The organism is Caldalkalibacillus uzonensis, assembly GCF_030814135.1.
Classification (GTDB): Bacteria; Bacillota; Bacilli; order Caldalkalibacillales; family Caldalkalibacillaceae; genus Caldalkalibacillus; species Caldalkalibacillus uzonensis.
Genome location: NZ_JAUSUQ010000003.1, coordinates 1 through 115,343, shown reverse-complemented (window position 1 = coordinate 115,343; position 115,343 = coordinate 1). Strand labels below are relative to the sequence as shown.

The following is a 115,343-nucleotide window of genomic DNA, read 5'->3' as shown; positions in this document are numbered from 1 at the left end:
TGGTAGCCTTTATCAATGGCAAAGGTATCTCCTTGGCGTACAATATAAGCATTATCTATACTTCCATCTTTGGTATAGTGTAATTGTACACCGAATCCTTGCTCAGGATTTACTTGAAAATGATATACTTCTTCTAAATTAGGTTCCTCGGGAAAAAACTCACCGTCATGTTTATGGGGGGGGTATCCAGACCAGTGTCCTGGATGATTAAAGGTTTCCCCCAAGACAATTCGCTGTACACGACCGTCAGCGTTATCGGCGATAATATCATGAACTTCCCGTTGCCAAGTCTCCTTCCCACGGTGATGGATCACTATCTCGTCAGGTGTAACGACAAAAGGTTCGAACTTTTCTTCCGCTTTGGCTTTGCAAACTGCGATGTGTACATCGGATTCCGCATACACTTTATATTCGGATTGACATGGCACATAGACTGCTGTTCCTTTCCCATCAAAAACAGTATTTCTGCCGCCTAAATGCTCCCATTTCTTATTTTCAGAAACAATAGTTGCCGTCCCGGTCATTATTACAAGGACTGTTTCATAATTGCCAGTTTGACTCGAATAATTCTGCCCTTGTTTAAGTGAGATTTTTCCAAAGGCTAAATATTTCAATAGGATGCCTTCTTCAGGAATAATGTCTTGGTAGCCTTCAACATAACGAGCTCTGTGGAAGCGACTCAAAATCATCATCTCCTTATTAAGTTAAAATTATCACAAATAACAACGTTGTTATAGTTGAATATAACTTATTTTTATTTTTTTTTCAACATTGCAACTCCAATTAAACTTTTTTAAAAGGAAATGCAGCATGAATCATATAACTCATGCTGCTAATTACAAGACGTCTTTAGGAGGGGCACTTGATTTCCTTACCACGAGCTCCGGTTCTAAATAAATGGCGCTTGGAACTTCCTTAGATTCAATCATTTGCAGCAAAATTTCTGTCACTTTCTTTGTTATATCAGTTAATTCCACTCCGACAATGGTAACAGGAACAACGAGGTTTTGCATCTGGGGGATATTGTCGTAGGAAACGATAGAGATATCTTTTGGAATATTAAGCCCTGCTTCATTGACAGCACGTAAAATTCCCCTTGTTAAATCATAACTGGCACTAATGAGGGCGGTTGGCCTTTGTTTTTTTTGCAGCATGCTTCTGGCTGCCAGATAACCATCATGAGACTCCAAACCATTAATTTGGGCAATCATATCCTGCCTTAACTCGATTCCCCGCTGCTGGATGGACTCTTTAAAACTCTTAACTTTTTCGATTTGAAAAAGATCCCGCTCTGCCAGATCACCTATATAGGCGATATCTTTATGACCTAATTCGGAAAGATGATTAACAGCTAGCTGGATGGCTTTTTTTCGGTTAACGTCTATAGTTGGAAAAGGTGAACTTCCAGCGATTCCATAGTACAAAATAGGGATGTTGGAGTGCTGAGGCAGAGATTCAATATCAATGTCATCTCGATCATAAAAGACAAGGATTGCATCAACCTGAAACCGATGGAACGTTTCGATAGCCGTATCAATTTTGTTAATGGAAACAAGAGTAGTATATGCATGCTTCTCCAATTCTTCATTGATTTTCGTGATTAACGTTGATGGCGCAACACGTTCAACCGTAGGCCACACTACCCCGACGGTCCATGATTTCTTTGAAACGAGGCTTCGTGCAGCAACATTGGGTTGATAGCCCAGTTCATTGGCTATACTGATGATTTTCTTTTTCGTATCTTCCTTGACCAACGGGCTGTTTCTTAAAGCTTTTGATACGGTTGAATAGCTGACACCTGCTCTTTTGGCTATATCCTTGATTGTTACACCCATAGTAAACCCCCATGTAAGGTCTTATTTCATTTAAACTATAGTACTCTATTATTTGTCAAGTTTTTATTTTTTTCTATCAAATGTTTTTTAAAGAATATTGACAAAATGTAGAGTTTATCATTATCATTAAAAATAACAACGTTGTTATTTCAGAAAACATATACTTTTTGGTATTCCGTTGAGAGGAGGATGAGAGTTAAGCTACCTTTAAAGGATTGCACTTAATTTGTTCGTTCAAAATTAAACTTAATAGTCTGCTTTATTAAAAGAGCAATTATTCGTGGTGCATTGTAAGCGTTAACCTTTTAAAAAAATATCTCAAAATTCATGTGGTAGTTTATTACTTTCTAAAAATTAAGTCATGAGAAAGGGGTTTTATAATGAAACGGTTTCTAGTCTTAACTAGTATGATCGTTCTAATGCTAATGTTAGTAGCATGTAGCCAGGAAGGTGGCAATGAAACAGCACCAATGAATGAAGGGAATAATGAGAATGATGCTGGTAATGGCGAATCTGGTGCTCAATCTTTTAAGCTTACCCTCGCGCATAACTTAAGTGAAGAACATCCTGTTCACTTAGGATTGGTAAAGTTTACGGAACTTGTAGAAGAGCGTACAAACGGAGAAATTAAGTTTGATATTTTTGCCAATGGTGTACTTGGTGATGAGAGAGAGGTATTAGAGCAGGTACAAGCAGGAGGTGTTGCGATAACGAAGGTAAGTGCTGCGTCCCTCGAAAATTTTGCTTCACAATATGCGGTGTTCAGTTTGCCTTATGTTTTTATGGATCGGGATCATTTCTATAGATCGATGGAATCAGAGGCTGTTCGGGAATTGTATCAAGCAACAAAGGAACAGGGATTTATTGGTTTGACCTACTACGATTCAGGTGCGAGAAGTTTTTACACTGTAGATACACCAATTATGCATCCAGACGATTTAAAAGGACTAAAAATTCGTGTGATGGATAGTCCAACGCAGATTGAGTTAGTGGAGATTTTGGGCGGCGCACCCACCCCTATGCCGTACGGTGAAATATACACAGATCTTCAACAAGGTGTTGTGGATGGTGCTGAAAGTAATGTCACAGTATTAACGACTGGTGGCCATGGCGAAGTAGCCAAAGCGTTCTCGTTTAATGAACATACGAGAATTCCTGATATTGTCGTCATCAGTTCAGATGTCTGGGATGAACTATCTACAGAACAACAGGAAATCCTGCTTCAAGCAGCAGCGGAGTCGACTGAATATCACAAAGAAATATGGAATGAGGCCCTAGAGGTGGCCCAAAAAGAAGCTGAAGAGATGGGGGTTGAATTTTATTATCCTGATCCGAAACCTTTCCGTGAAGCCGTTCAGCCAATGTTGGAAAAGTATAGACAAGATCCGCAAATCAATACTTTGATGGAAGCCATTGAGGCATTGCAATAGATATTTATTTGCCCTAGTAAGAATTGTTCTCTAACACGATATGCTCTGTTTTTGTACAGAGCATATCGATTTTGTATATCAAACAGATAGGAGATATGTCAGTGTTATATCCGAGAGAAACGCGCACTAGAGAGTGTAAGGATTTGTCAGGTATTTGGCACTTTCAGGCGGATCCTGATGGACACGGGCGATCATTTAAGTGGTTTTCCAAAGGACTACCTTGTCCAATTTTGATGCCTGTCCCATCCAGTTACAATGAGATCACTACCGACCCCCAGTTAAGAGATTATATTGGTGATGTTTGGTATGAAAGGTATTTCTATGTACCAAAGGACTGGTCTGATCGTCGTGTTATGTTACGTTTTGGGAGCGTGACACACAGTGGTACCGTATGGGTTAATGGGGAAGAGATTGTCAGGAATAAGGGCGGATTTTTACCATTTGAAGCCGATATAACTAATGTTGTCTATTACGGGCAATTAAATCATTTGGTTGTATGTGTCAACAATGAATTGTCTTGGGAAATGCTTCCTCCTGGAGAGGTCTCCTTTCATCAAGACGCAGACGGCGTTTCACGTAAGGATTTGCATCAGCAACATGATTTTTTCAATTACAGTGGAATTCATCGCCCGGTTTATCTGTATACCACACCAATGACCTATATTGAAGATGTGACGATAAAGACTTCTTTTGAAGGGCATACCGGTTTTGTAGATTATCAAGTTTGTATCTCTCAGCAGAACCCTTCTTTTTTGTCTGATTCGATAGTTAAGGTGTTTCTTTATGATGCATCCGGAAACAAAGTCGCTGAAGGTAAAGGAGAAATCGGGAAAATAAAGGTACAGGATGTACAACTGTGGAATCCGGGGGATGCTTATCTTTATCGGATGAGTGTTTGTTTATACGATGAACAACATGTAGAAGTTGACCATTATGAGTTAAATATTGGTATCAGGACGGTGAAGGTCGAAGGAAATTCGTTCTTAATCAATGGTCGTCCATTTTATTTTCGAGGTTTTGGCAAGCATGAAGATATGGACATTAAGGGGAAAGGGTTTGATCATGCATTAATCCTGAGGGATTTTTATCTCATGGAATGGATTGGAGCTAACTCATTCCGGACCTCTCATTATCCATATGCAGAAGAAGTGTTAGATATAGCCGATCGTCAAGGTATTGTAGTCATTAGTGAAGTGCCCGCGGTAGGTATGTTAAGCAAGGCAGTCCCTGCCATGGGTGAACTTGAAGATGTTTTCCACCAGGAGAAAATCAATGACAAAACGCTTGAGCATCATATACGTGTGACACGTGACATGATTCGGCGTGACAAGAATCATCCCTGTGTGGTAATGTGGTCGTTAGCGAATGAAGCATCCACAATGGAAGAAAATGCAGAACCTTATTTTCGAAAACTTGTGGATGAAACACGTAAGCTTGATGACCGCCCTCTGATGATCGTCAACCTGATGTTGATAGAACCTAAAAAGTGCCGTGTATCAAAGCTATTCGATGTCATTGGGTTAAATACGTATTTTGGTTGGTATTCAGAAATGGCCAATTTAAAAGCAGCTTCTGCCCGTTTGGAACAATTTCTAGAAGATTGGCACCGGACGTTGGGAAAACCATTGATGATTACGGAATATGGTGTTGATACTATACAAGGGCTTCACAGGCAGCCTCCTGTCATGTATTCTGAGGAATATCAAGTGTCTTTTTTTCAGGCGTATCATCAGGTGTTTGACCGTCTTGGATATCTTAAAGGAGAGCATGTCTGGAATTTTGCAGATTTCATGACAAAAGAAGATCTCGTGCGTATTGACGGGAATAGGAAAGGTGTTTTTACTCGCCAGCGCCAACCAAAAATGAGTGCCTATACGCTAAAGGAGCGCTGGACAGCACCTGCTGAAATCTCACAGGAGTCAGATGGCCATGGGGGTAGGAGATGATGGATAAACTCAGGGTTGCCATGAACAAAATGCTGATGATAACAACGTCTGTATTGACGGTTGTTCTTGTATTGGGAGCACTGTGGCAGGTTTTTAGTCGATATGTACTCAATGCCCCGAGTACGTTTACGGAAGAATTACTCCGCTTTGTATTGATATGGGTGGCAATGCTCGGTGCTAGCTATGCGTTTGGTACCAATCAGCATCTGGCCATTGTTTTTTTGAGAAATAAGCTAAAGGGAAGAAGGCAGCAGGTTGTTCGCATGATCAATGATTTGCTCGTCATATGTTTTGCCGCTGTAATCTTGGTCAAAGGAGGCTATGACATTTCCATTTCTACAATGACACAGGTTTCACCAATCTTAAAAATTCCAATGGGGTATGTTTACACAATATTGCCTATTTCTGGCGTGATTATTATCATATATCAGATTTTGAACATTAAGGACTGGATCGGCAATATCAAGAAAACTTAGAAAATCATACAGAAAGGATGTGCCTGGATGGAGGCAGCGCTTCAAGTAGGTTTGCTGCTATTTGTCAGTTTTTTTATCCTTCTATTCATCGGTGTCCCCATACCTGTTAGCATTGGCATTGCTTCGTTGTTGGCGGCATTGCTTGTGCTTCCCATAGATATCGTTTTGTTTACCGCTGCTCAAAAAATGGTGGGTGGGATAAACAGTTTTGCCCTTTTAGCCGTTATTTTCTTTATTTTATCAGGAAGCATTATGAATAATGGTGGCATTGCTTTACGACTGGTGAACTTGGCTAAGCTGATCAGTGGCAGATTGCCAGGTTCCCTGGCGCACACCAACGTGGTAGGGAATATGCTTTTCGGTTCCATATCCGGCTCAGCCGTTGCTTCAGCAGCGGCTATTGGCAGCATCATGGCCCCATTGCAAGCGAAAGAAGGTTATAACAAGGCGTATTCTGCAGCGGTCAACATTGCTTCAGCTCCAGTTGGATTACTGATACCTCCAAGCGGTGTTTTTATTCTTTACTCCCTTGTGAGTGGAGGAACATCCATATCTGCGCTATTTATGGCGGGATATATACCTGGTTTCCTGATGGGAATTGCTGTTATGATTGTTGCTTATTATATCGCAAAAAAGGAGAATTATCCCGTCTCTCCACGGGTCAGCTTCAAAGAAGCGATGAAAATCATTTTGGATGCCATACCCAGCTTATTGCTGATCGTGATTGTCATCGGGGGGATTGTAGCAGGTATTTTCACGGCCACTGAAGGTGCAGCGGTTGCTGTATTGTATTCCTTCATTTTGTCGCTGATCTATCGCTCTCTTAGGTTGAGAGATATACCCAAAATATTGCGGGAAACTATTGTAATGACAGGTATTGTGCTGTTTCTTGTAGGTGCTTCATCCATCATGTCTTGGGTGATGACGATTGCAGGAATACCGGCTGCGCTCAGTAATGCGATTCTTGCTATTTCCGATAATTACTTTGTAGTCATGTTTATTATGACTGTGGTTTTATTGATCATTGGGACCTTTATGGATTTAACACCGGCTGTCTTGATTTTCACACCTATCTTCCTGCCTATTGCAGTTCAATTAGGTATAGATCCAGTGCATTTTGGTGTCTTGATGGTGTTTAATTTAGGCATTGGTATCATGACCCCTCCTGTCGGTAGTTGTTTATTTATTGGTTGCAGTGTGGGGAGAGTGTCGATTGAGGAGGTAATTAAGCCGTTACTGCTTTTCTTTATAACACTTATTATTACATTATTTCTCGTAACTTACATTCCTCAAATTAGCTTGTTTATTCCGAGATTATTGGGGCTCATCTAGAAAACGTTGTCTTCAGTTATACAAAGAGTCATATGTTTCAGTTTGTGAAACAGCTTGGTTGTGTTTACCACGGAAGAACAGATAAGGAATTCCTCTTCTTGGTATGTATAAGAGTGTCTTTTAAAACGATGTCAAAAACAGAATCACACAGTAATCAATCATATCTTATGGAGGAGTACTATGATTAGAGAACACTATCCCTTTCAATTCGTAAAAGAGCAAAACAACTGCTTTATGTTTAAATTGAGAGATGAACCTGTTGAAATTCGTTTTTTTGTTCTTGAGGAGGATATATTTCGTGTATTGATTTATCAAGATGATTTGAAACTGGACAGAACATGGTGTGTTGCACCTGGGTTTGATGACATTCCTTTCGAAGGAAGGGACAGACTGGACATATCTCCATTTACTCTTCCACCAGCCCACTCTGAACAGGATGGAAATTACTTTTATGTAATGACGAAAAAAATGAAAGCAGAGATCAATCTTGATGGATTTAAAATCAGTTGGTATTTCAAAAAGGAAAATGATTGGATCCCCATTGCAAGGGACAGACAGACACAGGCTTACAATTTATTGGACAGCCTTGGTGAAGGAATATTCCATTATATGGAACGTACGGCGGATGAACAGTATTATGGATTAGGAGAAAAAACCGGAAATGTGAATCGGTATGGCCGTCGATTTAGAATGTTAAATATGGATCCTATGGGGTATGATGCGGAAACCACAGATCCTCTTTATAAACATATTCCCTTTTATATCACTAGAAATATGGAAAAAAAGTATGCTTATGGATTATTTTATGATAATTTGGCTACGTCGGTCATAGATTTTGGCAAAGAGAAGGACAATTACCATGGTCCATTCCGCTACTACCATGCAGAAGGCGGAGATTTGGACTACTACTTTATTTTGGGACCGAGCGTTGCTGAAGTGGTGGAAAAATTCTCATGGCTTACAGGAAGAACAGCGTTTCCACCGAAATGGAGCCTCGGATATTCTGGATCTACCATGACTTACACTGAATCCCCTAATTCCCAAACAGCACTGCAGGAATTTGTGGATTCTTGTGAGCAACATGATATTCTGTGTTATTCGTTCCAACTGTCTTCCGGATATACCACTTTAGGAAACAAACGTTGTGTATTTCATTGGGACCGTTCAAAATTTCCAGATCCAAAGGCGCTTACTCGTTCGTTTCATAACAAAGGTTTGAAGTTGTGCGCTAATATTAAGCCTTGCTTGCTCACTGTTCATCCTGATTATGACCTACTGAAATATGAGAGAATGTTTGTTGAGTCAAGAGATGGAAAAGAACCGGAAATAAGTCAGTTTTGGGATGGACTCGGCTCATATCTAGACTTTACTAATCCTAAAACCATAAATTGGTGGAAAAGCAGTATTAAGAAAAATTTGCTCGCTTACGGTATTGACTCTACTTGGAATGATAACAACGAATACGAAATTTGGGATAGCAAAGCTAAGGCAAATGGGTTTGGAAAAACAATTGAGATAGGCTTGATAAGGCCTCTGCAGACATTGTTAATGATTAAAAGCTCTTATGAAGCGCAGTTAGAGTATTCTCCTAATGAGCGCCCGTATTTGATCTCACGTTCAGGATGTCCGGGCATGCAACGATATGCCCAGACTTGGTCGGGAGATAACTATACAGAATGGAAAACGCTAAGATACAACATTCGTATGGGTATTGGTTTGAGTTTGTCAGGAATATATAATTTCGGGCACGATGTAGGGGGGTTTGCCGGTCCAGCTCCTGAGCCCGAGCTGTTTGTACGATGGGTTCAGAATGGCATTTTTCACCCGAGGTTTACCATTCATTCCTGGAATGATGATGGAACCGTGAATGAGCCATGGATGTACCCGGAGGTTATACCTTTTATCCGAAAACTAATTAAGTTCCGTAATATGATTACACCCTACTTGTATCAATGTCTTTATGAGGCTCACCAGCATTGTAAACCAATTGTTCGCCCAACTTTTTACAATTTTGAACATGACCCGAACACATTTAAAGAAAATGATGATTTTATGCTAGGAGACAGTCTTTTAGTGGCATCGGTGGTGGACAAAAACAGTTATGAGCGGGAAATTTATTTACCCGAACATGAAGGAGGTTGGTATAACTTTCATACGGGAGAATGGTACCCGAGTGGAACAACCGTTATAATTCCGGCTCCGTTGGATTATACGCCTTTAATGGTCATGGAAGGAGCCATCGTTCCGGTAAATGATGCAGAGGTATCATTTTCGGACAAATTTGCTGATGAAAGAGGTTTTTATCTATTTCCTTATCAGGAGAAAGGGGAGAGTGTTTTTCATCTTTTTGAGGATGATGGTGTTTCATACGGTTACAGGGATGGCTATTTTACTTTTCTACATGTACGTATGATATGTGCAGAGGATCAAATCAAGATAGAAGTTGAAAAGGAAGGTAATTATTCCCTTCCTTATAAAGACGTTCGATTTTATTTGCCTGATGGAGAAAAAAGACCGTTGTTAATCAATGGGAAGATGGTACCTCAAAAAAGGAGACAGGTATACGAAGTGGCAATTCCTTAAGATTCTATTTGCTGAGAGATTAAAGGGGTGAGATATAATGAAGATGACTTTCAGATGGTTTGGTGATGATGATAATGTCACTTTAGACCAAATCCGTCAAATTCCAGGTGTCTCAGGCATTGTTTCTGCCATCTATGACGTTCCTGTTGGCGAGACTTGGCCCTTGGAAAAAATTTTTGAACTGAAAAGCAAGATTGAAGCCAAAGGGTTAACCTTAGAAGTGATAGAGAGCGTCCCGGTTCATGAAGATATCAAACTCGGGTTACCCACCAGAGATAAGTATATTGCCAACTACCAGGCAACATTGCGGAATCTGGCCAAAGCGGGAATTAAGGTTGTTTGTTACAACTTTATGCCTGTCTTTGACTGGACACGCTCACATTTAGAGTACCAATTTGCTGATGGTTCAACCACCCTTATATATCAGGATGAAACCATACAAAGGATGAACCCGCTGGTTGGGGATTTAGAACTTCCGGGATGGGATACGAGTTACAAAAAAAGCGAGTTAAAAGTATTAATTGATCAATATCAAGGCGTGTCAGAAGAAGACTTATGGAATAACCTGCAATATTTCTTAAAACATATTATAGCCACGGCTGATGAAGTAGGTGTTAAAATGGCTATTCACCCTGATGACCCGCCATGGTCCATTTTCGGTTTGCCCCGCATTATCACCAACCAAACAAATTTAGAACGTTTACTCAGCCTGGTCGATAGTCCGAACCACGGGTTAACGTTCTGTACGGGTTCTCTTGGAGCGGATCCTAGCAATCATCTACCGGAAATGATTAGATACTTTGGGCAAATGGGTCGTATCCACTTTGCTCACTGCCGTAACGTTCGGATTACAGGAGAAAAATCATTTGTAGAAACATCTCATCGTTCGGCAGACGGATCCATCGATATGGTCGAAGTGTTAAAAGCATTTCATGACATAGGCTATAAGGGGCCAATGCGTCCTGATCACGGAAGAATGATTTGGGGTGAAAGAGGAAGACCAGGCTACGGATTGTATGACAGGGCGTTGGGAGCCACTTACCTCAATGGCATTTGGGAAGCTCTCCAAAAAGCAACTGTATAATAGTAAAGTAATCCTTATCATCATTCATTTTGGAGGTAAATGATGAAAGTCCCTTTTAAAATTGATTTAAACGACAAAGTGGCTGTTGTGACAGGTGGAAGCGGTGTATTAGGAAGCACATTTTGTGAGGCATTGTCTATCTGTGGAGCTAAGGTGGCCGTTTTGGGGCGGACCAAGGCCAAGCTGGATCAGGTTGTTGATAAGATTCAGGCACGCGGCGGCCGAGCGATTGGTGTAAATGCCGATGTATTGGATAAACGAGCTTTAAAGAAGGCAAAAGAAGAAATTATTGCGCGTCTCGGACCATGCGATATTCTGATCAACGCAGCTGGAGGTAACCATCCTAAAGGAACGACCACGAAGGACTATTTTTGGCCTGAAGAACTTGATCAATTAGGAAAAGAAGTGACCACTTTCTTTGACTTGAACCAAGAAGGAATTGAATATGTATTTAATCTTAATTATCTTGGCACCTTGTTGCCCACTCAAGTTTTTGCTCAAGATATGATTGGGAAACAGGGGGCCACGATTATCAATATATCTTCTATGAGTGCCTTTACACCCTTGACCAGAGTTGCAGCCTATAGCGCGGCAAAAGCGGCCATTTCCAATTTTACTCAATGGCTGGCCGTACATTTTTCAAAAGTAGGGATACGAGTGAATGCAATAGCGCCTGGTTTTTTTCTGACAGAGCAAAACAGAAATTTGTTACTTAATGAAGATGGTTCTTATACTGATCGAGCGAAAAAAATCATCAACCAGACACCCATGGGACGGTTTGGAAAAAGTGAAGAGTTGATTGGAACGCTCCTCTGGTTGGTGGATGATCATGCATCGGGCTTTGTCAATGGTATTGTTGTGCCTGTAGATGGTGGTTTTTCTGCTTATTCAGGGGTTTAACACAACAATGATGACTTGTTATTTCCTGCAATCTTTTTGGAATGACGATGACAAATATTGCTAGGAAATAGCAAGTTTTTTATGTCCATTTCATTATTACTATGCTAGAGGTGAGATTTTAGGAATACTCAAAAGGTTCGAAGGGGCAGACTCAGCAGAAACAACCCGGCCCCTTCTTTTTGAAAACCATGCCGAGATTGTTTATACTATATTTATTGGAATGTGAGCATCAAGTTATCGTAAAAAGGGATGAAGAAATGAGTACACGTAAAGATATAGTCCAATCTGTGGATCGTGCCCTCACCCTTCTTGAATGTTTGGCTGAGGAAACGGACGGATTAGGTGTGACTGAACTGAGTAACCGTTTGGATCTGCCCAAAAGCACGATTTCCCGCTTTCTGAAAACATTATTGGAACGCCAATACATCCGCCAAAATCCTAAAACCGGCCGCTATCAGCTGGGCCTGAGAATACTGTATTTGTATGGTTCACTCATGGACCATCTGGATGTACGCAAGGTGGCTTTGCCCTATTTGGAAGCTTTGTGCAGGGAAACGAATGAAGTGATCCATCTCTGTGTCCGTGATGGAGCTGAAGTGGTTTATGTGGAAAAAGTTGAGAGTGAAACTACAATTCGTATGCATTCCAAAGTGGGTAACCGGGTACTGATGCATTGTACGGCCGTTGGCAAGGTACTGCTGTCTGAACTGGAAGAGGATGAAGTGGCAGGCATTATCTCCCGCAAAGGGATGCCCCGCAAAACAGAGAATACCATTACAGATTTAAACAAGTTATTGACAGAACTGTCCGCAGTTCGCAGCCAAGGATATGCCATCGACGATATTGAGCATGAAGAGGGCATCCGCTGCATCGGGGCCCCTATCCGCAATCATGCAGGTCAGATTGTGGCCGCTATTAGTATATCCGGTCCTACGTTCCGCATGACCAAAGAGCGTGTTGAACAGGAATTGAGCCTAACAATCAAGTACTATGCTCAGCTTATTTCTAGCCAGTTGGGATACACCTGTCAAAGGAGATGATACACAATGGCAAGAATCAATCCATTTAAAGGGATTATCCCTCCAGTCCCCACCATTGTAAATGAGCAAGGACAGTTAGACGAAGCAGGAATGAAAAAGTTAGTGGACTATTTAATTGAAGGCGGAGTGCACGGGTTACTGATGTTGGGTACCAGTGGCGAATTCAGCCAGATGAGCTTTGAGCAGCGTAAGCAGGTGGCAGAGTTTGTTGTGAGGTATGTGGACCAGCGGGTACCCGTCATGATCGGTACCGGCAGCCCCAGCACCAGGGAAGCAATAGAGCTGAGCCGTCATGCCGAACAGATTGGTGCAGATGGTGCGCTGGTCATCAATCCTTATTATTGGCCACTGGCAGAAGATCATCTCTATGCCCACTACGCCAGCATTGCAGAAGCGGTCAGCTTCCCTGTCCTGGTTTACAATTTCCCCTTGTTGACCGGCCAGGATATAACCCCTGATTTCCTGTACCGGCTGGCAATGGACTATGAGAACATTATGGGTGTAAAAGAGACCTTGGATACAGCCGGACATTACCGGGAGATCATTGTCAAAATCAAACAGAAGCGGCCGGAATTTGCAGTATTTTCCGCCTATGACGACCACTTGCTCAACACACTGGCTTTGGGCGGAGACGGCTCTATCCCGGGCAGCGCCAATTTTGCCCCGGAAATAACAGTTGGTTTGTACGAAGCCTTTCAAGCAGGAGATTATGACAAGGCGCTCCAGTTGCACCGCCGTTTGGCCTTACTAATGGAGATGTACAAACTGGACGTTCCCTTTGTTAATGTGCTAAAAGAAGCGATTCGCCTGATGGGATTGGAGATTTCCACGGCTGTTTTACCTCCAGCCCGGCCTCTCAGTGAAGAAAAACGGGAGCAATTAAAACAAATGTTGCAGGCGGCAGAATTGCTAAATTAATGATTGACAGTTCGATCGTTCCTGTACTATACTTTATATCAATGTAAAAACTTAAAGGCTATGCAGCCAAAAACCAGCTGGTTGAAGAATCTTTTTAACAAGTTAAAAGGATATCTTCTCTTATCAAGAGTGGCGGAGGGACTGGCCCAATGAAGCCCGGCAACCTTCTTAACGTGCCAGAGCGGGTTAAGAAAGGTGCTAATTCCTGATAGATAAGAGGTTCAAAGTGTTAAGCAGCCTCTCTGTCTGTCAGAGAGGTTTTTAATTTAATACCCCTTAAAAACAGATATACACAACAGGAGGAGAGAAACCGATGAACAAAAGCTTAATGGCATTAATCAGTCTTATCCTTATCTTCTCATTAGCTGCTTGTGGGGGAAGCGAGGAAACAGGAGGGTCACTTCCGGAAGATAAGTTGCGGGTTGGTGTGACTGCTGGTCCACACGAAGAAATTATGGAAAAAGTGGCTGAGGTGGCAGCACGGGAAGGACTTGAAATTGAGATCGAAGTTTTTACCGAGTATGTCATGCCTAATATTGCTTTGGCTGAGGGAGAGCTTGATGTGAACAGTTTTCAGCATGTTCCCTATCTTGAAAACTTTAAAGAAGACCGGGGCCTGGACCTCATTGACGTAGCCACCACAGTCAATTTCCCTATGGGAATTTACTCCAAGCATATTAATGATCTCAGTGAGTTAAAAGAAGGGGATAAACTGGGTCTTCCCAACGACCCGACAAACGGAGCCCGTGCCCTGATTTTATTTGAATTAGCTGGACTCATCAAGCTGGCAGAAGGGGTTGGCACAGAGGCCACTGTGCACGATATAGTGGAGAACCCCTTAAACCTAGAGTTTGTTGAACTGGAGGCGGCCACCATTGCCCGGGTGCTTGACGATTTAGCAGCCGCAGCCATTAACACCAACTTCGCTATTGAAGAAGGTTATGTGCCTACTAAAGATTCTATCTTTATTGAACCCGCTGATTCTCCGTGGGTCAATGTTATAGCAGTGCGTACGGAGAACAAAGATGATCCTGTCTTAGAGAAGCTGATCAAGGCCTATCATTCTGATGAGGTGAAGCAGTTTATTGAGGAGAGGTTTGAGGGTTCCGTTGTTCCCTCATGGTAAAAACTGCTCTTGAACGGCAGGAGATCATAGCAGAGGAATGCCTCATGTTGCATGAGGCATTTTCTTTAGGAAAGGGGAAAACGTATGATTAAGCTGGAGCGAGTGTCCAAAACATTTGTCTCGAAAAATAAAGAAGTACAGGCCTTAAAAGAAGTGTCTTTGGAAGTGAAAAAAGGTGAAATTTTTGGTGTAATTGGATACAGTGGAGCCGGAAAAAGCACTTTGATCCGTTGTGTTAATTTACTGGAGCGCCCCACCTCGGGCAAGGTGTGGGTTGACGGAACTGAACTTACGGCTTTATCCAGTGCTAAATTGCGTGACGTACGCAAAAAAATTGGTATGATCTTTCAGGGGTTTAACCTGTTAAAGACAGCCACTGTCTATGAAAATATTGCTATCCCGCTCAAACTGGCCGGTCTTCCTAGTAGCGAAGTGGAGCGGAGAGTGAAAGAATATGTGTCGGTTGTGGGGTTAGACGACAAGTTGGAACATTATCCCAGTCAGTTGTCTGGAGGCCAGAAGCAGCGTGTGGCGATTGCCCGGGCTTTGGCCCATGAGCCCGAGGTGCTTTTAAGTGATGAAGCAACAAGTGCCCTTGATCCTGAAACGACCGATTCTATCCTTGAACTCTTATTAAAAATCAATCGTCAATTCAATATTACCATCTTGCTTATTACCCATGAGATGCATGTCATCCAAAAGGTATGCGACCGGGTGGCCGTCATGGAAAATGGCCAAGTAATCGAAGAAGGTCGCGTTTTTGAAATCTTTACCCATCCACAGCACTCTATCACCAAAAAGTTTGTTAATAGTTTGTTCAATGAAGAAGTACCAGAGGCTGTTGTGGACAGATTACAAGCAACCGGTCCTATTATTACACTGTCCTTTGTGGGAGAATCGGCCGGGGATCCGGCTCTGGCCGAAGTAAGCAAGCGTTTTGATGTCTATCCTAACATTTTGTCAGGACAGATTACACAGTTGAAGGATAAGCCTTTTGGCCGTCTTGTTGTCCATCTTAAAGGAGATGAGTCACAAACCCAGCAAGCGATTCAGTATTTACTCTCTCGAGGCATTAAGGTGGAAGGGACAGTGCTAGACGCTGGGAAGGAGGTTGCTGTCAATGGATAGTATCACAGCGTTTTTTCAAGAGAGGGGACCTATTCTATGGCAGGCATTAATCGAGACTTTTCAAATGGTCTCCATTTCACTGGCTATTTCAGTGGTGATCGGCCTGCCCCTTGGAGTCCTGCTTATATTGACCCGCCCTGGCCAAAGTTGGGAAAGTCCTGTTATTTATCAATTTCTAAACGTGACCATTAATGTGATTCGTTCCATTCCATTTATTATTCTGTTGTTTTTTATCCTTCCTTTTACCAAATTGATTGTGGGCACCGCGATTGGAGTGAAGGGAGCCATTGTTCCTCTTGTCGTGTATACGGCCCCCTATATTGCCCGGCTGATGGAGTCCTCTTTGTTAGAAGTGGATCGTGGTGTGATTGAAGCTTATCAATCAATGGGTATAAAAACAAGACAAATTATCTGGCACGTGATGATCAGGGAAGCACGGCCGTCCATTATCCTGGGGATCACCATCGCCACCATTGGTTTAATTGGGGCCACCGCCATGGCCGGGTTGGTTGGTGCAGGTGGATTGGGTGATTTGGCTTTCCGCTTCGGCCATCTCCGCTATGAAGCTGACATCATGTATGCAACCGTGGCGGTTCTGATTATTATTGTTCAAGGTCTGCAGTCCGTCGGTAACCGCCTGGCAGCAAAAATGAAAAAAGATTAATTTAGCTAGTTACACCACAGGCCACGCTGAGACAGCGCAGGAAACGTTCCCGCTCCCGGTATAGCTGGTGAGCTTCTTGGATACTGATGGCTTGAAAGCGGATGTTTTGCCCCGGCAGCATCTGGGCCAGAACGGGAATATCCACTGAAATGACGTTGGCGATGCGGGTATAGCCACCTGTCGTTTGGCGGTCGGCCATCAAGATAATAGGCTCGCCGCCGGCAGGAACTTGAACGGTGCCCAAGGCAACCGCATCTGAAATGATATCCGCACCCGATCGGTGGCAAAGTTTCGGACCGGCCAGACGATACCCCATCCGGTCGGCTTGGCTGGTGATCTGATAGGATTCAGCAAGAAAGGTTTCAATGCTTTCTTCCGTAAACACGGCTTGTTCAGGACCAAGAATCACTCTGATCGTTTGCCTCTCTTGATAAACGGGAATATCTTCAGTCATTAGCCCCCGGCCGGCCAGTTTTTGTTTGGCCTGTGGGGGCTTTCTGCCGTCAAGTATATCACCTTTGTCCAAAGGCCGGCCATGAAATCCTCCCACTGCCCCTTTGACATATGTGGATTTGCTGCCCATCACCAACGGTACCTCAATCCCGCCGCTGGCGGCCAAATAAGCCCTTGCACCCTGCTGTGGAGGACCGAAGGAGAGTGTTTGCCCGGCCTTGGCCAGAAAGGATTTCCACAGCGGCACTTTGCGGCCATCGAGGGAAGGGGATAAGTCAGCACCACAAATGGCCAGCACAGCATCGTTCAAGAGACGGAGCTCAGGGCCCGAGAGCGTCATTTCCAACGCGGCTTCATCCCGGCGGTTACCCACCAGCAGATTGGCCACTTGTATGGCAAAGGGATCCATCGCGCCCGAAACGACCATGCCGTATTGTTGAAATCCCGTCCGGCCCAAATCTTGTACAGTGGTGAATAAGCCTGGTTTGATCACTTCAAAAAGCGGCCAATTCTTCTCCAAACTCATCTAAAACGTTCCCACCCGTCTGATTTGGACTCCTTGTCTCAGCAGGGAATCCCTTAGTTTGTGCACAAATAGGAGCGCTTGGGGGCTATCGCCGTGCACACATACTGTGTCGGCAGTAATAGGAATTTCTGTACCGTCCACAGTCTGTACTTTTCTTTCCAGAATCATACTGGCTACTCTTCGTGCCGCTACCTCCGGGTCGTGGATCATGGCTTCCGGCTGTGTGCGGGGGGTGAGTGTGCCGTCTGGCTGATAGGTCCGGTCGGCAAACACCTCTTCAGCCACTGTCAGGCCCACTTGACGGCCTGCTTTGACCAGCTCGCTGCCTGAGGCGCCAAACAGGATGAGTTGGGGATCAAAATGATACACAGCTTCAGAGATAGCTCGGGCGATTTCCGGATCACGGCTGGCCATGTTATATAAGGCGCCATGAGGTTTGACATGATTCAGCTCTGTGTGGTGAATCCGGGCAAAGGCAGCCAGTGCCCCAATTTGATATAACACAAAGTGATACACATCTTGTGGGTCTACCTGCATGTGGCGGCGGCCAAAGCCGATCAGATCTGGCAGTCCAGGGTGGGCTCCGATTCCCACTCCATTGTCGGCAGCCATTTTTACTGTACGGGACATAACATTAGGATCCCCGGCATGATAGCCGCAGGCAATGTTGGCCGAAGTGATGTGTTCCAACACTTGTTCATCCTGGCCAAGGGTATAAACGCCAAAACTTTCACCCAGATCACTGTTTAAATCCACCTGACAGCCCACTATCTTTCCCTCCTGTATGTGGTGATTCGGGGTTGATAGCTTCCTTTTTCAACAGCTTCCTCAATCTGTTTGTACCGATCATATGGAATAGGCACAAATTTAACATAATTTCCTGCCTTGAGCAGAATGGAAGGTTCCCGTAAAGGATCATACAGCTTCAAGGGCGTGCGGCCAATGATTTGCCACCCCCCTGGCGTTTCCATGGCGTAGATTCCTGTTTGCTCACCGGCAATACCGACTGAACCAGCCGGTACCTTGGAGCGTGGCACTTCTAAACGAGGCGTGGCGATCCGTTTGGACATGCCTCCTAAATAGGGAAAGCCGGGTGTAAAACCCATCATATAGATTAAGTACATTGGCTGGCTGTGTATTTTGATCACTTCCTCCGGGGTGAGACCATTGTGCCGGGCGACATTGTCCAAATCTGGGCCCAGCTCTCCCCCGTAACAGGTCGGAATATGTATAATTTCAGCTTCCGGAAGATCAGCCTGATGCAGACTGGCTGCGATGCTGTGCAGATAAGCAGTCAATTCATCGTAACTGATGACATAGGGGTCATAAAAAACGGTGATCGAGGTATAGGTCGGTATCCATTCAATGAGACCAGGGTGTTTATCTTGTTCAAGCAGCAGAGAAAAGCTGCGGATAAGCTGATTGGTCTCGGGAGAGATGGTGGACCCCAGCTGAACCCTGATTCCTGTATCACCAAGTGCTGTCATGTGAAACATGTGCCTCACCCCTAGTCCCATTCTATAATATTTTTTGTTCATGTAACAATCTTTAGATTTTTAATTGTTTCCCTAACCTGTTCGTGATAAAATGGGTTTAAATTTCTAAACTTTTGAGCAGAGATGAGGAGGAGTTAAGATGAGCACAGTTCAGCAAGAGCAGAAAGGATACTTTGGAGAATTTGGTGGCAGCTTCGTACCACCGGAGTTACAAGAGGTTTTGGATGTTCTGGCCGAACAGTTTGAAAGGTACAAGGATGATCCGGACTTCAATCAAGAGTTCCGATATTATTTAAAGGAGTTTGTGGGACGCCCCAGTCCCTTAACCTATGCCCAGCGCCTGACAGAGCAATTGGGTGGGGCCAAGATCTATCTTAAGCGGGAAGATTTGAATCATACCGGGTCCCACAAAATTAACAACGTGATAGGTCAGATACTGCTCGCCAAACGGATGGGTGCCAAACGGGTGATTGCCGAAACAGGGGCGGGACAGCATGGTGTAGCGACAGCAACGGCTTGTGCTATGTTTGGCCTGGACTGCACGATTTACATGGGTGCGGAGGATACACGAAGACAAGCGCTCAATGTGTTTCGCATGGAGCTGTTGGGAGCCAAGGTGGTGCCCGTTGAAAAGGGGCAAGGACGCCTAAAGGATGCGGTAGATGAAGCTCTTAATGATCTGGTTCAAAACTACAAAGATACCTTTTACTTATTGGGTTCGGCAGTGGGCCCGCATCCCTTTCCCAGTATGGTTAAACATTTTCAAGCTGTCATCAGTGAGGAATCTAAGCAGCAGATCATTGCACAAGAAGGGCGTTTGCCTGATGCCGTGATCGCCTGTGTGGGCGGGGGCAGTAATGCCATCGGTGCTTTTGCCCATTATCTGGATGAACCTGATGTGCGTTTGATCGGAGTGGAGCCAGATCAGGCTGCCACTCTAACGCAAGGTGTCCCGGCGGTTATTCATGGCTTTAAATGCCTTGTGTTATTAGATGAAGAAGGAAATCCCAAACCCACGTACTCTATTGCTGCCGGACTGGATTACCCGGGCATTGGTCCTGAGCACAGCCACCTGAAAGTGTCGGGACGGGCGGAATATGTGACAGTGACCAATGAGGAAGTGGTGGAGGCTTTTCAATTTTTGTCCCAAACTGAAGGCATTATTCCTGCTTTGGAAAGTGCCCATGCGATCGCTTATGTTTGTAAGCTGGCCCCCACTTTGAGTCAAGATCAGGTGATCATTGTTAATTTGTCCGGCCGCGGGGACAAAGATGTTCAGCAGGTGTTTAACATGCTGAAGCAAAACAGCTGATGAGCGTTTAGGCTGGCAGAGCAATGGCTAAGGCAGAGCTAGTGGTAGGGAGGGGTTCTGACTATAACCCTTCCCTTTTCTTTCTCCGCCTGATTTAGCGACAAACTCTTGAATCAGCTGTATTGCGGTCTCATTTTTTTGCGCTTGTTCACATGCTGGTCAGCGCCCATGGCAGCAATGCAGCCATCAGCCGCTGAGATGACGGCCTGCTTGATGGGTGTGCGTCTCGCATCGCCTCCGGCAAAGACTCCGTCAACGTTAGTGCGCAAGGTTTCGTCAACAATGACATAGCCTTCTTCATCCCGTTCAACAGCATCCTGCAGGAAGTCGGTTCCCGGTTTCATGCCAGCCAAATAGAGGAAGACACCGTCCACATGCCAGGTTACCAGCTCCCGCTGATCATCCTGCACGCGGATTCCTTCCACTTTCTTTTCCCCAAATATTTCCTTTATACGGTGTTTCCAATAGATTTTGACATTAGGCAGATTTTCTACCAGACTGACATCGGCATCTCCCTTTAACTTACTTCCCGGGATGAGGAACAACACTTTGTCAGCATGTTTGCTCAAAGCATAAGCTTCAGAAACGGCTTCTTCCGTTTCACCGGCCACGGCCACGGTCATACCTTTAAAGAATGCCGCATCGCAGGTGGAGCAATAGCTGACCCCACGGCCGGTAAACTCTTCTTCCCCTTTGATTTTGCTGGACGGTGCTTTGGCTCCAACAGCAATAAACACCGATTTGGCCTTGATTTTCCCTTCTGGAACTTCAAGTTCTTTAATCTCCTGGCTGAAATCAACAGAAATGACATTGCTTTGCACAAAAGTAGCCCCGAAATCTTTGGCTTGTAGCTGCATTCTTTCCAGCAAAGCCAACCCGGTTAATTCCTCGCGTACACCAGGATAGTTGGCAATTTTATGGGTGATGGCCAGTGTACCGGAGGTTGGTGCTTTATCAATAACCAGTGTTTTCAAGTTGCCACGAGCGGCATAGACAGCAGCTGATGCGCCGGCTGGACCGCCGCCAATGGTGACAAAATCCCACACTTCTTCAAGAATTTTTTTATCCACAGGCTGGAAGATGGACTCTTTGTTTTCTTGATTCGCATTGTTGTTTTGATTCTCTTCGTTCACACCCAGGATTTGTTTCATTTTATTGGGACGGTAGCCAACAACAGCCTCACCATTAACAAATGTGACTGGGGTGGAGAAGATGCCATGCTCATGCAGTTCATCAAAATAGGATGGATTCTCTTGAACATTTTTCTCTTCATAATTGGTATAGCCCCACGTTTTTAGGTCATTTTTGATTTTTTCACAGTAAGGACAACCAATGCTGGTATAAACAACAATCTTCACAAGATCCACTCCTTCAGAATTTGATAATGATTTCTATATTATAATTATTATAATATAATATCCATGTTAAAAATCAACTTTAATGCTCAGAAACATGTTTCCAGTTCCACAGGTTTTAAAGGAGTCTGATGTCACCTGATGATGATTTAGCAAAAGTTGTGGCTGGCGTTCACCGCGATCCTGTGATAACCTTTATGTTAAAGTGTGGGCCCAATCCACAACGAGCGATTTACCATGATGTAGATGATCACCTCTCCAAAAACTATGCTGTTTTTTTATGGAATGGCGCAATTCTTGTCTTAAACCTAATTAGAGGGAGGGGCTGGAGATGAGCTTTTGCTGCGGAGCTAGTATGACAGGGGCAATCGGAACGGTAAAATATAAGCAAACCTTGATACACGACGTCCCTATTGTCTATTGTCCCATTTGCCAGTCGTTTGCTGTGCACGAAAAAATTCGCGATGAGTATGAGATATTGGCGGAATACGCCCATGCTGATCATGCCCCAGAAGTTTATTTGAGTGACTATATCGATATAGAGAAGATAGAAACGCTGTTTACAGATTGTATTGATTTAGCTGGAACCACAGAGGACGTGCTGCGGGAGCAAATCGACCATGCTCTTGATCTATTATCAGTGGCCAAAAGATTAAACGACCAAAAATGGCAGGAAGACTTGATGTACCGCTTAAAAGTTTTAAGCGACCGCTTGCGCCGGGAGCAAACTAAGTCGATGAACTCCACCTTGTAAATCACTGGATTATCCATCATTATTGATAGAGTTGCTGGTTGACCAGCAGCTTTTTTCATCACCTCAACCCTGTAAAAAGCAAATCGCTCAACGAATACTAATATTATTGAGAGGTGAGCACCTTGTTATCTATGATTGTGGGGAAATGGTTAAACAAACAATCAGCGGTTTCTATAGAAGAATCACCAGCCATTGAACAGTTAGTCCAACAAGCTAAAGTTAACATTGACATGCGTAATGAACTGATTAGTCAATATACACCGTTTATGATTAAAGTGGCGTCAAAAGTGTGTAAGCAATACATTGATCGCTCTAGGGATGAATATAGTATAGCCTTGGAAGCGTTCAATGAAGCGATCGAAACTTATGATGAGGAGCAAGGGAGTCATTTTTTGTCATTTGCTGAAATGGTCATTCGTCGCCGGGTCATTGATTATATTCGTAAAGAAACCAGACAGACCCGGGATATTCTGCTTGAACAGGACTCGAAAGATGAAGAGGAACAAGTGGAGAGTTTGGCTCAAATCAACGCCTCTATATCCCAATATAAGGAAGAAATGGATAGAGAAAGAAGAAGAGAGGAGATTCAGGAGTACCAACTGTTTCTAAAAAAGTTTGATATTACTTTTTCCGATTTGGTTGAATGCTGCCCAAAACACATAGATGCCAGAGAAAATGCCAAACAGATTGCCAAAATCTTAGCTAGTAAACCTGAACTTGCTAACTATTTACTGGAGAAGAAACAGCTTCCTTTAAAACATTTGCTCAAATTTGTCAATTGCAGTCGTAAAACTGTGGAGAGAAACCGAAAATATATTATAGCGATGGCCTTGATCTATATTGGCCAGTTTGAATGCTTGCGCTCTTATATTGAACCTGAACAAGTCCAAGGGAGAAAGGGGGGATAAGAATGGCAAAAGGCATTGTTCTAGAGATTAAAGAAACTGAAGCCATTGTTATGACGAATGAAGGGACTTTCCATGCTATACGGAAACGGAAAGAGGAACGGATACAAATTGGGGATGAAGTTGAGTTACCGGCTAGTGAAATGGTGGATAGGCCTATAAAGAGGCGATTCCACATTCCAACAATTGCTTTGGTGGCCTCATGTCTCATCTTATTTTTAACCCTGATCGGTTATATGGCCCTTGGGCCGGACCATACGGCTGTAGCCTATGTGCATCTTGATCTTAATCCCAGTGTGGAAATGAGTGTCAACAAGTCCATGGAAGTACTAACGTTGAAAGGGCTTAACCCAGAAGGCCAGCGCCTGGTAGAGTACATGGAAGACTGGTCCCATCGTTCCTTGCATAACGTTATTGTCAATATGTTAATCATGGCCCAAGATCAAGGCTATTTGCAAGATGTGACCGATGTACTGGTCACCACATCTGCTGTGGGAGACCGGGATATCCTTGATTATGAACCACAAATTGTAACGGCACTGCTAGAAGCAGAGGCCCAATTAATTCAGTCTGACAGTTTCTATATGGGCCCCAGTATCAGAGAAGAACAGTTCAATGAGAAAGAGATTGAACTAACATCTGTATCTGCTAGTAACAACGACAGTCAATCGGATCAATCTTATCAGGGACGCTATCTTATTTTTTACCAAGTGAACACCAATCAAGATATTCGCCGCAAAGCACAAGATGTAGGTCTGTCCCCTGGAAAGTATATGATCTATCTTTATGCTTTAGAACAGAAACTAGATCTAGATCTTGAAGACATTCAAGAACGTTCCGTTTCAGAGTTGGCGAGGGATTTAGGAGGACTTGGCCAGGTATTATCCCGTTCATTATCGGAAGCCGAGCCACAAGGTGAGAGCAACAAACAGACGGAGCAACCACAGCCACACACCAATGGCCAGAACAAACCTCAAAAAAACAATTTTGCTCCAGACAATACCTTGCCTGAAAAAATGAATGATCAGGATGCTCCTGGCGGTAAGGAAGAAATAGAAGAGGAAGAGTTGGAAAGGAAGGAGAGTATTTCTTCCCGGGGTAATGGGGAGCTTGTTTCTGCCCATTTGTCTAAAAAGAGGAACGAGTTTCCCCCTAATGGTCAAGATAAGATGATGTTAAGGCCAGTCCAGTCTGATCGCGCAAACTCTGAATCACGCAGTGAAAAAAAGAACGATGACAAACCGAAAGAGAGAAAACAACCTGGCCAAATAAAGGAGCAGCACAACAAGGAGAAAAGCGACATCAAAAAGAAAAATAATATATTTCAGCAACCCTCCACAAAGGAACCCCGTTCCGCAGTGGAGGCTAATTATTTATTTTGCGCACAGATCTGAAAATACAATCTTTTATTTTGGCTGTTTACAAGTCTGGGATATGGTGATATAGTACTTACTCAGAAGTCGATACACATCGACTTGTTAAGTAAAACAGGATGAAAACCATCATATAATCAAGTGACACTCTTATCCAGAGAGGTGGAGGGACTGGCCCGATGAAACCCGGCAACCGCCAGATAATAGTCTGGAAAGGTGCCAATTCCTGCGAAGATGTCATATCTTCGAGAGATGAGAGGATGAAGTGGTACACGACATCCTTTCTGCATCTCAGAAAGGATTTTTTATTTGATTACATCTTTTTGCTCCTTTAAAGGGGTTGAAAGCAGGTGGATTTATGATCGAGATTCAAAATATCGTCAAACGCTTTAAATCTAAAAAGCAGGATATTACAGCTGTGGATCACGTCTCCCTCTCCATCAAAAAGGGTGAGATTTTCGGTGTGATTGGCTACAGTGGTGCAGGTAAAAGCACTTTGATCCGCATGATTAACCTGCTGGAAGCACCAACAGAAGGAAAAGTCATCCTGGACGGCACCGACTTAAGCACTTTGTCCACCAGACAGTTGCGCCAAAAAAGGCAAAAAATTGGTATGATTTTTCAACATTTTAATCTGCTCTGGTCCCGCACTGTGAAAGAGAATATAATGTTTCCCCTGGAAATTGCGGGGGTGCCCAAAGCGCAGAGGGAACAACGGGCCAAGGAGCTGATTAATCTGGTCGGCTTGGATGGCAAAGAAGATCAATATCCTTCCCAACTGAGTGGTGGGCAGAAGCAGCGCGTGGGTATTGCCCGTGCGTTGGCCAATGAACCCCATGTGTTGCTGTGTGACGAAGCAACATCCGCTTTGGACCCAAAAACGACCGATTCGATTTTAGATCTGTTAAAGGAGATTAACCGCCGTCTGGGTTTAACGATTGTGTTGATTACCCATGAAATGCATGTTATCCGCAAAATATGTGACCGGGTGGCTGTGATGGAGGCGGGCCGTGTGGTTGAGTTGGGGGATGTCACTGATATTTTCCACCACCCCCAGCAAGAGATCACCAAGCAGTTTGTGAAGCAGGTGACAGAATCGGATGAGGCTCTGTCTGCTTCAGCGGAAAGGCATGTCCATAACGGCTGGGTTTTAGAGTGCCGCTTTATGGGAGAGGCAGCCGGGAAACCGGTCATCAGTCAGCTCATCCGTCAGTTTGAAATAGAAGTCAACATTTTACAGGGTAAAATCAGCCGGCTAAAAGATGCGTCCTACGGCACACTGTATATTCAGGTTACAGGCGACGAGGCTGAAGTGAACCGGGCGATTGATCACCTCAAGGTCCAAGGGGTTGAAGTGGAGGTGCTCTTGTCATGATGGAGGTATGGGAGGTGCTGTTCCCCCATGTTTATCTTGATGAGTTATGGGCTGCCACTTATGAAACCATATATATGACAGTGGTCTCACTGTTTTTTACAGCGCTGTTAGGTATTCCTTTGGGTGTGTTATTGTATATGACGGCCAAAGGGAACCCGTGGGAAAATCAGTGGTTTTATCGTGTCACGGGAACCATTGTCAATATTTTTCGCTCCATTCCGTTTATCATCCTGATTATTTTACTGATTCCCTATGTACGGATGATCTTCGGTGTGGGTTATGGTATGAGCGCTGCCATACCAGCACTGATTATAGGAGCAGCTCCCTTCTACGCCCGCCTGGTGGAAATTGCCTTTAGGGAAATTCCCAAAGGGGTTGTGGAAGCGGCACAGGCGATGGGGGCTGGCAACAGGCATATTATTTTTAAAGTGCTGCTCCCTGAAGCCAAACCTGCTCTGGTGTCTGGTTTAACCGTCACTGGCATTGCCTTAATCGGCTATACGGCTATGGCTGGTGTGGTCGGTGCCGGCGGCCTGGGTTATTACGCCTACCGTATGGGCTTCCAGATGAACTATGAAGATGTAACACTGGTGGCAACCATCGCTATTATTATCATCGTGCAAGTATTTCAAATGGTTGGGGACCTTATTGTCAAAGCTCTTGACAAACGGTAAGGTTGACCATACATCACTAACACAATAAATTGTGCATTAAAAGGGGTGTAGAGAGATGAAAAAACTATTATTGCTATCTTTAGTCTTTGTTTTAGCCTTGGGCTTGGCTGCCTGTGGTGAGGCAGGTGATCAGGCAGAAGAGGTTGCACCTGAAGAGACTCAGGAAGAAACCACACAGGAAGAGGGCCAGGAAGAGGCTGCGGTTGAAGGGGGCAAACTGGTTGTGGGAGCAACTCAGGTTCCCCATGCTGAAATACTGAATGAAGTGGTCAAACCGCTGTTGGATGAGGAAGGCATTGAATTGCAAGTGGAAGTTTTTAGTGACTATGTATTGCCTAATCAATATTTAGCTGAAGGTGACCTGGATGCCAACTTCTTCCAACACATTCCTTATCTTGAGAGCCAAAATGAACAACATGGCTATGACCTGGTGGTTGTAACTGGGGTACACATTGAACCGATGGGTGGTTACTCTGTCAAATACGATTCCATTGAGGAACTGCCTGAAAGAGCTAAAATTTTCCATCCTGATTCCGTTTCAGAGGTGGGCCGCATTCTAAAGTTGCTTGAATCCCATAATCTGATCAAGCTGGCCGATGATGTTGGCTTCTATGGCACGGTTCGGGATATTGAAGAAAATCCTCATAACTTCCAATTTGAGGGCATGGAAGCAGCCACGGTGGCCCAGGTTTATGAAGATGCAGATCTGGCCATTATTAACACGAACTATGCTTTGCAAGTTGGTTTAACACCGGCTGAGGATGCCCTGATTTTGGAAAGCCCTGAGGACAATCCGTATGTGAATGTATTGGCCACTGTCAAAGAAAGAGAAAATGATCCTTTAATCCAAAAACTGGCTGAAGCGCTTAACTCTGAAGAGGTGCGCCAGTTTATTGAGGAACGTTACGAAGGTAATGTGCTGGTGGCTTTCTAAGTACCATATTTACGAAATGTAGTTTATATAGTAGATAAAGTTTGATAGCAGCAGATGAAATTGATTAGCAAAGGAAAATGGCAGCCTAACCGCTGTCATTTTCTTTTGTAGACATGGAACAGGTAAGGGAACCAAAATTATGCAAGTGTGATCCTTTTCATAGCCATTATCTTTTTTGCCCTGTCTGTAGTATAATGTGTACGTCAGAGGTGATGATGAATGAAAAAGAAACCTGAACTTTTGGTCACAGCCAAAAGTGTCGCCGAAGTGGAATGGCTTGTTGATGCTGGAGCCGATGCTGTATACATTGGCCACCAATACTACGGTCTGAGAGTAGCCGGGGATTTTGAACTGCCTCAGATTGAACAGGCAGTCCAAGTGGCCCATGACCGGCAAGCTAAAGTGTATGTGGCTGTCAATGCTTTGTTCCATAACGACCGTCTGAAAACATTGCCAGATTATCTTAAAAGCTTGGAAGAAGCTGGTGTTGATGGTATTGTATTCGGTGATCCGGCGGTTTTGATGACGGTGTGGGAGATTGGGTCAACAATGCCCTTGCATTGGAACACGGAAACCACTTCCACCAACTATGAGACAGTGCACTACTGGGCCAAAAAAGGAGCCTCAAGAGCCATTGTGGCCCGGGAGTTGTCTCTGGAAAATGTGCTAGAAATTAAAAAACAAGTGGATATTGAGATTCAGGCCCAGATCCATGGCATGACCTGCATTTTCCATTCTGCACGCCGGCTGGTACGCAACTACTTGAACCATATTGGAGAAGAACGTGTTTCCACTATGCCAGAAGCCAACTTGTATCTGAAAGAGAAGAAAGAAGAAGAAACGCACTATCCTGTGTTTGAAGATATCAACGGCACACACATTATGAGCAATGAGGATATTTGCATGCTGGAGCATCTGCCAGCCTTCATTGACGGTCGGATTGACAGCCTGAAGATAGAGGGCATGTACAAGACAACGGAATACCTGGAGCAAGTGACCCGCATTTACCGTCAGGCGATTGATGTGTATCTGCAGGACGCTGATGCTTTTCAAGCCAAGCTGGGCGGCTGGCTGGAGGAGATCAAGCAGATTCAGCCTCCTGAGCGCCGTTTGGGCACAGGTTTTTATTTTAAGGAACAGATCTATTAAAATGAAGGAAAAATAATGTGCCTTCCTTAGCACAGAAAGGAGTGGATCGTATGGCGACCGAAGCACAAGTGGAGACATGCGCCACAGGGCAGGCCAATGTTTCTTTGAAAAAGCCTGAACTATTGGCCCCGGCAGGCAACTTGGAGAAACTGCAGTTTGCTGTCAGATACGGCGCTGATGCCGTGTATATTGGCGGCCAGCAGTATGGCCTCAGGGCCAAAGCAGGCAACTTCAGCTTTGAAGATATGGCTAAAGGGGTTGACTTTGCCTCCCGATACGGAGCCAAAGTGTATGTTGCCGCCAACATTATTGCCCATAATGAAGATTTGCAAGGGGTTAAAGACTACTTTAAAAAATTACATGACATTGGCATTGACGCCTGTATTGTAGCTGACCCCGCCTTGATCGAACTAGGACGTGACGCTGCCCCCGATTTGGAGATGCACATCAGCACCCAAGCTTCCATTACCAACTGGAAGGCAGTGCAGTTCTGGGCCCAGGAAGGGATTCCCCGTGTGGTCCTGGCCCGGGAGGTGTCCCTGGAGGAAATCAGGGAGATTAAACGCAACGTGGATATTGAGATTGAAGCTTTCATTCACGGGGCAATGTGTATCTCCTATTCCGGACGCTGTGTCCTGTCCAATCATATGACAGCTCGCGATGCGAACCGTGGCGGCTGCGCCCAGTCATGCCGCTGGCCTTATGAGTTATATGGCGACAAGCGGATAAGTGTGGATCATGATCCGTTTACCATGAGTTCCAAAGATTTAAGCATGGTGGAGCATCTGCCTTTACTGATTGACGCCGGGGTAGACAGCCTGAAAATTGAAGGACGGATGAAAAGTATCCATTATATAGCCACGGTGTGCAATGTGTACCGTCAAATCATCGACTCTTACTGTGAGGATCCGCAGAACTTCCGTTTGAAAGAAGAATGGGTGGACGAGATTTGGAAAGCAGCCCAACGTTCACTGACCACCGCTTTCTACTTTGGCGATCCCACTGAACAGGACCAGCTGTTCGGCAAACCGGAGAAGATTCCCAAGTATGATTTTGCCGCCCTGGTACTGGATTATGACCCGGACACCCAGGTTGCTACGTTGCAACAGCGTAACAACTTCGGTGTTGGTGATGAAGTGGAGTTCTTTGGCCCCAACTTTGTCCGCTTCAAACAAACCGTGAAAGAGATGTGGGATGAGGAAAATGAACCGTTAGAACGTGCTCCGCACCCGATGATGACGGTCAAAATGAAGGTGGATCAGCCGGTTCATCCCTATGACATGATGAGAAAAAGAAAATAAAGACCGTGACTGGCAACCATCCCTGGCAGGTATTTCGGGGGTGGTTATTTTTTTGCCTAGTGGATAGAGCTTTTTGTCATGTTGTTTCGAATAATGGAGAGCAGGCGTCCTTTAAACCGTGGTTGTATAAAATCGCCACCAATCGCCTCATTGATTATAACCGTTCCTAAAATACTGAGAATAGCAGAGAGGCAAGGGGGAATCCTATGTTTGAAAAACTTGGATCACTGGTAAAGGAGTGGAAAACATGAACACGGAACAGATGGAAAATGGCAATTACAGCACTGAAATTGAAGCGTTTATTCATGAGTATAAGGCCGGATTGGCCGATTTAAAAGAAAAGCTGCCTGAGGTGGTTGACCAGTATCATGCCTTTACAGGTGCCTGCTTTAAAAAGGGGAAACTGGACCAGAAAACCAAGCACTTGATTGCTTTAGGGATCGGACTGGCCACCCAGGATGAATATTGCATCATGTATCATACCCAGGAGGCGCTGCAGAAGGGAGCTTCCGATGCTGAGATCTTGGAAGCGCTGGGTGTCAGTGCCGCTTTGACAGGGGGCATTGCCATGAGTCATGGGGCCACCCTGGTCCAAGCTTGCCTGGAAGAACTGCCCCACCGCAAGCATTGATCACCTCTATAACAACATATCAAGAAATATAAGAGCCGGAACGAACTCCCGTCCTACCTGGCGGGAGTTTTTTTGCATCATTAGGAAGTTTTTCCCCTCATGCACAGGGAAAGGCTTTGTGATACGATTAAAGCAACAACTTCACCAGGAACACAAGTGTGCCCAAACGTAATGAGAATAAAAAGAGGGATCATCCATGATGCTGGCACGTTTATCCTTTACTGTTATGGTTCTTATTGGTGCTGTACTAATGAATTTTTCTCCAGGCGATATGGCAGGCTTGGCTGAGTCAAACCGCCAGGGAAAGATCAGGGTTGCTGTTGATCCTCACCTGCCTCCGTTTCAATTTATGGACGAAGGAACATTAACAGGTTTTAATATCGATATTTTAGAAAAAGTAGCGGAATACCAACAGCTTGAAGTAGAATATGTACCCTTGAATCTGGAGCAAAGTGTGGATGCCCTGGCCAATGGCGAGGTGGACGTCATCCTGGGCATTCATTTTTCAGCAGATTATGCCGAAAGAATGGAATTCAGCGACCGCTTTTTTACCTCTTCTGTAGGGGTACTGGTTCCGGCCCATGAAGACCATATTAAAGGTCTGGCCGATCTGTCCAACCGGATTGTGGCCTTACAACGGGGAACCGTGGAATACGACTTTCTGAGAAATATCCGCCGGGTTAAATATCATGTGACCAGCAGCCAGGCACAGGCGTTTGAATTGCTGCAGAGAGGACGCGCCGAGGTGTTTGTGGGCAACCGGCATACAGCCGAATATTTACTGCAGGAGTATGGCGTGGCCAATCAATACCAGTTTGCGGACGGTTATCTGCTGCCTCTGGAGTATTCCCTGGCTGTGCCTGGGGGGCGTTACCAACTGTTGCACACCTTAAACAGAGGATTAAGAACTGTTGTTCATGAAGGTGATTACACCCAGATTTATAATCATTGGTTTGGCCAGGATCCGGCGCTTGTGGCTCAGCGGTTGAGGACAGCGATCACCGTCATCGTTTCCCTTTTTGCCATTGCTTTAATGATGATGGTGTACGGGATGTATTGGAACCGCAAGCTGCAGCAGGAAGTGGACAACAAAACCAAAGATCTGCAGGAAGCCAATCGCAGCCTGGCCTATCAAATTGAAGAAACCAAGAACAGCCAGCAATTTAAAGAGCAAATTTTGGATAGCAGCCCGCGTGGTATTGTCACTTGTGACCGGCACGGTCTGATCACCTCGTTTAACCCCAAAGCCCTGGAAATTGTGGGAGTTGAAGAAAAGCCGCTTGGAAGGCATTACTCACACATTCCGCTCATCTCCGCTCTGTTTAAGGGCAAAATCAGTCAAGTGCTTGCCCAGGGACAGCAATTTCTCGGGGAAGAGTATGATTGGGCCCCTGATGGCCAAACAACCTATCATTTGCGCTATTATGTTTATCCTTTATATGATTACGAAAAGCATGTGACCGGGGTTATTCTTTCCTTTGAAGATGTCACGGAAGAGTACCGGTTGAGAGAACAGCTGTTTACCCAGGAAAAAAACAGGGCCCTGGGCCAGCTGGTCGCTGGCATCGCCCATGAAATCCGCAATCCGCTGACATCGATCAAAACATTTGCCGAACTCATTCCTTCCAAATTTGAAAACGCTGTGTTCCGGCAGGAGATGGCCACCCATGTTCCCAAAGAAATTGAGCGTTTGAATCAGCTGATCGGCGGCTTGATTGATTACGCCAAACCACGGCGAGCCAAAAAGGAACCGGTCTATGTCCAGTCATTAATCGAGGCGGTCCTTATTTTATTTCAGCCCTCGGTTGAAAAGAAGGGGTTCCGGGTCCGCACCAACCTGGAGAGAGATTTGTCCATCAATGTTGATGCGCAACAAATGAAACAGGTGTTGATTAACTTAATCCTCAATGCAATCGAAGCGATGGAGATAAAGCGCAACAAAGCGGTAGACGCTCAGGCGGAGGGTCTAACACTCCATGTGTCTGCCTGGGCCGATGAGACAGACGTGTATATCGCAATCAAAGATGAAGGGATTGGCATGAGCATGGAGGAACTGAACAAAGCATTTGAACCATTTTACACGACCAAACCGAAAGGGACTGGACTGGGGCTGTCCCTTTCTCAGCAATATGTGGCTGAAAACAATGGCAGACTGGTTGCGGAAAGCACACCCGGGCAAGGAACGGTGATCACACTGATCTTTAACAAGGAGAGGGATGCCAATGGCCAAGATACTGGTAATCGATGATGAAGCCTCCATTTGTTCTTCGTTGCAGTTTGCCCTGGAAGATGAATATGAGGTGAAAACCACCACCGACCCCTGGACAGGTGTGGAATGGCTGAAACAAGAATCCTTTGATTTGTGCTTATTGGACTTGAAACTGGGGGAGATCAACGGGATTGATGTGCTGACCGAGATTAAAAAATGGCAGCCGGATATGGTTGTCATTATCATGACTGCCTACGGAACCATTTCCTCTTCCGTTGAAGCTATCAAAAAGGGCGCCTATTCCTATTTAACCAAGCCATTGCATATGGAAGAACTGCTGACCTTGCTGAAGCAAGCCCTCCATTTTCAGCATCTTTACCGCCAGGTGGCCTATTTGCGCCAGGAGTTAGAGAACAAATACCGTTCTGAGGGCATCATCGGCAAGAGCCCGCGCATGAGGCGGGTATTCGAGCTGATTGACAAGGTCAAAGATATTGAAACAAACGTGCTGATTTCAGGGGAAAGCGGGACTGGAAAAGAACTGGTGGCCCGGGCCATCCATTTTTCCGGCAAGCGCAAGAACCAGCGGTTTGAAGTGGTCAATTGTGCGGCCATCCCCGATCAGCTGTTGGAAAGTGAACTGTTCGGCCATGAAAAGGGCGCCTTCACCGGTGCCGTCAGCCGCAGAGAAGGGAAGTTTCAACTTGCCCAGAACGGCACCATTTTTTTGGATGAAATTGGGGACATGCCCCTTCACTTGCAGGCCAAATTGTTGCGTGTGCTTCAACAGCGGGAAGTCACTCCCTTGGGTGCTAATAAAAGCATTAAACTGAATGTGAGGGTGATTGCTGCCACCCACAGGGATTTAAAAAAAATGGTGGAAGAAGGTACTTTTCGGGAAGACTTGTATTTTCGCCTCAATGTATTGGAAATTTCACTTCCCCCTCTAAGGGACAGGCGGCAGGATTTGCCGTTTCTTATCCAGCACTTTATTCAAGTCTTTAATCAGGAACTGGGCAAACAGATCGCAGGTGTTGTTCCGGATGCCTATGAATGCCTGCTCAATTATCATTACCCGGGTAATGTCCGTGAGCTGGCCAATATTGTGGAGGCGGCCATGGTGATTTGTGAGGGGGATCAGATCCAACTGAAAGATTTACCCGAAGAAGTGCGCCACAATCATGTCCGTCTCCACCCAGGCTCCCAGTCCATTCAAAGCCATATTGAAGCATTGGTTGGCTTGCCTGTTAAAAAAGTGGAAGAGCTGCTGATTAAAGCCACATTGGAAAAAAACAGAGGCCACCGCAAACAGACAGCCAAGATGCTGGGCATCAGCGAGCGCAGCTTGAGGGATAAGCTGAAACAATACAAAGGGCGCCAAACATAGGAAAGATATGCGGCAGATCTTGCCCCTGCGGCAAATTATGCCGCTTTTTTATTGGGGACCTAATGAGATGAGAGCTGTGGACAACGGCGGTGACAGCAGCAAAAGAGAGAAAACGGTTACAAAAACCGAAGTTGGCATTAAATTTGCATAACTGTTATTAGAGCGTATCAAAAAAATTTATAAACGGAGGGTCATCAGATGAAGAAACATCATCAGCTGAAAAAGATAGGTTTGTTGTTGCTCACCATGACACTGATTTTGTCTGCCTGTGGCGGCGGCGGGCAGGAACAAGGAGCCGAAGAGGACTTGTTTATCACCATTGCCACCGGTGGAACTTCCGGAGTGTATTATCCGATTGGCGGGGCCATCTCCACCATTCTGGAGGAAGAGCTGGGCTATGATACTTCTGTCCAGGCAACGGGTGCCTCTGTGGAAAATATTAATCTCTTGCTCAATAACAATGCTGAGCTGGCGATAACCATGGGAGACGCAGTTTTGCAAGCTTATGAAGGGTTCGGAGCTTTTGAAGGTGAAGAACCCAAAACGGAGCTGACCGGGATTGCCGGCTTGTATCCTAACTTTGTACAGGTTGTCACCACGGCCGATTCCGGCATTGAAACATTTGCAGATTTGAAAGGCAAACGGGTTGGTGTAGGAGCTCCCAATTCCGGTGTTGAACTGAATGCCCGTATGATGTTTGAAGCCCATGGCATGAGCTACGATGATATTCAGGAAGACTATCTGTCCTACAGTGAAGCGATTGATCAAATCCGCAACGGCATGATTGACGCCGCTTTCGTGACCAGCGGACTGCCCAATGCCACTGTGATCGACTTGTCCACCACTCATGAGGTGAAGATTGTGCCGATCGAAGGGGAAGCGATGACTTACTTGGAAGAACATTATCCGTTCTTTACCGCCAGTGAGATTCCTGCCGGCACGTATGATAATGAAGAACCGATCCCAACGGCTTCCATTACCAACTTGCTGCTGGTGAACCATACGCTGTCTGAAGAGGTTGTCTACAATATCACCAAAGCTCTGTTTGAAAACCTTGAGACCCTGCACAATGCGCACAATGCCGCCCAAGATATCAGCCTGGAAAAAGTAGAAGAGGGTATGGTTGTTCCTTTGCATCCCGGGGCACAACGCTATTTTGAGGAACAAGGTGTTTTAGCTGAATAACAGTCAGAAGGAGGCAGAGGAAGCATGTTACGCTATGCTTCCTCTCCAGTTATGAACAAATATGTCCTCATTGCAGTCTTGTGTTTAGTGGCAGGCAGTTTAAGCGCTTTGACCTTTGTTCTGGCCAGCCCTGCCGGCCAATATGACCTGGTCATCCACAATGAGAAAAATGGGACGGTTTATGTTCAGCAAGCGGTCAGTGAAGGAGATATGCTGGAACTTTCCTGGATTCATTCTGTGGAAAAGACACCATGGCATGAAATCCTGCAGGTTGAGAGCGGCCACTTTGTCTTGGTGGAGACCCGTTTTCAGTCGTTCGGGGCCGGTGTGCCCCATACCAAAGAAGGAACTGTCAAGGTTGAAGATGATTATGTCATTATGACAGAGCTGTCCGAAGTCATTCCTGTCTACCGCTGGATACATTCCCACCACGTGCAGTTTGGTCTAGAGTTAAACGGAGAGCCGCTTTTACAAACAGGAGATATTCCCCATCATCAGCCGGTAGAGATGAGGCTTAAAAAGAGGTGGTAAAGATGAACAACCGCTTAACAGAACGGGAATTGAAGCTGGATGACCGGCAGCAGGCCATATTGGAGAAATATGATACTGAATCACGCTTCCGCCAGTTTAACCGGCGCAGCTTAACTTTCATTGTCACCCTGGTGGCTGTGACACTTTCTGTGTATCATTTCACTACATCATATATTGGCACACCGGTCACTTTGCAGCACCGGTCGCTGCATCTGGCCCTTGTGCTTGCTCTTATTTTTATTCTTTACCCTGCTTTTCAAAAGCAGAGACGGGATGTATTGCCCTGGTATGATGCCTTATTAGCTTTGCTGGCGATTAGCACCACCGTTTATATTTTTCAAGATTATGAGGGAATCATCCGCCGCGGCGGCCTGCCCAATGAATGGGACCTGCTGTTTGGTGCCATTCTGGTGCTGTTAGTTTTGGAAGCAGCCAGACGGGTGACGGGATGGGCGCTTCCTCTCTTGGCCGTATTGTTTATTCTGTATGCGTTGTACGGGCGGGACATGCCTGGGATTCTGCGGCACCGGGGCTACAGCTGGGACCAGCTGGTCAACTTCTTGTATGTTACGACAGAGGGCATTTATGGCACCGCAATAGGGGTTTCAGCCACTTATATTTTCCTGTTTATCTTATTTGGCGCATTTTTGGCTAAATCCGGCATGGGGCAATTTTTTAATGATCTGGCCTTGGCCATGGCCGGTCATACTAAAGGGGGGCCGGCTAAAGTATCCGTGTTGGCCAGCGGCTTTTTAGGCAGCATTAATGGGGCTGCTGTGGCCAATGTGGTTACCACGGGGGCTTTTACCATTCCCCTGATGAAAAAGATCGGTTACAATAAAAACTTTGCCGGTGGGGTTGAAGCCTCGGCTTCAGTTGGCGGACAGATTTTACCCCCTATTATGGGGGCAGCGGCCTTTATTATGGCTGAAACCCTAGGTATTCCCTATACCACCATTGCAGTTGCCGCCATTTTACCAGCCCTGTTGTTTTACCTGGGCATCTTGACCCAAATCCATTTACGGGCCTCCAAAGACGGTTTAGAGGGGATGAAGCGATCCGAACTTCCCCGTTTGCGTGATGTGATGAAAGAGCGGGGCCACTTATTAATTCCCTTGCTGTTTCTCGTCTATATGCTGTTCTTCAGCGGGACGACGATCATCTTTTCTGCCTTTTGGACGATTGTGGTAACCATCCTGGTCAGCATGCTGCGCAGGTCGACGCGTATGAGTTTTAAGGATATTACAGAAGCTTTGGAAACAGGGGCCAGAACGGCGCTGGGTGTGGCCATTGCCTGTGCGGCTGTCGGCATCATTGTCGGCGTGGCCACCCTGACTGGCTTTGGTTTGAAGCTGGCCAATGCCATCGTCACGCTGGGGGGAGAGAGTCTCTTTTTGACCTTGCTTTTAACCATGGTTGCTTGTATTGTGCTGGGTATGGGGTTACCCAGCATCCCCACCTACATTATTACCGCAACCATGGCCGCGCCGGCTTTGGTGAAACTGGGTGTGGAGCCCCTGGTGGCCCATTTGTTTGTCTTTTACTTTGGTATTTTTGCCAATATTACACCTCCCGTGGCTTTGGCTTCATTTGCTGCGGCAGGGGTTTCCGGCGGTTCTCCCATGCGTACGGGTTTTATGTCCATGAAATTGGCCGTTGCCGGCTATATCGTTCCATTCATGTTTGTCTACAACAGCTCCCTGCTGTTGATAGAGACAACAGTAATGGAAAGTTTGGCCTTACTGCTTACTTCTGTGACCGGTGTGATGATGTTGGGTATTGCAGCAGAAGGTTACTTACTGACCCGTATGCACCCGCTCCTCAGAATCTTGATGGCCACAGGGGCAGTGATGTTTATGAATCCCAATTTGATTCAAGATATCATCGGTTTTGGTGTTTTGGTACTGACTGTTGCTATTCAGTACTACCTAAACAAAAGAAACTAATTCAGTTCCAAACTTGTCCATGTTTCATTTAAGCTGATGGCAAAAAGGTTTTGCAAGAAACTATTGGATGGTGGCATATACCAGGTTCTATGCCAGAAAGAAACTCCTGTCTTTGTCAGACAGGAGTTTCTTTCGAAATACATCCTGAACTTTTTTCATGTAGTTGGGGAGGAGATTAATGAATGACAAAAATATTTTTGTAAATAAATATAACAATAGCATGTGTATTTTTTGTTGTTTTTATTAATATAAAAAAATCAATTTTTATCTTTTTTAAATTTTTATATTGCATTTTGCCTCTTATTTTTTTTATAATAAAAAAGCAAATTAAATATTGTAAAAATTCTAATAGGGGGGATTGGTATGAAGCACAAGGATTACCATTTGCGATCGCCTGATTTGTTGCCTATTGGTTCTAAGGAGCGGAAAATCAGTACATTAGGTTTTTCGTTTATGTGGGTTGGAATGGCAGTTGTCCTCGCTGCATTTGCCATTGGTGGAGAAGGGGTAGGTTCAATTCCGCTTGGATGGGTGATATTGGCTACTCTGATCGGGTCGGTTGCCATTGGTCTTTTCATCACTATCACAGGCGATATAGGCATTGAACATGGTCTGTCATTTCCAGTCTACATGAGAGCCCCGTTTGGAACGATTGGCACACATATTCCTTCTGTTTTGCGGGGAGTAACAGCTTCATTTTGGTTTGGGATCAATACCTTCTTTGGATCGGCAGCTATTAATGGCATTCTCAATATAATGTTTGGCTTTGACAACTGGTTTCTATGTTATATCATCTTTGCCATTATACAAGTGATTAATACGTCTATCGGTATTAAAGCGATAGAACGATTTGCCGATTTGGCTGCACCTACAATCATTCTCATCGCTATTTGGATGTATATAAGCCTGTCCGGTCAGGCTGCTGCTGCCGGTCGAGATGTATGGGCTTGGGTTGAGTTACCCGCTACAGGATGGACAGCGTTTACGATTTTTATGGTTATCGTCTTCGGTAACATGGGATACTGGGCAACACTTGCAGCAGATATTCCGTCCATCTCCCGCTATATCAAAGCACCGAAACATGAACGTAACTGGTTTAAACGTAACAAAGGAACACTGGTTGGCAGTGTGGTTGCGATGCCGCTTACCCAAACCTTTATGGTGACCATTGGTGCAGTTGCCTTTATTGCTGTGGGCAACTATGACCCGATCGTCGCCCTTCAACAAACATCCAGCGGGCTTGTTCTTGCTATTCTATTGTTAATGATCGCCCTTGCTCAATGGTCAACAAATACAGCAGCCAACCTCGTTCCGGCTGCCACCATCTTTTCCAATGTGGGAGGTCCGAAAGTTCCGTTTTACGTTGGCGTTATCATTGCCGGACTAATTGGCTCTTTTGCCCAACCCTGGACCTTATTTGAGATTTTAATTCCCTTCTTATTAGTGGTGGGCGGTATACTGTCCGCCATCGTAGGTGTCTTATTTTCCGATTATTACCTCTTACGCAAACGGAGAATAAATCTGCCAGATCTTTATAGACATGATGGCCAGTACCGTTATGATAAAGGAATTAATATTGCCGGATTTCTTTCCTGGATTATTGGAGGATTAGCCGCTATTGCTCTGTCTACCTTTTCGTTTTTGGTCGGATTTATCGTCGGGGGAGCTGTGTATTACGTATTAGCGAAATATTGGTACTTTAAAAAGCATAAACAAGCTGAAATTGAAGATCCAAGTGATGAGAAGTATTTAGGGATTACTGTGGGACGTGACTGGCAGATCGAAGAAGAAGGTATGGACTCTACTCCTTTTGTAGAAAAGAAGTCCTCACTCGAATATTCTTGAAATGAAATCTTGCCATTCTTAAAAAATGCTAGAAAGCATAAATAATGGGTAAATAAAGGAGGAAAAAGTAATGGCAGAATCAAAACAATTTTTTGAGGAGAAGGAAAAAATAGACGCTTTGCTAAATCAGGGGTACAGTATCGTTAATATTGAAGAGAACCTGAGTGGGGCCTTTGTTGACTTTGAATTACAACGTACACCACGGGGAAATGAGGAGAGAAGAAAGAGGCTGCACATTTTAACCGCAGATGCCAGAAAATATTTTTCGACAATTGTGTTTCAGCAACAAAAGGCCAATTAAAAAATTAAATTTACTCCCATTTTTAACACGGTACCACCGTGAAAAAATGGGAGTTATTTTATTGCTTCTTCTTATTATTATCTACTGAGGCTTCTGACGCATGCTCATGATGGTACTGTTCCAATCCTTTCTTAAACAATTCCAATAGGATTTCGTGCTGGGTTTTATTTCGAACATGTTGGCGAATCCTGGTCAGTTCCTCAACCAACTCCGAATCAAGATGCAAATTGACCGTTTTACTTTTCTCCTTAGGTTTAAGAATATAATGGCGATTCTTTTTCCGAAGCACGCCAGTGATGCGGCTGTCTTGAGGCAAAGATTTTTTATCGGGAATATAAATCATATTTCCCTCTAATATAATTTTAGTCACATTTTCATTAAAACGAATGTAAATCTGATTTTCCAGGTCTTCGTTTAAGGAGCGTATTTGTCGGGCCAAATGCTGGTTTTCAACTGTGTTTTTCATCTCAATCGTGACGTCCACCTTGGTATCCTCCTGTTAAAACCTATTCAACCTGTACTAATTCCTGCTCGGGGATATTTTGAACAATCGAAAAGTCCTTCTCTAATTGTATAGTATAACAAAAGACATCGTCGACTAAATCGCTTTTAACAACCACTCCAATTTCGCCTTTATAGTTTCCGCTCATCACTTTAACCCGATCGATCACATTAAAGACAGGTTGAATAAAGCCTTTTTTATAGAGAAATTGATACACATTTTTTTTAGGATATAAAAAACGTTTTTTACCTTGTTTTGATTTTAAAGCCCAAAATCTCTTTCGTTCGTCCACAATATCTCCTAAATATCCTTGATCAGCCCAGCGTTTAATGGTTGCCATGTTGCTTTCTTTTCCAGTATGTTTTTTGATGATGTTGATGATGTCACTGGAGGCCAGGTATTGTTGGCGCTCCTTCTCTTGTTTGAGCACCTCGCTATATTGCGCTTCTAACTCCTTTAAAAGTTGTTGATCCTTTTCAATTCTCAGCTTAATTTTGGCGATCCGTTCCTCAAGTTCCCTTTTCATTTCACTCCCCCCGTATTTATACAATTGATTATGGTTCTCATATATAAGTAATATGATAGCTAAGGAGTTGATTTTGAGCAATCTCCTAACTATAAAATATAGTGTTTATCAAAGAAAAAAATATTATACTTTTATTTAATTTAAATCAAAATATGTTAAGTGTTATAAAAATATTGACAAATAACAATTTGATAAAATAAAATATAACTAAGTTATGAAAATATAAACTTTTTTGCGGAACAATTGATTAAAGGAGGATTTAAGTTGACGGTCTCAGAAAAAATTGAAACGTTTTACAACCTCATTGGCGAAAAATGGGTTCCGTCCATGTCTGGAAAAACTTTTGAGGTGGTAAATCCTGCTGATGTTCGGATGCGTCTAGGGATTTGTCAACAATCAACCGAAGAAGATGTTGGTCAGGCTGTGTTGATGGCAAAGAAAACATGGCCTATATGGCGTGAAACCCCTGCCCCTGAACGAGGGTTATACGTGTATAAAGCAGCCCAGTTTATTGAAGAACGCAAAGATGAATTTATTCAGCAGCTCGTCCTTGAAGTCGGAAAAAGTTTCGCGGATGCTCATGCTGAAGTGATACGAACGTTACGTGTGATGAAATATCTAGCGGGAGAAGGCGAACGTTTGACAGGAGAAACGATTCCTTCATGGGACCAGGAAGTGACCGGTTATACGAAACGGGAACCCGTCGGTGTTGTGGGTATCATTACACCGTGGAATGTGCCCTTGGCTATTGCAGCATGGAAAATTGCCACAGCATTGGTTTGTGGATGCACGGTGGTATTTAAACCATCCAGTCAAACTCCGATTGTCAGTTTGAAATTGATCCAGGCTTACCAAGATATCGGATTGCCCCAAGGCGTGATTAATGTTGTCACCGGTTCGGGTTCCGTGGTAGGCAATGCCATAGCGAATCATCCTGATATCAAAGCGATTAGCTTCACCGGCTCAAATAACATCGGGAATCATATTAATCAGCTTGTGGCGAAACGGGGAGGACGTTTTCAGGCTGAAATGGGAGGAAAAAATCCCTTTGTTGTGTTAGAAGACGCCGATCTGGATCTGGCGACGGATCATGTGATTGTCGGGGGATTAGGAGAGAGCGGTCAGCGGTGTACAGCGACGAGTCGTGTGATCGTCTTGAAACAAATAGCAGATCCGTTTATCGACATGCTTGTTCATAAAATTAAACAGGTGAAAGTGGGGGCACCCATAGACAAAAGTAACCAAATGGGTCCCGTAATTGACCAACAGTCATTGGAAAACATTTTGAGATACATTGAGATTGGCAAACAAGAGGGAGCTGTCCTCCTGACTGGCGGATATCGGTTAACAGGTCCTGATTACGACAATGGATACTTTATCGCTCCTACTGTGTTCCGAAGTGTGACACCAGATATGACCATTGCCCAGGAAGAGATATTTGGGCCAGTCATTAGTGTGATGGAAGCGGAGGATTTTGAGCAAGCCATTGAGTGGGCCAATCAAGTGGAGTACGGACTTTCCTCTGCCATCTATACCAATGACATGAAAAGGGCTGCAGAGTTTATTAATCGCATTGAAGCAGGGTTGACTCATGTCAATATGCCCTCAACTTATAGTGAACCACAGTTTCCCTTCGGTGGCATTAAGGCTACAGGATTAGGGGGGATGCGTGAAGTGGGAAGCACGGCGATCGATTTTTACACAGAATGGAAAACGGTTTATATCAAGCCACATTCAACCCAAGAAGGAGGTCATCGCAATGAGCATTAAGCCAAATACAATCTCCATCTCGGCAGAGGATATTCAATCCAATTTTAACGAAGTCAATCCAGGTTTAACGAAGAAAGAAGCCATTGAAGAGGCTCATCGCTGTTTGTACTGTTATGATGCACCTTGTATCAAAGCATGTCCAACCGGGATTAATATTCCTTCATTTATTAAAAAGATTGCGTCTGGCAATATGAAAGGATCTGCCAGAGTGATTATGGAAGCCAATCCGGTAGGGGCTAGCTGTGCCCGTGTGTGCCCGACGGAAGAGTTATGTGAGGGGGCCTGTGTATTAAACAATGCCTCTAAACCGATCATGATCGGTGACTTGCAACGTTATGCAACAGATTGGGCCATGAAAAACCAGGAGCTTCTGTTCAAGGCCGGTGAACCAAATGGGAAATCGGTCGCCATCGTTGGGGGAGGCCCCGCAGGCTTATCGGCGGCTCGTGAACTTGCACGGTTAGGGTATAAGGTCACTATCTTTGAGGCAAAAGACAAAGCAGGTGGACTCGACACATATGGAATCGTGTCATTCCGCTTGCCTCAAGAAATTTCTCTCTGGGAAGTGGAACAAGTAGAAAAATTAGGGGTTGAGATTCGGACCAATTGCCAGGTCGGTAAAGATATTTCTGTGAATGAAATTATGGATCAATATGATGTTGTTGTTTTGGCCATCGGGATGGGCAATGTTCCCATGCTTGGCATTGAAGGTGAAGATCTTGATGGGGTCTATGATGCGATCCAATTTGTTGAGGACACAAAAACAAAGCCTCTGACAGACCGTTTTGTCGGATCGCGCGTCGCAGTTATCGGTGCTGGTAACACAGCCATTGACGCAGCAACCTGTTCTGTTCGCCTGGGGGCGGAAAACGTGACGATTCTTTATCGCCGAACTGCAAAGGAAATGACGGCCTATCAATTTGAGTATGAGTTTGCCAAGCAGGACGGGGTTGAATTCAGATGGTTAACCCAGCCCGTGCGTATCATTGGCGATGAACAGGGTAAAGTGAAGCAGTTAGAGTGCATTCGAATGGAGCTCGGTGAACCGGATGCTTCAGGACGTCGGCGCCCTATCCCAATTGAGGGATCGGAGTTTGTGATGGAGGTAGATACTGTCATTAAAGCGATTGGCCAGACCAGATATGTGGATTTAATCGAGGCTTTTGGTTTGGAACATGATAACGGGGTGGTGAAGATCAACGAAGAAACTTTACAAACCTCAAATCCAAAAGTGTTTGCTGCAGGAGATGTCATTTTTGGGGACAATCAAGGAGAGGCGATGGTCGTGTCGGCTGCTGAGCAAGGGAAACAAGCTGCCTATGGGATTCACCACTACTTATTTGGCAGAAAAAATGAGTCATCTTTAGCGGGATAAATAAATAGAAAATTGTCAATCAGCAAAATAAATTAACTTATACAATAATAAAGGAGGTCCTAATATGGCAGATTTAAGGATCAATCTGGCAGGCATTGAATCTCCCAATCCGTTTTGGCTGGCCTCTGCTCCTCCAACAAACTCTGGTTACCAAGTGCAAAGAGCATTTGAAGCAGGTTGGGGTGGAGCTGTTTGGAAAACATTAGGGGAACCTATTCTCAATGTCTCTTCCCGCTTTGCTGCACTTCATTATAATGGCCAACGAGTAGTAGGGTTTAATAATATTGAGTTGATAACTGACCGTCCATTAGAGGTTAATCTAAAAGAAATCTATGAAACGAAGAAAAAATTCCCCAATCATGCCATCATTGCTTCTTTAATGGTCGAGCCGAAACGGGAAAAATGGCATGAAATCGTCAAAAGGGTGGAAGATGTCGGTGTGGATGGGCTGGAATTGAACTTTGGCTGTCCCCACGGAATGGCAGAGAGAGGAATGGGATCTGCATCCGGGCAGCATCCTGATTTGGTAGAGCAACAAACCTACTGGGTAAAAGAAGTGGCCCAAACACCCGTCATTGTTAAATTAACTCCAAACATAACCGATATCACCCATACGGCTCGAGGAGCAGTACAAGGTGGAGCCGATGCCATTAGTCTCATTAATACGATTAACAGCTTAATGGGAGTCGACCTTGATACATGGCATACCATTCCCCATGTAGCCGGAAAAGGCGCGCATGGTGGATACTGCGGGCCAGCCGTCAAACCAATTGCTTTAAATATGGTGGCCGAATGTGCCCGTCATCCTGAAATTAATGTTCCTATTTCCGGAATTGGCGGCATCTCAACCTGGAAAGATACTGTGGAATTCATGTTAATGGGTGCTACAGGAGTCCAAGTGTGTACGGCGGTGATGCATCATGGCTTTAGTATCGTGGAAGATATGATCGATGGCTTGAATAACTATTTAGATGAAAAAGGGATCACCTCTGTGCAAGATATCATCGGACAATCAGTGGCTAAATACTCAAATTGGGGGGATCTGGATCTTAATTACCGAGTGGTGGCCCGTATTAATAATGATGTCTGCATTAACTGTAATAAATGTCATATTGCCTGTGAAGACGCCTCCCATCAATGTATTGATATTCTCACAAATGTAAATGGCGAGAAGTATCTAGAAGTACGGGAAGACGATTGTGTAGGCTGTAATCTTTGTTCCATTGTATGTCCCGTGGAGGGAGCTATTGATATGATTGAAATTCCAAGTGAAACTCCCATGTCCTGGAATGAGAGGCAAGCGGCCATTAAAGAACCGAGCTGTTCATCTTCATAAGAGTACCATAACAGAATCATAATCAAGAAGGAGGTACGTTTTATTGTGAAAAAACTGATTAAGAATGGTACGATTGTCACCGCAGCAGACACATATCAAGCAGATGTTTTAATTGAAGATGGAAAAGTTTCACAAATTGGAATAAACTTAGAGGCAAATGGTGCTGAAGTGGTCGATGCTGCAGGGTGCTATTTATTCCCGGGAGGGATTGATCCCCACACTCATCTTGATATGCCTTTTGGCGGGACCATTACGGCTGATGACTTTGAGTCTGGCACCATTGCAGCCGCTTATGGCGGCACGACCACGATTATTGATTTTTGCTTGACAACAAAAGGTGAGCCGTTGAAAAAGGCTATTGAGACCTGGCATGAAAAATCAAGGGGAAAAGCGGCCATTGATTATAGCTTCCATTTGATGATCGGGGAGATTAATGAAGATGTCTTAGCTGAATTGCCTCAGGTCATTGAAGAAGAAGGAATCACATCTTTTAAAGTCTTCATGGCCTACAAAAACGTGTTTCAAGCTGATGACGAAACCTTATTCCGCACTCTGATCGCTGCCCGGGAACTGGGAGCTCTAGTGATGGTACATGCCGAAAATGGAGATGTTATTGATTACCTGGTAAAAGATGCCTTGGCCAAAGGGAACACAGATCCCATATACCATGCCTTGACCCGCCCGCCTGAAGCCGAAGGAGAGGCGACAGGAAGAGCAGCTCAATTGACGGGGCTGGCCAATTCACAACTCTACGTTGTTCATGTCTCATGTGCTGACGCCGTAGAGAAGATTGCCGAAGCGCGTCGCAAAGGCTATAACGTTTGGGGAGAAACTTGCCCCCAATATCTCGTATTGGATCAGTCTGCATTGGAGAAGCCAAATTTTGAAGGTGCTAAGTACGTCTGGTCACCCCCTTTACGGGAAAAGTGGCATCAGGATGTGCTGTGGAACGCTTTGAGTACAGGAACTCTGCAAACATTGGGGTCGGATCAATGCTCCTTTAACTTCAAAGGACAAAAAGAGTTAGGAGTGGGGGATTTCTCCAAAATACCCAATGGAGGCCCGATTATTGAAGACCGTCTGAGTATTCTTTTCTCAGAAGGGGTTAAAAAGGGTCGTATCACGTTAAATCAATTTGTCGATATCGTCTCTACTCAAGTGGCTAAATTGTTTGGACTTTTCCCAAAAAAGGGGACTATTGCAGTTGGCAGTGATGCAGATATTGTCATCTTTGACCCTCATGTTGAACGTGTCATTTCTGCCGAAACCCATCATATGAATGTTGATTACAGTGCCTTCGAAGGAATGAAAGTGACAGGAGAACCCATCACAGTATTGTCAAGAGGGGAATTTGTGATTCGAGATAAACAGTTTGTGGGACAGATTGGTCATGGGCAATACATCAAGCGTAATAAATTTAATACCCAACTCGTTAATAAAGATGAAGCAACGGCTAAATAAGGGGCGAAACCGTGGAAAAAGGAATTTAAATCAATTATTTTAAACTCTACATTATTATATAGAAGAAAGGGGAAGAACAATGTCCAGATATGTGAAAATTGGTCTCATTCAAGCTACGCATGATGTTTCAGGGGAAGAACCGGTACAGGTTCACATTGATCATGCCGTTCAAAAACATATTAAGTTAGTCGAAGAGGCTGCATCAAAGGGAGCGAAGATCATCTGCCTGCAGGAAGTGTTTACCACTCCTTACTTCTGTACTGAACAAAATGAAAAGTGGTACGCTGCAGCGGAGCCCATCCCCGATGGCCCTACCACCCAAACGTTCATGGAGCTGGCCAAAAGGTTAGGGGTCGTCATCGTCTTACCTATATACGAAAAAGCAGCCGAAGGGGTGTACTATAATACAGCGGCTGTCATCGATGCGGATGGTTCTTATTTAGGAAAATATCGTAAAAATCATATCCCCCATGTTCAGGCTGGCGAAAACCTTAACAATGGATTCTGGGAAAAGTATTATTTTAAACCGGGTAACTTGGGGTATCCTGTTTTTGATACCACATATGGAAAGGTGGGCGTCTATATTTGCTACGACCGCCACTTCCCTGAGGGAGCCAGACTATTAGCCCTCAACGGAGCTGAAATCGTCTTTAATCCATCCGCTACAGTGGCTGGTTTATCTGAATACTTATGGAAACTGGAGCAACCTGCCCATGCTGTCGCCAACGGTATCTACTTTGGTGCTATCAACCGTGTTGGATATGAACAGCCTTGGAATCTCGGGGAATTTTATGGGCAATCGTATCTTGTGGACCCCAGAGGTAATTTTGTTGCAATGGGAAGCCGTGATAAAACGGAAGTTGTCATTGGCGAAATGGATCGGCATCTCATTGCAGAGGTTCGCGATCAGTGGCAATTCTTCCGTGACCGCAGACCTGAAACGTATCAAGATATGGTTAAATTATTACCATAGTAAATGGTTCAACTGCGAACACATGAAAAACTATCCCTTCGTGATGGAGGGATAGTTTTTTGTAAAGGAAATTTCTTTGTTAATATTTCTGACAATATAGAACATTAAGAAGGAATTTGGATCATATCGTAGAATATGAATATGTAAGTGATCGTCATGTTGTTTTACCTACGGTATCTCATTATAGGGCATGAAAGTTGGGGTGACAAAATTGGAACGGATTGTTTACCGGGGTGTCGATCTTGAAGAAGCGTATAAGGTTATCAGAGAACAATCGTATGATCAAAGGGAGCGCAGGGTTTTTCAAGATGGTGTGCATGCCAAAGCGGTTTTTGGCAACGGGGTTTACTTGGTGAGCAACATACTGGTGGCGGCTGAATATGCCTTCTGTCATGCAGAGACCTCAAGAAGTAAAGGGGCTATTTTGAAACAAAAGCTGCGATTGCGCAATCCTATTGTTTTGGATGAAACATTTGGCGAACGGGAGCTTAGGCAAGAAGCGTTAAAGTGGAAGTATCCAGATGGCGAGATTGAGGTATTGTACCCGCAAGGTTCTTCCCTGCAGCTCGTCGAATGGACAGGCAACATCATTCGGGAGTATTTGCTATCGAAGGGATACGACGGGATCGTCTACCATCTGAATGACGATTTGACGTATTATGTGGCCTATGATTGTAAAAACCAGATTTACGATGTGGAACTAGAGTTTGTCTTTGATATTGAGCAATTTTTAAAATCATCAAAAAAATTCAGCCGGGAAAACTAGTATAAAAAATAAGGTTATTAAAAAAAGGATTTGCCGGGTTAGCAAATCCCTTTTTCTATGCTAAAATGTATTTTAAATGATAATGATTATAAATAACATTTTTCCTGCTGTGTCCCCGCTGGTGGTTGTCCCTTTTCTTAATTTCTACATATGATATACTATAAAATGTACTTTGAGGTTGAGAATCAACTGAGAACCAACTCATCAGTGGGATCCAGCAAAATATGATTAACAAACATAGGAGGGTATTGGCTATGTCTGCACCACATTTAAAAATAGAAAACCTGAGAGTGGCTGTAGAAGGAAATGAAATTCTGAAAGGCTTCTCTTTGGAGGTTAAAGGTGGCGAAATCCATGCCATCATGGGTCCCAACGGGACTGGTAAGAGTACTTTGGCTTCGGCCATTATGGGCCATCCTCACTTTGAAGTGACTGGAGGTTCTGTGGAACTTGACGGTCAAAATGTGTTAGACATGGATGTGGATGAGAGAGCCCGTGCCGGTTTGTTCCTGGCCATGCAATATCCAAGTGAAATCAGCGGTGTGACTACAGCTGACTTTCTCCGTTCAGCCATTAATGCCAAGCGTGGCGAAGGGAACGAAATTTCTCTGATGAAGTTTATCCGCCAGCTGGAAGCAAAAATGAAAGTGCTGGATATGGATGAAGCTTTTGCCCAACGTTATCTTAACGAAGGGTTTTCCGGCGGGGAGAAAAAGCGCAATGAAATCCTGCAAATGATGATGCTCGAACCTCGCATTTGCATCCTGGACGAAATTGATTCCGGTCTGGACATTGATGCGCTGAAAGTAGTCGCCAACGGGGTCAACAGCATGAGAAGCGAGGAGCGCGGCTTTCTGATCATTACCCACTATCAGCGTTTGCTCAACTACATTAAACCGGACTTTGTACATGTGATGATGCAAGGCCGCATTGTCAAATCAGGTGGACCTGAGCTTGCCCTGCAGCTTGAAGAAAAAGGCTACGACTGGATCAAAGAGGAACTCGGCATCAAAGACGAAACAGTAGGCCAAGAAGCTTAAGGGCCAAAGGAGGGTACAGAATGACGGTAGAGACAAAAGCGGAACTGACGCAGGAGTTTATCACCGGGTACTCGAAACAGCAGGGTGAACCGGAGTGGCTGCTTGATTTGCGCTTGAAAGGCTTTGAATTGAGTGGCAAGTTGGAGCTGCCTAAACCGGAAAAAACCAAAATCTCCGATTGGAACCTGCTCACTTTCACCCACCCTGGGGAAGAAACGCCTATCAGTAGTGTGGAAGGTCTGCCTCATGAAGTGAAACGGGTCATTGGTGATGAGCAAGGGGCAGGCAATGTCGTTATTCATAAAAACGGACGGGCGGTTTTTCAGGCGCTGAGTGAAGACCTGAAACAGAAAGGTGTCATCTTCACGGATATTCAAACAGCAGTTAAGGAACATGGGGATCTGGTCAAACGCTACCTGGCTCAACTGGTGAAGGTGGACGAACATCAATTGACCGCCATTCATACCGCTTTGTTCAACAGCGGGGTTTTCCTGTATGTGCCTAAAAATGTGGAAGTCGATGTTCCCTTGCAAAGTGTCTTTTGGCAGGAAAACGGTGATGTGGGGCTGATTCCGCACATTCTGATCGTCGCTGAAGACAACAGTAAAGTGACCTACGTGGAGAACAGCATTGGTGCCGAGCAAGGAACGTCTGTGAACAACTATGTGGCTGAAGTGTTTGTAGGGCCCGGAGCCAATGTGACCTTTGCCGCCGTTGATAATCTGGGCAAGAACGTCACCAACTATGTGTACCGGCGGGCAACGGTTGACCGCGATGGGCACATCGACTGGGCTTTAGGCCAAATGCATGACGGCAACACGGTTTCAGATAACCTGACCATTCTGAAAGGAGACGGCTCCACTGGAGACAGTAAATCGGTGGTGGTCGGACGCGGCGAACAGTCCCAAAACTTTGTGCAAAAAATGATCCAATTCGGGCGTGCGAGCGACGGGCAAATTCTGGGTCATGCTGTGATGAAAGATGCTGCCCGGGCCATCTTTAACGGGATCAGCAAGATTGAAAAAGGGGCCACCAAAGCGAATGGAGAACAAACTGAACGGGTGCTGATGCTCAGTGAAAAAGCGCGTGGGGATGCCAACCCGATCCTGTTGATTGACGAAGACGACGTCACAGCCGGTCACGCCGCTTCCGTGGGGCAGGTGGATAAAATGCAGCTGTATTATCTCATGTCCCGCGGCATTTCCAAATCGGAAGCAGAGCGGCTGATTATCCTTGGATTCTTAAACCCGGTTGTGGAAAAAATACCGTTAGAAGGCATGAAAAAACGGTTAATCGATGTGATTGAAAGGAAAGTTAAATAATGAACGTAGAAGAGATCAGAGCACAGTTCCCTATTTTGGATCAAAAAATAAATGGGCATCCCCTTGTCTATCTGGATAGTGCAGCCACCTCCCATAAACCCCTGCCGGTGATCGAAGCACTGGCCAAATATTACCGGATGTACAATTCCAATGTGCACCGGGGCGTCCATACGCTGGGCAATTATGCGACGGAAGGCTATGAGGGCGCCCGTGAAAAAGTGCGCCGCTTTATCAATGCCAAAAGCACCAAGGAAATTATTTTTACCCGCGGCACCACGACGGCCCTGAACCTGGTGGCTGCCAGTTATGCCCGTCAAGTGTGCCGCGAAGGGGATGAGATTGTGATCACCCCGATGGAGCATCACAGTAATCTGATCCCCTGGCAACAAGCGGCCAAAGTGACTGGGGCCACCTTGAAATATATCGATTTAAATGAAGACGGGACACTCAATATGGAAGATGCCCGCCAAAAAATCACGTCCAATACGAAAGTGGTGGCCTGCACCCATGTCTCCAATGTACTGGGTACCATCAACCCGATTAAGGAACTGGCCCAGCTGGCTCATGCCCAAGACGCTGTGATCGTGGTTGACGGAGCACAAAGCACCCCCCATATGAAGATTGATGTGCAGGCTTTAGATGTCGATTTCTTCGCCTTCTCCGGGCATAAAATGTGTGGGCCCACCGGCATTGGTGTTCTGTACGGGCGTAAAAAGCTGTTGGAAGAGATGGAGCCCGTCGAATTTGGCGGGGAAATGATTGATACTGTGGAATTATATGAATCCACCTGGAAGGAGTTGCCGCACAAATTTGAAGGAGGCACCCCCATTATTGCCGGTGCGATTGGCTTAGGAGCAGCCATTGACTTCTTGGAAGAGATCGGTTTAGACAATATTACCCGGCATGAACACGAACTGACTGCTTATGCTTTAGAACGGTTACAGGAGATCGATGGGCTGACGATTTACGGCCCCAAAGAGCGGGGCGGACTGGTCACCTTCAATCTTGATGATGTCCATCCGCATGATGTGGCCACAGTGCTCGATTCTTACGGGATTGCTGTCCGTGCCGGCCATCACTGCGCCCAGCCTCTGATGAGATGGTTGAATGTGACCGCTACGGCCAGAGCCAGTTTGTATCTGTACAACACCAAAGAAGATATAGATAAACTGGTTGATGGTTTAGTGAATACAAAGGAGTATTTCGGTTATGTCATTGGAGAATAAATACCCGGTTAATCTTAATCAACTGTATCGGCAGGTGATTATGGATCATTACAAGAACCCGCGCAACCGCGGGGAAATTGAGAATGGTGCTTTAACAGTCAATATGAACAACCCCACTTGCGGGGACCGTATCCGCCTGCAGATGATTGTCAAAGACGGAAAAATTGAAAACGCCAAGTTTGTGGGTGAAGGATGCTCCATTTCCCTGGCTTCTGCTTCGATGATGACCGAGGTCATCATTGGCAAGCCGGTGGAAGATGCCCTGCAATTATCTGCCATTTTCTCTGACATGATGCAAGGCAAGCCGTACGATGATGAGACCTATGACTTGGGGGACATTGAGGCTCTGCAAGGCGTGTCCAAATTTCCAGCGCGCATCAAGTGCGCCACATTAGCCTGGAAGGCGATGGAAAAAGGGCTTGGAAAAGAAGAGGAAGCATAAGCAAACTGTGACACCAACAATGAAGGTGGCAGGCCCCAAACGGGGATGGATCGGTTAAGCGATTTGGTAGTTTGACCGGAGATGTGTGTTATAATAAAGATAATCCTGAAAAGGGAGGTATAACTGATGGCCAAAAAAATGCCGGAAATTGGTGAGTACAAATACGGCTTTGTCGATAAAGATGTGTCCGTGTACCGCGCCAACCGGGGACTGACACCTGAAGTGGTGAAAGAGATCTCCCAACGCAAAGGCGAGCCGCAATGGATGCTGGATTTCCGCCTGAAGGCTTTAGAGATTTTTTATCAAAAGCCGATGCCCATGTGGGGCGGGGATCTGTCTGAACTGAACTTCAACGAAATTGTGTATTACGTCAAGCCTTCTGAAAGACAATCCAAGTCATGGGATGAAGTACCGGAAGAAATCAAGCGCACCTTCGATAAACTGGGAATTCCTGAAGCGGAACAGAAGTTCCTTGCTGGTGTATCCGCCCAGTATGAATCTGAAGTGGTTTACCATAACATGAAGGAAGACCTGGAGAAACAGGGCGTCATCTTTATGGATACGGATACGGCCCTGAAAGAGCATGAGGAACTGTTCAAGCAGTACTGGGCTACCGTTGTTCCGCCCACAGACAACAAATTTGCGGCGCTGAACAGTGCGGTATGGTCCGGCGGAAGTTTCATCTACGTCCCCAAAGGGGTGAAGTGTGAAACCCCGCTGCAAGCCTACTTCCGCATTAACTCTGAAAATATGGGGCAGTTTGAGCGCACCCTGATCATTGCTGATGAAGACAGCTTTGTCCACTATGTAGAGGGTTGTACCGCCCCGATTTACGGCACCAACTCCCTGCACAGCGCAGTGGTAGAGATCATTGTTAAGAAAAATGCCCGCTGCCGTTACACTACCATCCAAAACTGGGCACCCAATATTTACAATCTGGTCACTAAGCGTGCCGTTGCGGAAGAAAATGCTGTGATGGAATGGGTGGACGGCAACATTGGCAGCCGCTTGACCATGAAATATCCGGCTGTGGTGATGAAAGGGCGCGGGGCCCGCGGAAGTGTGCTGTCCATCGCAATCGCCGGTAAAGGACAGCATCAAGATGCTGGTGCCAAGATGATTCACCTGGCTCCTGAGACTACATCCACCATTGTTTCCAAGTCCATCAGTAAGCAAGGCGGCAAAGTCACTTATCGCGGATTGGTCCACTTCGGCCGCAAAGCAGACGGAGCCAAAGCCAACATTGAGTGTGACACATTGATTATGGATAATGAATCCACATCCGATACAATCCCTTACAACGAAATTCTAAACAACAACGTCACACTGGAACACGAAGCCAGCGTCTCCAAAGTGTCTGAAGAACAGCTCTTCTATCTGATGAGCCGCGGCCTTTCGGAAGAGGAAGCTACAGAAATGATTGTGATGGGCTTCATTGAACCGTTCACCAAAGAGTTGCCAATGGAATATGCCGTAGAAATGAACCGCCTGATCAAGTTTGAAATGGAAGGCAGTATCGGTTAAGCCTTATCGATCAACAGTCCCCTGTTACACTTGCGTGTCTGAGTTTCTCGGGCACGCTTTTTTATTTGCCATCAGCTCGTTTGTTAAGAAAGTTAATAATGGGGCTCACGGGACCGGCCAGTTTTTAAAACCGCTCCATTGAAAATTTAACGTTGACGTTAAGATTAATGTTATGTATAATCTGAACTAAAAGTTATTTCAGAAAACAGGTGATTATAGCTGATGAAGAAGCAGGAAACTTACTCCATATCCCAATTAGCTCAAGAATTCGATATTTCCACCCGTACCATCCGTTATTATGAGGAAAGGGGGTTGTTAAATCCTGAGCGGACACCCGGGGGCACCCGCAGGTATACAAAAGGGGACCGGGCCCGATTGAAATTGATTCTGAGAGGGAAGCGTTTTGGCTTTAGTCTGGATGAGATCAAAGAGATGATCGATCTTTTTTATGAAGACCGGACCGGCGTGAAACAGCTGGAACGGACAATTGCATATGGTGTGGAGAAGATCAAGCAGGTAGAAGAGCAGATCGAAGAATTAATGGCTTTAAGGGATGAGCTGCTCAGTTTCAAGGAGGACTTCGAAGCACGGTTGCGTCAATTAAAGCGAAAAGAAAACAAAGCATAACGGCTGTCTCTTAATATACAAGGAGTGTTCAAATGATGGAGAGGAATGAGTTGTTTAGCATTGGTCAGCAGGCCTTGGCAGCTCAATCTTTCAGCAGACTGCTCGGAACGAAGCTCGTGGTGTTTCAGCCCGGTGAGGCTGTGCTGGAGATCCCGGTGCAAGAAAACTTGTTGCAACAAAACGGATTCGTTCATGGCGGTGTTCTCAGTTATACGGCCGATAATGCACTGACCTTCGCTGGCGGATCTGTTCTGGGGACGAATGTCTTGACGTCCGAATACAAGATAAACTACCTAAGGCCCGCCATTGGGGAGAAACTTGTCGCCCGCGCTACGGTTGTCTACGCTGGCAAGCGCCAAGCCGTATGCCGCTGCGATGTCCTCGTTGTTAAGGACAGTGAAGAAGAAACACTTTGTGCCACCGCTCAGGGAACGATCGTCAAGATGTCATCTGAAATACCAGAGACTGGTCGCTAGGTGTCTCGGACCAGTGCCATGGGGAACAGGGGGGGTTCTTAACGATGAATCTTTCACAATTATTATCTATCAGTGCGCGTAAATATCCCAATAAAGAGGCTATGGTATTTAATCATCAACGATTGACCTATCGGGAGTGGAACGACAAAGTTGACTGTCTGGCCTGGTATTTACAAGAAAAAGGATTACAACCGGGACAGTGTATGGTCATCATGGCGCCCAATACGCCGGAATTTGCCTGTTTATATTATGCTGTGATACGAGCGGAAGGGATTGTGGTGCCGGTTAACCCGCGCTTATCTAAGGAAGAAGTGCTGTATATTATAAAAGACTGTGATGCTTATGGTATTTTTGTGCACGAAGTTTTGCTGCCCCAATTTCAAGATTTACCACAAGAGGCGATAGACGTTCATTGTTTTACTTCTGCTGGACCTTCAACAGAATTGCCGAAATCGTGGGAAAATATACACCACTGCTTAGAGCAAGTCACTGATATTAACCTGAAAGAGCCGGAGTTAAAGGAAGATAACACGGTCAGTATTCTATATACCTCTGGCACCACCGGACGACCGAAAGGGGTTATTTTTTCTCATCGGAACATTTTAACAGTTGCTCAAATGATTAATATTGAGCTGGGGCTTAACTTGGACAGCCGCGTGTTGCACCTCATGCCGTTCAGCCACTCGGCTCCGTTGCATCTCTTTTTCGTAGCTGCTACCAATGTGGGAGCCACGCACATTTTGGCACCCACATTTACACCAGAATTATTACTTCAATTGGTTCAACAAGAGAAAGTCACTCATTTCTTTGGTGCTCCTGTTGCCTATTTGCTCACTGCCAAACACCCTGATTTTTCGCAATATGATCTATCTTCAGTTAAATATTGGATTTATGGCGGAGCGCCTTTATCGGCGGACAAATGCCGCCTTCTGGAACAATTTTATGGCAGGGATAGATTGTGTTGCGTATATGGCTTGACGGAGGCAGGACCAAGCGGCACTTTGTTATTTCATGCCTCAGAAGGACACAAGGCAGGAAGCATAGGCAAGAGAGGAGCCTGGTCTGTTGAAGTGGAAATCGTTAATGACCAAGGTCAGAGAGTTGCTCCCGGCGAAGCAGGTGAAATTCGCATCAGGGGGGAGGGAAATATGCAAGGCTATCTGAACAACGAAGAGGCCACCCAAGAGACCTTGAAAGGCGGATGGATTTATACCGGGGACTTGGCCCGTTACGATGATGATGGATATATGTGGGTGATGGATCGCAAAAAAGATCTGATTATTAGCGGGGGTCAGAATATTTATCCTAAAGAAATAGAACAACATTTGGAGCAACACCCCAAAATCAAAGACGTTGCTGTGGTAGGGGTTGCCCATCCTGAGTGGGGAGAAACAGTTAAGGCCTTTATTGTACCACAAGGAAGCGGGGAAGATGAACCATCGGACTGGCTCTCTGAAATAAAATCATATTTGCAAGAAAAGATAGCGGAATATAAAATCCCCAGACTGTGTGAAGTGATTGATGAAATTCCCCGCAATCCCACTGGAAAAGTGCTGAAACATGTCTTGAAAAGCAGAGGTCAACAAAAGACACAAGTGTAAACTTTCAGTATTGGATTAGGCCAGTTTGGAGCAATATACCAATGTAGTTTAGGGAGGTTTCTATGATGAATGTGCAGAGCCATATTGACCGGCGGCTTTACAGTGACAATATTCCCCGTCCAGAAGAAAAACTCAAGAACTTTTACCTGGAAGATCACAACATTCAATATCTTATGCGCCGTTATTTGCCGGAACACATGCATGATTGGGCTCACCAGGAATTAACCCGTTTCGGGGAGCGGGTGGCCGGTCCTATTGATGAACGGGCCGCTTATACAGACCGGGAGGGAAAGCCGGTACTCAAAAAATATAACCGGTTGGGGGAAGATATTTCGGAAATTTGGAAGAATGAAGGGTATAAACAGACAGCGAGAGAAGTGTACGGTGACGGGATTGTCAGTTATCTGTATCATGCACCGGAAGAATTGGGAGAAAAGGTGCCCTATCTTTATTCCTACCTGATGGGCTATCTGCTGAGTGAGAGTGAGCCCGGCTTTTATTGCCCGGTGACGCTGACCATGTCCTGCGCCTATCTGGTAGACCGCTATGCTGACCCGGAACTGAAGCAACGTTATTTGCCCGGGTTAACCACAACGGATGGAGAAAAAGTGTATGAAGGGGCCACGTGGTTAACGGAGCGGCAGGGGGGATCGGATGTAGGAGCCAATCTGACCGTGGCCCGTTACGATGAACAAGCGGGCGTTTACCGTTTGACCGGTGAAAAGTTTTTTGCCAGCAACGCTGGGGCGATGGTAGCCACAGTGCTGGCCAGAGTGAATGACAAGCCGGGCACCAAAGGATTGGGATTGTTTCTGGTGCCTTGGATCAAGCCCAATGGAGAGCGAAACAGCATTTATGTCCGCCGCCTGAAGGATAAATTGGGCGTCAATGCGGTTCCTTCCGCAGAGGTGATCTTAGAAGAGGCGGAAGGGTACCTGATCGGTGAGGCGGAAAAGGGATTTAAATATATGGCTGAAGCCTTGAACATTTCCCGGATTTGCAATGCAGTGGCTTCAGTGGGCATTTTGAGACGGGCCTTTGCTGAGGCATTGTATTATACCACGCACCGCCAGGCTTTTGGCCAGCCTGTGATCCGTTACAGCATGGTCAAAGAAATGCTGGTGGATATGTTGGTTGATCTGGAAGTGACAACAGGAGCTATTTTTCAAATGATTAACTACTTTGATCAAGTGGTCACTTCTCAAGATGCTTCCAGGGAGGAGCAGGTGATGGCCCGGCTGCTGATTCCCTTGCTCAAATACAGAGCGGGTGAAGTGGCTGTCAAGGGATGCCATACCTCCATTGAACTCCATGGCGGCAATGGCTATATTGAAGAATATGTGACACCCAGGCTGCTCCGTGATGCCCAAGTGACGACGGTGTGGGAAGGGACCTCCAATATTTTGGCCCTTGATTTGCTGCGGGTGATTCAAAAAGAGAGGGGCCACGAGGTTTTCTTCCAAGTCGTGCAAGAGGAACTGGAGTTGCTCAGCCATTCAGCCAGTCAGCCGTTTAAGCCTGTGATCCAAAATGCCCTGAGTGATATCCAGACAGTATTGCAAAAATTAAATTCCCTTGACTATGACCGGCTCACTTACAAATTAAAACCGTTGGCCAATCTGATGATTGACGTTTATTTGCTGCTGCAAATAGTGAAGGAAGCAGAAGACCAAGCCGGAAATGAGGGCAGCCTGCGAAAGTTTATCGTGGCAGAGCTTTTTAAAGACAAAGCGTTCGGCACTCCTCGCAAGCGGAACCTCTGTACTGAGTACCATCTTGATCTCGACCATTTTGAGGCTCTGGTTCATTACGGCAAGGTGAGTCGGCTGGATTAGCAGGTAACAAATGTATAAAGTCTGCGACGTGTGATTTCCAAAAGAGGGGCTTCCCCCATAGTGATTAAGGGAAGCCCTTTTGAATTTTTCGTTGGAGTTTAAGGGAAATTGTAGACACCAGCCTGTTCAGCTAAGATAATAGAAACAAAAGCAATACATCATATGTTAATATCATTTAATTCCAGAAAGAACAGGTGCAAAATGCTCCGCAAAGCTAAACGCCGAATCAAATACTTTATCATTAAGTTGCTGAGAATCAAAGACAAAGCCCATAAAATTGCCTTGGGCTTTACCTTGGGACTATTGATTAACTTTGTGCCCACCTTTGGCTTTGGTCCCTTGGTCTCAGTTGCCTTCGCCCGGCTATTCAGGGGCAATGCCGTTGCCGGGTTATTGGGCGGTATCTCACTGATCTGGGTTTTTCCTCTGCTCATGTATTTTAATTTTGCTGTCGGCCATGCCCTGCTCCCCATCGAAGTAGATGAACTTGTGGAGGATATTGAAGGAGCAGGAGAGGCCCTGGAAGCGGGAGTGGAACTGGGACGGGCGTTTTTTGTGGGTATGCTCCTAAATATGTTAATGACAGGGATTATCCTCTATGCAACTCTCTATGTGCTGTTGACTCGTTTTCGGCGGGCCATGCTGCAACACATCAGACGGGTTTGGCTGGAAAAGGATAAGCATAGAAGCAGGTGATTCACAATAATGCGGGAAATGGAGGGAAACGACAGTGATCGTCTATGGTTTTGTTGGGGCGAGTGGAACCGGAAAAAGTGCTTTAGCGTTGTCCCTTTGTCATCGTCTTAATATTCATGACTTTATTGATGACGGACTGTATATACACAACGGAGTAAAGGTGGCAGGAAAGTCAGCCAAATACGAACAGAACCGTGTTGCTGCCGTTAAACGGGCGATATTCCTTGACCCTTGCCATCGGGATGAAGTCAGATCAGAGATTCAGAGAAAAAAACCTAAGAAAATCCTTATTATTGGTACGTCAAAAAAAATGGTCCGGCGGATTGCAGAAGCACTTAATCTTCCAGCTCCGACCCATTGGCTTTTTATTGAACAAATTTCTACACCAGAAGATATTCAAAAGGCTAAATTTGCACGAGAAATGTATGGACAGCATGTCATTCCCATTCCCCACATCCAGGTTGAAAACGATCGCTTTTTTCAGCTGATTGAAAAGGTAAAATCAGTATTTGACAACAATGCTAAACCTTTAGGAGAGAACACGATTGTCTATCCGCGCTTCCAGGGTGGAAAAATTCTGATCAGACGATCGTGTTTGAAAAAAATTATCCTGTATACCTTGAAAAGTAATGAACACATTGCATTAGTGAAGGCGATAAATGTTTCTCTTGACTTAAATGAACCGATTCAGCTTGAAGTAGGTTTGTATGACCGGAAACCCATTCCGGACGTTTGTCAAGAAATACAACAGCAGGTTCAGGAAATCATCACGCAAATGTTATGCCTCTCGATCCCCAGCCCTAGTATTTATGTGACACATTTAAAAGTCACAGGGAAGGAGAGGGGGTTTAAGGAGTAAGGAATTCATATTTCAAAACTGAAGATTCTCCAAATCTCGTCACTAGAACGCCTTTCATAAATATCAAACTCATTTAAAACTTTTTAATAATATTATAAGCTATAAACTTTGATAATTTAACAATTGACAAAGTTAGAAAATTGTAATAACATCATTGTATGAAAAATTCAATTTTCGACAATCGACTTTTGCCATAGTAGAACTATAAATAAAAAGAGTAGTAGATACGATCAATAGAGTAGTAGATAAAATCAGCTAAATATTAATTACTATAAAAAAGTGGTTAGGAATTCTTTGACCCATTAGGGGGGGGATGCTATACAAGATCAATAATGTAAGCGCAACCAAAAATACAAAACAGTCATGTGCTTTTTTATGATTAAATGCTAGAAAAAATAAAACGATAGCAGAAGGGGGAAAATTTATGAACAAAAAATTAGGATTATTAATGTTTGTAATGCTTGCTTTAGTCTTAATCGCTGCTGCATGTGGTAGTGAACCCTCTTCCTCCTCAGAGGAACCGAACAACCAGGAAGGGGAGACTGCACCGGAGTCGACATTAAGCCAGGAAGAAGTGTTAGCTGAGATTGAGCGTATTACAGACCAAATTAACAGCGGGGATTTGTCGGAAGAAGAAGGAATCGAGGAATTAAAGGCAGTTATACCAAAGCCTGAAGGTTATCCCTCCCGGAACATTGAATATGTTGTGGGGTGGGGTGAAGGCGGTGGATCTGACCGCTATGCCCGCCATATCGCCATGGAAGCGGAAAAAATCATGGACACCAAGATCATCATTAACAATATGCCGGGTGGCGCCGGTGAAGTGGCTTTAGCTTATATGTTGGATCAACCGGCCGATGGTTACACCATTTATGGTGCCATTACATCTCAAGTGATCAATGAAGCATTGGGTGAGCAACCGTATAGTTTTACAGAAGAAACCACATTCATTATTCGTAACCAGGGTGCTACTGAAGTGTTTTGGGTCAGAGAGGACAGCCCCTTTGAAACATGGGACGACCTTGTCGAACATGCTAAGCAAAATGAAGTGACGTTTACCGGAGCGGGGTCCCCCGGAGATGATGAGTTGCGTATTGCTGAACTTGTTCAGCAACTAGGCGATGTCAAATTCACCTATATTCCCAGCCAAGAATCAGGTGAGAGAGTGGCAAGTTTGCTTGGAGGACATATCGATGTGTTGCATGAAACAGCTGGTGCTGTTATTGATTTGTATCACGATGGGCAAATTCGTCCGATTCTCATTCCTAGTGATGTTCCGTTTGAAGGAATTGATGCGCCGACAACGGCCGATTATGGCTTGACTGTATCAGTGGGACGCTGGAGAGGAATTAATGCTCCTGGCGGACTTGATCCCGAGATTCAGCAATACTTACACAATGTGTTTTATGCTGCCTCGTTAATGCCTGGGTATAAACAATATGAAAAAGAATCCTACTTGGATATTGTTCCTGGTTATCTCAATTCAGAGGATTATGAAAAAGCTGCCAAAGAAGAAGTTGAAATAGTTCGGGAGATGTTAAGAGACTTAGGATATATAGAATAAAGTGTTAGCCAATCCAGCCATTCCACAAATAATTTATGGAATGGCTGGATGCCATATTTGTCTTAACAACACAGGAAGGGGACGGAAATCATGAAATTGATTTTTCATCGTTATGGGGAAATCATGGTAACCGGGTCCTTATTTATCGTCAGTTTGCTGCTCCTATTATTTACAGATCAGATTATTAAGGTATCAGCAGCACGGGTGGCGAGTGAACAGTTAGGACCCAAGTTTTGGCCCAAGCTCTTGTTGTTGGGGATTGTGATATTAACCTTGGTTCAACTAGTTAAAACTATTGTTGAGAGTCTCAGAAAAGACAGGGATGAGCAGGGGGAACAGGCGTATATCCGTCAACTTACCGATGTGCGGCTGGTCAGCATGATCGCTCTGATTTTTGTGTATATTGTTTTGCTCCCACAGCTGGGGTTTATTCTTTTGACACCTGTGCTTTTGTTGTTTATTAGCTGGCTTGTCGGTGTTCGCCCGTGGTGGAAAAATCTTCTCTCCACAGTAGTTATTACGGCAGCACTTATTTTTGTCTTTGGTCATTTTTTACAGATTCCTTTGCCCAGAGGAACAGGTTTGTTAAGGGAAATCAGCTTTTTCTTGTACTAGGGAGGGAAAACAGTGCTGGAATATTTACTGCTCGGCCTACAAATTGTCTTTGAACCACTGCATTTGTTTATGATCTTGCTCGGAGTTGTCATAGGGATTATGTTTGGTATGGTTCCGGGACTCTCCGGGGTGACAGCAGTCAGTTTGCTCATCCCTTTTACGTATGCGATGGACCCGATCAGTGGTTTTCTGGTCATGGTCGGCATATATGCGGCCTCCGTTTACGGAGGAGGGATTAGCGCCATTCTTTTCAATACCCCCGGTGATGCTCCTGCGGCGGTGACCACATTGGATGGATATCCATTGACGCAAAAGGGAGAAGCTTTTCGAGCCTTGGGGATGGCTGCCTTTGCCTCATTAGTAGGTGGTTTATTCAGTGCTGTAGTCCTTACTTTGCTGGCTCCTCAGGCTGCTAAAGTAGCCCTTTCATTTGGAGCTCCGGAATATTTTGCTTTGGGTATGTTGGCCCTGTTTGTGGTGGCTAGCATAGACTCAGAAAATCAAATTAAGGCGTTTATCTCTGTCTTGATCGGCTTATTTATCGCTACCATCGGTTTGGATACGGTCTCAGGGGTCAGCCGGTATACATTTAACATCAGTTTTTTGCAAGCAGGGGTGGACTTTATCCCAGTCATTATCGGTTTGTTTGCTGTTTCTGAAGTGTTGAGCCGCTTTCATCAGCGTTATTTTAATGTGAAGTATGATTTCACAGAGACCAATCAAAAACGATTTGCCCTGCCGGAAAAGAGGGATATTAGCAAAGTGAAATGGACCCTTGCCCGTTCCAGTGTGCTGGGAACAATTATCGGCATTTTACCCGGTGCTGGAGCCACGATCGCCTCTTTTCTAGGTTATGGAAGTGCCTTAAGGGCTTCCAAAGATAAACAATCGTTTGGTAAAGGGAATATCGAGGGGGTGGCTGCTCCAGAAGCAGCGAACAACGCTGCGGTTGGCGGGGCGCTCATTCCATTATTAACATTGGGAATCCCGGGAGGAGCTGTGACTGCTGTCATTCTAAGTGCGTTTTTGATTCATGGTCTGCGTCCAGGCCCTTTGCTGTTCCAATACAATCCAGACATTGCTTATTCCATTTTTATTGGGTTGTTCCTGGCCAATATCTTCATGGCCATTTTGGTCCTTCTCAGTATTCGCTACATTATCCGTATCTTAAACGTGCGCTACGAATACCTGGGTGTTCTCATTTTAATATTGTCCGTTGTGGGGACTTTCGCCATTAACAACCGGCTTGGTGACGTGTGGATCATGTTTGTTTGCGGAGTGGTGGGATTTTTCTTAAAAAAATACAAATTCTCACTCGCCTCGATCATCTTGGGATTGGTGCTCGGTGACATTATTGAGAATGGATTAAGACAAGGTCTGATGATGACAGGTGGCAATTTCTTTGCCTTTTTCACTCGTCCTGTCAGTGGTACCATTTTGGTGTTAACCATACTGGTCTTATTTGCCCCTGTTTTGAAGAAAATACTGGAAAACCGAGTGCTGGGATCGCAACAGAACATCTCAAAGGATACGTAATAACGGGCATAGCTGAAGCCGGGAGGTGAACAAGATAAATCATGAATTGATAAAACAATCGTTTAGCAAGCAAGCCTCTTCTTTTCCAGATAGTCCAGTGTTGGGGGACGTTCGGCAGATTGAAGCCATCGTTGACATGGCAGGGATTCAGGAAGGTGAGTGGGTGTTAGATCTCGGATGTGGCACTGGTCTCATCACTCGTGCCCTTGCTCGAAGGTCTTCACAAGTGGTTGGGTTAGATTTAACACTCCAAATGCTAGAGAAGGCAAAGGAGCAAGGTGATAAGCAGGGTCTAGCCCCGTTATATGTTCAAGGAGATGCTTGCCAGACACCGTTTATAAGCGAGATGTTCGATTGTGTCGTTACTCGGCTAACCCTGCATCATATGACGGAACCGGAACGTTTGATATGGGAAATCAAAAGGGTTTTGAAACCTTCGGGAAGATTGATTCTGGCGGATATCATCGCCGATGCTGATCCTGAGAAACAAAAACGTCATAACCAGTTAGAACAATTAAGAGATCCCTCGCATGTCAAGTTTCTAACAGAACAGGAAATAGAGGAATTGTTGCTCACAACTGGGTTCTCCTTGATAAGTACTAAGAGATGGGAGACAAATCGCACTCTTGCTGAATGGCTGGCTGTTACAGGTAGTGATAAGCAACACGACATCGTAAAAATGATGGAGGAAGGTATGGAAGAGGATGCCTTTGGTTTACAGATACGGTATGAAATGAATGACATTGTGTTTACCCATCACTGGTATAGTGTTCAGACAGTGAAATCTAAATGAACAATTGGACAGGGGTGGTCGAATGGAGGGGATTGACAACTCCTTGCCGCGTTTAATAGCTGAGAAAATTGCGACAGATATATTTAATGGCAAGTTGGAGCAGGGGGAGCGAATCATTGAAGACCGTTATGCCGAATTGTTTGGGTCTAGTCGGGCTCCCGTCCGGGAGGCGCTGTACTTATTGGCTATAGATGGACTGATTGAGCGCAAACCTCGCAAAGGTGCGTTTGTTAAACAATACACGCAACGGGATATCCGCGATTTATATGAAATCCGGCTGATGCTTGAAATGATGGCCATTGACCGGATTCAGTACCCGATTAGTGAACCTGACCGAAAAAAAATAGAACGCATCTTAAAGGAGATGGAAAATACGCTGGAAGAGGAAAGTTATGAACGTTATACCTCACTCAACAGTCAATTTCATTTTCAACTGATTGTACTTTCGAAGAGTGAGGTCTTTAAGATCCTTTACCGCCGTCTGGGTTCACCGCTGATTGTTTTGCAAAAATTATCGTTTTATACGGTTCAAAACATCAAGGAATCATTGGATGATCATAGGGTCATCTGGCAACTGCTGCAATCAGGAAAACGTACGGCGGCTCAAACCGTGCTTAAAGAACACCATGATGAGGCGTTAAACAGGTTAGATAAGATTTTGAAAGAGAAAAAGCATATCTTAAAATAAGCAACTCTTCGTATGGGGGAGATAATAGTGTCAGATTATCTCCCCATTTATTTGAAAAAAATCATAGGAACATTAAAGTTGAATGACAAGGTGAATTTTAGGAGAGAGGTGTACAAGATGGATAAAATCACACAGCTTAGTGTTCGCCAAATGGCAGAACACATTTCCAAAGGTGTACTTTCTCCTGTAGAGATTGTCAAAGCACATCTGGAACACATTGACCGGATGGAGGCTAAAATCAAGGCCTGGAAACTCATCGACAGAAGAAGGACCTTGGAGACTGCCAAGTTCCTTGCCAAAGAGGCGAGACAAGGAAGGATCAGAAGTCTTCTGCACGGCATTCCAATTGGAGTAAAGGATAATATTGATGTGGCCGGTTTACAGACACAAGTAGGGAGCAAGGTTGGGGCAACCTCCCAACAGATGGGGTTTTTCCTCTTGCTCCAACTTTTGATTCACTTGGTTTTTTTGGCCGGACTTGGGATGACGTGAGCTTAGCCTATGATGTCTTTCATCAACAAGATCATCGAGAAAATCGGGATCTGTCTCATCCTTCTGTACAAGCTCTAAAGATAGGGATTGTAGAAGACCCTCTTTATCAAAGAGAGGGTTCACCACATGCAATTAAAGTGGTTGAGCAAGTTGACAAATTATTGGAAGAAGCAGGACATGCTGTAGAACGGGTTAAACCTCCTCATCCGTTTGATGATTTTATTTCTCTACACAGACAAGCAGTTGCTTATGAAGCGGCAGCATATCATGGATCGACAGTTCAAACCAACAAAACTAACATCGGTGATCATTTTGTGGAATTGGTTGAAAGTGGCATGGCAATGACGAAAGAAAACTATGAAAAAGCACGTCGGTCATTAGAAGAGATGAAAGCAGAAACCTGGAAAGCCTTTCAACCTTATGATTTGCTGATGGCTCCCCCTGTTCCTTCATCCGTTCCAGAAGGGCTTGATACAACGGGTCCGCCGAATTTTACGACACCCTGGACAGTGTTGGGAGGTCCTCTTTCAGTTATTCCGGCGGCATTGGACTCTAATGGACTTCCGTTGGCCGTCATGCTCGCTGCGGCACCAGGAAACGATACGGAACTAATCCAAATAAGTAAATATGTAGAATGGATGAAGGGAGAGGATTATATTGGTTAAACGTATGGCGATTACTTGTCAATATTTTCAGAAAGGTACATGCAATTGACCTGAATTTAAACATCGCCAATTTACTGTTTTTGTCATTAGGGCTGTTAGTGCATAAAACGCTTATCGGTATGGAGCTTGTCGACAAGAAATAAAGAAAATAGCATTTAATTATCTCCTATTTGTTTGAAAAATATAATGAATATGCTTTATAATAAATAGTGAAATATTATAAAAAGTCGACAATTTAACTGGAAAAGGAGGGTCAACATATGCAAGTGTCAATAAAACGGGTGGAGCCCCAATCAAAAATTACACTTCAGGAGTCAGCTGGTTTAGCCATTATCACCATAAACCGCCCTCACCTTCGCAATGCACTAACGTCACGGATGTGGGATGAATTGACTCACTTAGGCAAACGCATACTGGATAACCCAAAAAATAGAGTGGTGATCATCCGGGGGAACGGACCGCATTTTACCGCTGGTTCAGATATTAAGGAGTTTTCACAAATGACGCTTGAAGAGGCAGAAGAAGCATTTGTGCGAATGGAGAAGGCGATTTCCACCTTTGAAAGATTGCCTCTGCCGACGATCGGGGTGGTTAATGGCCCAGCGATGGGGGCCGGATTTGTGTTCGCCCTTGCTTGTGATCTCCGCATTGGCTCGAACAACACTCAGATGGGAATTCCGGTGGGACGCCTAGGCATTACGTTAAACGATAAATTTGTCAAACGGATTGTGGATTTAATCGGTCCAAGCCGTGCCAAAGATCTGGTGTATACTGGGCGCTTGTTCAACGCGGAAGAATGTTATCAGCTTGGTTTGATCAACTATCTAGTGGAAACTGAACGTCTGGATCGCTTTGCTTTCGAACTGGGTAAAAAGATTAGTTCTCAGTCACCGGCCTCCGTTTATGCCGTTAAGAGATCAGTGGCTTCAAGTATTCCGGGAATCAATGTTCCCTGGGGAGATCCGCGCCAGGTGTTTGTGGATCCTTATGATTTTCCGGAAGGGATTCGTGCCTTTGTTGAGAAACGTTCCCCTCAATTTAAGGATAGGAGAGGCCAACATTGAACAGATGGAGATCAGAGCAGATTAAGGTTGGTGATCTGTTTGAGGGGATGGAGCTTTTTTTTGAAAAGGGCTGGACAGATGGGTTGCCCATAGTACCGCCAACGCCTCATAAGGTGGAGGAAATGCTCTCGTCCCTCTCGCTAACGGGTCAAGAAGTGATCGGATCAATCCCGGAACGTAACTTACAAATAACTGCGGAAAAAGCCGCTATTAATGCAGTGATGGCGGGGTGTTTACCGGCTCACTTCCCTGTTGTGATTGCTGGACTTGAAGCTGTCTTAGATCCACGTTTTGGAGTACATGGTCCCACTGCGAGCACCGGAGGGGCTTCTCTTTTGCTTATCGTAAGTGGCCCGATCGTGTCTCAACTGGGCTTCAATACAGGGCATAATCTGCTTGGTCCGGGACATCGGACAAATCTCGTGATTGGCCGTGCTGTGCAATTGGCCCTAATTAATGCTGGGGGAACTAAAGAGTTTGATCAAACGACTCTCGGGCACCCCGGAAAGATTGGTTTCTGTCTAGCTGAGCGTGAACAAGAGGAGTGGGAAACACTCAATGTTGAACAAGGTTTCAGGAAAGAAGAAAGTACTGTCACTGTCATAGCAACGGAAGGGCCAAATCAGATTTACCAACCGGCGGCCAAAACCCCAGAAGTCCTATTAAGGACGATCGCTGATCGAATGGTATCAGCGGGGACGTTTAATATTCAACGCAACACCCCATGTGTAGTGGTCATCGGCGACGAACATTGGCAGCTGCTTGTACAGGAAAAATGGTCAAAACAGGAAGTCAAAGATTATTTATTTGAACACGCTAAAAGACCCAAAACTGATCTGTTGGATTTTGGCTTTAGTTCTGATTATCTGGCAGGAATTGATGGGGAGTGGGTTCGTGCTGTTCCGTCCCCGGAAGCTCTTTATCTCATCGCTGGGGGAGGAAAGGGAGGCCCGTTTTCAGCCTTTATCCCTGGCTGGGGAAGCCTGAATCAAAGCCAGCCGGTGACTAAACTTATTACTCACTCAGGGTTTGTTTGACAGGGGTGCTAGACGGAAAACTGTAGGTTTTCCAATAGTGTTGTTAGGATCAGCGGTAGTATGGACGGAGTCTGAGCAATGAGAGGGGGGAGATAAAGTTGTCCATTATCGTATTAAATCCAACGGAAAAACCTCTAGCAACAGCCAAACCGCTTGCAGAACGACTGAAGACATTGGATGGAAAAGTGTTGGGTGTCATTAATAATAATAAAACAAATGCACCTGTATTCCTCCATTATCTAGCAGAGCAGATGAAGAAGCGTCAGAACATTAAGGATGTCATATGGATAAATAAAAAGAACCACTCACTGCCGATTAATGCTGAAGAACTTGAAAAAGTACAACAATGTGATGCTGTCATTTCAGGTGTAGGGGACTGAGGGTCATGCAGCTCAAGCAGTTTGCTTGATGGGATTTATGCAGAAGAACATAAGGTTCCAGCTGTGGTGATTTGCACCGAAGCATTTTCGATTCAGTGTCAGAATATGGCTCGAGTACATGGTTATAGCCATCTGCCACTAGTAGAGATCAATCATCCTCTGTCCACAGCCGCAGAGGAAACAATGCTACAAGAAGCAATGCGAATTTTACCTGATGTGCTTAAAGCAATCATAGAAAAAAATTAACCTCACGTCATTCGTGAGGTATTTTTTAATAGGACAGATACGACTTGATTTTGGACGGATATTGGGATTTCAATTAAATGGCATGTGGAATCTGATCATTTAGGAAGAGATCTGCCCGGTTTGATTCGTTCGTGATTTGAACAACGATTTGAAAATTGGCAGTGCGATCACTAAAATGGCGATGATTAGCAATGTAGCACTGATTGGACGAGTGAAAAAGACAGAATAATCCCCCCCGGCCATTTGTAACCCCCGGCGAAATTCTGACTCGGCGATCGGGCCTAATACTACGCCCAAGATAACAGTGGCAATCGGAAAACGATATTTTTCCAGCAAGAACCCGATGATCCCGAACAGTAACATGACCCATACATCAAACAGGGAGTTGCGTACTGCATAAGTTCCAATCATACACAGGATGATAATAATCGGTCCTAATACAGTGTAAGGAATTCGCATAATCTTTGTAAATAAGGCGATAAAAGGTTTAGAAAAGACAATAATCATAATGTTGACAAGTAATAAACCTACAAAAATGGCATAAACTAAACTGCTTTCTTTAATCAATAAATTGGGACCAGGCTGAAGACCGTGCAAGATGAAAGCTCCTAATATGACGGCTGTTGTAGCACTGCCTGGTATTCCTAAGGCTAACAATGGCACAAGAGCTCCCATGGCAGCAGAATTGTTGGCTGATTCGGGAGCGGCGATTCCCTCCGGAACCCCCGTACCAAATTTTTGAGGATGTTTGGACCAACGGACAGCTTCGCTGTAACTGAGCATGGAGGCTGTGGTAGCTCCTACCCCTGGAAGGATGCCAATAAAGGTACCCAGCAGTGAGGAACGACCAATGGTGGTTGAAATCTTTTTAATAATAGCGGAATTGAAAATGCGAGTTTTAATCTTACCTGTTGTTTCTTCGAGATTTTGATCTTCACGTGTTCTGCGCAAGATTTCAGATATGGCAAAAAGGCCTATAAGCACAGAAAGAAGTTCAACCCCTGTCATCAGATTTGATGTGCCAAAATGAAATCGCGGTGTTCCTGATAAAGTATCCATGCCAATGGTGGCAATAAATAAACCAAAGCAAACCCCAATAAAACCTTTAATAATATCTCCTCCGCTTAAAGAGGCGACAACTGTCAGCCCTAAGATGGCCAATGCAAAATACTCCGGTGAGGAAAAACTAAGGGCAAATCTGCTCAGAACTGGTGTCAGGAAGATCAAAATGAGTGTTCCGATCATTCCTCCCGCAGCTGAGCTGAAGATGGCGATGCCTAGAGCTTCTCCTGCTTTCCCTTTTTTGGCCATCGGGTAGCCGTCAAAAACTGTAGCGACCGCTTCCGGTGTTCCAGGTGTACGAAACATGATAGCGCTAATCATACCTGAAAAAACAGTAGCGGCGTAGATCGCTGTTAGCATAAGAAAAGCGCTAATCGTATCCATGCCATAGGTAACGGGTAACAGGATAATAACGAGCATCGTCCCGCTAATCCCTGGTAAGGCTCCTCCGAGAAAACCAATGAACACAGCGGAAAGAAGAACCAAAAGGTGTATGGGTTCTATAACGGAGAGGAACCCGCCTAATAGATTTTCCCACATAATGTTGATCCCCCTTGACAACCTAGTGTCATTAATATAGTAAGAAGCTTATTTCTCTTAATATTCCAATTCCTCTGGGTAGGGGTACGCCGAGCAGATTTCCGAACAAAAGGACGATAACTGCTGTACTAACTGCACCGTTCAAAACAAGTAAATACCATTTCCGCATACCGAACACCCATGCTGCTGCAATCACAAATAAAAATGAAGCGAGAGTAAAGCCAATATAACCCATGATGAGAGCATAAAGGATAATTAGGGTATAAATGATCCAGTGGCGGTGTGGATGAGCGATTTGTGGTTTCTTTACTTGTGTATCAATATCGTCTGGAACGATGTCTTTCAGGACGTCATTTGATGACTGCTGATTTTCTTTGTCTTTACGCAATTGAATAATCGCTTTAATTAAGAGCAAAGCACCCATCACCCACATGATGGTTAAGATCACCGTAGGCCAGGCAGAAGGACCTAAAGTTGTGGCACCCGGTCTTCCAGGAGGTAACTGTTGAGCGATAATAAGAAATACAGTGGCAAAGATGAGTGTGATGCATGAAAGTATGAGATTGGGGACTGCCATTGAAGTTTCCCTCCCAATGAATGAATGGAGAGGGGCAAATAATTTGCCCCCTTGTTTGATTCGGTTATATTTATTGAGATTCTAATTGTTGTATAACTTCACGGTAAATGGCGATGTCCTGCTCCAATTTTTCCCTGTATTCTTGAGAACCTAGCCATCCTTCGCGCAAATGGAGATAGCGTTGCTTCTCATGTTCTTTATAGGCTTCAGTTTCGTAGGCTTGTCGTATAGCATCTTCTAGCAGATCAATAATTTCTTGCGGTGTATCTATATGGATGGCGAAACCTCTCTCAACCCCTTGAGTAAGATCCCAACCATTTTCTACAGTGGTCGGCACATCCGGGAACTCGTCCAAACGCTCTTCTGCAAAGACAATAATGGGCTTTATTTCACCTGAATCCACATAATCAATAACGGGTCCAAGCTCTTCAAGGATCGCTTCAACATGGCCGCCAAGTAAAGCTGCTTGCATGTCACCTGAACCATCAAAGGGAACGTAAGCCATATCAAGGCCAGTAGCATCTATAAACCTTGCTGCATTAATTTCATCCATGCTTCCGGTACTTACACCGCCAATTCGAACTTGGCCCGGGTTTTCTTCGGCGTACTTCAGGAACTCATCCAAGTCTTCAAACTGATCAGATCTTACCATAATGGTGTACGTATCAGCTTGTACACGAGCGATAGGAGTGAGTACATCCAATCCTGCTGGGTTGGTCCCTAGAGCTGTACTGACAGGGAAGGAGGAGATGGCTGCAATGGTATATCCGTCTGCCGGTTGATTAGCCACATGTTCTTTGGCTATAACTCCACCTGCACCTTCAAGATTAACGACATTAATATTAACACCTAAGATATCTTCTAGCAGTTCACCAATCGTGCGGGCAAAAATATCTGTTCCTCCCCCTGCTCCATGTCCAACATAGATTTCAATTGTGCGGCTAGGATAATCACTAGCATTATTGGCAGACTCGTTAGCTTGTCCATTTTCCTGTCCATTTCCCGCTTCGTCTGTTGATTGGGTCGTGCTGTCGGAACTACAGGCCATAAGAGCTAAGCTGAAAACTACAAGAATACTGATTAGGAGGTACAATTTTTTACTCATGATTAAACTCATCCTTTCGTTAGAATATTGGAATATTAAAATATAGTAAATATTGAATAATAAACGACTAACAATGATGCATTAATTTAAATTTTGTGAGAGACGGACACCTAATTTCATTGCTACCTTCATGGGTTGAGGATCAGCTATCCCCTGTCCGGCAATATCAAAGGCAGTACCATGAGCCGGTGTGGTTAAGACGACGGGTAAACCTCCGCTGATCGTTACGCCGCGGTTAAATCCAAGTAATTTCATACCAATTTGAGCCTGGTCATGATACATCCCGACCAAACAGTCAAATGGATCTGTGTCACGACGTAAAAGAATCGTATCAGCAGGAAAGGGACCGTTCACCTCAATGCCTTTATCCTTGGCTTCTTCCACAGCAGGAATAATTTCTTCTATTTCTTCAGTTCCAAGCAGCCCGCCATCGCCTGCATGAGGATTCAAGGCTGCAACGCAAATTTTTGGTTTTTGGTATCCGGCTTTTCTTAGGTTTTCATCTGCAAATTGAATCGTCTTTAAAACATTTTCCTTGGTGACTAAAGCACTCACCTCTTTTAAGGGAACATGAGAAGTGACGCGAGTGACCCATAAAGTATCCATGACGTTAATTTCGCCAAATCCTTCCTGACAGTTTAGCAGGTCGGCAAAAAAATGGATTTCGTCCTGAAAATGAAATCCTCCCTTGTGCAATGCCTCTTTATTAAGCGGTGCATAAACCACTCCATCCAGCTTTTGCGTTTTGGCTAATTCAAGGGCAAAAATCAAGGTTTCTCCAGTTATTTTTCCGGAGTGGATAGAGAGGACACCTAATTCATAAGATTGAGGATCAAGATTTCCTAAATCGATTAGCCATACCGGATGGGAATCGTTAACCTCATCAATAGATGAAGCTTTTTGGTATGGTAATGACAGCTTGGCAATGGCCTCTCCCTGATGCAGTACACGTTCATCTCCAATGATCACCCATGTTGCTAAAGCTTTGATTTCATCATCTTGTAAGGCCTTGACCACAAGTTCAGGGCCAATTCCTGGTGCTTCACCAAGGGTTAGCCCCATAGTTGGCTTATTGTGTCTAGACATTAAGATGACCCCTTTCTTTTCTATGTTGTGTTGTAATGAAATGATAAACATGTGAATATAGCGCTTACATATCCCGCCCCAGCAAAAAATAGTGAGTCGGCTAAATGTGGGGTTAACCAGAAATCAAAAACAAAAACTATGTTTTATAATATCGTATACTTTGTAAAATTTAAGAATATTATATAATAACAAATGTGTGATGTAAAGAATTTTTCAGAAAAAAGCTCTCAGTGTAAACATTTTGTAAGTAATAATCCAGTTTAGTTTTGCTAGAGGTAGGTCAGCTTTGTAATAGGTTTTAATAAGTTGAGTAAAATAAAACACTATATGATAAAACCAAACTGTAAAAAGAGACTGGTAATATGAAGAATCTGGATTGTCTTTCTGTCAAAGGAGACGTGACCTTACAAAATAAAATGGACTGGGAAATTTGTTTCTAATTATCTTAACATTATGTTGAAAGCGAAAGATTAAAATGTTTATAATTAAAAACAACAGATTATGATTTTCGACAGATTCTAGATCAAAGGAGGGGAACAGTTGAAAGCGTTACACAAGATGAAGATTGTCGACGTAACTCAGGTCATGGCTGGGCCCTATTGCACAATGGTACTTGGTGATCTGGGTGCAGAAGTGATCAAAGTAGAAAAATATCCAAAAGGTGACGATACCCGGGACATGGGCCCCTATGTCAACGGAGAAAGTTATTGTTATATGATGATTAACCGGAACAAAAAAGGAATCCGGCTTAATTTAAAAAAAGAACAAGGGAAAGAAATTTTACTCAAATTGGTAGAGACAGCTGATGTGTTTGTCGAAAATTTTCGGCCAGGCGTGACAAAAAAGCTGGGTATTGATTATGACACTCTTAGGAAAATTAATCCGGGACTGATCTATTGCTCCATATCCGGTTACGGACAAACAGGTCCTTACAGCCATAAGGGCGGATTTGACATCATGGCGCAGGGGATGTCAGGTATTATGAGCATGACCGGTGAAAAGGATGGAGGGCCTTGTAAGGTGGGGATTGCCATACATGATATCGCTGCGTCCATGACGGCGGTATACAATATTTTGGCCGCATATATCCATAAGCTGGAGACAGGCCAGGGACAATATATTGATGTCTCATTGGTTGAATCTGGCCTGGCCTGGACCATCTGGGAAGCTGCAGCTTATTTCGGAGCTGGAGAAGTGCCCCAGCGCACCGGGACACGTCATCGGGTCAGCGCACCTTATCAAGGAATCAAAACGAAAGACGGGTATGTATTGGTAGGAGCAGCCAATCAGAGAACATGGGAAAATTTTTGCAAGCTTGTGGTGAATAAGCCGGAATGGATTGAGGATCCGCGCTTTGTCACGAATCAGGACCGCCAAAAACATGTGGACGAATTAGAGAAATTAATTGAAGAGATCTTCGTGAATGAGACCACTGAGTATTGGGTCACTAAAATGGAGCAAGCCGGAGTACCTGGCGGACCAATTCTCACCTATGATCAAACCTTAAATAATGAGCATATCCTGTCCCGCAATATGGTAGAAGAGGTGGAACATCCGGTGGCAGGGACCATTAAAATGCTTGGCATTCCGGCTAAACTGTCCGGAACCCCAGGAACGATTCACCGTCCTGCCCCTACCCTTGGACAACATACCGAAGAAGTGCTTAAAGAATTGAATTTTTCAGGGGAAGAAATTGCACGTTTGAAAAAGGATGAGGTGATCTAATCCTATTTAGGACATGATTATCAATTTTTTAGTTTTTATTATATATAGAACATTAGTCTAAAGGAGGAAATAGAATGCCAAAAGTAGAGTCAAAGCCCGATGTTTTCTATGAAAAAAAAGAAGGAATTGCCACTCTTTATTTTAATCGTCCAGAAAAGCGCAATGCGTTCTATCTAGGGATGTGGAACATGATTGGGGACGCATTGGAAGAATTGCAAGAAGATAGGGAAGTAAAAGTTTTGATCATTCGCGGTGTTGATGAAACCGCCTTTGCAGCCGGAGCAGATATCAGTGAGTTTAAAACTGTACGTTATACGGCTGAAGGGGCCAAAACCTATAATGACAGTGTGCTTGCTGTTGAAGAAAAACTGATCCATTTTCCAAAGCCTACGATCGCAATGATCCAGAAATATTGTGTTGGTGGAGGGTTGGAACTGGCGCTCGCTTGCGATATGCGTTTCAGCTCAGAAACGGGGCTGTTTGGAATTACACCGGCCAAGTTGGGAATTGTCTACAATTTATCTCCAACGAAAAATCTGGTCGACCTTGTTGGGCCGGCACGTGCCAAGGACATCTTGTTCTCCGGACGTCTGCTGGATGCCAAAGAAGCGTATGAGTATGGTTTAGTCGAACGGGTTTATGCCGATGATGAGATTGTGGAAAAAACGTATGAGTATGCCAAGACGTTAACAGAAAGGGCCCAGCGCTCCATTAAAGGATCCAAACGTATTATCCATGAAATTTTAAACGGGGCTCAGGATGAATCACCTGAGATTGCCCAGATGATTTTAGACTCGTTCGAGTCGGATGATTACAAAGAAGGCGTCCGTGCCTTCTTGGAGAAAAGAAAACCTAACTTTAAAGAAGTATAGAAAGGGAGTTGGCATATGCTTTACTCATTTAAAGGAAAAACCCCTCAGTTACATCCGTCCGCTTACATTGCGCCAGGAGCAAAACTGATCGGAGACATCACCGTAGGGGAGGATTCAACTATTTGGTTTAATGCGGTCCTCCGCGGAGATAATGCTCCTATTATCATTGGAAAAGGATCCAATATCCAGGACGGGACCATCGTTCACGTAGATCCAGGCTATCCGGTGAAGGTAGGAGATAACGTGACAGTGGGGCATAATGTAATCTTACATGGCTGTACCGTTGAAGATGGGGCTTTGATCGGGATGGGAGCGACCATTTTAAATGGGGCGGTCATCGGAAAAGGAGCCCTTATTGCTGCGGGCGCAGTTGTACCCGAGGGGAAGGTGATTGAGCCGGGAATGCTTGTTGCAGGAGTTCCTGCCAAGCCATTACGCAAACTGTCGGAGGAAAATATGAAGAGAGTACAAGAAGGTGCTTCTCATTATATCGAAAGAGGCAAGTTATACACCGAGGAACAGATAAAAGAGTGAGGAGTGAACAACCATGAGACCCTTGGATGGAATTAGAGTTATTGATTTATCCCGAATATTGAGCGGCCCTTATTGCACGATGACCCTTGCTGATCTGGGAGCAGAAGTGATTAAGGTTGAGCCCCCAAACGGTGATGATACCCGCGGGTGGGGGCCGCCATTTGTCGTTGAGGAAAGCGCTTATTTTCTGAGTGTTAACCGAAATAAAAAAAGCATCGTGCTCAATCTGAAAACAGAAGAAGGGCGGGAGATATTTCTAAAAATGGTAAAAGAAGCAGATGTTGTTGTCGAAAACTTCCGCCCTGGTACCCTTGATCGTTTGAAGATTGGCTATGATGTACTGAAGGAAGTTAATCCCCGCATCATCCTGGCTTCCATTTCAGGATATGGGCAAACAGGTCCCTACCGGAACAAACCAGGTTATGATGTCATCGCTCAAGGCGTGGGCGGACTAACGAGCGTCACTGGAGAGCCTGGACGCCCTCCCGTTAAAGCCGGTTTTTCAATCGCTGATATTGGCACAGGAATGTGGGCTGTAATCGGGATTCAGAGTGCCTTAATTGCCCGTGAGAAAACAGGTCAGGGGCAATGGATTGATGTTTCCTTACTCGATACAATGATTTCCTGGCAAACCTATCTCGCTGGGAATTATTTTGCCAGCGGCAAGGATCCTGAGCCTCAAGGAGGGGCGCATCCCAATATCGTCCCTTATCAATTATTTGAATCGGCTGATGGATATTTTAACGTGGCTGTTGGCAATGACTCCTTATGGGCCAAGTTCTGCCAAGTGATCGGGGAAGAGGAGTTAATTGATCACCCCAAGTATAAAACCAATGCTGACCGGGTGCGCCACCGGGAGGAACTCATTCCATATCTGCAGAACATCTTCCTGAAAAGAACAAGCAAGGAATGGGTGGAGGCGTTTGAGGAAGCGGGTATTCCTGCTGGACCTGTTCTCAAATTAAGCGAAATATTTACCGATCCCCATGTCCTTGCCCGTGAACAACTGGTTGAAGTTGAACACCCAACTGCCGGGAAAGTCAAAATGACAGGCATACCAGTTAAATTGTCTGACACACCGGGTGAGATTAAAGATCATCCACCGCTCCTTGGCCAGCATACGGAAGAGATTTTGACTAAATATGTTGGTTTGGAAGAAAAGAAAATTAAGGAACTGGCTGAAAAAAATATCGTCAAGGTCTACAATGGTCAGAAGGTTAATAACTAAATGAAGAGTGATTGATGTGAAGGGGGCCAAACAAGCATGATAGTGAATCATCCGGACGCTGTGGCTCGTTTGTCCCCCTATTTTGTCGACTATCGATAAATCTTTTAAGAGGGATCATCTTTTTTAAATTTATAGAAAATATAGTGGATTCTAAAACAGTAGATTGTTATCATTTTTGGTAAGATTAACGCCCATATCCTCAAGGCAGAGGAAAACTGAAAGGAGGGATGTCCGCAGGGAGAAAGGGGATGGTTTGAATGACATGTTTGACGCAACCCATCAAAAATCTCTCACAAGGGGGAAAGAAAAGATGCTCAAAAAGCAATGGATCCTATTACTCATTCTGACGCTGGCGGTAAGTGTGGTGTTGTATGGCTGTGGTGGAACTGAAACCGGACAGTCAGTGGAGCAGGAAGGAGATCAAGAAGCTGAAGGGCCACAAGACACTGCTGCAGTCGATTATCCTACACGCCCAATTGAGATGGTCGTTGGCTGGGGAGCAGGAGGAGGAACTGACAACTTTGCCAGGGCCATCGCGGCTGAATTGGAGGATCTTCTCGGTGTGACGATCAATGTGGTAAACATGGAAGGATCTTCAGAGGCGGTGGCCGGGATGTATGTACAAGAACAACCAGCAGATGGCTATACGTTGTATCCCACTTCAAACTATACGATAGCCCATGCTAACGGGCTGAATCCCTATGGCCTGGACTCCTACACTCCGGTAGCCCGTATTCAAGCTGATACGGCAACCATCCAGGTTAAGGCAGGAGGTTCCTTTGCAACGATTGAAGAGTTAATTGATTATGCTAAGGAAAACCCTGGCCAAGTCAGCATTGGCGGAACAGGTGCCGGAGCTTTTGATGAGCTTACTGTTCGTCGCTTTGAACAAGAAGCTGGAATTGAGCTGAATTATGTTCCTTTTGAGGGCGCAGGGGAAATGCATGCGGCGCTCCTGGGAGGACATATTGATGCCCAGTTTGAAGAGTTCGGGCCCACCATTGACTATATCAGAACTGAAGAAATCATCCCCCTGGTTGTATTTGCTGAAGAACGAGTGGATGAGTTCCCAGATATTCCGACTACTGTTGAAATAGGAATCAATTTAACAGACGGGCTTTCCCGCGGTATTATGGTTCATGGTGATACCCCTCAAGAAATTGTTGAAATTTTGGAAAAAGCTTTAGAAGAAGCAAAGGACCGCCCTGGCTATAAGGAATATGAACAAAATTCATTTTTACATCTAAGAGAGGGATGGTTAAATGCTGAAGATTACCGGGCGCTGTTAGCTGAACAGATTGAAACCTATACCGAGATTATCAAAAGCCTGGAAGAGTAGGAAAAAGAGGACCTTCCTCTTTTTCCTTTTGCTTCTAAGCTTTAAGAACTTGAACAGGGAGGTAGACGTATGAAATCCAACTTGGTCATCGCCATTGTGACCATCGTGTTTTCATTCTTTTTCCTGATTCAGGCCATTCAGATTCCTGATTCGCGTGCTCAAACGGCTGTTCCACCAAACTTTTGGCCCACGTTTATCTTGAGTCTGATGTTAGTGCTGGGCATCATTCTATTGGCCAAAACATTGATAGAAGCCCGCATGCAAAAACGGGAATCTGGTCAAACTGAGACCGAGCAAACAGTAGAGGAAGAAGAACATGTATCCGTATATGAACCAGAACTGAAGTATCCTTTTCGGTTATGGGCGATCATATTGTCCTTAACGGTGTTTATTATCACCCTTCCTTACCTAGGCTTTATTCTCGCCTCTTTATTGTTCATTCTCGTCGTCTCTTGGGTGATGGGTGTGAAAAAATGGATTCCGTTGTTGGGAGCCTCTGTTATCAGCACCGCTGTTTTTGTGTTTATTTTTACCAAGCTCCTTCATTTACCTTTGCCCAGAGGGGTTGGCTTCTTCAGGGAACTCAGCCTGTTTTTCTACTAACTATTAAGAGAGATTAGTGAAAAAAGGAGGATGGGTGCATGTTTGCCGAGCTCTTGGCGGGTTTGCTTAATGTACTACACCCAATCTATCTGATTGCCTTGTTTTTCGGTGTCCTGATTGGTTTTTTTGGCGGTGCTACTCCGGGGATCAGCGGCACCATGCTTGTTATTATTCTTATTCCGATCACATATGGGATGGATACCACTTCTGCCTTTCTCATCCTGACAGCCATCTATGCCACTGCTGTGTTTTCCGGTTCAATCAGTGCCATTTTGTTCCGCACACCTGGGGCACCGGAGGCGGTCGCTACTGTCTTTGACGGGTACCCGATGGCTCGCAGGGGAGAAGCGGGAAAAGCATTGGGGATTGCCATTTTCAGTTCCGCCTCAGGCGGCTTGATCGGAACGTTGATCTTAATTTTCCTCACGCCGTATTTAGCCAAAGTGGCTTTGGAATTTGCAGCACCTGAATACTTTGCTTTGGCCTTTTTGGGATTAACCGTTGTTGCCGCCTTGAGTAACAAGCAGGTAATCAAAGGACTAATCGGTGTTCTGTTTGGCCTGTTTATCGCCACTATAGGGATTGACTCCATGTCCGGCGTTCAACGTTTCACGTTTGACATGCCCAAGCTGACAGGCGGGATTAATTTTATTCCGATCTTGATCGGATTATTTGCCGTATCGGAAGTCTTGCGCCGGGCCCAACAAGATCACGCCATTAAAGAACAAATCAAAAAGGTGACCTCTAAGATTCCAGGGCTAAATCTGATTAAAAGTTTAACCGCCACGATTGGCCGGTCCTCTATTATCGGTACAATGATAGGTATACTGCCTGGCGCGGGTGCAACCACCGCAGCGATGATGTGTTACAGTGAGGCCGTTCGCTGGTCTAAACACCCCAAAAAATTTGGCACAGGTGTTCCGGAAGGGATTGCAGCACCTGAGTCGGGAAATAATGCGGCGGCCATGGGCGCAATGGTCCCCCTGCTTGCTTTAGGCATACCGGGAAGTGCCACCACTGCTGTCATCCTGGGAGCCTTCATCTTACACGGCATACAGCCCGGTCCTCTCCTGATCACCAATAATTCACAGTTGGTTTACAGTATTTTTATCGGTCTGTTGCTCTCTATTATTTTTATTTTGGTGTTAGCCAAGCCGTTCATCATGCTCTTTGCCCAGGTGCTCAAAATCCCATATTACTATTTAGGTCCTGTGATTTTGATGTTCTGCATCATAGGCACATTTGCCATCCGCAACAATGTATTTGATCTGTGGGTGATGTTTGCTTTTGGGGTTTTAGGCTACTTCTTGGAAAAGGCCAAATTCCCCATTGCCCCCATTGTCCTTGGGGTGGTATTGGGTCCCTTGGCTGAAGACCAATTCCGTCGGGCAGTTCAAATGGCGGGTGGTGATTTTCTGGTCTTTTTCAACCGTCCCATCAGTGCCACTTTGATCGTATTAGCCTTGTTGTCGCTCTTTTATCCTTTAATCAAGAGTTTGTTAAGCAGAAGAAAACGGGAAAATCAAACCTTTGGGGCTTAGCTGGAGGATATGTGCCGCCCCCCTTGGTTTATTGAGGCTATCGGTCTAGCCAATGTAAGAAAAAAAGTTTAAAATTGAAACAAAACATTTAATTTGCTGTTCAATTATGAAACATATCAAAAAAAGAATTGTTTCAACTCCAAGTTGAGAGGAAGTGAATCACTTATTGTGACAGGGTTTTGAACGCCATCAAAATTTGGCATGGATCTTGCAATAAAATTTTTCGAAGAACCTGAGTTAAAAACGAGTGACAAGGAAAAGGAGAGTGATAGCATGTTTGGTGAAAAGATGGATTTACGCTTACCCGGTCCCGTTCAAGTGCCGCGGGAAATACAGAGAACAATATTGCGTTCGTTTGATCACCCTATGATGGATTATCGGAATGAGGAATTCCAGGAAGTGCTGAAAGAGGCCTCCGAAGCTTCCAAAATGGTGTTTCAAACGGAAAACGATGTCTATTTGCTGTGTGGAAGCGGGGCTTCAGCCCTTGAGACGGCCATGGTCAATTTGGTGGGTCCTGCAGATACAATTGTCATTTGTGTCATCGGCTACTTTGGCGAGTATCTGGTGGGGATCGCCGAGCATATTGGGGCCAAGGTGATTCGCATCGATGCTCCATGGGGCCAGATCATAGACCCAGAAGATGTGCGGCGCACTCTTGATGCTAACCCTGAAGTGAAAGCAGTCTTTGTCACTCATTGTGAAACTTCTACAGGAGCGATCAATGACATTCAATCGATTGGGGCTATCGTGAAAAATTACGATGCTGTGCTGGTTGTGGATGCGGTCAGTTCGATCGTCGGGACCCCTCTGTATATGGATGATTGGCATTTGGATGTGGTGGCAACAGGAGGGCAAAAAGCCTTGATGCTCCCCCCAGGTATTGCTCTCGTCACTGTGAGCGAAAAAGCCTGGCGAGTCATGGATCAACATCAATGTCCATCATTTTATCTTGATTTGAAAAAGTACCGGGACTTGTTGCCAGGAGGACACACCCCCTATACCCCTAATATCGCTCTGGTCAATGGATTGCTCCAATCTTGCAAGATGATTGCTGAGGAAGGGATCGAAAACGCCTATAAACGTCATGCTTGTTTGCGCGAAATGACCCGTGCCGGAGTACGCGCTCTGGGACTTCCTCTTCTAGTGGAAGACCATGCAGCCAGTCCTACACTCACTTCTGTCATTTTTGACCGGTACGATGCAAATGAATTCCGCAAAATGCTGAGACAGACCTTTCATGTAGCAGTAGGCGGAGGATTGGGTCAATTAAAAGGCAAGTTACTCCGGCTTGGACATATGGGCTATACAGATACCGCCGATGTACTCAAAATGCTCAGCACGTTGGAGCTGGGATTACATGTTATTGGTTATGATGTGAAATTTGGTACAGCTGTCGAGGCAGCCCAACGCTACTGGGCTGATCATCACTATGAAAAGGTAGAAAATCCTTTTGCTCAAGTTTAATTGGTGAAAATGGGGGAATGGTATGGCTTCCATCGTCATCATCGCACCATTCGAAGAGCTGGCTCAAACTGCGAACAAAGCGTGTGAAACATTAGGGAAAGAGATTCCTATTATAACCTGTTCGGTCGATGAGGCGGTCACGAGAGCGAAAGAAGCAGAAAGAAATGGGGCAGAAGTGATTATCAGCCGGGGCACTGCGGCATGGAAGATCAGTGAAGCTAACCTCTCTATCCCAGTTGTCTCTATTCCCATTTCAGGATATGACTTGCTTCGTGCCTATGTGCAAGCAACTGCTTTGGGTGGACGGATTGGAATTGCGGATACTGAAGAGGTTTTGCGCGGAGTTGAAAGTTTAGAGGCTATTTTTAATTGCAAGATTAAAAAATACACTATTTACTCATTGGAGGATGTAGAATCAGCCGTTGAGGCTCTTCTGCAGGAAGGGATCGATGTATTAATCGGCAAATCCGTTTATGTAAACAGAGTAAAAAGTGTGAAAGGGCGACCCATTTCCACAGTGATTTTGTCCAGTGGGATCGAATCGATTATCCAGGCCATCTGCGAAGCGGAGCAGCTTATTTCAGTTCGGCGCAAAGAGGTTGCTCAAACAGAGCAATTGCAGACGGTATTGGATTTTATTACAGAAGGGGTGATCGCCATCGATCAACAGGGGGCGGTCACCGTATTCAACCCAGCGGCTGAGAGGCTGCTCAATCTTTCCGCTCAGTCGGTTAAGGGCCGGCCGATTGACAAAGTACTTCCTTCCTTCAAGATGACTGAGGTGCTTCAAAGCGGTGAAGAGAGACTGAACCAAATTATCGATATGCATCCTCTGAAACTGATTGGTCATTTGGTCCCAATCCATTTCAATATGAATGTGATTGGTGTGTTGTGCACGTTTAATGAATTAAGCCAATTTCAAAAACAAGAACAGGAAATCCGTCAAAAGTTATACCACAAAGGACATGTCACCCGTTATCAATTAAGGGATGTGGTCGGTCAAAGCCCAGTTTTCCAACAAACCCTGAATAAAGTAAAGAAGTATGCCGGCGTGGACTCTACCGTTCTTGTGACAGGAGAGACGGGGGTGGGCAAGGAAGTGTTGGCTCACCTTATTCACAGTTTAAGTCCTCGCTCCCGTGGGCCGTTTGTGGCTGTGAATTGTGCAGCGATTCCTGAACAGCTTTTGGAAAGTGAATTGTTCGGCTATGTGGAGGGGGCGTTTACAGGCGCCAGAAAAAAGGGAAAAGCAGGCTACTTTGAATTGGCCCACCGAGGTACCATTTTTCTAGATGAAATTGGAGAGCTGGACGAAACCTTGCAGGTACGGCTATTAAGAGTATTGCAGGAGAGACAGGTCATGCGTTTGGGGGATGAGCGGGTTGTCCCGGTCGATGTACGGGTGATCGCTGCTTCTAATCGGAATCTCGAAGACATGGTGGCAGAGGGGAGGTTTCGAGCTGATCTCTTTTATCGCATCAATGTATTACGGATCGATGTTCCCCCGCTAAGGGAAAGGAAAGAAGATTTTCCTCTGCTCTGTGAACATCTGATCAAAGAATTGCGTCCATATGTCCGGCGCCAAATCAAAGGCATTGAGAAAAAGGCAATGGACTTGATGAAACAGTACGAGTGGCCTGGTAACATTCGGGAATTACGCAATTTTATTGAGCGGGCTATGATCTTGTCTCAGCATGACTGGATTGATCTTGAAACAGTGTTGGAAGCAGGCGGTGCCCCGTTTCAAACACTGTACAAAAAAGAAACGGAAAAAAACGTTCCTCCAGTTGATGAAAATACCGTTCATAAACCAAGCGGACAAAAGCAGTTATCCCCCGGCCGTTTAAGAGATCATGAATACGATCAAATTTTTCGCGTTCTCAAGGAAACTCATTATAATCAGACCAAAGCGGCTCAAATCCTTGGCATCAGCAGGACGACGTTATGGCGTAAGTTAAAGGAAGCAAAACGAAATAAGCTGTAGTGGTTGCCATATGCAAAACTTCAACAGATGCGAGTAAGGGAGGTTCAGTGATGATTGAAAAAATAATTTCGGAATTGCAACGTGTAATCGATAAAGAGAGGGTATTATGGCGCAAAACGGATATGATGACTTATGCCTACGATGCTTCTTTTGCCACCCAACTGGAACCCAAAGAGCCGGAAGCGGTCGTCATACCCCTCTCTACTGACGAGGTGCAGGCTTGTGTACAGCTCGCCAATAAATATCAAGTTCCTCTCTACCCCCGCGGAGCAGCCACGGGTCAAACCGGAGGAGCGGTCCCAATCAAGGGGGGCATCGTGCTGGATATGTCCAAAATGGACCGCATTATCGAAGTGGATGACGAAAATTTCCAAGTGATTGTAGAGCCAGGTATCATTCAGGCCAATTTAAATGCGGCACTCAAAAAGTACGGTCTTTTTTTTCCTCCTGATCCCGGCAGTTCAAAAATGTGTACAGTAGGTGGTATGATCTCTAATAATTCCAGCGGATTGCGAGCAGTCAAATACGGTGTTACCCGTCAATATGTGCTTGGACTGGAAATTGTGCTTCCCACCGGGGAAGTGATTGTGACCGGCGGGGAAAAATCGAGAGCGCTAAAGTCGGTTTCTGGCTATGATCTGGCCCATTTGATGATCGGCTCGGAAGGCACACTAGGCATTGTGACCCGGATCAGGTTAAAACTTCTCCCTCTGCCGCCTGCACGAGGGATTGTCCTCTGTTCATTTCCAAAGATCGAGCAGGCCATTGAAGGCGTAAGGGCAGTCTATCATTCCGGAATTATTCCGTCAGCGATCGAAATTATGGACATTTATGCTACCCGGGCAGCTAACAAGATGCGTCCAGACCTGAATTTACCGGAAACTGAAGCCCTGCTTTTGTTCGAAGTGGATGGAAACAAAGATATCGTTGCCTTGCAGGTCAAAACCATTTCGGAAGCGCTCAAATCTCATACCGATTATGTCAAGTTTAGTGACGATCCAGAACAATGCGAGAATTTATGGCAATCAAGAAAAATTGTAGGAGCCGCAGTGGGTAATCTGAAACCAGGAGGGATCCGTGTTTACGGAGGGGAAGACATATGTGTGCCATTCTCCAGGTTGCCGGAGGCGATACGTCGCATTCACGAGATTACCAACTCTTATAATATTGTTTGCGGAATCTATGGTCATGTTGGCGATGGCAACCTGCATACAGCCCCGATTATTGATATCAATAATCAGCAAGAAGTGGAAAAGGCTAAGCAAATGATTGAGGAGATTCACCATCTGGCCATTGAACTGGGTGGAACCACAACAGCCGAACACGGTGTGGGCATTGTTCGGGCTCCGTACATGGAGATTGAGCATGGGCAGGCTTTAGATGTGATGCGGCGGCTGAAAAAAACTTTAGATCCCAATAATATCCTTAATCCTGGAAAAATGGCGTTACCAACTTAAGAAGGAGGCGAAGCATGTGAAACCATTAACCCCGGAACAGTCCATGTACACCTGCGTGCGGTGCGGTGCTTGCCGAGACGCCTGCCCTACTCTGGATATCACCGGCAGAGAAGCCGACGGGCCCAGAGGACGGGTGCTGATGGCACGGAGCCTGTTAGAAGACAGGATTCCAGTCAATGCTGAAATTGAGGAGCAGATGAGCCGCTGCTTGCTGTGTTCAGCTTGTGTGGATGCTTGTCCGGTCAATGTGCAAGTGCCTGAAATTGTGATGTTAGCCAAAGAAAAGATAGCGGAGCATAAAAAATCGCCGTTTCTTGTACGTACATTGAAGCGTTTTTTCTTCAACCATCTCCTGCCACACCCCCGACGGCTGCAGTTCTTGGGACATCTGCTTTGGCTGTATCAGCAGAGCGGGTTGAGGTGGCTGGTGCACAAACTGGGAATCTTAAAGCTCTTTCCCGATTCTGCCCAGCAGATGGAAGCAGTGCTTCCCGATTTGCTCCCTCCATCTGAGCGTAAACCTCTTCCCAGTTTTACACCTGGCTGCTCCGAACAAAACAAGCGAGCCGGCAAAGTTGCCCTTTTTCGGGGCTGTATCATGGATGTCATGTTTAGAGAAACAAATCGCCATTCTATTGAGCTTTTGGCACGTTCAGGGTTTGATGTGGTGGTACCAGATGACCAAGTCTGCTGCGGTGCACTCATGTATCATAATGGCCAAAAAGATACCACCTTGGAACTGGCCAAGAAAAACATTGAAGTGTTTGAAAAGCTGGACGTGGATTACATCATTTCCAACGCCGGAGGATGCGGCGCCATGTTAAAAGAATATGAAGAATTGTTTCGTCATGAACCGGAATGGTTGGAGCGGGCAAGAGCGTTTTGCCATAAAATTCGTGATATTAGCGAAGTCATTGTTGAACAGGGGACCCTTCCCAAAGCCGTTGGAAACGGAGAAACGGTGACTTATCAGCCCTCTTGTCATTTGCAATATGTGATGCAGGTTAAACGTGCTCCTGAACAGCTTCTTTCGAGAGTGGCCAACCTCCATTATCGCCCCTTACCAGAATCAAACCTGTGTTGCGGGTCAGCTGGGATCTATAACTTACTTCAACCCAAAATGGCGGGCGACATTCTTCATAAAAAGATGGGGTATGTCAAGGAGACAAGTGCCCATGTGATTATCACAGCCAACCCGGGATGCCTGTTGCAAATGAAGGCGGGCGTGCACAGTGAAGGGTTACAGAACTCGGTAAAAGTGGTGCATATTGTTGATCTTTTGGCCGAATCAGTTGAACGGGCTGAAAAACAAGCTTCAACAGGATAATGTCTCTGATAAAAGGCACCTTCCTTTCACCAATGATAAAGTGATTAAGAACTATGAAGAGCGGAAGGTGTCTTTTTTGTTTATAATTAAATTATCAAAAGTGACTTTAATTTGGGTATTTGGAGTGATATGAGTGATTTCAGTTTTTTTGTCCTTAATGCTATTAGGTCTTACGGCGGCCACTATTGGCAGTTTGGTCGGCCTGGGCGGAGGGGTGATACTGGTTCCCGTCCTTTTGTATCTGGGATTAATTGGCTGGCTTGATGTCAGCCACCAGGTTGCGGTAGGCACCTCTTTGATCGTTATTATTGTCACCGCCCTCTCATCTACCTTATCCTATCTCAAGCAAAAACGAGTGGAGGTGCAGTGCGGACTGCTTTTTTTCCTGGCCAGCGGACCAGGCGCCATTGCGGGAGCTATGATTAATCAAAGGATGGAAGTCGATCGTTTTGCAATTGTTTGCGGCCTTTTTATGATTTTTATGTCATTTATGCTGATGCTCAGGGGTAGATTAAAAAAGAAGAAGGAAATTTCTTGGAGTGTGACGAAGCGTTACATAGATCCAAGAACGGGTGAGGAGTATCGCTATGGATATCACCGCGGCATCGGGCTGATCGTCTCTTTTTTAGTCGGGATCTTAACCGGTTTATTTGGTCTTGGAGGCGGTGCTTTTATTATAAGTATGATGATTTTATTGTTTCATTTTCCGCCCCATGTCGCTACAGCGACCTCTATGTTCATTATTTTACTCTCTTCGATCATAGGCAGCTTCACACATCTTTACTATGGCAATATTAACTGGTGGTATGTTCTGGCCTTAGCCCCAGGGGCCTGGGTTGGCGGACGGCTGGGTCCCTGGATTTCAACTAAACTTCATGCCAATTGGATTGTCTTGATTTTAAGGATTCTGCTGATAGTGATCGGTATCCGCTTGATCTGGCAAGGGATTGTGGGATAAGGGGGGAATGGGGATCGAACGCTTTGTGTTTGAAGTGATTTTTACCCATGATTTACATAGTCATTTTGAAAACTGGCCTAAAGTAGCGTCAAAAATAAAACAGCTAACCGAAGCACGACGCCTGAACAAGGAGCCGTATCTATTGGTTGACATCGGTGATCATCTGGACCGGTCCCATTTTATTACCGAAGGGACCTGTGGCAAAGCGAATGTTGCCTTATTGAATCAATTAGCCTATGATTATGTTACCATTGGTAATAATGAAGGTATCACGTTCGATTATGAGCAATTATCTTCCTTGTACCAGGATGCCCGGTTTAAAGTGTTGATTAACAATCTGTTTGAATCTGAGGGCAGCCGTCCGTCTTGGTGCTTACCTTACGATGTGGCCACACTTGGTTGTTTTAATGTGGGGGTGATTGGAACGACTGTTAACTTCACCCGTTTCTACGAGCAACTGGGCTGGCAGATTAAGGACCCATTTAAGGCCGTGGCCCAATCGGTAACGCAACTAAAGGAACAGGTTGATTTCGTTCTTGTGCTGTCCCATTTGGGTTTCCCACGGGATAAGAAGCTGGCTGAACAGGTACAGGGCATCGATCTTATTCTTGGAGCCCATACTCATCATTTTTTGCCCAACGGACTGAAGATTGGCCGGACCTGGATACATCAAGTGGGTAAATTTGGTCAGTATGTAGGTTGTGTCAAGGTTTACTATGACACGTCCCTTAACCGGTTCAGCTGTTATCCACAGGCTGAGACCGTCCAAGAGATGAAGGAGGATGCGGAGGCAGTACAAGTTTTGGCCAGTTGGGCAGCACAGGCTGAGCAGCACTTGGCGCAGCCGGTGACCGTTCTTGATCAACCGCTGGATATTAGTTGGCATGAGGAGACAACATTGGGCAATTTGCTGGCCGAAGCGATTAATGACTGGTGCCAAACAGAACTGTCCATGGTCAACACCGGGTTAATCCTTGACCACCTGCCCCAAGGGGATGTCACCTTCAGGGATATACACCGGATTTGTCCCCACCCCATTAATGCCTGCCGTGTGCATTTAACGGGAGAGGAGATCTGGGCTATTTTGGAGCGTTCCCTGGATCATGAGCTGCAGACATTGGAAATCAAAGGCTTTGGTTTCCGAGGGAAAAAGCTGGGGATGATGGCTATAAACGGTTTAAAGGTGGAATACCACGAGCAGCACAGCGGTGCTGCAGTCATTACCAACATATATACGGCACACGGTCCGCTAGACAGGCAGAAAATCTATACCGTGGCTACGGTGGATATGTTTACGTTCGGTGGTATCTTTCCGGAAATTCATGAAAAAGAAAACATTGACTATTTCCTCCCCGAATTTTTGAGGGATTTGTTGGTTGAACGATTGAAGCAAGGAAAGTTGGAGCGTGCCGCAGAAAAACGCTGGATCAAGGACACCTGGTCAAGCAGAAGGAGGCGTGACACATGAAATTTATTGACGATTTATATGAATTTTACAAGGAAAAGTTAACAGGGGATGAAGAAGATGCCGTTGCTCTCGTCCTGTACACGCTCCAGGAACATAGCCGTGAGGATTTAATGAGGCTGATCACAGAAATGAGTGATGAGGAAGTATATCAAATGGTGGGCCAGTTCCTGATTGACCAGCTCAAAGAAAAAATGGCACGGGAAGGAGTGGGGCAGCACCGTTCGCCAGAGGACAAAGAGAGACTACACTGAGGATGGATCTTTAACTAAGGGCTGGAGCCGATCTCTTTTCCCTCACCTTTTTACTTAACGGGTCATAGGTTACTAGTGAAAAGTGAGGAGCAGAGGTGATCGATGATGATGTCCTTAACACCAATAGAAGTAGAAGGCCGGCAAGTGCTTGCTATCGAGGTCAAACTGCCCAAAACCAACTTGCTGGTGGTAACCACGGCCAAAGGGTATATTATGTGCGGGGCCCTGGATGTGCAGTTGTTAAACGACAAGGTGGCTGACCGGGGAATTATTGCTGGCAGGGCTGTTGGGGTGCGCAACATCGAGCAATTACTGGAAGCCCCGTTGGAATCAGTGACCCTTGCCGCTGAAAAATTGGGTATCAAGGCAGGAATGAAAGGGAAGGACGCTATTCTAAAAATGCTTTAAAGGGGCGGCTACGATGCCGTTTTTTCCTTTAGTGGTCGTATATTGCCCGCAGACTGTGGGTTTGCATTCATCAGTCATTGTTTTATAATAAGCTATGGTATTGGATAATCTGAAGGAGAGGATGCGGTTTGGATAAACAAGTGGTGGATAAGCAGCACAAAATCGACGTCTTGGACAAGGGGTATGTGCGCCTGGTTGATGTAATGGGTGATGACTTGCGTGTGGTTAACGCAGCACGCGTCTCTTATGCGAAAGAATCAAAACAATTGGATGAAAAAGATATTCGCTTAATTAAATTTTTAGCCAGGGAAGGCCATACCTCTCCCTTTCGGCATGCCATGCTCTCTTTTGAAATTTATGCACCATTGATGATTGCCCGTCAATGGTGGAAATATGTGGTTGGTTCAGATCATGTGATGGATGCCTGGAACGAAGCGTCCAGACGATATATCACCATGGAGCCAGAGTGGTATGTACCTGCTGAGAATGCCTGGCGGAGCAAACCGGCCCATTCCAAACAGGGGTCCGCAGAGCCAGTGGATCCCAATACCGGCCGGGAAGCCACACAGCGCTTGCTGAAACAGCTGGAAGAGGGCTTAAAAGATTATGAATGGGCGCTTGAACAAGGCATTGCGCCTGAACAAGCCCGTTTGTTACTTCCCTCAGCCTATGGCATGTATACGCCTTGGTACTGGACAGCCAGTTTGCAAAGTGTGGCCCACATGTTAAACCAGCGTCTGGCCCATGATGCGCAAGCTGAATTTCAAGCCTATGCCCAGGCTGTGTATGAGTTGGTGAAGCCTTATTTTGAGCACAGCCTCTCCGAACTGTTGAAGAATGAAGAGATTTAAATGAAAGCGCTCCTTTTCGGCAAGAAAAGGAGCGCTTGTTGCTTATTGTTTTTTCTTTGCTAAACCCGGTCTGCTAAGGCGTTAATCCTTCCGCAAAGACCGTTACGTTGTGCTTCATCAGGTCAATGTAGGTCTCGGCTCCGCTGCCAGCAGGCCCAACGGCATCAGTGTACACCTCTCCAGCAATATCGACCCCAGTCTCCTGGGCTACCCGTTGCATATAACGTTGATCAACGGTTGTTTCCACAAACACGGCAGGTATACCTTGTGCTTTAACCAGATCAACGACCCTTGCAATTTGCTGGGGCGTTCCTTCTTCGTGCGAATTAAGTTCCCAGATCCCTTCTGTTTGCAAGCCATAGCGTTCCCCAAAATATTTGAATGCATTTTCACTAATGACAATAACGCGATGATCCTCAGGGATCGCTGCCACTTGTTCCTCAATCCAGGCATCCAGCTCTTTCAGCTGGGCAATGTACTGTTCTGAATTTTGACGGTAAATCTCCTCACCTGCAGGATCACGGGCAATTAAATCCTCTGTTATAATTTCCACATAAGTGATCACATGTTTGGGGTTTAACCAGGCATGTGGGTCTGTGCCATCTTCCCCAACCAGGGAAATGGTGGTGACGCCCTCAGACACAGACACCATTTCCGTATCTGTCACATTGGACACAACTTTCTCCAGCCATTGTTCCAGATCAAGACCGTTCACATAAAAGACGTCGGCATCACTAATGGTTTTAAAATCACTGGGTACAGGCTCATATTCATGAGGTTCTTCGCCAATGGGAACGACATATTCCACTTGGCCCCGTTCACCAATAATGTTTTGGACGATGTCAGCTAAGATGGAGAAGCTGGTGGCGATATGTAAGCCTTCACCAGCATTAGAGACACCTTCATCCTCCTTCCGGTTCTCCTGCTGCCCCTGCTCCGTTTCTGTTTCACTGGTCTGGTCCTGAGACGCGGGTTCCTCTGTTGTGCAGCCCAATAAGCCAACACTTAGAATAAGCACCATGCTCAGGGCCAAAAGGAAAATTTTCTTGTTAACTAACATGGTTTCTCCTCCTATCAAGTATCATTGTGTCACTTACAGTTCTGACACCGCTGTCTGCTTTTTGGTTTTCCAGCGTTTGTAGCCACGGGTAATCAACCCTTGCTTAGGGGATAGCAAGAATGCCATCCCAAACAAGACGGATGCAACTAGCACAATAGATGCTCCAGTGGCTACATCATAGATAAAGGAGTAATACACACCAACAATGGCAGAGATTACACCAAACACAGCTGAGAGGACCAGCATCACCGGCAAACGGTCTGTTAACAAATAGGCCGTTGCGCCAGGCGTGATCAGCATCGCCACCACTAAAATGATGCCCACACTTTTCAGTGAAGCGACAGTGACCAGGGCCAGAGCAAACATAAGCGCATAATGGATAAGCTTAGTCGAATAGCCGATTGCTTTGGCCATCGTGGGATCAAATGTGCTGAGCAGCAGGGGACGGTAAAAGAGTATGATGCCGCTGATCACAACCAGTCCTATAATGACTGTGAGCCACAAGTCTGCACGGGAGACAGCCAGCACATTGCCAAATAAAATGTGCCACAAGTCGACTCCTGTCCCCCTGTTTAAGGTAATCAGTACAACTCCCAAAGCAAAGGCAGCGGTAAACATGATGCCAATGGAGGAATCTTCTTTGATGCGGCTGTTTTGGGAAACATAGCCGATGGCCAAGGCCGTTAACACCCCGGTGATTACCGCACCGATAAAATAGCTGGCTCCCAGCATATAGGCGACGACGACACCGGGCAATACGGCATGGGAAATGGCGTCACCCATTAAGGCCATGCCCCGTAAAATAATGAAACAACCTACCACCCCACAGATGATACCAACCAGAATCCCGGCTAGCAAGGCATGTTGCAAGTAGGTATACTGCCCTACAGCTGACAGGAAGAAGGACAAGTTATCCATTATCCGCTCACCACCAGTGCACTGTCACGCTTACCCACCAAAGCGACTTGCCCGTTATAGGCTTTGCTGATTAAATCAAGCTGAAAGACCTCTTCTTTGGCACCGTAACCAATCAGCTGTTTATTTAACAACACAATCTGGTCAAAGTACTCTTCCACTTTACTCAAGTCATGGTGAACCACAAACAATGTTTTACCCTTCTCACGCAGTGTCCGCAGCAAATTAATGATAATCTGTTCACTGGTGATATCGATTCCGGCAAATGGTTCATCAAGGAAGAATAAGTCTGCCTCCTGAGCCAGTGCACGGGCTAAAAAAACACGTTGCTGCTGCCCGCCGGAAAGCTCACCAATTTGGCGTTTGCGCAGGTTCAGCATCCCAACTTGCTCAAGGCATTGCTCAGCAATCTGCCTGTCTTTGGCTGTCGGGCGTTGCCACCATTTCAGGTGGGGATAACGCCCCATCAAGACCACATCTTCCACTAGAACTGGAAAATCCTGATCGATGGTATTGCGCTGAGGCACATAAGCAATACGTTTGCGTACTTTTGAGACCGGCTGGTTAAAGATAGTGACTTTTCCTGTTAAGGAAGGAACCAGTCCCATGATCGCTTTGATCAAGGTGGATTTTCCCGCACCGTTAGGGCCGATGATCCCCACCAGTGTTTGATTAGTCACCGTAAACGAAACCTGTTGCAAGGCCATTTCATCATGATAGGCCACTGATAAATTTTGCACTTCAACGACCGTGTGAGACATGTGTGATTCCCCCTACTGTTTTGTCACTGCTTACTTGTAAAATCATGGACACCTTTGTTTGTCTTTGCCAATAAAGTTGCCCCAGGGCAACATTTAGAGTGAAAGAAAAATCGCTAACGCGAAGGTGTATTGCTGCAAAGTATATAGTTAAGTTATGCAGGTACTGAAAAGCATGACACCTGGTGCTTATAATTATTGCCCAGTTTTAGTTTACAACGAATCAAAAGTTTAGTCAATATAAAAAAGTTGCCTTAGTTCAACTTTTGATTCCAAAAAATTTGTCCAGATAGACAAGCCAATATGCATACACATAGATGCAGGGGGGTGGGGATATGGCACGCCGGTTTAAAGTCAAAAAAGGAGGCCCCTTAAAGAAAAAATACCTTTTTCTGATCATATTGCTCCTGTTCACGTTCATGTCAGTGCTAGGCTTTGTTTTTGTGGAGCGCAATTTGGAACCGGCTTTGATTGAAATCGCCAATACCTATGTGAAGCAAATGGCCACTTTGGCGATCAACGAAGCCATTTCCAAAAAAATCAGTGAAGAATTTGATGATGGCGGTGTGTTGAACATTGAAAGGTCCAATGATGGGAAAACCCAGCTGATTTCATTTAACTCAAGAAATCAGGCTAGGATTTTAAACCAAGTGATTGAACGGGCCAATTTTGAGTTGCTCCAGCTGGAGAAGGAACCCCTTCAAATTCCCCTTGGCCAGGCGCTGGACAGTAATATTTTGGCCCAGTTTGGTCCTAGAGTGCCTGTCAGCCTGTTTCCCATTGGCTTCGCCAAAGCAGATATCACCGTTGAGTTGGAAGAAGCGGGGATCAATATGGTCATGGTGACAGCCTATATCGAAATTGAAGCAGATGTGCGCATTGTGATCCCCTTTTCCTCCGATGAGGCTGTGGTGAGCACAAGATATCCCATTGAATGGCATTTATTACAGGGTGAGGTGCCCAATGTCTATTTTCAGGGGAGTGACGGCCAAGTGACTCAACCTCCCATTTCCATTCCCGTGGACGATATGACGGAAGAAAGGTAAGATTTTTAACGCCGTCCTTTCTGGCGTCTTTTCCGCTCGGCCAGCTCCCAGCGCCGCAGCAAGGGGTAGGGGTCAAAGGACCATTCTGTCCGGCCGTTATCCTTGTAAATGCCGTAGTGGAGATGGGGAGGGAATTTTCCGCTGGTTCCAGGCTTTCCGTACCCACTGCTACCCACGTAGCCGATGACGGTGCCCGGTTCAACTAAGTCGCCTTCCTTGATCTCTTTGTTAAAACTGGATAAGTGAGCGAAATAATGGTAGTTGTTGTAAATGTCTCGGATACCTACTCGCCAGCCACCATACTTGTTCCAGCCCATTACTTCGACTTTTCCGTAGGTGGTGGACCGCACAGGGGTACCGTATCCGGCAAATATGTCCGTACCTTCGTGGATCCGCCGCCCACCCCAGCCGCGGCGGTCACCCCAGGTGCTGCGGTAACTGTAGTTATATTGCAATGGAATGGGGAACATTTTTTGATCCAGATCCAAGCGTCCATAATGTTTAAATATCTGGGCAATGGTCAGGATGATGTTCACTGATTGTTCCCGCTTGTAATAATCCCACAGGGCAATGCGAAAATCTTCTTCAGCCGGGCCATACTGGGCCAGATGAACGCTCATGGTATATAACACGTCTTCATCATCTGAGCGGTTTGCTTTGCCATCTCCATTTCCGTCCAATCCTTTTCCACCAAAAAACTGAATCGTTTCCGGCTCATCATCATCAGGATTGGGGTTAAGCGGTCCTGCCCAGTCGTCTGAGCTGAAATAGATGGCAATTAAGGAGTCCCGTTCAGGTATATCCTTGCGGACACGGGCAATATTACGCTCAAACTGATCAACCGCAGCCAAATAATACCAAGGCACTCCTGTCAGCGCTTCATATTTTAGATACAGAGCCATCCGCTCTGTAGGCAAGTCCTCTTCATTGAGCCCTTGGTTTGATTTCATGTTAGCCAAACCTTGAGCAGGGAATAAAGAAAATAACAGCACAATGATCGCCAGCAAGTACAGGATGCTGCGTTTCACGGGGACAACCTCCATTTTCTTCATTCAAACTTTATGCCTTCTGTTTCACATGTTTTAGTTTGGTTTGGAACGGAAAGATTCATAATGCCACTTCATGGCAAGTCATGTACCATTGCTGCCTCCTATTTGGTCTGAGACGCAAAAAAGGGTATAATAGAGATGTTATCGTAGCATGATAAGCCTTATGAATAAAGGAGTGTCTACTTATGTCCGGATGCAAGCCAGAATCCAAGTTTGAGCGCAAGCCTGAGTGGCTGAAGATAAAATTAAATACCAATGAGAACTATCATGAATTGAAGCGCATGATGCGTTCCAAGAGTTTACATACCGTTTGTGAAGAGGCTCGTTGCCCTAACATCTATGAGTGTTGGGCTGTTCATAAAACCGCTACCTTTATGATTCTTGGGGATATTTGTACCCGCGCCTGCCGCTTTTGTGCAGTTAAAACCGGCCTGCCGACAGAATTGGATTGGGCTGAACCGGAGCGGGTGGCCCAAGCGGCTGAACAAATGAATCTGAAGCACTGCGTTGTCACTTCTGTGGCTAGGGATGACTTGAAGGACGGGGGGGCTACCATTTTTGCCGAGACCATTAAGGCCATCCGCAAACGGCTCCCTTTATGTAGTGTAGAAGTGCTCATTCCAGATTTCATGGGCAGTGATGAAGCATTGCAAATTGTCATGGACGCCAAACCGGATATTTTAAACCACAATATTGAGACAGTCCGCCGCTTATCCGACCGTGTTCGGGCCCGGGCCAAGTATGACCGTTCATTGCGCTTGTTAAAGCGGGCTAAGGAAATGCAACCGTCCATTCCCACCAAATCCAGTATCATGATTGGCGTTGGAGAAACATACGAGGAAATTTTGGAAGCGATGGATGATCTGCGTGCCCATGATGTGGATATTCTCACGATCGGCCAATATTTGCAGCCCACCAAAGGCCATTTGAAAGTGGTCAAGTACTGGCACCCTGATGATTTTGACCGCTTGAGGGAAGAAGGCTACAAACGGGGCTTTAAACATGTGGAATCAGGTCCCCTTGTCCGTTCCTCTTACCATGCACACGAACAGGTGCAATCAGCGGAAGCAAACACATACAATTAAGCGTATTTTGTAGAAAGAAGAATGGCGACCTGTAGGGGTCGCCAAAAAATTTTAGATCTACTTTACCCTATTGCTGGTTAATGTTTCCCTTGCGGTTTAGGTTGCCAAACCTCTGGTTACGCTCGGTGGGATTTTCTTTGTCTATTTCTTCCGGTCTCATACGGGTCTTGTTATTTTCCCTCAGTTTTTGTTCCTGCTCTGTGGCCGTTTGAGGACCTCCCAGTTGTTCCACAAGAGCATTAACTTCATTATTCAAGTTTTCAGGGTCAAAATTTCGTGTATACTCGTTGGCAATTTGACGGATATGATCGGTTAAGCGGGGATCATCAGTAGCATATACTTTGTACCATCTTGGAGCTGCACTCAAGGCTGACATTTCCACTTGCTGCTCGATCTCTTCTCCCTGTCTGTTGGCAGTGTAACCAATGAGACATTCTTCATCGGTGACCAGTACAGTGGCGGTCTCCACGTCAGGAAGGCCTACTAGCACTTGGGCAATCGTATCGGCCAAGAGCTGGCGGTCAATATAGGTTTGAGCACCGAAGCCCCGGTAATTGGCTTCAGCATCATTAGCCGTATATTCCCTAAAGCCAAGGGGCTGGCTAAATCCTGGCCGTTCTTCCTGTAAACGCCGGGAACCGAGAGGCCCGTCATCATCTAACAGATGGTCTCTTAATCCTGAGTCACGGTCAAAGCCAAAGAAACGGTTGCCAAAACGATCAGCTTCTCTCCGCTCTCCACCATCGCGGTACAAAGAGCGGTATTGTCTTCCTTTAGGGCCCTCGTGGGCACCTCCTCTGTGACCAGTAGCGTCTTGGTCTTGAGCCATGAAATATTTTGTATCATAAGGCGCTGTTTCATCAACATCGCGGCAGGCCGAGAGACTGATCCCCACTCCCAGTGCCAAGGCCGCAATCAGTCCCTTTTTAACCATGATCATTCACCTCCTAACTTTAACATGCCCACAAGGAGAGAAGAATTTTTGTATCAATTATTTCCTTTACTTTCGTCCCTAAAGCCGTTATAGTAAGAAACAAAGCAAGCGGGCAAGGTTAAGTGAGGTGAGTGAAGTGGCTGACATTGTGATTAAAGGTCAAGCATACGAAGTGGTTAAAGATGTGCGGCAGGGCTGGAATCCGGAGGCTTTTCGCCAGCGTTACAGTGAGGTATTAACCAAGTATGACTATATTGTGGGGGATTGGGGTTATTCCCAGTTGAGGCTGAGAGGTTTTTATGATGACCATAACAAGAAAGTAAAGCCGGCTTTTGATGCTAAGATCAGCACTTTGGATGAATATATTTATGAATACTGCAACTTTGGCTGTGCTTATTTTGTCTTAAAAAAGATCAAAAAGCGCGAGGCGTAAAGAAGGTTACCTTCTTTGCACACCTCGCGCTTTAGACTGTGATCTTAATGTTATGTACTGTGTCCAGTACCAAGGTTATCAGTGGCACAGGCCAAAGATTTGGTATCCGTTTCTAAAAGATAATCTGGGATAACAGTTCATGCAACTCCGCCGCTTGATCCTCGGTTAATTCAAAGGCATGGGCCAAATAACCTTCCTCCTCCAGATCGTCCGGTCCAATGATGGCAGAGCGGCCTGACTGGATGTCAATAACCAGCATTTTGCCATAAAACCGGTCTGTTTGGGTTACAGCCAGGTCATAACGTTTATGTTCACCAAAAAAGCCTATGTACCGTGTTTTGGTTTCTTCCGTTTCATCATAGATGAGCATGTCGCCGTTCATCAGTGCGCCTCCTTTTACTTGCTTACCCCTATAGTATAAAATAGATGTGTTAATAAAACAAAAAAGGAGTCAGACTTCATGGAAGAATTGGGCATTGCCATGATCATTTTACTGGCCATTATTCTCACTTTCGGTATCACGATCTGGGTGGGCAAACGAAACAGAACAACGGACCGTCAAGATGATGAGGTATAAGGGGGAGAGCCATGTATTTCGTTGATTTGAACCTTTTACATCAACGTTTGGACTATATTGAAAGGCAAATCGGAGTATTAAACTGTTTGGAGGCTTGTCCACAAGCCGAGCTGGAGCGTCTGGCTTTTGAACGGGGCCTGCACATGTCCATTGAGGCCGTGGTGGATGTGGGCAATCAGATGATTGACGGGTTTATGATGAGGGATCCGGGCAGTTATGAGGATGTGGTGGAGATCTTAACCGGGGAGAAAGTCCTGCCCAATAGCGAGGCGGAAAGCTTAAAAAAGCTGGTTGCCTGTCGTAAAATGCTGGTTCAACACTATGTGGATGTGAATCATGAAGAGCTGTGGCAGTTGTACCAAGAGACTAAAGGGGCACTGGCCTGTTATCCTGAACGGATCCGTCACTATCTAGAACATCATTTGGGACCTGTTCACGCCTTTCGTCAAACCAATACTTGAGGAGTAAACGTGGGAGAGAGAAAGGATGACTACCCGATGCGAAACTATAAACTGTTTGTACTTGACCTGGATGGAACCATGTACCGGGGAGAAGAAAAAATTGCAGAAGCCCCAGTTTTTATCAAAGAATTGAATAAGAGGGGGCAAGATTATGTGTTTTTGACCAATAATGCAACCAAAACTCCCCAAGATGTCGTAAACCATCTGGCCAAGTTTGATATTCTTACCCAGCCGGAGAAAGTGTACACGACAAGCGTGGCGGCTGCCCGTTTCTTGACCAAAATGAAAAAGAGTCCAACAGTTTATGTTGTTGGTGAAGCAGCCCTGGCCAACTCCCTTAGGGAAGCGGGATGTCAGTTAGTTTCAGAGGAGAAGGATCTGGGGCGTTGTGATTTTGTGGTGATGGGCTTGGACCGCCAAATCACCTACGATAAACTGGCTAAAGCAGCACTGGCTGTCAGGGCTGGGGCCACTTTTATCTCTACCAATGCGGATAAAGCCCTGCCCACAGAACGGGGCCTGTTGCCGGGTAACGGTTCCCTGACAGCCGTGGTGCGTACGGCTACTGGAATCGAACCGACCTATATCGGCAAGCCTGAGCCGTTTATGTTGGAGATGATCATGGAGGAAAAGGGCTTGGCCCAAGAAGACATTCTGATGATTGGGGATAACTATGAGACTGATATTTTGGCGGGGATCCGGGCTGGGGTGGATACGGCCATCGTTTTTACCGGCTTTACCACTCAAGGTGACCTAGAACATGTACACGAGCAACCGACTTATCAATGGGAGTCACTGTTAGATGCCTTTTGCTAATGATTTGCCTTGTGGGCCAGCGCATGGGCCAGACGGCTGGAGGCAGCGGCTGCAATGGCGCCGATAATATCATCCAGAAACGTATGGCACCCTTCTCTTTTATCATCCAGCCGGGCTAAAAGCCCCGGTTTCACCTTGTCGATATAACCGTAATTGGTAAAACCTATACTGCCGTAGATATTAACGATAGCCAGGGCAACCACTTCATCGATGCCATATAAACCTTCGTCATTGTAAATCATGGACTGCAGCGGCTCTTCAAGCTGCTTGTTTTCAGCCAGTTTATCCAGCGTAATACCGGTAATAATTGCGTTTTGCACCTCTCGTTTACTCAACACATGATGAACCTGTTCAATACAGGTGGCAAGATCAAGGTTGGGGATATATTTTTCCTGTAAAAAAAAGACTAACTCCCCAATTTCATCAATGCTTACACCGCGCTCCTCAAGCAATTGCAACGCATATGTCTCAATGTGGTTGATTGGCATCGCGCTACTCCTCTTCCTTCTGAACAACTCGTTACCGTAAGCTATAGCATGTTCAGGACCTGAACCCTTTATACATAAAGAACCCCCTTCTGCATTAGAGAAGGGGGTACACTGATCGTGTTATAAAACCTGTTCCACTTCTTTAACTTCAGGGATTTCTTCCATCAACGCCCGTTCAATCCCGGCCTTTAATGTCATGGTTGAAGCAGGGCAGCTGCCGCAGGCTCCTAACAGTCTCAATTTGACAACGCCGTCCTCCACGCCAACAAGCTCACAGTCTCCGCCGTCGCGCTGGAGGAAAGGACGCAGTTTGTCCAACACTTCTTGTACTCTGGCTTCAAGTTCCATGATCATCACTCCTCCTTCTTTCCTTATTATATATTGAACAGCACAAAAAATCTAACCAAACATTTGGATGAAGTGTTGCTATATGTTCATTATAACATTAATGAACACTAAAAGGAGTTTTGCATTGCAAACAGGGCGCTTTTTGCATATCATTGAAGTGTTAAGAACAATAGAGAACGCATAAGGGTGAACACTAATGAAGCATGTATATAAAAACGTGAAAGATTTGGTCGGTAACACGCCTATTGTGGAGCTGACCCAGTTTCAATTGCCGGAAGGAGTGCGGTTGTTTGCCAAGCTGGAGTATTTCAACCCGGGAGGAAGTGTGAAGGACCGTCTCGGTTTAGCCTTAATCCGTGATGCGGAAGCAAGCGGGAAGTTGAAACCAGGCGGAACGATCATTGAACCGACAGCAGGTAATACCGGTATTGGTCTGGCCCTTGCTGCTGTGCAGACCGATTACCAAGTGATTTTTGTTGTTCCGGAGAAGTTTAGTGTGGAAAAACAGCAACTTATGCGGGCCTTGGGAGCCCAAGTGGTTAACACACCTACGGAAGAAGGGATGCGCGGGGCCATCAAGAAGGCCAAAGAGCTGGAGCAGGAAGTTGAAAACGCTTTCTGTCCGCAACAATTTGCCAATCCTGCCAATCCACTGGCCCATTATCAGACGACGGGCCCTGAAATTTGGGAACAGATGGAGGGACAGGTGCACATTTTTGTGGCCGGTGCCGGAACGGGTGGCACTTTTATGGGCGTGGCCCGTTATTTGAAAGAACACAACCGGGAGATTAAAACAGTCATTGTGGAACCGGAAGGATCGATTTTAAACGGCGGGGAGCCGGGCCCCCACAAAACGGAGGGGATCGGGATGGAATTTTTGCCTGAGTATATGGACCCCGGTTACTTCGATGCGATTCATACTATTACAGATGAAGAAGCCTTTTTCTATGTGCGGGAGCTGGCCAAAAGAGAGGGTCTGTTGGTGGCCAGTTCCTCCGGAGCAGCCATGGCGGCTTGTTTGAAAGAGGCTAAACAAGCTCAGCCCGGCACCAATATCGTCACCATTTTTCCAGACAGCAGTGAGCGTTATCTCAGTCAAAACATTTATCAGGGAGGCCATTACGTATGAAGTTAAATACTAAACTTATTCACGGCGGGATTGATGGAGATCCCCATACAGGTGCGGTTACAGTACCCATTTACCAGGTGAGCACCTACCGTCAGGAAGGGGTTGGGGAGCATAAGGGATACGAATACTCCCGTACAGGCAATCCCACCCGCTTTGCCTGCGAGGAGCTGATCAAAGATATTGAGGGAGGTCAGAGAGGGTTTGCTTTTTCATCGGGGATGGCAGCCATCAGCGCTGTAGTTATGCTTTTTGAGCAAGGGGATCACTTTATTGTTGGGGATGATGTCTACGGTGGCACTTACCGCGTCTTAAGCACCGTGTTTAACAGGTTTGGTATTGATGTCAGCTTTGTAGACACCAGCAGGATTAATCAGGTGGAAGACGCCATTAATGACAAAACCAAAGCTGTTTTCTTGGAGACCCCAAGCAATCCCTTGCTCAAGGTGTCAGATATCCCGGCGGTGGCCGATTTGTGCCGGGCCCATGGATTAAAGTTAATCGTAGACAATACATTTATGACCCCGTACTGGCAAAATCCGTTGCAACTGGGCGCTGATATTGTGGTGCACAGCGCTACCAAGTATCTGGGGGGCCATAGCGATGTGGTAGCCGGTCTGGTGGTTGTCAAGGATGATGAATCGGCTGAGCGGTTGCACCATATTCAAAATTCCACAGGCGGGATTTTGGGTCCCCAAGACGCCTGGTTGTTGATTCGTGGCATTAAAACCCTGGGGGTACGGATGAAAGCTCATGAAGAGAACACCCGGGAGATTGTGAATTATTTGGTGTCCCGCACAGATATTCAGGCTGTTTTTTATCCGGGATTGTCTGATCACCCTGGTCATCAGGTGCAACAAAGGCAAGCACGCGGCTTTGGGGGCATGCTTTCCTTTGATGTGGGCAGCGCTGAACGGGCGGAGCAGGTACTACGGAAGGTAAAATACTTTACTTTGGCTGAGAGCTTGGGTGCAGTGGAAAGCCTAATCTCTGTTCCGGCCAAAATGACCCATGCTTCTATTCCGCCGGAGCGCAGGGCAGAACTGGGGATTAGTGACGGCCTGATCCGTATCTCTGTTGGCTTGGAAGATAGCGAAGATTTGATCGCAGATCTGGAGCAAGCCTTGGCTTAAGCATGGGGCAGGAGGATGCAAAGGGGGAAACTGAATATGAAGCGGGTAACCTTGGCCGTTGTGGGGCTGCTACTTTTTGCTGCGGGCTGTTCTGCAGATGGGCCGACACCTGAAGAGACATTTGACCAATATGTCTCTTTCTGGGAAAAAGGAGATTATTCAGCCATGTACGAACTGTTGAGTTCGGAGGCTAAAGCACAGTACGACCTTGATTATATGGTGGAGCGCTATGAAAACATTTACGCTGGTATCGGGGCAGCCGGCCTAGAGGTCACACCCTCCTACCCTGAGGAGGCAGAAGCAGACGAGGAGGGACAAATTCATTTTCCCTTTGCCGTCACCTTGGAGACGGTTGTCGGGGAAGTCAGTTTTGAGCACACCGTCACCCTCGTTCAGGAAGAGGATGAAGAAACGGGTGTGCCAAGGTGGGGAATCAACTGGGGCCCCCATATGATTTTTCCCCAGCTGGAGGGTGAAGATAAAGTCAGAGTGGAGTTCTTGGAAGCTGAAAGGGGAGAAATAACCGACCGCAAGGGTGAAGGACTGGCCATTAACGGCACACTTGGTTCAGTGGGCGTCGTTCCGGCCAGATTGGAAGAAGCAGAGGATCCTGAACAAGCCCTGGAACAATTGGCAGAAGAACTGGGCCTGTCTGTCGAAAGGATCGAACAAGAACTGAATGCGTCATGGGTCCAACCTGACTGGTTTGTGCCGCTAGCCACCATTGCTAAGGATGATGAGGACAAAAAAGCAAGATTGCTATCTATCGACGGGGTGATGATCCAGGACAGACCAGGGCGCGTTTATCCGTACAAAGAGATGGCAGCCCATTTAACCGGATATATACAGCCTCTGTCAGAAGAGGAATGGAATGAGCTGAGGGAAGAGGGATACCGCCAAACAGACGTTATTGGTAAAACGGGATTGGAGCAGTTGTTTGAGGAACGTTTGCGTGGCGTGCATGGGGCGACCATTTATACCACGGACGAAAACAACAACAGAAAGGAGATCATCGCTCATCAAGATCCGGTGCACGGCGAGGATATTCGCTTGACGATCGATATGACCTTGCAGCAGGAGCTGTACCGGCAGCTGGAAGGGGATCAGGGAACAGCAGTCGCTATTCATCCCCAGACAGGGGAAATCCTGGCTTTGGTCAATCAGCCTGCCTATGACCCCAATTTGTTTATTGTTGGCCTCTCAGCCGAACAATGGCAGGCATGGTCTGAAGATCCGGCTAAGCCCTTGTTTAACCGTTTTAATCAGACCTATCCCCCTGGATCCGCATTTAAACCTGTGACAGCAGCCATTGCTTTGGAACAAGGTGCCCTTTCACCAGATGAAACTATGGATGTTTCCGGTTTAAGATGGCAGCCAGATTCATCATGGGGTCAATACCATGTCACCCGTGTCACTGATCCGGGTCAGCCTGTGGACTTGACAGCAGCCATGGTTTTTTCAGACAATGTTTATTTTGCCCAGGCTGCTTTGAAATTGGGGGAAGAGGCATTTAAACGGGGAGCAGAAGCTTTCGGTTTTAACGAACCACTCCCCTTGGACTTGCCTGTTGTCACCTCAAAGCTAAGCTCTGGGGACCAGCAATGGGATGACGTTCAATTAGCTGTCAGCGGGTTTGGGCAGGGGGAAGTGTTGATGAGTCCGCTTCATCTGGCGCTGGCCTACACCCCGTTTTTAAATCAGGGTCATCTGACTGCCCCGCAGTTGGAGCTTAATAGCGGGCAGGAGATATGGAAAGAACAGATCATCTCCCCAGCCACCGCTGATCTCATCCGGCAAACGTTGATTGAGGTTGTGGAGCATCCCCAGGGAACGGGGCGCGATGCCCGTCTTCCTGACTGGACCATTGGCGGAAAAACAGGTACGGCAGAGCTGAAAACAGCTCAGGGTGAACAAGGGGAGGAATATGGCTGGTTTGTCGCTTTTGAAGCGGAACAGGCACAGGTGTTGGTGGCCATGATGATTGAAGGAGTTGAGGAAAAAGGGGGAAGTGGCTACGTTGTTCCCAAAGTAAGACAGGCGATTGAAGCTTATCTTCGGTCACAAGGTGGGCAATAATCGGCTGCTATGACCAGTACAACCTGGTGTACATGCCAAAAACCCCTCCTGTATGATAGGAGGGGTTGTCTGTTACATAAAAAAACTAACCCAAATGGTACTTATACATCCACAATACGCCTGATTTAAGCACCCGGGGAACCCGGCCAAGTAAAGTTGTGTCGCCCATCACACCAAACCCGTGTTTCTTGCCGAGGGAGCCCAGCACCCCTTTAAGCTTGATTTTGGGCAATTGGGGCAGAGGTTCACCATGTAACATGTTCAACAACACTTGGGCAATTTGATCCCCTTGTGCTTCGGCCAGCTGTGCGCTGGGCGCATGGGGCAGGCTGGCGCAATCACCAACCACAAAGACATGGGGATAATCTTCCAGGTAATGATGAGGACTGAGTGCCACACGGCCCATACTGTCTTTTTCTACAGGTAGGGCTTGTACGATCCGGCTGGCTTGAATGCCAGCGGTCCAGACGATTTCATCCACCTCAATAGGCTGGTCATGATTAAAAAGAATCTGCGGTTCTACTTTGGTTATATTGGCTTTATGAACGAGGTCCACATCATTTTCATGAAACCATTGGCTTACATAGCGCTTAAGTTTTTCGGGAAACGGATTTAAGATAGACTCCCCGCGGTCGTAAATCGTAATGTTTAAGTCGGGGCGGCTCTCTCTCAGTTCCGATGCCAATTCAACACCGCTCAAGCCTCCGCCGACGATGGCCACCTGACCATAAGGCTTAATGTTATTTAAAGCTTGATACGTTTCCCGTGTTTGAGGCATGGTTTGTATACTGTGAGTATATTGATCGGCACCAGGCACACCGTGATATTTGTCTTCACAGCCCAGAGCGATGATGAGGTAATCGTAGGGAATGGGGTCCCCATCTAGCAAATGGACCATATTTTGCTCCAAGTCAATGGAGGTCACTTCACCTAATTGCACTTTAAGGCGGGGATCTTCAGGAAAAGCCACTCTCAACTTGGCTTCTGACTCAGTGCCTGCCGCCAGTGCATAATACTCTGTTTTCAGCCCATGATAAGGCATACGGTCAATTAAGGTTAGTTGCGTATACCGGGGCAAGTTGGCTGCCAGCAAGCGCTGGATAATGCGCAACCCGCCATAACCGCCACCCAAGATAAGGATGTGTTTGTCCATCGCCGACTTCCTTTCCTGCATAATCACAACATTACATTGTAAAGAAGTGTCGAAAAAAAAGCAATAACCATGTGACAAATTGGTGAACGTCTCCTTAAAAAGTGGCCAAAGATTGACTTCAAGAGGCAGAATAAGTAGCATAGGCAGTAGAAAGGCAGGGATGATGATGAGACCAATTGTTGAATTTTGTCAGACGAATCTTGCTTCCGGAACACAACGGGTCAAAGAAGAATTGGAGAAAGATCCAAACATAGATGTTGTTGAATATGATTGTCTTGGGTATTGTGTGGATTGTGCTTCTTATCCCTATGCCTTGGTCAACGGTACAATGGTGACGGGGAAATCCACCAAGGATTTGCTGAATAAGATCCGTGCCGAGATTGAACGGCAGGAGGAAGAGCTATTGTCTTAACCCCTGCCGTTTTTATCATCTAGCTCAAACAGGCTTAAAACAAATGCTTTTAAATCCACAATCCGTGAATGTTCAGGCCTTTTGTCCGTTCCGGCCACAACCATGGCAGCTAACACATCATGTTTGTGGGCGCCTCCGTGCTCACCTCCACCGGCGTGAACTGAGATGCCCTCTGCTTTAAACGAATAACCGGGTTTGGCCGTCAAAACCACTGTGGATGAAGCGCTGGCTTTAAGCGCTGTATAAAGATGATTGAGAATATCAGGAAAATCGGTAAAGGCGATTTGCCATTTATTTTGATCCAGTTTAAGCCCCAAGATCTGCTCGTCACCATGGATTGTCCACCGCCCGCCATATATGTCGGTCAGCGGACCAATGGGCTTAAAACGCAGTGTTTGTTTTGATCCGGGTGCTTGTGCAACACCCCACTCCCCTTCCAACCAGGCGGCAAAAGCTACCCGCTCATCTTCCAGGGCTTGACTGGCCAGATGTGCAAGGGAGTCTTTGGTCTCAATCGCGTAGACATAACTCATTCGTCCGTTTACCCCAAAGGCAATGTCACTGCCCATCGTTTGTTCTCCTAAACGGTGAAAGTTATAGTCGGCGTAAATCGTCTCCAAATTAATTCCAGCCTGCTCCTTATCCTCCACCAATTGATCCTGGCCGTGATCCCCTAATACAATAAAAATATTTTTCTCCAATGCCTGTTCCCAGCTGTCATAGCTGTTCAATATCTCCTGCAAGAAACGGTCCGTTTTTTCCAGTCCTTTTCGGTAATGGGGGCCGTGGCGGTGAGCGATATTGTCAAAGTCAGGAAAGAAAGCAAGCAAAAAGTCCGGTTGTTCTCCTTGTTCAATCACATGGCTCACAACACGGGCCGAATATTCATCGTTTAGTCCCAAACGCTGTGTTAAACCATCTGGCAGTGATCCTTGGATAGTAACAGGGCGATTAAAGCGGCCAAAAGCCAATGCATGAGGTCCTTTCGTCTCGATGGTGTCCGGTAAGCCGAACAATTTATGAGACCAGGCTGGCAACTGCAACCGATGCTGTGCGGGCCCACGATAAACGATAAGATTGACACTGCCACTTGTTTTGCCACGCTTGGCCAATTCTTCAAAAATGGTGGGGATCGCAGGGTTTAAATGCTGGTTATTCAGGTTAAACAGGGTATCACCAATTCCTTGGCGGAAGCCGTTTTTCATCCAAAACAGGAATGTGGTGCCGTAGTTGATTAAGCGGCCTTCGTCAGGGGAATACCAGGACAGGCCGGGAATGTGGTGTTTATCTGGCATTTTTCCGGTAAGCAAGGTGCTCTCAATGGTGACCGACATAGTAGGAAAGGGGGAAACCAGCTCTGGATAAAAATGACCGTGGTCCATCAAAAATTTAAGGGCCGGCATGGTCCCTTTTTCCACAGCGCTATTGACCAGAGGAGCTGACATGGAATCCATGATAATCATAATAACCTTTTTATGGCCGTCTTGTATCTGATCATCTTTTTGTTCTTGAGCCGTAAGCTTTCCGGGTCCGGAAGGCAATAAAGATGATTCCCCCGTCTGCTCAAGAAGGGAGGTGCCGAAATAGATAAAACTTATGGTTGTACAGATCAACAGGACAACGCCAAGAATCCACCACTTTTTCAAGGATATTTCCTCCCTCACATTCTGGGTGTATAACTTTAGTTTGCCCGGGGAAACAGGATTATTGCATAAAACTGATTACAACAGGGGATTCATCAAAAATCGGCAAGGATACTCCCACTTCTATAGAAACATCACTTCAATCCAATGATGAGCATTGCAGCCATTTCGCCGGGCGAAAGCATGTAATGAGCGGGCTGCTTCCATGTGGTCCACCATCAGCGTCAGACGGGCCTGCTCGTTAAGCCGTACTGCACGAGTGAACTGGTCTTCACCTACAATGGGAAAAGCGATTAATAGATCTAACTTTCCAAGCGGCTGTGTGCCCGTTGATGGGTCTGTTTCCCAGGCGGAAATGAGTGCTTCCGCTTCGCTTAATGAGGCCACTGTCACACCTGTAGCCCCATATTCTAATTGCATGCGGACGATTTCAAGTGTCTTGTGGGTTTTAAAATGGGGCCGCAGGGCCAAGTTGTGCCGGCGGGCAAAGCCATTCATCTCTGCAATATTATTGAGCAAGGTGGCATAGTGGACCATCACCCGGGGGGGTGGAGAGGGGCAGAAATGGTTCAAGGTTCCAAGGTTTTGGCCGGTTGTGGATTTGCATAAAACTTCCTCCTTAAAATCTTGTTCAAAGGGGGTTGATTCCGTTTATGTTTTATGATAAATTATTCATTGTCTGATTCACAACACATTTTCTGCACATGATCGGGACGTGGCGCAGCCCGGTAGCGCGCACCCTTGGGGTGGGTGAGGTCGCGGGTTCAAATCCCGCCGTTCCGACCATTACATACGACCATGAAGTCCCTTGTCTATCAAGGGATTTTTTATTTATCTTCCAGCTCACCTTCTAACATGTCTTGCAGCGTTTCGGCAAACAGATCTTTTGAGGGCAGATTGGTTTGAATGTGGTTGCTGTTTGGATTGTTGCCCAGCTGTGGGTTGGCTGCCTGAATGGTTTTGGTTATCGGATATGTTCGTGATCGTCATCATTTGTCACTTCATCACGGTCTGATGTCATCTGGTTCACTTCTTCTGTGACAAGCCATTCGTTGATTTGATTGATGATATCAGGACCTAACCGTTTGCGGAAATGGGTCATCATGGTATGGTAAAAGGGCTCTTCTTGTTTGAATTCAGTTAGACCGATAAAGTACCGCAGATAGGGATTTTCTTTGATCTGCTCCACTGTTTCACGATCGCTAGTGCCTAAACGCTCTTTAATGATAAGCGCACCCAAAGCCATGCGCACAGAAAAGGCCTGACGGCCTTCACTTGTTGATTTGAGCTGCCCGATATACACAGATCTTCCACTTTGCCCCAGGGAATCCTTTGAGCGAGTAACACCCAGCGATTGTTGGGGTCCAGTTGACCACCAAAAGGCAAGAAGAATTCATGCGGCATGATGAGTTGATCCTGGTTTATGGCGATACACAACAATACCTCCAAGTGCAAGGTTTTTGTGGGGGATTTTTGAAAAACCATTGCACTTTTTTCGACAAAAACACGTCTTTTCCTTTTTATATCAACATTTTTTGGTTTTTAAGCAACCCCTACGTATATGGTGTTTCAAGAAGCAGCCATTGAATCGATTGCTTCGCGGACAAGTGGATGGCCCCGTTTGGTGAATAACCTGGCTACACATTGTCTGCTTTATGGTTATCATGTATCACTCCATTTCTTTAATATCCACTAGACATTATTTTTCACATCACGTTCCAAAATTTTGCAAGGGGGTTATTAGATGGATACTAGAACCAACAAGGAACAAAGTGTAGCCGTTCAGCATGACATGGAAAGATGCTGACAACGGCTTTAAATTCCTGATGTCCGTCAATGGAAAATCCATTGAGGATGTTGAGAAAGAGATCAGGGTTTTGGCCCATAAACCGGAGTAGATTGCGGCAGCCATGTCCATTCCCAAAGATCGTCCCTTTGAGATGACCTGGCAGGAGAAACATGGTTTCCGGTTCCTCCAGTCCGTTCGTGAAGTGACGAAAAAAAGCGGTGATACGCTATGATCACCGCCACACTCAAGGATGGGAAGGCACTGATTTGTTGTATCCCGTCCAAGACAAAAAATGGGGTTTATCTGGTCAGAGTGGAGCCGGAAGGCCCCTTTCTTGTTGTCTCTCACTTCTGCCCGGCATACCGTTTCAGGAACCAATGCAGCCATGTGGAAGAAGCGGTGCAATGCTACCGCAACTGGCGGTATTGGGAGCCGAAGCGAGAGGTTATTGAACGCCGCCAGCGCATCATCCTCCAGCCCCATTGGGAACAAATTCCTGTTCCCGCCAGTATGGAGGAAGTAATTGAGGCGGCGATGGGGGTAGAAAGTCGTGCTTCCTGAAATCCTCCCTAATGCCGAACAACACGGTTTGATCATCAATGAACGTACACGGGAGAAACGGGAAGTGCTGGCCAAGTGCCCCTTCTGTGAAGAGGACAGCAAGCCGGGGAAGGAGAAGAAATTTTATCTCTCCTTGAACACCCAGGATCAGGTGTTCAAATGCTGGTTTTGTGGTGAGGCCGGAGGTGTCTTTCGTTTCATCTCACTCTTGGAAAACATCCCGGAGAGTGAGGTAATAGAAAGATACCGTGGAAAAAAGGGCAAATACAAGCCACATCCAGCAGAACGTCTGACGCTGTCCCAGCTTCGGCTGCTTGGGTACAAGTTAAAAACCCCAGTGGGCGGAAGTGAGAAAGCTGTACTACGACTACTATCTGGATTTCCGTTCTCGCCTGTGGAAAGAGTGGAAAGCGTTTGTGGCAAATGAAAAATATTTTGCTTTCCAACAGCTTGTCCTGGGCATACGGAACGGTAAATACCAGAAAGTGGTCAGTATGATAAAAAACGGGAGCAGGAGATTGGCGAACCGCTGTTGGAACCCATTTTGAACGTTTACTCCATGAGTGAACGTCCGAAATGGGCCGAGGAAGCGGAGCAAAATGTTCTTCTGCTCTTTTCAGGAGGTGAAAAAAGTGCGAATGGTGCAGCGGAAAGCGTCCGGCGGTTGGGTGGACGTTCCGCCAAACAAGGTTAAAGTCGGTGACATCATCCGATTGTTCGAACCGGAGGAAAGATTTGATGATGATGAAAAAATGTAAGCATAAAAAACAAAAAGTATAAAGTCTTGGTGGGCTATTGGAGTTGCATATACAGAAATGATTGTTTGCGTGGATTGTGGATTTATCCTAGATTCAAAAGATTATGTTAAATAGATTAAAATCGCCGCCTGCCGGGCGATTAAAAGTACGGCAGATTTAACAAGGAGGTTAAAAATGTTGAACAGAGTGGTTTTGATTGGTCGTTTGACCCGTGACCCTGAACTGCGTTACACCCCAAACGGGACGGCAGTGGCCACCTTTACCCTGGCTGTTGACCGCCCGTTTGTGAACCAGCAGGGGGAGCGGGAGGCGGACTTCATTAACATTGTGACTTGGCGAAAGTTAGCCGAAAATTGCGCCGAGTATCTGAAAAAAGGCAGTCTGACCGCTGTGGAAGGCCGTTTGCAAATCCGCAATTATGAGAATAACGAAGGCCGACGGGTGTATGTCACCGAAGTGGTGGCAGAAAACGTCCGTTTCCTCAGCGGAACGAAAGGAAGGCCGGAAGAAGAATCGGTCGAAGATCCGTTTGTGGCTGATTCTGAAGAAGTTGATATTGACGAAGATGAATTGCCTTTTTAAAAAATGGTGTCCCACTCGTAATTTAAGTACGCCCTTGCTTATGGTATAATAACGCAGATTCCTACCCACACCTAAAGATAGGGGTCTCTTCGGAATTATGGTGGAGCAAAGGGGGATGCCATCGGTGATCCAGTGGGATGACATTTATAAAAAGTTGGATGCCATAGACCGAAAAGAAAGAGACGAAATAAGCCTGGCCGTCAAAATAGCTTCTGCTGTCATTGATCGGAGAGCCGAACTGGGCTGGAGCCGGGCCGAATTAGCCAGACATGCTGGATTAAAAGAATCAGAAATTGCGAAAATAGAAAGTGGGTCTATCCCAAATGAGGAAACGCTGCAAAAAATCCTCAATACCCTTGGGATAGAGTAAAAATAGAGGGATATGCTTGCTGTATGCAGGTATATCCCTCTTTTTAGTTTAAGGGGGTGAAAATCTCTGTGATATACTCCTATTCACGCCTGTCCCTATATGAGCAGTGCCCATTAAGATTCTACCTGAAATACGTGGACGGTCGGGAGGAGCCGGTGACAAAGCCGCTGGCACTCGGAAAGGCTGTCCACAAAGGCATTGAAATGCTCATACAGGGATACACCTTGGAAGAAGCGGTTTGCGAAGGCTTTATTGAAGCAGACTTCCACCCCCAGGTTGAACGTTCGGAGGTGGAAAGTCTAGTAAAAAAATCCCCAGTACACGCGGGAATGGGGGAGACAGAAGTACATTTCCAACTCCCCTCTCCCATTCTCCTTCAGCCCCACAGTTACAGGGCTACATTGATCTGGTTGTCGAAAACGAATCTGGTGTATGGTTTGTCGATTGGAAAACCAATTGGCAACCGTACAACGTTTTCGACAACATGCAGCTTGCCCTGTATGCGTGGGTGTTGATGGAGATGAAGGGGCTGGGCGAAGTATATGGAAAACTGTACTTCCTGCGCTATGGAAAGGAGAGCGGATACAGCTTCACAAGAGTTGAAGCAGAAGCGGCCCGTCAATAGGCATATGATCTGGCGATGGAGATAGAGGAAAAGTTGTTTCTTCTTGATTTGGAGCCGGATGCCCGTGATAGGCTGTTTCCAGCCAAACCATCTTCTCAGTGCAGTCATTGTCCATTTGCAATTGAGTGTTATCAGCGGTCTTTTTAGGCCGCTTTTTTGCTATAATAATTACAAAGAAAATAGTGGTGGGTGTGAAAGGTGTGATCATGATGTCTCTTGATAAAAACATTGAATATCGGCTCCAGTTAATCAAACCCATTCTCCAGGAAAAGTACAATGTAAGAAAAATTGGTGTTTTTGGATCATTTGCACGTGGAGAACAAACGGGGAAGAGTGATATTGACATACTGGTTGAATTTTCAAAACCGATTGGCCTGGATTTTGTTGAGCTTAAAAACTTTCTGGAAAAAACATTAGGCAAGAAAGTAGATCTTGTAACAGTTAATGCACTAAAACCACAATTAAAGGAAGTGATTTTAAGCGAGGTCATTTATCAATGACAAAGAAATATATCATGTTTTTAGAAGACATTCTGAAATGTATAGATAAAATTGAGGAATATACAAAAGGAATGGATTTCGAAAAGTTTAGAAATAATCAGCTCGTCATTGATGCGGTTATTCGCAATTTGGAAGTTATCGGTGAAGCAAGCAAATACGTGCCTGATGAGATTCGTGAAAGTTATCCAAGTGTGCCTTGGAAAAGCATGATTGGCTTAAGGAATATTCTCATACACGAGTACTTCGGGATTGATGAAGAAATTGTTTGGGAGATCGTATCGAGTGATTTAAAAAAGATAAAGCCCGTAATAGAAGAAATTATAAGAAATTCTTGAACATCTAAACCAGCGATCATTGGTGTTAGTATAGTTTCATGGACACATTTTAGTTAAGTCCCTTACAATAAAAATTGGGAGAGGATGTGTCCAATATGAACCGTAAGAAATTCAATGACGACTTTAAAAAAATGATTGTGGATTTCTACCACTCAGGAACTTCTGTTAAAGATCTGTCCGGCGAATATGGCGTATCTGAAGTGACGGTTTACAGATGGATTAAGCAGTTGACTCCAGTGGGTTCTGGAGATGAGTCCATCACCCAGAAAGAGATGGTTGAGATGAAGAAGGAAATGCTCCGTCTCCAACAAGAGAATGAGATCTTAAAAAAGGCTATGGCCATATTCGCCAAAAAGTAAAGGATACTGAGTTAGCAGAATTCATTG

The 115,343-nt window shown here is 45.5% G+C and carries 111 protein-coding genes, 1 tRNA gene, 4 pseudogenes and 2 riboswitches (1 of these 118 running past the window's edge); of the genes and pseudogenes, 92 read left to right on the top strand and 24 right to left on the bottom strand.

The annotated features are described in order from the left end of the window. A protein-coding gene (iolB, locus tag J2S00_RS05140) for a 5-deoxy-glucuronate isomerase (RefSeq protein WP_307336331.1) crosses the window boundary here: on the bottom strand, positions 1-683 show its 5' portion. 121 nt of this gene lie to the left of the window's left edge; only the first 683 of its 804 coding nucleotides appear in the window; the start codon lies at positions 681-683; the stop codon falls past the left edge of the window. Positions 684-836: 153 nt separating this feature from the next. Further along, complete coding sequence (locus J2S00_RS05135; RefSeq protein ID WP_307336327.1) at positions 837-1,835, bottom strand: LacI family DNA-binding transcriptional regulator; 999 nt, start codon at positions 1,833-1,835, stop codon at positions 837-839. A 380-nt stretch (positions 1,836-2,215) separates the two neighbouring features. On the opposite strand from J2S00_RS05135, the gene J2S00_RS05130 reads away from it, so the two are divergent. From J2S00_RS05130 to J2S00_RS05075, 12 genes are all read left to right on the top strand, one after another. Then, positions 2,216-3,265: a TRAP transporter substrate-binding protein gene (locus J2S00_RS05130; protein ID WP_307336324.1), complete on the top strand. Its 1,050-nt coding sequence runs from the start codon at positions 2,216-2,218 to the stop codon at positions 3,263-3,265. Between the two features lie 101 nt (positions 3,266-3,366). After that, on the top strand, positions 3,367-5,211 hold the full coding sequence (gene uidA / locus J2S00_RS05125; protein ID WP_307336321.1) for a beta-glucuronidase: 1,845 nt from the start codon (positions 3,367-3,369) through the stop codon (positions 5,209-5,211). Continuing rightward, the gene (locus tag J2S00_RS05120) at positions 5,211-5,687 is read left to right on the top strand and encodes a TRAP transporter small permease (RefSeq protein ID WP_307336319.1); all 477 of its coding nucleotides are present in this window, start codon (positions 5,211-5,213) and stop codon (positions 5,685-5,687) included. The genes uidA and J2S00_RS05120 overlap by 1 nt, the downstream gene beginning before the upstream one ends. A gap of 27 nt (positions 5,688-5,714) precedes the next feature. Next, positions 5,715-7,019 (top strand): TRAP transporter large permease, encoded by a 1,305-nt coding sequence (locus J2S00_RS05115; protein ID WP_307336316.1) that lies wholly within the window; start codon positions 5,715-5,717, stop codon positions 7,017-7,019. A 180-nt stretch (positions 7,020-7,199) separates the two neighbouring features. Beyond that, positions 7,200-9,602 carry a glycoside hydrolase family 31 protein gene (locus tag J2S00_RS05110; protein ID WP_307336313.1) on the top strand — a complete coding sequence of 801 codons (2,403 nt, stop codon included), beginning with the start codon at positions 7,200-7,202 and terminating at the stop codon, positions 9,600-9,602. 37 nt (positions 9,603-9,639) lie between these two features. Further along, complete coding sequence (gene uxuA / locus J2S00_RS05105; protein ID WP_307336309.1) at positions 9,640-10,686, top strand: mannonate dehydratase; 1,047 nt, start codon at positions 9,640-9,642, stop codon at positions 10,684-10,686. A 42-nt stretch (positions 10,687-10,728) separates the two neighbouring features. Continuing rightward, the gene (locus tag J2S00_RS05100) at positions 10,729-11,586 is read left to right on the top strand and encodes an SDR family oxidoreductase (RefSeq protein ID WP_307336307.1); all 858 of its coding nucleotides are present in this window, start codon (positions 10,729-10,731) and stop codon (positions 11,584-11,586) included. A 257-nt stretch (positions 11,587-11,843) separates the two neighbouring features. Next, positions 11,844-12,626: an IclR family transcriptional regulator gene (locus J2S00_RS05095; RefSeq protein ID WP_307336306.1), complete on the top strand. Its 783-nt coding sequence runs from the start codon at positions 11,844-11,846 to the stop codon at positions 12,624-12,626. 6 nt (positions 12,627-12,632) lie between these two features. Beyond that, a complete protein-coding gene (locus tag J2S00_RS05090; protein WP_307336304.1) occupies positions 12,633-13,544 on the top strand; it encodes a dihydrodipicolinate synthase family protein in 912 nt (303 codons plus the stop codon). 117 nt (positions 13,545-13,661) lie between these two features. Then, positions 13,662-13,763, top strand: a riboswitch (SAM riboswitch). A gap of 94 nt (positions 13,764-13,857) precedes the next feature. Beyond that, positions 13,858-14,670: a MetQ/NlpA family ABC transporter substrate-binding protein gene (locus tag J2S00_RS05085; RefSeq protein ID WP_307336302.1), complete on the top strand. Its 813-nt coding sequence runs from the start codon at positions 13,858-13,860 to the stop codon at positions 14,668-14,670. An 84-nt stretch (positions 14,671-14,754) separates the two neighbouring features. Further along, positions 14,755-15,798 (top strand): methionine ABC transporter ATP-binding protein, encoded by a 1,044-nt coding sequence (locus J2S00_RS05080; protein WP_307336300.1) that lies wholly within the window; start codon positions 14,755-14,757, stop codon positions 15,796-15,798. Further along, positions 15,791-16,462: a methionine ABC transporter permease gene (locus J2S00_RS05075; protein ID WP_307336299.1), complete on the top strand. Its 672-nt coding sequence runs from the start codon at positions 15,791-15,793 to the stop codon at positions 16,460-16,462. The genes J2S00_RS05080 and J2S00_RS05075 overlap by 8 nt, the downstream gene beginning before the upstream one ends. Position 16,463: 1 nt before the next feature. Here the strand turns inward: J2S00_RS05075 and J2S00_RS05070 are convergent, their stop codons facing one another. The 3 genes from J2S00_RS05070 to pxpB are packed head-to-tail and all read right to left on the bottom strand — an operon-like array spanning position 16,464 to position 18,937. Further along, the gene (locus J2S00_RS05070) at positions 16,464-17,441 is read right to left on the bottom strand and encodes a 5-oxoprolinase subunit C family protein (RefSeq protein ID WP_307336297.1); all 978 of its coding nucleotides are present in this window, start codon (positions 17,439-17,441) and stop codon (positions 16,464-16,466) included. After that, positions 17,442-18,209, bottom strand: coding sequence for a LamB/YcsF family protein (locus J2S00_RS05065; protein WP_370875832.1), 768 nt, complete (start codon positions 18,207-18,209; stop codon positions 17,442-17,444). Continuing rightward, the gene (pxpB, locus tag J2S00_RS05060) at positions 18,209-18,937 is read right to left on the bottom strand and encodes a 5-oxoprolinase subunit PxpB (RefSeq protein ID WP_307336295.1); all 729 of its coding nucleotides are present in this window, start codon (positions 18,935-18,937) and stop codon (positions 18,209-18,211) included. The genes J2S00_RS05065 and pxpB overlap by 1 nt, the downstream gene beginning before the upstream one ends. Positions 18,938-19,076: 139 nt before the next feature. Here pxpB and trpB point away from each other — a divergent pair, with 139 nt between their 5' ends. After that, complete coding sequence (trpB, locus tag J2S00_RS05055) at positions 19,077-20,249, top strand: tryptophan synthase subunit beta (protein WP_307336293.1); 1,173 nt, start codon at positions 19,077-19,079, stop codon at positions 20,247-20,249. A 113-nt stretch (positions 20,250-20,362) separates the two neighbouring features. Here trpB and J2S00_RS05050 read toward each other — a convergent pair whose 3' ends face one another. Then, the gene (locus J2S00_RS05050; protein ID WP_370875831.1) at positions 20,363-21,616 is read right to left on the bottom strand and encodes an FAD-dependent oxidoreductase; all 1,254 of its coding nucleotides are present in this window, start codon (positions 21,614-21,616) and stop codon (positions 20,363-20,365) included. A gap of 319 nt (positions 21,617-21,935) precedes the next feature. Between J2S00_RS05050 and J2S00_RS05045 the strand changes: the two genes are divergently transcribed. The 16 genes from J2S00_RS05045 (at position 21,936) to J2S00_RS04970 (ending at position 40,104) form a co-directional block, all read left to right on the top strand. Then, complete coding sequence (locus J2S00_RS05045; RefSeq protein ID WP_307336289.1) at positions 21,936-22,358, top strand: hypothetical protein; 423 nt, start codon at positions 21,936-21,938, stop codon at positions 22,356-22,358. 131 nt (positions 22,359-22,489) lie between these two features. Further along, positions 22,490-23,266, top strand: a complete 777-nt coding sequence (gene sigI / locus J2S00_RS05040) for an RNA polymerase sigma-I factor (RefSeq protein WP_307336899.1) — start codon at positions 22,490-22,492, stop codon at positions 23,264-23,266. 2 nt (positions 23,267-23,268) lie between these two features. Next, entirely contained in the window at positions 23,269-24,657 is a 1,389-nt protein-coding gene (locus J2S00_RS05035) for an anti-sigma factor domain-containing protein (RefSeq protein WP_307336287.1), read from the top strand. 126 nt (positions 24,658-24,783) lie between these two features. Next, positions 24,784-24,895: riboswitch (SAM riboswitch) on the top strand. A gap of 99 nt (positions 24,896-24,994) precedes the next feature. Further along, the gene (locus J2S00_RS05030) at positions 24,995-26,011 is read left to right on the top strand and encodes a methionine ABC transporter ATP-binding protein (RefSeq protein WP_307336284.1); all 1,017 of its coding nucleotides are present in this window, start codon (positions 24,995-24,997) and stop codon (positions 26,009-26,011) included. Further along, positions 26,008-26,685: a methionine ABC transporter permease gene (locus J2S00_RS05025; RefSeq protein WP_307336281.1), complete on the top strand. Its 678-nt coding sequence runs from the start codon at positions 26,008-26,010 to the stop codon at positions 26,683-26,685. The genes J2S00_RS05030 and J2S00_RS05025 overlap by 4 nt, the downstream gene beginning before the upstream one ends. Positions 26,686-26,740: 55 nt before the next feature. Further along, positions 26,741-27,619, top strand: a complete 879-nt coding sequence (locus tag J2S00_RS05020; protein ID WP_307336278.1) for a MetQ/NlpA family ABC transporter substrate-binding protein — start codon at positions 26,741-26,743, stop codon at positions 27,617-27,619. A gap of 219 nt (positions 27,620-27,838) precedes the next feature. Further along, positions 27,839-28,768, top strand: a complete 930-nt coding sequence (locus J2S00_RS05015) for a peptidase U32 family protein (protein ID WP_307336275.1) — start codon at positions 27,839-27,841, stop codon at positions 28,766-28,768. Between the two features lie 50 nt (positions 28,769-28,818). Then, on the top strand, positions 28,819-30,069 hold the full coding sequence (locus tag J2S00_RS05010; protein WP_307336272.1) for a peptidase U32 family protein: 1,251 nt from the start codon (positions 28,819-28,821) through the stop codon (positions 30,067-30,069). A gap of 262 nt (positions 30,070-30,331) precedes the next feature. Next, a complete protein-coding gene (locus tag J2S00_RS05005) occupies positions 30,332-30,700 on the top strand; it encodes a carboxymuconolactone decarboxylase family protein (protein ID WP_307336896.1) in 369 nt (122 codons plus the stop codon). Positions 30,701-30,896: 196 nt separating this feature from the next. Beyond that, the gene (locus tag J2S00_RS05000; protein ID WP_307336269.1) at positions 30,897-32,948 is read left to right on the top strand and encodes a transporter substrate-binding domain-containing protein; all 2,052 of its coding nucleotides are present in this window, start codon (positions 30,897-30,899) and stop codon (positions 32,946-32,948) included. Beyond that, positions 32,923-34,296 (top strand): sigma-54-dependent transcriptional regulator, encoded by a 1,374-nt coding sequence (locus tag J2S00_RS04995; RefSeq protein WP_307336266.1) that lies wholly within the window; start codon positions 32,923-32,925, stop codon positions 34,294-34,296. The genes J2S00_RS05000 and J2S00_RS04995 overlap by 26 nt, the downstream gene beginning before the upstream one ends. Positions 34,297-34,494: 198 nt before the next feature. Further along, the gene (locus J2S00_RS04990) at positions 34,495-35,481 is read left to right on the top strand and encodes a TAXI family TRAP transporter solute-binding subunit (RefSeq protein WP_307336263.1); all 987 of its coding nucleotides are present in this window, start codon (positions 34,495-34,497) and stop codon (positions 35,479-35,481) included. A gap of 24 nt (positions 35,482-35,505) precedes the next feature. Further along, positions 35,506-36,012 carry a DUF1850 domain-containing protein gene (locus J2S00_RS04985; protein WP_307336261.1) on the top strand — a complete coding sequence of 169 codons (507 nt, stop codon included), beginning with the start codon at positions 35,506-35,508 and terminating at the stop codon, positions 36,010-36,012. A 2-nt stretch (positions 36,013-36,014) separates the two neighbouring features. Further along, complete coding sequence (locus J2S00_RS04980) at positions 36,015-37,958, top strand: TRAP transporter permease (protein WP_307336258.1); 1,944 nt, start codon at positions 36,015-36,017, stop codon at positions 37,956-37,958. Between the two features lie 363 nt (positions 37,959-38,321). Beyond that, a complete protein-coding gene (locus J2S00_RS04975; protein WP_307336255.1) occupies positions 38,322-39,803 on the top strand; it encodes an NCS1 family transporter in 1,482 nt (493 codons plus the stop codon). 70 nt (positions 39,804-39,873) lie between these two features. Beyond that, positions 39,874-40,104: a hypothetical protein gene (locus tag J2S00_RS04970; RefSeq protein ID WP_307336252.1), complete on the top strand. Its 231-nt coding sequence runs from the start codon at positions 39,874-39,876 to the stop codon at positions 40,102-40,104. Between the two features lie 58 nt (positions 40,105-40,162). On the opposite strand, the gene J2S00_RS04965 is transcribed toward J2S00_RS04970, so the two are convergent. Together J2S00_RS04965 and J2S00_RS04960 are read right to left on the bottom strand one after the other, a co-directional pair. Then, on the bottom strand, positions 40,163-40,588 hold the full coding sequence (locus J2S00_RS04965) for a hypothetical protein (protein ID WP_307336249.1): 426 nt from the start codon (positions 40,586-40,588) through the stop codon (positions 40,163-40,165). A 22-nt stretch (positions 40,589-40,610) separates the two neighbouring features. Then, positions 40,611-41,132: a KOW motif-containing protein gene (locus J2S00_RS04960; protein ID WP_307336247.1), complete on the bottom strand. Its 522-nt coding sequence runs from the start codon at positions 41,130-41,132 to the stop codon at positions 40,611-40,613. Between the two features lie 264 nt (positions 41,133-41,396). Here J2S00_RS04960 and J2S00_RS04955 point away from each other — a divergent pair, with 264 nt between their 5' ends. From J2S00_RS04955 to J2S00_RS20020, 27 genes and pseudogenes are all read left to right on the top strand, one after another. Further along, on the top strand, positions 41,397-42,902 hold the full coding sequence (locus J2S00_RS04955; RefSeq protein WP_307336244.1) for an aldehyde dehydrogenase family protein: 1,506 nt from the start codon (positions 41,397-41,399) through the stop codon (positions 42,900-42,902). Continuing rightward, complete coding sequence (locus J2S00_RS04950) at positions 42,892-44,277, top strand: NAD(P)-dependent oxidoreductase (RefSeq protein WP_307336242.1); 1,386 nt, start codon at positions 42,892-42,894, stop codon at positions 44,275-44,277. Before J2S00_RS04955 ends, J2S00_RS04950 begins: the two co-directional genes overlap by 11 nt. Before the next feature lie 64 nt (positions 44,278-44,341). After that, positions 44,342-45,613: an NAD-dependent dihydropyrimidine dehydrogenase subunit PreA gene (preA, locus tag J2S00_RS04945; RefSeq protein WP_307336239.1), complete on the top strand. Its 1,272-nt coding sequence runs from the start codon at positions 44,342-44,344 to the stop codon at positions 45,611-45,613. A gap of 45 nt (positions 45,614-45,658) precedes the next feature. Then, on the top strand, positions 45,659-47,074 hold the full coding sequence (gene hydA / locus J2S00_RS04940) for a dihydropyrimidinase (protein ID WP_307336236.1): 1,416 nt from the start codon (positions 45,659-45,661) through the stop codon (positions 47,072-47,074). A gap of 79 nt (positions 47,075-47,153) precedes the next feature. After that, entirely contained in the window at positions 47,154-48,047 is an 894-nt protein-coding gene (locus tag J2S00_RS04935; RefSeq protein ID WP_307336233.1) for a nitrilase-related carbon-nitrogen hydrolase, read from the top strand. A 202-nt stretch (positions 48,048-48,249) separates the two neighbouring features. Further along, a complete protein-coding gene (locus J2S00_RS04930) occupies positions 48,250-48,813 on the top strand; it encodes a hypothetical protein (RefSeq protein ID WP_307336230.1) in 564 nt (187 codons plus the stop codon). A gap of 254 nt (positions 48,814-49,067) precedes the next feature. Beyond that, positions 49,068-49,853 (top strand): Fe-S cluster assembly ATPase SufC, encoded by a 786-nt coding sequence (gene sufC, locus J2S00_RS04925; protein WP_307336228.1) that lies wholly within the window; start codon positions 49,068-49,070, stop codon positions 49,851-49,853. A gap of 20 nt (positions 49,854-49,873) precedes the next feature. Next, entirely contained in the window at positions 49,874-51,175 is a 1,302-nt protein-coding gene (gene sufD / locus J2S00_RS04920; protein WP_307336225.1) for a Fe-S cluster assembly protein SufD, read from the top strand. After that, a complete protein-coding gene (locus J2S00_RS04915; RefSeq protein ID WP_307336223.1) occupies positions 51,175-52,401 on the top strand; it encodes a cysteine desulfurase in 1,227 nt (408 codons plus the stop codon). The genes sufD and J2S00_RS04915 overlap by 1 nt, the downstream gene beginning before the upstream one ends. After that, positions 52,385-52,843: a Fe-S cluster assembly sulfur transfer protein SufU gene (gene sufU / locus J2S00_RS04910; RefSeq protein ID WP_307336220.1), complete on the top strand. Its 459-nt coding sequence runs from the start codon at positions 52,385-52,387 to the stop codon at positions 52,841-52,843. Before J2S00_RS04915 ends, sufU begins: the two co-directional genes overlap by 17 nt. A 126-nt stretch (positions 52,844-52,969) precedes the next feature. Continuing rightward, positions 52,970-54,367, top strand: a complete 1,398-nt coding sequence (gene sufB, locus J2S00_RS04905) for a Fe-S cluster assembly protein SufB (protein ID WP_307336217.1) — start codon at positions 52,970-52,972, stop codon at positions 54,365-54,367. 222 nt (positions 54,368-54,589) lie between these two features. Further along, positions 54,590-54,994 carry a MerR family transcriptional regulator gene (locus J2S00_RS04900; protein ID WP_307336214.1) on the top strand — a complete coding sequence of 135 codons (405 nt, stop codon included), beginning with the start codon at positions 54,590-54,592 and terminating at the stop codon, positions 54,992-54,994. 35 nt (positions 54,995-55,029) lie between these two features. Beyond that, positions 55,030-55,470, top strand: coding sequence for a PaaI family thioesterase (locus J2S00_RS04895; RefSeq protein WP_307336211.1), 441 nt, complete (start codon positions 55,030-55,032; stop codon positions 55,468-55,470). 44 nt (positions 55,471-55,514) lie between these two features. After that, positions 55,515-57,071 carry a class I adenylate-forming enzyme family protein gene (locus J2S00_RS04890; RefSeq protein ID WP_307336208.1) on the top strand — a complete coding sequence of 519 codons (1,557 nt, stop codon included), beginning with the start codon at positions 55,515-55,517 and terminating at the stop codon, positions 57,069-57,071. A 62-nt stretch (positions 57,072-57,133) separates the two neighbouring features. Then, positions 57,134-58,906, top strand: coding sequence for an acyl-CoA dehydrogenase family protein (locus J2S00_RS04885; RefSeq protein WP_307336206.1), 1,773 nt, complete (start codon positions 57,134-57,136; stop codon positions 58,904-58,906). Between the two features lie 201 nt (positions 58,907-59,107). Next, complete coding sequence (locus tag J2S00_RS04880) at positions 59,108-59,602, top strand: DUF2062 domain-containing protein (protein ID WP_307336203.1); 495 nt, start codon at positions 59,108-59,110, stop codon at positions 59,600-59,602. A gap of 34 nt (positions 59,603-59,636) precedes the next feature. Further along, positions 59,637-60,461 (top strand): P-loop NTPase family protein, encoded by an 825-nt coding sequence (locus J2S00_RS04875; protein WP_307336199.1) that lies wholly within the window; start codon positions 59,637-59,639, stop codon positions 60,459-60,461. Between the two features lie 424 nt (positions 60,462-60,885). Beyond that, the gene (locus J2S00_RS04870; RefSeq protein WP_307336197.1) at positions 60,886-62,025 is read left to right on the top strand and encodes a tripartite tricarboxylate transporter substrate binding protein; all 1,140 of its coding nucleotides are present in this window, start codon (positions 60,886-60,888) and stop codon (positions 62,023-62,025) included. Positions 62,026-62,115: 90 nt separating this feature from the next. Next, positions 62,116-62,640, top strand: coding sequence for a tripartite tricarboxylate transporter TctB family protein (locus J2S00_RS04865; protein WP_307336194.1), 525 nt, complete (start codon positions 62,116-62,118; stop codon positions 62,638-62,640). 12 nt (positions 62,641-62,652) lie between these two features. Beyond that, entirely contained in the window at positions 62,653-64,176 is a 1,524-nt protein-coding gene (locus J2S00_RS04860; RefSeq protein WP_307336192.1) for a tripartite tricarboxylate transporter permease, read from the top strand. A gap of 25 nt (positions 64,177-64,201) precedes the next feature. Further along, complete coding sequence (locus J2S00_RS04855) at positions 64,202-64,969, top strand: class I SAM-dependent methyltransferase (protein ID WP_307336190.1); 768 nt, start codon at positions 64,202-64,204, stop codon at positions 64,967-64,969. Between the two features lie 22 nt (positions 64,970-64,991). Then, the gene (locus J2S00_RS04850; RefSeq protein ID WP_307336187.1) at positions 64,992-65,657 is read left to right on the top strand and encodes a GntR family transcriptional regulator; all 666 of its coding nucleotides are present in this window, start codon (positions 64,992-64,994) and stop codon (positions 65,655-65,657) included. A 12-nt stretch (positions 65,658-65,669) separates the two neighbouring features. Then, positions 65,670-66,149, top strand: coding sequence for an amidase family protein (locus tag J2S00_RS04845; RefSeq protein ID WP_307336185.1), 480 nt, complete (start codon positions 65,670-65,672; stop codon positions 66,147-66,149). Next, positions 66,123-66,814: pseudogene (locus J2S00_RS04840) on the top strand (amidase family protein); the annotation flags it as partial. The gene J2S00_RS04845 and the pseudogene J2S00_RS04840, both read left to right, overlap by 27 nt. 260 nt (positions 66,815-67,074) lie before the next feature. Then, the gene (locus tag J2S00_RS04835) at positions 67,075-67,878 is read left to right on the top strand and encodes an enoyl-CoA hydratase/isomerase family protein (protein WP_307336182.1); all 804 of its coding nucleotides are present in this window, start codon (positions 67,075-67,077) and stop codon (positions 67,876-67,878) included. After that, entirely contained in the window at positions 67,875-68,915 is a 1,041-nt protein-coding gene (locus J2S00_RS04830) for a hypothetical protein (protein WP_307336180.1), read from the top strand. Before J2S00_RS04835 ends, J2S00_RS04830 begins: the two co-directional genes overlap by 4 nt. A 98-nt stretch (positions 68,916-69,013) precedes the next feature. Next, entirely contained in the window at positions 69,014-69,541 is a 528-nt protein-coding gene (locus J2S00_RS20020) for a UGSC family (seleno)protein (RefSeq protein WP_442319986.1), read from the top strand. A gap of 99 nt (positions 69,542-69,640) precedes the next feature. Here the strand turns inward: J2S00_RS20020 and J2S00_RS04815 are convergent, their stop codons facing one another. The 4 genes from J2S00_RS04815 to J2S00_RS04800 form a co-directional block, all read right to left on the bottom strand. Further along, a complete protein-coding gene (locus tag J2S00_RS04815; protein ID WP_307336171.1) occupies positions 69,641-71,143 on the bottom strand; it encodes a tripartite tricarboxylate transporter permease in 1,503 nt (500 codons plus the stop codon). Positions 71,144-71,174: 31 nt separating this feature from the next. Beyond that, positions 71,175-71,720, bottom strand: a complete 546-nt coding sequence (locus tag J2S00_RS04810; protein ID WP_307336168.1) for a tripartite tricarboxylate transporter TctB family protein — start codon at positions 71,718-71,720, stop codon at positions 71,175-71,177. Positions 71,721-71,790: 70 nt separating this feature from the next. Continuing rightward, positions 71,791-72,825: a tripartite tricarboxylate transporter substrate binding protein gene (locus tag J2S00_RS04805; protein ID WP_307336165.1), complete on the bottom strand. Its 1,035-nt coding sequence runs from the start codon at positions 72,823-72,825 to the stop codon at positions 71,791-71,793. Between the two features lie 81 nt (positions 72,826-72,906). After that, positions 72,907-73,911: a PdxA family dehydrogenase gene (locus J2S00_RS04800; protein WP_307336162.1), complete on the bottom strand. Its 1,005-nt coding sequence runs from the start codon at positions 73,909-73,911 to the stop codon at positions 72,907-72,909. Positions 73,912-74,451: 540 nt separating this feature from the next. Here J2S00_RS04800 and J2S00_RS04795 point away from each other — a divergent pair. From J2S00_RS04795 to thyX, 16 genes are all read left to right on the top strand, one after another. After that, the gene (locus tag J2S00_RS04795) at positions 74,452-75,636 is read left to right on the top strand and encodes a CaiB/BaiF CoA transferase family protein (protein ID WP_307336159.1); all 1,185 of its coding nucleotides are present in this window, start codon (positions 74,452-74,454) and stop codon (positions 75,634-75,636) included. Between the two features lie 74 nt (positions 75,637-75,710). After that, on the top strand, positions 75,711-76,508 hold the full coding sequence (locus tag J2S00_RS04790) for an enoyl-CoA hydratase-related protein (RefSeq protein WP_307336156.1): 798 nt from the start codon (positions 75,711-75,713) through the stop codon (positions 76,506-76,508). A gap of 15 nt (positions 76,509-76,523) precedes the next feature. Continuing rightward, entirely contained in the window at positions 76,524-77,042 is a 519-nt protein-coding gene (locus J2S00_RS04785; protein ID WP_307336154.1) for a gamma carbonic anhydrase family protein, read from the top strand. Between the two features lie 13 nt (positions 77,043-77,055). Beyond that, complete coding sequence (locus J2S00_RS04780) at positions 77,056-78,270, top strand: CaiB/BaiF CoA transferase family protein (protein ID WP_307336152.1); 1,215 nt, start codon at positions 77,056-77,058, stop codon at positions 78,268-78,270. Between the two features lie 310 nt (positions 78,271-78,580). Next, positions 78,581-79,609 carry a tripartite tricarboxylate transporter substrate binding protein gene (locus J2S00_RS04775; protein WP_307336150.1) on the top strand — a complete coding sequence of 343 codons (1,029 nt, stop codon included), beginning with the start codon at positions 78,581-78,583 and terminating at the stop codon, positions 79,607-79,609. Positions 79,610-79,678: 69 nt separating this feature from the next. Next, positions 79,679-80,212, top strand: a complete 534-nt coding sequence (locus tag J2S00_RS04770; protein ID WP_307336149.1) for a tripartite tricarboxylate transporter TctB family protein — start codon at positions 79,679-79,681, stop codon at positions 80,210-80,212. Between the two features lie 38 nt (positions 80,213-80,250). Further along, positions 80,251-81,753 (top strand): tripartite tricarboxylate transporter permease, encoded by a 1,503-nt coding sequence (locus J2S00_RS04765; RefSeq protein ID WP_307336147.1) that lies wholly within the window; start codon positions 80,251-80,253, stop codon positions 81,751-81,753. A 201-nt stretch (positions 81,754-81,954) separates the two neighbouring features. Then, complete coding sequence (locus J2S00_RS04760; protein WP_307336146.1) at positions 81,955-83,220, top strand: pyridoxal-phosphate-dependent aminotransferase family protein; 1,266 nt, start codon at positions 81,955-81,957, stop codon at positions 83,218-83,220. Between the two features lie 22 nt (positions 83,221-83,242). Continuing rightward, the gene (locus tag J2S00_RS04755) at positions 83,243-85,204 is read left to right on the top strand and encodes a sigma 54-interacting transcriptional regulator (RefSeq protein ID WP_307336143.1); all 1,962 of its coding nucleotides are present in this window, start codon (positions 83,243-83,245) and stop codon (positions 85,202-85,204) included. Positions 85,205-85,254: 50 nt separating this feature from the next. Beyond that, a complete protein-coding gene (locus J2S00_RS04750; protein WP_307336141.1) occupies positions 85,255-86,661 on the top strand; it encodes an FAD-binding oxidoreductase in 1,407 nt (468 codons plus the stop codon). A 16-nt stretch (positions 86,662-86,677) separates the two neighbouring features. Next, entirely contained in the window at positions 86,678-87,988 is a 1,311-nt protein-coding gene (locus tag J2S00_RS04745) for a (Fe-S)-binding protein (protein ID WP_307336139.1), read from the top strand. Positions 87,989-88,145: 157 nt separating this feature from the next. After that, entirely contained in the window at positions 88,146-88,946 is an 801-nt protein-coding gene (locus tag J2S00_RS04740; protein ID WP_307336137.1) for a sulfite exporter TauE/SafE family protein, read from the top strand. A gap of 7 nt (positions 88,947-88,953) precedes the next feature. Next, on the top strand, positions 88,954-90,414 hold the full coding sequence (locus J2S00_RS04735) for a bifunctional metallophosphatase/5'-nucleotidase (protein ID WP_307336134.1): 1,461 nt from the start codon (positions 88,954-88,956) through the stop codon (positions 90,412-90,414). Further along, positions 90,411-90,665 (top strand): DUF6154 family protein, encoded by a 255-nt coding sequence (locus tag J2S00_RS04730; protein WP_307336132.1) that lies wholly within the window; start codon positions 90,411-90,413, stop codon positions 90,663-90,665. Before J2S00_RS04735 ends, J2S00_RS04730 begins: the two co-directional genes overlap by 4 nt. A gap of 105 nt (positions 90,666-90,770) precedes the next feature. Then, complete coding sequence (locus tag J2S00_RS04725; RefSeq protein ID WP_307336894.1) at positions 90,771-91,073, top strand: YunC family protein; 303 nt, start codon at positions 90,771-90,773, stop codon at positions 91,071-91,073. A gap of 203 nt (positions 91,074-91,276) precedes the next feature. Then, positions 91,277-91,924 (top strand): FAD-dependent thymidylate synthase, encoded by a 648-nt coding sequence (thyX, locus tag J2S00_RS04720; RefSeq protein WP_370875838.1) that lies wholly within the window; start codon positions 91,277-91,279, stop codon positions 91,922-91,924. Between the two features lie 73 nt (positions 91,925-91,997). Here thyX and J2S00_RS04715 read toward each other — a convergent pair whose 3' ends face one another. Genes J2S00_RS04715 through J2S00_RS04705 form a run of 3 tightly spaced genes read right to left on the bottom strand, consistent with a single transcriptional unit; the run spans position 91,998 to position 94,660 of the window. After that, positions 91,998-92,984 carry a metal ABC transporter substrate-binding protein gene (locus tag J2S00_RS04715; RefSeq protein ID WP_307336129.1) on the bottom strand — a complete coding sequence of 329 codons (987 nt, stop codon included), beginning with the start codon at positions 92,982-92,984 and terminating at the stop codon, positions 91,998-92,000. Between the two features lie 33 nt (positions 92,985-93,017). Continuing rightward, positions 93,018-93,902 carry a metal ABC transporter permease gene (locus tag J2S00_RS04710; RefSeq protein ID WP_307336126.1) on the bottom strand — a complete coding sequence of 295 codons (885 nt, stop codon included), beginning with the start codon at positions 93,900-93,902 and terminating at the stop codon, positions 93,018-93,020. Next, a complete protein-coding gene (locus J2S00_RS04705) occupies positions 93,902-94,660 on the bottom strand; it encodes a metal ABC transporter ATP-binding protein (RefSeq protein ID WP_307336123.1) in 759 nt (252 codons plus the stop codon). Before J2S00_RS04705 ends, J2S00_RS04710 begins: the two co-directional genes overlap by 1 nt. Positions 94,661-94,992: 332 nt before the next feature. Between J2S00_RS04705 and yunB the strand changes: the two genes are divergently transcribed. Beyond that, on the top strand, positions 94,993-95,703 hold the full coding sequence (gene yunB, locus J2S00_RS04700) for a sporulation protein YunB (protein WP_307336120.1): 711 nt from the start codon (positions 94,993-94,995) through the stop codon (positions 95,701-95,703). Positions 95,704-95,708: 5 nt separating this feature from the next. Here the strand turns inward: yunB and J2S00_RS04695 are convergent, their stop codons facing one another. Beyond that, positions 95,709-96,731: a M23 family metallopeptidase gene (locus J2S00_RS04695; protein WP_307336118.1), complete on the bottom strand. Its 1,023-nt coding sequence runs from the start codon at positions 96,729-96,731 to the stop codon at positions 95,709-95,711. 206 nt (positions 96,732-96,937) lie between these two features. On the opposite strand from J2S00_RS04695, the gene lipA reads away from it, so the two are divergent. Then, complete coding sequence (lipA, locus tag J2S00_RS04690) at positions 96,938-97,837, top strand: lipoyl synthase (RefSeq protein WP_307336116.1); 900 nt, start codon at positions 96,938-96,940, stop codon at positions 97,835-97,837. Between the two features lie 67 nt (positions 97,838-97,904). Here the strand turns inward: lipA and J2S00_RS04685 are convergent, their stop codons facing one another. After that, positions 97,905-98,771 carry a YhcN/YlaJ family sporulation lipoprotein gene (locus J2S00_RS04685; protein ID WP_307336114.1) on the bottom strand — a complete coding sequence of 289 codons (867 nt, stop codon included), beginning with the start codon at positions 98,769-98,771 and terminating at the stop codon, positions 97,905-97,907. A gap of 136 nt (positions 98,772-98,907) precedes the next feature. Between J2S00_RS04685 and J2S00_RS04680 the strand changes: the two genes are divergently transcribed. Further along, positions 98,908-99,204: a YutD family protein gene (locus tag J2S00_RS04680; RefSeq protein ID WP_307336111.1), complete on the top strand. Its 297-nt coding sequence runs from the start codon at positions 98,908-98,910 to the stop codon at positions 99,202-99,204. A gap of 112 nt (positions 99,205-99,316) precedes the next feature. On the opposite strand, the gene J2S00_RS04675 is transcribed toward J2S00_RS04680, so the two are convergent. Beyond that, positions 99,317-99,586 (bottom strand): DUF3055 domain-containing protein, encoded by a 270-nt coding sequence (locus J2S00_RS04675; protein ID WP_307336108.1) that lies wholly within the window; start codon positions 99,584-99,586, stop codon positions 99,317-99,319. A 206-nt stretch (positions 99,587-99,792) separates the two neighbouring features. Here J2S00_RS04675 and J2S00_RS04670 point away from each other — a divergent pair, with 206 nt between their 5' ends. Both J2S00_RS04670 and nucF read left to right on the top strand, forming a co-directional pair. Further along, positions 99,793-100,242: a DUF86 domain-containing protein gene (locus tag J2S00_RS04670; protein ID WP_307336105.1), complete on the top strand. Its 450-nt coding sequence runs from the start codon at positions 99,793-99,795 to the stop codon at positions 100,240-100,242. A gap of 36 nt (positions 100,243-100,278) precedes the next feature. Then, positions 100,279-101,058: a 5' nucleotidase NucF gene (gene nucF / locus J2S00_RS04665; protein WP_307336102.1), complete on the top strand. Its 780-nt coding sequence runs from the start codon at positions 100,279-100,281 to the stop codon at positions 101,056-101,058. Here the strand turns inward: nucF and J2S00_RS04660 are convergent. Both J2S00_RS04660 and J2S00_RS04655 read right to left on the bottom strand, forming a co-directional pair. Beyond that, entirely contained in the window at positions 101,055-101,546 is a 492-nt protein-coding gene (locus tag J2S00_RS04660; RefSeq protein ID WP_307336099.1) for a phosphatidylglycerophosphatase A family protein, read from the bottom strand. The two genes, nucF and J2S00_RS04660, sit on opposite strands and share 4 nt — an antisense overlap. A 120-nt stretch (positions 101,547-101,666) precedes the next feature. Beyond that, on the bottom strand, positions 101,667-101,894 hold the full coding sequence (locus J2S00_RS04655) for a NifU family protein (RefSeq protein ID WP_370875830.1): 228 nt from the start codon (positions 101,892-101,894) through the stop codon (positions 101,667-101,669). Positions 101,895-102,090: 196 nt separating this feature from the next. On the opposite strand from J2S00_RS04655, the gene cysK reads away from it, so the two are divergent. From cysK to J2S00_RS04640, 3 genes are read left to right on the top strand one after another with little or no spacing between them, the layout of a single operon-like run. Next, entirely contained in the window at positions 102,091-103,023 is a 933-nt protein-coding gene (gene cysK / locus J2S00_RS04650) for a cysteine synthase A (RefSeq protein WP_307336095.1), read from the top strand. Then, entirely contained in the window at positions 103,020-104,153 is a 1,134-nt protein-coding gene (locus J2S00_RS04645) for a bifunctional cystathionine gamma-lyase/homocysteine desulfhydrase (protein WP_307336093.1), read from the top strand. Before cysK ends, J2S00_RS04645 begins: the two co-directional genes overlap by 4 nt. 36 nt (positions 104,154-104,189) lie before the next feature. Further along, positions 104,190-106,229, top strand: coding sequence for a penicillin-binding transpeptidase domain-containing protein (locus J2S00_RS04640; RefSeq protein WP_307336091.1), 2,040 nt, complete (start codon positions 104,190-104,192; stop codon positions 106,227-106,229). A gap of 85 nt (positions 106,230-106,314) precedes the next feature. Here the strand turns inward: J2S00_RS04640 and J2S00_RS04635 are convergent, their stop codons facing one another. Next, on the bottom strand, positions 106,315-107,382 hold the full coding sequence (locus J2S00_RS04635) for an NAD(P)/FAD-dependent oxidoreductase (protein WP_307336088.1): 1,068 nt from the start codon (positions 107,380-107,382) through the stop codon (positions 106,315-106,317). 163 nt (positions 107,383-107,545) lie between these two features. On the opposite strand from J2S00_RS04635, the gene J2S00_RS04630 reads away from it, so the two are divergent. Continuing rightward, positions 107,546-107,794 carry a DUF1450 domain-containing protein gene (locus J2S00_RS04630; protein ID WP_307336086.1) on the top strand — a complete coding sequence of 83 codons (249 nt, stop codon included), beginning with the start codon at positions 107,546-107,548 and terminating at the stop codon, positions 107,792-107,794. On the opposite strand, the gene J2S00_RS04625 is transcribed toward J2S00_RS04630, so the two are convergent. After that, a complete protein-coding gene (locus J2S00_RS04625; RefSeq protein ID WP_307336083.1) occupies positions 107,791-109,440 on the bottom strand; it encodes an alkaline phosphatase family protein in 1,650 nt (549 codons plus the stop codon). The genes J2S00_RS04630 and J2S00_RS04625 overlap by 4 nt on opposite strands. Positions 109,441-109,560: 120 nt before the next feature. Then, the gene (locus J2S00_RS04620; protein ID WP_307336891.1) at positions 109,561-109,974 is read right to left on the bottom strand and encodes an alanine racemase; all 414 of its coding nucleotides are present in this window, start codon (positions 109,972-109,974) and stop codon (positions 109,561-109,563) included. Positions 109,975-110,146: 172 nt separating this feature from the next. Here J2S00_RS04620 and J2S00_RS04615 point away from each other — a divergent pair. Beyond that, positions 110,147-110,223, top strand: a tRNA-Pro gene (locus tag J2S00_RS04615). 178 nt (positions 110,224-110,401) lie between these two features. Here the strand turns inward: J2S00_RS04615 and J2S00_RS04610 are convergent. Next, positions 110,402-110,740, bottom strand: coding sequence for a transposase (locus J2S00_RS04610; protein WP_370875829.1), 339 nt, complete (start codon positions 110,738-110,740; stop codon positions 110,402-110,404). A 714-nt stretch (positions 110,741-111,454) separates the two neighbouring features. Between J2S00_RS04610 and J2S00_RS04605 the strand changes: the two genes are divergently transcribed. From J2S00_RS04605 to J2S00_RS04560, 10 genes and pseudogenes are all read left to right on the top strand, one after another. Beyond that, entirely contained in the window at positions 111,455-111,787 is a 333-nt protein-coding gene (locus tag J2S00_RS04605) for a hypothetical protein (protein WP_307336081.1), read from the top strand. Next, a complete protein-coding gene (locus J2S00_RS04600) occupies positions 111,777-112,214 on the top strand; it encodes a CHC2 zinc finger domain-containing protein (RefSeq protein ID WP_307336078.1) in 438 nt (145 codons plus the stop codon). The genes J2S00_RS04605 and J2S00_RS04600 overlap by 11 nt, the downstream gene beginning before the upstream one ends. A gap of 105 nt (positions 112,215-112,319) precedes the next feature. Continuing rightward, positions 112,320-112,481 carry a hypothetical protein gene (locus J2S00_RS04595; protein WP_307336075.1) on the top strand — a complete coding sequence of 54 codons (162 nt, stop codon included), beginning with the start codon at positions 112,320-112,322 and terminating at the stop codon, positions 112,479-112,481. A 238-nt stretch (positions 112,482-112,719) separates the two neighbouring features. Beyond that, positions 112,720-113,127, top strand: a complete 408-nt coding sequence (ssb, locus tag J2S00_RS04590; RefSeq protein WP_307336072.1) for a single-stranded DNA-binding protein — start codon at positions 112,720-112,722, stop codon at positions 113,125-113,127. A gap of 124 nt (positions 113,128-113,251) precedes the next feature. Then, positions 113,252-113,497 carry a helix-turn-helix domain-containing protein gene (locus J2S00_RS04585; RefSeq protein ID WP_307336069.1) on the top strand — a complete coding sequence of 82 codons (246 nt, stop codon included), beginning with the start codon at positions 113,252-113,254 and terminating at the stop codon, positions 113,495-113,497. A 56-nt stretch (positions 113,498-113,553) separates the two neighbouring features. Further along, positions 113,554-113,694: pseudogene (locus J2S00_RS04580) on the top strand (PD-(D/E)XK nuclease family protein); the annotation flags it as partial. Between the two features lie 113 nt (positions 113,695-113,807). Next, positions 113,808-113,996: pseudogene (locus tag J2S00_RS04575) on the top strand (hypothetical protein); the annotation flags it as partial. 251 nt (positions 113,997-114,247) lie between these two features. After that, positions 114,248-114,622 carry a nucleotidyltransferase family protein gene (locus tag J2S00_RS04570; protein ID WP_307336066.1) on the top strand — a complete coding sequence of 125 codons (375 nt, stop codon included), beginning with the start codon at positions 114,248-114,250 and terminating at the stop codon, positions 114,620-114,622. Next, positions 114,619-114,957: a HepT-like ribonuclease domain-containing protein gene (locus J2S00_RS04565; RefSeq protein ID WP_007502043.1), complete on the top strand. Its 339-nt coding sequence runs from the start codon at positions 114,619-114,621 to the stop codon at positions 114,955-114,957. The genes J2S00_RS04570 and J2S00_RS04565 overlap by 4 nt, the downstream gene beginning before the upstream one ends. Positions 114,958-115,052: 95 nt before the next feature. After that, positions 115,053-115,343: pseudogene (locus J2S00_RS04560) on the top strand (transposase); the annotation flags it as partial.

Bases quoted from the DNA above. Each gene is read 5' to 3' on its own strand.
- J2S00_RS05085 (WP_307336302.1), top strand. From the start codon at position 13,858: ATGAACAAAAGCTTAATGGCATTAATCAGTCTTATCCTTATCTTCTCA.
- J2S00_RS04985 (WP_307336261.1), top strand. From the start codon at position 35,506: ATGTTACGCTATGCTTCCTCTCCAGTTATGAACAAATATGTCCTCATT.
- J2S00_RS04735 (WP_307336134.1), top strand. From the start codon at position 88,954: ATGGGGATCGAACGCTTTGTGTTTGAAGTGATTTTTACCCATGATTTA.
- J2S00_RS04835 (WP_307336182.1), top strand. From the start codon at position 67,075: ATGCAAGTGTCAATAAAACGGGTGGAGCCCCAATCAAAAATTACACTT.
- J2S00_RS04685 (WP_307336114.1), bottom strand. From the start codon at position 98,771: ATGGTTAAAAAGGGACTGATTGCGGCCTTGGCACTGGGAGTGGGGATC.
- J2S00_RS04990 (WP_307336263.1), top strand. From the start codon at position 34,495: ATGAAGAAACATCATCAGCTGAAAAAGATAGGTTTGTTGTTGCTCACC.
- J2S00_RS04750 (WP_307336141.1), top strand. From the start codon at position 85,255: ATGATTGAAAAAATAATTTCGGAATTGCAACGTGTAATCGATAAAGAG.
- J2S00_RS05130 (WP_307336324.1), top strand. From the start codon at position 2,216: ATGAAACGGTTTCTAGTCTTAACTAGTATGATCGTTCTAATGCTAATG.
- sufC (WP_307336228.1), top strand. From the start codon at position 49,068: ATGTCTGCACCACATTTAAAAATAGAAAACCTGAGAGTGGCTGTAGAA.
- J2S00_RS04635 (WP_307336088.1), bottom strand. From the start codon at position 107,382: ATGGACAAACACATCCTTATCTTGGGTGGCGGTTATGGCGGGTTGCGC.
- J2S00_RS04715 (WP_307336129.1), bottom strand. From the start codon at position 92,984: ATGTTAGTTAACAAGAAAATTTTCCTTTTGGCCCTGAGCATGGTGCTT.
- J2S00_RS04975 (WP_307336255.1), top strand. From the start codon at position 38,322: ATGAAGCACAAGGATTACCATTTGCGATCGCCTGATTTGTTGCCTATT.
- J2S00_RS04760 (WP_307336146.1), top strand. From the start codon at position 81,955: ATGGATCTTGCAATAAAATTTTTCGAAGAACCTGAGTTAAAAACGAGT.
- J2S00_RS04970 (WP_307336252.1), top strand. From the start codon at position 39,874: ATGGCAGAATCAAAACAATTTTTTGAGGAGAAGGAAAAAATAGACGCT.
- J2S00_RS05080 (WP_307336300.1), top strand. From the start codon at position 14,755: ATGATTAAGCTGGAGCGAGTGTCCAAAACATTTGTCTCGAAAAATAAA.
- J2S00_RS04815 (WP_307336171.1), bottom strand. From the start codon at position 71,143: ATGTGGGAAAATCTATTAGGCGGGTTCCTCTCCGTTATAGAACCCATA.
- J2S00_RS05015 (WP_307336275.1), top strand. From the start codon at position 27,839: ATGAAAAAGAAACCTGAACTTTTGGTCACAGCCAAAAGTGTCGCCGAA.
- J2S00_RS04660 (WP_307336099.1), bottom strand. From the start codon at position 101,546: ATGCCAATCAACCACATTGAGACATATGCGTTGCAATTGCTTGAGGAG.
- J2S00_RS05035 (WP_307336287.1), top strand. From the start codon at position 23,269: ATGGCAAAAGGCATTGTTCTAGAGATTAAAGAAACTGAAGCCATTGTT.
- J2S00_RS04655 (WP_370875830.1), bottom strand. From the start codon at position 101,894: ATGGAACTTGAAGCCAGAGTACAAGAAGTGTTGGACAAACTGCGTCCT.
- J2S00_RS04935 (WP_307336233.1), top strand. From the start codon at position 47,154: ATGTCCAGATATGTGAAAATTGGTCTCATTCAAGCTACGCATGATGTT.
- J2S00_RS04645 (WP_307336093.1), top strand. From the start codon at position 103,020: ATGAAGTTAAATACTAAACTTATTCACGGCGGGATTGATGGAGATCCC.
- J2S00_RS04710 (WP_307336126.1), bottom strand. From the start codon at position 93,902: ATGGATAACTTGTCCTTCTTCCTGTCAGCTGTAGGGCAGTATACCTAC.
- J2S00_RS04790 (WP_307336156.1), top strand. From the start codon at position 75,711: ATGCCAAAAGTAGAGTCAAAGCCCGATGTTTTCTATGAAAAAAAAGAA.
- J2S00_RS05010 (WP_307336272.1), top strand. From the start codon at position 28,819: ATGGCGACCGAAGCACAAGTGGAGACATGCGCCACAGGGCAGGCCAAT.
- sufU (WP_307336220.1), top strand. From the start codon at position 52,385: ATGTCATTGGAGAATAAATACCCGGTTAATCTTAATCAACTGTATCGG.
- J2S00_RS04565 (WP_007502043.1), top strand. From the start codon at position 114,619: ATGACAAAGAAATATATCATGTTTTTAGAAGACATTCTGAAATGTATA.
- thyX (WP_370875838.1), top strand. From the start codon at position 91,277: ATGGGTGATGACTTGCGTGTGGTTAACGCAGCACGCGTCTCTTATGCG.
- J2S00_RS04870 (WP_307336197.1), top strand. From the start codon at position 60,886: ATGAACAAAAAATTAGGATTATTAATGTTTGTAATGCTTGCTTTAGTC.
- J2S00_RS04800 (WP_307336162.1), bottom strand. From the start codon at position 73,911: ATGTCTAGACACAATAAGCCAACTATGGGGCTAACCCTTGGTGAAGCA.
- ssb (WP_307336072.1), top strand. From the start codon at position 112,720: ATGTTGAACAGAGTGGTTTTGATTGGTCGTTTGACCCGTGACCCTGAA.
- J2S00_RS05025 (WP_307336281.1), top strand. From the start codon at position 26,008: ATGATGGAGGTATGGGAGGTGCTGTTCCCCCATGTTTATCTTGATGAG.
- J2S00_RS05045 (WP_307336289.1), top strand. From the start codon at position 21,936: ATGAGCTTTTGCTGCGGAGCTAGTATGACAGGGGCAATCGGAACGGTA.
- J2S00_RS04810 (WP_307336168.1), bottom strand. From the start codon at position 71,720: ATGGCAGTCCCCAATCTCATACTTTCATGCATCACACTCATCTTTGCC.
- J2S00_RS04785 (WP_307336154.1), top strand. From the start codon at position 76,524: ATGCTTTACTCATTTAAAGGAAAAACCCCTCAGTTACATCCGTCCGCT.
- J2S00_RS05110 (WP_307336313.1), top strand. From the start codon at position 7,200: ATGATTAGAGAACACTATCCCTTTCAATTCGTAAAAGAGCAAAACAAC.
- uxuA (WP_307336309.1), top strand. From the start codon at position 9,640: ATGAAGATGACTTTCAGATGGTTTGGTGATGATGATAATGTCACTTTA.
- J2S00_RS05120 (WP_307336319.1), top strand. From the start codon at position 5,211: ATGGATAAACTCAGGGTTGCCATGAACAAAATGCTGATGATAACAACG.
- pxpB (WP_307336295.1), bottom strand. From the start codon at position 18,937: ATGTTTCACATGACAGCACTTGGTGATACAGGAATCAGGGTTCAGCTG.
- J2S00_RS04880 (WP_307336203.1), top strand. From the start codon at position 59,108: ATGCTCCGCAAAGCTAAACGCCGAATCAAATACTTTATCATTAAGTTG.
- J2S00_RS05005 (WP_307336896.1), top strand. From the start codon at position 30,332: ATGGAAAATGGCAATTACAGCACTGAAATTGAAGCGTTTATTCATGAG.
- J2S00_RS05000 (WP_307336269.1), top strand. From the start codon at position 30,897: ATGATGCTGGCACGTTTATCCTTTACTGTTATGGTTCTTATTGGTGCT.
- J2S00_RS05100 (WP_307336307.1), top strand. From the start codon at position 10,729: ATGAAAGTCCCTTTTAAAATTGATTTAAACGACAAAGTGGCTGTTGTG.
- J2S00_RS04675 (WP_307336108.1), bottom strand. From the start codon at position 99,586: ATGAACGGCGACATGCTCATCTATGATGAAACGGAAGAAACCAAAACA.
- trpB (WP_307336293.1), top strand. From the start codon at position 19,077: ATGAGCACAGTTCAGCAAGAGCAGAAAGGATACTTTGGAGAATTTGGT.
- J2S00_RS04865 (WP_307336194.1), top strand. From the start codon at position 62,116: ATGAAATTGATTTTTCATCGTTATGGGGAAATCATGGTAACCGGGTCC.
- J2S00_RS05020 (WP_307336278.1), top strand. From the start codon at position 26,741: ATGAAAAAACTATTATTGCTATCTTTAGTCTTTGTTTTAGCCTTGGGC.
- J2S00_RS04725 (WP_307336894.1), top strand. From the start codon at position 90,771: ATGATGTCCTTAACACCAATAGAAGTAGAAGGCCGGCAAGTGCTTGCT.
- J2S00_RS04950 (WP_307336242.1), top strand. From the start codon at position 42,892: ATGAGCATTAAGCCAAATACAATCTCCATCTCGGCAGAGGATATTCAA.
- J2S00_RS04705 (WP_307336123.1), bottom strand. From the start codon at position 94,660: ATGTCTCACACGGTCGTTGAAGTGCAAAATTTATCAGTGGCCTATCAT.
- J2S00_RS04765 (WP_307336147.1), top strand. From the start codon at position 80,251: ATGTTTGCCGAGCTCTTGGCGGGTTTGCTTAATGTACTACACCCAATC.
- J2S00_RS05090 (WP_307336304.1), top strand. From the start codon at position 12,633: ATGGCAAGAATCAATCCATTTAAAGGGATTATCCCTCCAGTCCCCACC.
- J2S00_RS04850 (WP_307336187.1), top strand. From the start codon at position 64,992: ATGGAGGGGATTGACAACTCCTTGCCGCGTTTAATAGCTGAGAAAATT.
- J2S00_RS04960 (WP_307336247.1), bottom strand. From the start codon at position 41,132: ATGAAAAGGGAACTTGAGGAACGGATCGCCAAAATTAAGCTGAGAATT.
- lipA (WP_307336116.1), top strand. From the start codon at position 96,938: ATGTCCGGATGCAAGCCAGAATCCAAGTTTGAGCGCAAGCCTGAGTGG.
- J2S00_RS04740 (WP_307336137.1), top strand. From the start codon at position 88,146: ATGCTATTAGGTCTTACGGCGGCCACTATTGGCAGTTTGGTCGGCCTG.
- J2S00_RS04775 (WP_307336150.1), top strand. From the start codon at position 78,581: ATGCTCAAAAAGCAATGGATCCTATTACTCATTCTGACGCTGGCGGTA.
- J2S00_RS04780 (WP_307336152.1), top strand. From the start codon at position 77,056: ATGAGACCCTTGGATGGAATTAGAGTTATTGATTTATCCCGAATATTG.
- J2S00_RS04885 (WP_307336206.1), top strand. From the start codon at position 57,134: ATGATGAATGTGCAGAGCCATATTGACCGGCGGCTTTACAGTGACAAT.
- J2S00_RS04980 (WP_307336258.1), top strand. From the start codon at position 36,015: ATGAACAACCGCTTAACAGAACGGGAATTGAAGCTGGATGACCGGCAG.
- J2S00_RS04620 (WP_307336891.1), bottom strand. From the start codon at position 109,974: ATGGTCCACTATGCCACCTTGCTCAATAATATTGCAGAGATGAATGGC.
- J2S00_RS05070 (WP_307336297.1), bottom strand. From the start codon at position 17,441: ATGAGTTTGGAGAAGAATTGGCCGCTTTTTGAAGTGATCAAACCAGGC.
- J2S00_RS04900 (WP_307336214.1), top strand. From the start codon at position 54,590: ATGAAGAAGCAGGAAACTTACTCCATATCCCAATTAGCTCAAGAATTC.
- J2S00_RS04845 (WP_307336185.1), top strand. From the start codon at position 65,670: ATGGGGGAGATAATAGTGTCAGATTATCTCCCCATTTATTTGAAAAAA.
- nucF (WP_307336102.1), top strand. From the start codon at position 100,279: ATGCGAAACTATAAACTGTTTGTACTTGACCTGGATGGAACCATGTAC.
- J2S00_RS04995 (WP_307336266.1), top strand. From the start codon at position 32,923: ATGGCCAAGATACTGGTAATCGATGATGAAGCCTCCATTTGTTCTTCG.
- sufD (WP_307336225.1), top strand. From the start codon at position 49,874: ATGACGGTAGAGACAAAAGCGGAACTGACGCAGGAGTTTATCACCGGG.
- J2S00_RS05135 (WP_307336327.1), bottom strand. From the start codon at position 1,835: ATGGGTGTAACAATCAAGGATATAGCCAAAAGAGCAGGTGTCAGCTAT.
- preA (WP_307336239.1), top strand. From the start codon at position 44,342: ATGGCAGATTTAAGGATCAATCTGGCAGGCATTGAATCTCCCAATCCG.
- J2S00_RS04630 (WP_307336086.1), top strand. From the start codon at position 107,546: ATGATGAGACCAATTGTTGAATTTTGTCAGACGAATCTTGCTTCCGGA.
- J2S00_RS04805 (WP_307336165.1), bottom strand. From the start codon at position 72,825: ATGAGTAAAAAATTGTACCTCCTAATCAGTATTCTTGTAGTTTTCAGC.
- J2S00_RS04730 (WP_307336132.1), top strand. From the start codon at position 90,411: ATGAAATTTATTGACGATTTATATGAATTTTACAAGGAAAAGTTAACA.
- sufB (WP_307336217.1), top strand. From the start codon at position 52,970: ATGGCCAAAAAAATGCCGGAAATTGGTGAGTACAAATACGGCTTTGTC.
- J2S00_RS04890 (WP_307336208.1), top strand. From the start codon at position 55,515: ATGAATCTTTCACAATTATTATCTATCAGTGCGCGTAAATATCCCAAT.
- J2S00_RS05030 (WP_307336284.1), top strand. From the start codon at position 24,995: ATGATCGAGATTCAAAATATCGTCAAACGCTTTAAATCTAAAAAGCAG.
- J2S00_RS04755 (WP_307336143.1), top strand. From the start codon at position 83,243: ATGGCTTCCATCGTCATCATCGCACCATTCGAAGAGCTGGCTCAAACT.
- sigI (WP_307336899.1), top strand. From the start codon at position 22,490: ATGATTGTGGGGAAATGGTTAAACAAACAATCAGCGGTTTCTATAGAA.
- cysK (WP_307336095.1), top strand. From the start codon at position 102,091: ATGAAGCATGTATATAAAAACGTGAAAGATTTGGTCGGTAACACGCCT.
- J2S00_RS05095 (WP_307336306.1), top strand. From the start codon at position 11,844: ATGAGTACACGTAAAGATATAGTCCAATCTGTGGATCGTGCCCTCACC.
- J2S00_RS05075 (WP_307336299.1), top strand. From the start codon at position 15,791: ATGGATAGTATCACAGCGTTTTTTCAAGAGAGGGGACCTATTCTATGG.
- J2S00_RS04670 (WP_307336105.1), top strand. From the start codon at position 99,793: ATGTATTTCGTTGATTTGAACCTTTTACATCAACGTTTGGACTATATT.
- J2S00_RS04915 (WP_307336223.1), top strand. From the start codon at position 51,175: ATGAACGTAGAAGAGATCAGAGCACAGTTCCCTATTTTGGATCAAAAA.
- J2S00_RS04895 (WP_307336211.1), top strand. From the start codon at position 55,030: ATGGAGAGGAATGAGTTGTTTAGCATTGGTCAGCAGGCCTTGGCAGCT.
- J2S00_RS04770 (WP_307336149.1), top strand. From the start codon at position 79,679: ATGAAATCCAACTTGGTCATCGCCATTGTGACCATCGTGTTTTCATTC.
- J2S00_RS05115 (WP_307336316.1), top strand. From the start codon at position 5,715: ATGGAGGCAGCGCTTCAAGTAGGTTTGCTGCTATTTGTCAGTTTTTTT.
- J2S00_RS04640 (WP_307336091.1), top strand. From the start codon at position 104,190: ATGAAGCGGGTAACCTTGGCCGTTGTGGGGCTGCTACTTTTTGCTGCG.
- yunB (WP_307336120.1), top strand. From the start codon at position 94,993: ATGGCACGCCGGTTTAAAGTCAAAAAAGGAGGCCCCTTAAAGAAAAAA.
- J2S00_RS04605 (WP_307336081.1), top strand. From the start codon at position 111,455: ATGATCACCGCCACACTCAAGGATGGGAAGGCACTGATTTGTTGTATC.